This window comes from Acidisoma sp. 7E03, from assembly GCF_054665075.1.
Genome location: NZ_BAAFHE010000004.1, coordinates 166,926 through 277,327, shown reverse-complemented (window position 1 = coordinate 277,327; position 110,402 = coordinate 166,926). Strand labels below are relative to the sequence as shown.

Sequence of the window (110,402 nt, the reverse complement as noted above, 5' to 3'; positions counted from 1 at the left end):
GTCGAGGATCTTCTGGAAAGCGAGCGCCGCGCCGCGGTCTTCTGCGGGCGGCTGGAATTGCTCCAGAACGACGTGACGGACATCGCGCCCCAGCCCGGCGGCGTCGTTCTCTCCTTCTCCGAAGGTCCGCCGCGCGAGGTCGATCGCGTCGTCCTCGCGGTCGGCAACTTTCCGCCTTCGCCGCCGCCCGTCACCTCCCCGGGCTTCTACGACACGACCTTCTATAGCCCCGACCCTTGGGCGCCGGAGCTTACCGCCGATCTCGACCCCGACACCCCGGTGCTGCTCATCGGCACGGGGCTCACCATGGTCGACACCGCCATCTCCCTTCTTGACCAGGCGCATCGCGGCCCCATCATTGCCCTCTCCCGCCGCGGCTTGCTGCCACAGACCCACCTGCTCGGGCCGAACGCGACGGCGCTCCCGGAAGGCGAGCAATTTCCGACCCGTCTCAACCATCTCGCGCGCTTCCTGCGCCACCGTGCCCATGCCGCCCGCACCGCCGGCGGTTCCTGGCATGCGGTGATCGACGAGTTGCGTCCCCTCACCACCGATATCTGGCAGGCCATGTCGGTGGAGGATCGCCGCCGTTTCCTGCGCCATCTCCGCCCCTGGTGGGATACGCATCGTCATCGTCTCGCCGGACCGGTCGCCGCGCGCATTGCCGAAGCGCGGCACCGCGGGCAACTCTCCATCCGCGCCGGCCGTATCCGTGATTTCGTCATCCGGCCCGGCGGCCATGTCGATGTCGTGTTCCGGCCGCGCTTCCGGGAGGAGCTGGAGCGTCTCACGGTCGGCAGGGTCGTCAACTGCGCGGGTCCGGAGAGCGATTTCGCCCGCATCCGGGATCCCCTGGTGCGCCGCCTGCTCGACCGTGGCCTGGTCCGCCCCGATGCGCTCGGCCTCGGCCTCGACGTCACCGGCAACTGCGCGCTGCTCGCCGGGGACGGGTCCATCTCCCGCCGGCTCTTTGCGATCGGTCCGGTGACCAAGGGTGCCTTCTGGGAGATGACGGCGGTGCCCGATATCCGGCAGCAGGCGGAATTCCTCGCCGGCGTCCTTGCGGGTCTGGTGCGGCCGCCCGCGAGCGCCGCCCGCACTGCGGATGCCACCTGGTCGATCTGACGGCGCTTGCGCTTCCGCGCCATGGCCGGCTTTCTTGAGGGTCGAAACCTTCGAGGAGTGAGCGGGCGATGGCGGTCTTGGGATTTGTTGGAACGGGCGCCTTGGCCGAGGCCGTCATTCGCGGGCTGCAGAAGACCGACGCGAAGGCGCACCGCTTCCTGGTCTCACCTCGCTCGGAAAGCCGCGCCCGCGCGCTCGCCGAAGCCTTCGAGAACACCAGCCGGGCAGCGAGCAACGAGGCGGTGGTGGCGGACAGCGACATCGTCTGCCTCGGCGTCCTGCCCAAGCAGATCGGTGATCTCAAAGGTCTGCCCTTCCGTGCCGACCAGATCGTCGTGAGCTTCCTCGCGGGCGTGCCGCTCACCCTCCTGCGCCAGCATGTGGCGCCGGCGACACGCATCGTCCGCATGATCCCGATGCCCTGCATCGAGTTCGGCGAGGGGCCGATCCTCATGACCCCGGCCGACCCCACGGTGGAGGCGCTGTTCGGCCTGGTGGGGGAACTCGTCGTTCCGGCGCTCGAAAGCGATCTCGACACCATCAGCCTGACGAGCGGCTTCATGTCGACGCATTTCCAGTTGCAGAACACCCTCGTCGCCTGGCTGCAGAGCCGGGAGATCGCGCCGCCGGTCGCCACGCGCTACGTGCGGTCGCTTTTTTCGGGCCTCGGCGCGCTGGCGCTGGAGATGGATCGCCGGAATGATCCGCTGCCGCCCGAGGAGTATGAGACCCCGGGCGGACTCAACGCCTTCGTCCGCAGTTATTTCAACGAAGCGGAATGGTTCGATGCGATCGCTCGGGCGCTGGACGGTGCAGAGGCGCACCGTCGCACGCTGATGCGCTCCGAGGACTGAGCGGTCTTAGAGGTCCAGCAGCGCCTTGATCACGCCGGTTTCGGGCTTGGCCCAGACCGGAATGGTGGCGGGACCTTCGGCGAAGGGGGCGCGGTGGCTGGCCAGCGCCTCGGTCGGCACCTGCCCCGCCCCCATCGCCGCCATGACATGCCGGAAATCCGCGGGCGTCGCGTTGCGGCTCGCGAGCAAGGTGGTTTCGCGCTTGTGGAACTCCGGGTCCGGGAAGCCGATGTCGTCCTGCACGATACTGAGCAGTACGTAGCGGCCGCCATGGCCGACATAGGCGAGGCCGCCCGAAATCGAACGGGCATGGCCCGTCGCATCGACCACGACGTCGAAGAAATCGCCCTTGGTCTGTTCGCCGAGCATCGCGACCGCCTCCGGCCCCGCCTGCAGGCTATGCGTGACGCCGAGGGTCTTCGTCGCGAAATCCAGCCGGTCCTGACGGAGATCCATCATCGTGACCGCCGCGCCCTGGACCTGAGCGAAGATCGCGGCGGCGATGCCGATGGGACCGCCGCCCACCACCAGCACCCGGTCTTCGGGGCCGACGGCCGCGCGGCGGATGCCATGTGCGCCGATCGCGAGGAATTCCACCATCGCCGCTTCGTCCAGCGTCAGCCCGTCCGCGGGGAACAGGTTGCTCACCGGTACGGCGAGATATTCCGCCATGCCGCCGTCGAGATGGACGCCGAGCACGCCGATCTTCTGGCAACAATTGGTCAGGCCGCGGCGGCAGGCACGGCACTGGCCGCAGCTGAGATAGGGCATGACGACCACGGCCATCCCGGGGGTGAAGCCGGAGCCCGCCGGCGCCTCCACGATTTCGGCGGAGAGTTCATGGCCGATGACGCGCGGATAGGCGAAGTAGGGCTGGCGGCCGCCGAGGATGTGATAATCGGTGCCGCACAGGCCGATGCGCCGGATGCGGATGAGCGCTTCGCCCGGCCCCGGGCGGGGGTCTGGCCGCTCGATGAGTTCGAGTGTGCCGGGCTTGCTGCAGAGGATGGCTTTCATCGGTCGTTCTTTCGCGGGCTTGGGACGTCTGCGATCCCACTGTGCCCGCAAAGCGCCCGGCGGGTCAAAGCCCGGGAGCCATCTCCGGCCGTGCGCGGGGTGCGCCCTCGGGTTGCCGCTTCAACGGAACCAGGAGCGGCGGGTGTACTGCTCGAGGGATTCGGGCCGCATGGTGATGGAGAAGCCGGCCCGTTTCGGTGCCAGATAGGCCGATCCGATCACCGTGCAGGGCTCCAGGAAATGCTCGTGCAGAAAGTCGACGTATTCCGCCATGCGGTTCTCGAAGGAACAGGAGATGGCGAGATAGTCGAACATCGCAAGGTGCTGCACGTATTCGCATAGGCCGACACCGCCAGCATGCGGGCATACCGGAAGATCGTGCCGCGCCGCCATCACCATCACCGCGAGAATCTCGTTGATGCCGCCAAGGCGCGAGGTATCCAGCTGCACGATGTCGATCGCGCCGCGCTGGATGAACTGCTTGAACATGATCCGGTTCTGGCACATCTCCCCGGTCGCGACCATGATCGGTGCCACCGCATCCCGGATCTTTCTGTGTCCTTCGATATCGTCTGGACTCGTCGGCTCCTCGATGAACCATGGGTTGGAGAATTGGAGACCCTTGAGCCAGGTGATCGCCTGGTCGACTTCCCACACCTGATTGGCGTCGATCATCAGCCGTCGATGGGGCCCGATGACCTCGCGCACGATGGCAAGCCGTCGGATGTCGTCCTCTAGCCGGCGGCCGACCTTCATCTTGATGTGGTTAAAGCCGGAGCGGACGGCGAAGCGTGCGGCGCGGGTCAGCTGCTCGTCCGTGCTGCTCAGCCAGCCGGGCGCGGAGGTGTAGCAGGGGTAGCCATGGGTCAGCAGATCGTCGAGCCGTTCGTGCTTGCCGCGCGCTGCATCGGTCAGGAAATCCAGCGCTTCTTCGGGTCCGAGAAAGTCGGTGATGTAGCGAAAATCGATGCAGCGGACGAGTTCCGCCGGTGTCATTTCGCCGACGAGCCGCCAGATCGGCTTATCGACCGCCTTCGCCCAGAGATCCCACACGGCATTGACCACGGCACCGGTCGCGAGATGCATCGCCCCCTTGTCCGGCCCGACCCAGCGCAGCTGACTGTCGTTGGTCAGATGCCGCCAGAACCGGCCCGGATCCTCGCGGATCCAATCAAGCTCCAAGCCGATGACAAGATGGGCGAGAGCACGGACCGCGGTGCAGACGATTTCGGTGCCGCGGCCGATGGTGAAGGCAAGGCCATGACCACTCAACCCATCCTGATCCGTCCGCAGAATGACATAGGCGACGGAATATTCGGGGTCGATGTTCATGGCATCCGACCCGTACAAGGTGTTCGACGTCGGAAACCGGACGTCCATCGTGCACAGGCTGGTGATTCTTGCCATTACTTTGCCATTAGACGGACCAGCCACCGTCGATGATTTGCTCCGTGCCCGTCGTGTAGCTGCTTTCGTCGGACGCCAGATACAATGCGAGGTAGGCGATCTCTTCGGGAGAGCCGAGCCGGCCCATGGGCTGCCGGCGGACGAAGCCTGCACGGGCTTCCTCGGCGGACATGCCGCCGGTGCTGGCCTGCTTTTCGATCCGTTCGTTGAGCGACGGAGACTGCACGGTGCCGGGGCAGATGGCGTTGCAGCGAATGCCCTGGGTCACGTAGTCGGCTGCGACGGACTTCGTGAGACCCAGCACGGCGGCCTTCGAGGCGCCGTAAGCGGCGCGGTTCGGAACACCTTTGAGCGAAGAGGCGACGGAAGCCATGTTGATGATGGAGCCTCCTCCATGGGCCAGCATGCCCGGCAGGAAGGCGCGTATCATCCGATACATTGCGGTAACGTTAAGATCGAAGGAGAACTGCCAGGCGCGATCATCACAATCAAGTATCGAACCCGCATGCACGTAGCCCGCGCAATTGAAGAGGATATCGATGCGGCCGGCCTCGGCCGCTGCCTGGGTGATGGCTTCGGGCGAGAGCACGTCCAGCACGCGCGTGGTGCAGCCGCTCACGCTCTCCAACGCCGCGGCATTGATGTCTGTCGCGATCACCTCGGCCCCTTCGCGCGCGAAGAGCTCGGCCGTCGCGCGGCCAATCCCCTGCCCCGCCGCCGTGATGAAGGCGCGTTTTCCCTTGAGTCTCATGACATCCCTCCCGTCCGGGACCGGCCTGGATGAAATGAGGTCGAAAGGACCAATGGCCGGACCAATCTTTGTGTTGTAGTAGCATGGGTGGACCCTGCCAAGCGCAGCCGAGATGGGAGCAGAATGGCGCTCGAAGCCATCCAGAACCGACGCCTCTACACGCAGATCGCCGAGCGGCTCTGCGCGCTGATCCGCGCCGGGGATTATCCGCCCGGCGCCTTCCTGCCTTCCGAGCGGGAACTCGCGGCGGCGCTGCAGGTCAGCCGCTCCTCCGTACGCGAAGCGCTGATCGCGCTCGAGGTGCTGGGCGTCGTCGATGTGCGGGTCGGCGCCGGCATGCAGGTGCTGCGCGTGCCGGAAAGCGAGGTCACGCCGGATGTGGTCGGCCGCATCACCCGCATCGAATTCGCCGAGCCCGATCCGGAACTGCCGGTGAACCTCGATCTCGCGGCCGAGATCCCGCCTTTCGCCCTGCTCCAGGCACGGCGTCTGGTCGAGCCGGAGACGGCGGCGCTTGCCGCGCAGCACGCCTCCCGGGCACAGATCGACGGTCTGCGCGCCGCCTTCGAACGCCACCTGCGGGACAATCGCGAAGGCTCGCGCAGCAATCCAGGCGATCGGCAGTTCCACATCCTGGTCGCGCAGGCGAGTGGCAACCCCGCCTATGAGATGCTCATCACCCTGTTGCTCGGCCATCGCTACAGCCCGCTCTTCAGCCGCCTACAGCGCCTCTACAGTTCGGAGGACATGCCTTTCCGCGCCGAGCAGGAGCATTGGGAGGTGCTGAAGGCGATCGTCGCCCGCGATGCGAAGGCGGCGCGAACCGCGATGGCCGCGCATCTGGACTCGGTCATCGCGATCTTCGCCCGGGAATAGCAGGGCGGCTCCCCCGCCCGATTGACGGTCGCCGGCCGGCCCGCCAGACGGATTGGCATGTCCCGTCTTTCCGCCAATCTCGGTCTCCTCCTCGCGGCTGCCATTTGGGGTGGCGGCTTCGTCGCGCAGTCCGAGGGCGCGTCTCTTGGCGCCGGCTGGTTCACGGGGTTGCGCTACATCCTCGCCTTCCTCGTCGTGCTGCCGCTCGGGCTGATCGAGGCGCGGCGCGCTACCCAGGCGTTGTCGCGCGCCGACCGCCTGCTGCTCCTGCCGCTCGGCCTCGCCTTCTTCGCCGGCACGGTGTTGCAGCAATGGGCGGTCGCCATCACCAGCGTCACCCATGTGGGCTTTCTCACCGGCCTTTACGTGATCTTCGTGCCTTGCCTCGAAATGCTGGTCGCGCGCCGGCTGCCGAACGCGGCCATCTGGGCTGCGGCGCTGCTGGCACTGCTCGGCACCTGGTGCCTCGCGGGCGGCGCGATCACCAGCCTCAACCTGGGCGATGGGATGACCATCCTCTCCGCGCTCTGCTTCGCCGTGCAGATCCTGCTGCTCGACCGCTTCATCCACCGCACCGGCCGGCCGGTGGCCGCGGCCCTGTTCCAGTCGGCAGTCTGCGTCGTGCTCGGCCTCGCGATCGGCCTGCTCGCTGAGCCGTGGCACCCGGCCGTCGCCCTCGGCGCCTGGCGGGAAATCCTCTACGCGGGCGCTCTCTCGGGCGGCCTCGCCTTCCTGTTGCAGGCGATCTTCCAGCGCTACACGCCGCCATCGGATGCCGCCGTCATGCTGATGTCCGAATCGCTCTTCGCCGCCCTGCTCGCGGCCCTCATTCTGGGGGAGCGGCTGACCGGCATGGGGTGGCTCGGCTGCGCCCTGCTGCTCGGCAGCCTCGTCCTCGCCCAGTTCGGGCCCCTGCTGCTCCGCCGCACGCGCCCTCTCGGTGCTTAACCAGCCATCTTGCCAGCTCTGCCGGAAGCCGCCTTTCTAGCGGCCCGACCGATCCGGAGCCCAACTGATGTCCGCAGCCTCTGCCCTCGAGACGATTCTGGCCGATCTGCCGCAGCGCCAGGCTGCGCCCAGCGGTGCTGTCGCGGTGCTGCGGGAGGGCGAGGTCCTCGCCCGCCACGCCTGGGGCTTCGCCGACGCCGCGCGGCGCATCCCCTTCACGCCGCAGACCATGAGCCTGATCTGCTCCATCTCGAAGCAGTTCACCTGCGCCCTGCTGCTCGATCTCTTTCCCGATCCGTCTGTGCTGGACGAAGCGCTGGCCCGCCGCCTGCCGCTGCTCGAGGGTCCGCGGCCCAGCCTCTTCGACCTCATGCACAACCAGTCGGGCCTGCGCGACTACTGGGCCATCGCCATGCTGGAAGGCGCGCCGGTGGAAGGGCGGTTCACGGGGGAGGATGCGGAGCGGATCATCCGTCGCACGCGCAGCCTGCATTTCGCACCCGGCACCCGCTACTCCTATTGCAACCAGAATTTCCGCCTGCTCTCCGATCTCATCGAGGAGCGTACCGGCGGCGCCTTCGCCGATCTCCTGCGCACCCGCATCTTCGATGTCGCGGGCATGCCGACGGCCAGGCTCAATGCCGATACCGCCTGGGTCGAAGGCGGCACGGTCGGCTATGAGGGCGGCGTCGCCGAAGGCTTCCGCCCCGCCGTCAACCGCATCGTCTGGACCGGCGATGCTGGTCTCGCCGCCTCGCTCGACGACATGATCGCCTGGGAGCGGCATATCGACGCGACCCGCGACGATCCGGATAGCCTCTATGGTCGCATCTCCGGCGCCGTCACCTTCCGGGACGGCGCGCCCGCCGCCTATGGCTTCGGCTTGGCGCGAACCGAGTTCTTCGGCAGCCCGGCCACCTGTCACGAGGGCGGATTGCGCGGCTTCCGCAGCTTCCGCACCTACCTGCCGAAGGAGCGCATCTCCGTCGTCACCCTCTTCAATCATATGGCCGATCCCCGGGCGCCGGCGGTCGAGATCCTGCGGGCGCTGCTGGATGCCCCGGCTGCTGCCGCGCCGGCCGAAGGCGCGACCGATCAGGTCGCCGGCCGCTACTTGGAGCCGGAAAGCGGTCTGGCCGTGGCGGTGGAGGCGGCCTCCGGCGGGCGCATCCGTCTCGGCTACGGGCATGGCGCCGAAACCCTGAGTGGGATCGAAGGCGGCGGTTTCGCCACCGCCGGCACGCGCCTTGTGCCCGCCGCAGGCGGGCTGCGGCTGGAGCGGCCCAGCGAAAATCTCGTCACCACCCTTGCGCCCCTGTCGGCGGAAGCACCGGCCACCGATGTCGAAGGCGTCTTCCGCTCGCCGGAACTCGGCGCCGAGCTTACCTGCGTCGCCGCCGGCGGGGCGATCTACGGCGCCTTCTCCGGCGCGCTCGGCCAGGGCGAGATGCAGCTGCTGAAACCCTTTGCGCCCGATATCTGGCTGCTGCCCTGCCCGCGCGCGCTCGACTACAGCGCGCCCGGCGACTGGACGCTGCGCTTCCAGCGTGACGCCGCGGGCCGGGTTTCCGGCCTCACCCTCGGCTGCTGGCTCGCCCGCGGCATCGCCTATTCCCGCGTCTGAGCCGCGATGCGCCCGATGATGACCCTGGAGCAGCTGCGGGTCTTCACGGCGGTGGCCGAGCGGCAGCACATGACGCGCGCGGCCGAGGCGCTGGGTCTCGCCCAATCGGCGGTGAGCGCCGCGGTTGCCGGGCTCGAAAGCCGCTATGGGGCGAAGCTCTTCCACCGCGTCGGCCGTGGCATCGCGCTGACGGAAGCGGGGGCGGTCTTTCTCAGCGAGGCGCGGGCCGTCCTGGCGCGGGCCGAGGCGGCCGAACTCGTGCTCTCGGAACTGGGCGCGCTCAAGCGCGGCACGCTCACGCTGCAGGCGAGCCAGACCATCGCCAGCTACTGGCTGCCGCGCCATCTCGCGGCCTTTCGTCAGGCGCATCCGGGGGTGGAGATTGCGCTGACCATCGGCAATACGGCGCAGGTGGCGGCCGCCGTGCATGAAGGGGCGGCCGAACTCGGCTTCATCGAAGGCGCGATCGAGGACCCGGCGCTGATCAGCGAACAGGTGGCGCGCGACCAGCTCGTGGTGCTGGTGGCCCCCGATCACCCCTGGGCGGAGCAGCGGGGCTTCGACCCGCGGCGCCTGGCCGAAGGCGAATGGGTGCTGCGCGAGCCGGGCTCGGGCACGCGCTCGGTCTTCGAAGCGGCGATCGAAGGCTTCGGCCTTGCACCTTCTGCCCTCAAGATCGTGCTGGAACTGCCCTCGAACGAAGCGGTGCGCGGGGCGGTGGAAGCCGGCCTGGGCGCAACCGCGCTCTCCGCCTCGGTCGCCGCACCCAGCCTCGAAGCCGGTCTGCTGCAGGCGGTCGATCTCCGCCTGCCCGATCGCCCCTTTTCCCTGCTCCGCCGCACCGAGCGCTATCGCAGCCGTGCAGCGGACGCGCTGATGGCGATCATCGGCGGCGGCTGAACGCTATGTCCCCTTGAACGCCGGTTTCCGCTTTTCGACGAAGGCCGCCATGCCCTCCTTCTGGTCCTCCGTGCCGAAGGCCGCGTGGAAGATGCGGCGCTCCTGCCGGATTCCCTGGGCGAGCGGCGTCTCGTAAGCGGCGTTGACCAGCTCCTTGGCGAGCACGGTCGTGAGCGGCGATAGACCGGCGATCTTGCGGGCCACCGCCCGCGCTTCATCCATCAGCGCCTCCGCCGGCACCACGCGGCTGACGAGGCCGGCGCGTTCGGCTTCCGCCGCGTCCATCATCCGGCCCGTCAGCACCATCTCCATCGCCTTCGCCTTGCCGATGGCGCGCGGCAGACGCTGGCTGCCGCCCGCTCCGGGCGGAATGCCGAGGGTGATCTCGGGCTGGCCGAACTTCGCCGTCTCGGCCGCGAGGATGATGTCGCACATCATCGCAAGCTCGCAGCCGCCGCCCAGCGCGTAGCCCGCGACCGCTGCGATGACGGGCGTGCGGCAACGCGCCACCGCCTCCCAGTTGCGGGTGATGAAGTCTTCGGCCACCGCTTCGGCAAAGCTCTTCCCCGCCATCTCCTTGATGTCCGCGCCGGCGGCGAAGGCCTTCTCGGACCCCGTCAGGATGATGGCCCGCACGTCGGGGTCGGCATCGAGCACGGGGATGACCGCGCTCATCTCGTCCATCATCTGGGCGTTGAGGGCGTTGAGTGCCTGGGGCCGGTTGAGACGGAGAATGGCGAAGCCCTCCTCGCGCTCCAGGATGAGGCAGGTGAGGCTCGACGGGTCCATCGCAAATCTCCTCGCATCTCGGATTTTAGCAGCTTGCCGCAAGCGCTCATCGGTTGACAGGCCCTGGCTCGGGGGGCAGCCTTTCCCGCCGCAACGCGGCTTCGCCGAAGCATGGCCCTCTGCAGGCTTGCAGGCGGGCAGGGTGAGACGAGAGACAGGGACTTCCTCGATGGCCAATAACGATAACGATAACAGCGACGGCCCGAAGCGGCTGCGCAGCCGCCGCTGGTTCGACAATCCGCATGATCCCGGCATGACCGCGCTCTATCTGGAGCGCTACATGAATTTCGGCCTCACCCGGGCCGAGCTGCAATCCGGCCGCCCCATCATCGGCATCGCTCAGACCGGCTCAGATCTCTCGCCCTGCAACCGCCACCACATCGACCTCGCCCATCGCGTGCGCGACGGCATTCGCGAGCTGGGCGGCGTTCCGCTGGAATTTCCCTGCCATCCGATCCAGGAGACCGGCAAACGGCCGACGGCGGCGCTCGACCGCAACCTCGCCTATCTCTCTCTCGTCGAAGTGCTGCACGGCTATCCGCTGGACGGCGTGGTACTGACGGCGGGCTGCGACAAGACGACGCCGGCCCTGCTGATGGGCGCGGCGACGGTGAACATCCCGGCCATCGTCCTCTCCGGCGGCCCGATGCTCGACGGCTGGTTCAAGGGCAAGCTCGCGGGCTCCGGCACCGTCGTCTGGCATGCGCGCAAGCTCTATGCCGAGGGCGAAATCGGCTACGAAGAGTTCATGGAGATGGTCTCGGCCTCGGCGCCCTCCGTCGGCCATTGCAACACCATGGGCACGGCGAGTTCGATGAACGGTCTCGCGGAAGCGCTCGGCATGTCCCTGCCCGGCTGCGCCGCCATTCCCGCGCCCTATCGGGAGCGCGGCCAGATCGCCTATGCCACGGGCCGTCGCATCGTCGAGATGGTGCATGAGAACCTGCGCCCCTCGGACATCATGACCAAGGCAGCTTTCGAGAATGCGGTCGTCGCCGCTGCGGCGCTGGGCGCCTCCTCCAACTGCCCCATCCACATGGTGGCGATCGCCCGCCACATGGGCGTCGCCCATAGCCTGGAAGACTGGCAGCGCCTCGGCCCCGAAATCCCGCTGCTGGTGGACATGCAGCCGGCCGGTCGCTTCCTCGGCGAAAGCTTTCACCGCGCCGGCGGCGTGCCCGCGGTGATGAAGGAGCTGCTGAAGGCCGGCAAGATCGACGGCTCGGTCATGACGGTCACAGGCAAGACCCTCGCCGAGAACCTGGCAGGCGTCGAAGATGGGGACCGCGAGGTCATCCGCGCCTATGAGAATCCGCTGAAGGAGCAGGCGGGTTACGTCGTGCTCTCCGGCAATATCTTCGAAAGCGCGGTGATGAAGACCAGCGTGATAGACGAGGAGTTCCGCAGCCGCTTCTTGAGTGATCCCGCCCATCCCAACGTCTTTATCGGGAAGGCCGTGATCTTCGAGGGGCCGGAGGATTACCACGCGCGCATCGAGGAACCGGATCTCGGCGTCACCGAGGACAGCGTGCTCATCATCCGCAACGTTGGCCCCGTGGGCTATCCGGGCAGCGCGGAAGTCGTGAACATGCAGCCGCCGGCGGTGCTGCTGAAGCGCGGCGTGAATGCGCTGCCCACCATGGGCGACGGCCGCCAGTCCGGCACCTCGGGCAGCCCCTCGATCCTCAACATCTCGCCCGAGGCGGCCGTCGGCGGCACGCTCGCGCTGCTCCGCAGCGGCGATCAGATCCGCATCGACCTCAACGAGCGCCGGGTCGACGTGCTGATTTCGGATGACGAGATCGCGGCGCGCCGCGCGGCCTACAAGCCGCCGGTGCTCGAGAACAAGACGCCGTGGGAGGAGATCTACCGCAGCATGGTGGGGCAGATGGGCACTGGCGCCTGTCTGGAGCCGGCGACCCAATACATCAACGTGCTTGAGACGCGCGGGGAGTCGCGCAACAACCACTGATCGGCTAAGTCTCGCCGGCTTCTCAGCGGGCAGGGCAATCCCTGCCCGCTGTCGTCGAACGAAGGGCCGCTGCCGCTCGTGTCTCCTCTCCTCTGGCTCATTCTCGTCTCGACCCTCCTTCGCCTGATCATGGGCTGGGCCTTGGGGCTCGGCATCGACGAGACCTACATGGTGGCGGCGAGCCGCCATCTCGAACTCTCCTATTTCGATCACCCGCCCATCGCCTGGTGGCTGACGCATGGGATCATGTGGATCACAGGCGCGGATGCGCCGGTCGTGGTCCGCCTGCCCTTCATCGCCCTCTTTGCGCTGACCACCTGGATGATGGGCCGCGTCACGCGGGATCTGTTTCAGAGCGACCGCGCCGGTTTCTGGGCAGCCCTGCTGCTCAACCTGTCGCCCGTCTATGCGGTGACGACGGGCGGCTGGGTGCTGCCCGACGGTCCGCTCGACTGCGCCCTGATGGGCTTCCTCTGGTTCTCGCTGCGTGCCGTGAAACTGCTGCCCTCCCGCCGGCCTTGGGCCGACTGGCTGGCCGCCGGCCTCTGCGCCGGCCTCGCCATGCTGTCCAAATACAACGGCGCGCTGGTGCTGCTCGGCCTGCCCCTCTACCTCGTCACGACAAGCGAGGGCCGGCGCTGGCTTCTGCGTCCCGAACCCTGGGTCGCCGGCCTGCTCTCCGTCGCGGTCTTCCTGCCCGTCATCCTCTGGAACGCCGACCATCACTGGGCGTCCTTCGCCTTCCAGGGCGATCGTGCCGGGGGCTTGCGCTTCCAGCCCTGGGGTCCCTTCGTGGTCTGGGCGGGTGAAGCCCTCTTCGTCCTGCCCTGGATCTGGCTGCCGATGATCCTGCTCTGGCTGCGGGCGCTGCGCCGCGGCCCGGCGGAGCTGGTCGGCTGGTTCCTCGCCCTGCTGGCGGCGACGCCCATCCTGCTCTTCGCCCTGGTCTCCGTCTGGTCCTCCCGCCACATCCTCTATCACTGGTCGGCACCCGGGACGCTGATGCTCTTCCCGCTGCTCGGCGCCGAGGTCGCGCGCCGGCTGCAAGCGGGCGCGCCGCGGCTGCGCCGTGTCATTGGCGGCACCATCGCCTTCGTGCTGCTCGCCCTGGCGCTGGCTGGCGCGCAGATGCGCATCAATTGGCTGACCGTCCTCTTCGGCCCTGCCCTGCTGGCCCATGCGAAGGACGCGGCGGGCGGCATCGACTGGAATGGGCTGAAGCCGGCCCTCGCGGTGCGTGGTCTGCTGAATCGCCCGGGTCTGGTCGTTGCCGTGTCGCGGTGGAACGACGCCGGCAAGGTGGATTACGCCTTAGGCGGGCAGATTCCGGTGACGGTCCTCGCGGCGGACTCGCGGCAATACGGAATCGTCGCTCCGGCCGATCGCTTCCTCGGCCATCCCATGCTCATCCTCGTGCCGGACACGCATGCGGCCGCGCTGGCCGATCGTTTCGCTCCCCTCTTTCGCAGCCTCCAGATCCTGCCGCCGGTCACGTTGCGTTTTGCCGGATATCCCTTCATGACGCTTTCCGTTCTTGAGGGAGAGGGGTTCCGCGGGCTGCCGCCGGCGGAGACTCCCTGACCTCCGGAAGATCCGCGAGGTCGTCTCGCACGTATTGGGCACGTCCGGCGGCCTCACGCTGCCGAGAATGGAACAGTAGTGGATATCGCCATGGCCGAGTCGTCCAACGACAGCAAACGCCCGTCCCGTGAAGAAGCCGAAGAGGCCGTCCGTACCCTCCTGCGCTGGGCCGGTGACGACCCGACGCGCGAAGGCCTGCTCGATACGCCGGGCCGCGTGACGCGCGCGTACCGCGAGTATTTTGCCGGCTACGAGATCGATCCCTATGCGCTGCTCAATCGCACCTTCTCGGAGGTCGAAGGCTACGACGAGATGATCCTGCTCCGGGACATCCGCTTCGAGAGCTGCTGCGAACATCACATGGCGACCATCGTCGGCCGCGCGCACGTCGCCTACATGCCGAAGAGCCGCGTCGTCGGCATCAGCAAGCTCGCCCGCGTGGTCGATGCCTATGCCAAACGGCTCCAGATCCAGGAGAAGATGACGGCGCAGATCGCCAATACGCTGGACGAGGTGCTGCAGCCCCATGGCGTCGCCGTCGTCGTCGAAGCGACCCACCAGTGCATGACCTGCCGCGGCGTGCACCGCCCGGGCACCAGCCTCGTCACCAGCCGCATGCTCGGCGTCTTCCGCACCAATGCGACGACCCGCAAGGAATTCCTGTCGATTCTGCAACGTCCCGGCATCGGCGCCGCCGCCGAGGGCTGAGGCTCAGGCCCGCGCCAGCCTGTCGCGGACCGGCGGATGGCTCTGGGCGAGATCGATGGCGGTCTTTCCCTCGGCATCCGCGATCCGCGGGTCACCGCCGGCGCCGAGCAACAGCTCGACCATGCCGAGGCGGCCGAACATCGCGGCGAAGATCAGCGGCGTGCGGCCGTTGGCGTCCGCGGCATTCGGGTCGGCGCCAGCCGCGAGCAGGCGCCGGCCGATCGCCACGTCATCCTTGAAAGCGACACCGGCCAGCGCCGTCGCGCCCTTGGCATCACGCTCGTCCACCCGTGCGCCGGCCGCGAGCAGCATCTCTACCGCCCGCCCTTGGCCGTTATAGGCGGCGAGGATGAGCGGCGGGAAACCGCGCGCATCCGGCTGGTTCGGATCCACGCCCGCCGCAAGCAGGGCGGTGATACGGGGCAGATCCCCGTTGCGGACGGCCTCGAAGAAGGCCTGTGGATCGTCGCTCATGCAGCGTCTGCGATGCAGGACATGGTCTGATCCTCAGGGTCGGAGATCAGGCACGCGGGCATAGAGCGCCTCCGTCAACTCCGCCCGGCGTTCGAGCAGGCTGCGGTACCATCGGATACGTGCGCCGACGCCATAGGCCTGCATGCGGCTTTCGGCCACCATGCGGCGGGCGGCATTGCCGATGTGCAGGCCGAGATCGGGCGCCGTCACCAGGCGGATGATCTTCTCGTAGAGATCGGCCTCGCTGCGGAAGATCAGGCCGGTCACGCCGTCTTCGATGGCGTTTTCATAGACCACGGGGCTCGCCAGGGCGACGGCGCGGGCCGCCGCGGATTCGATGAACTTCAGGTCCGATTTGGCGCGGTTGAAGGGCGTGTCGCGCAGCGGCATGAAGTTGATCTCGGACTTCGCGAGGATGCCGAGATAGGTGCGGTGGTCGGTCGTCGGCGTGAAGGTCTTGTGCGGCGTGTCCAGCGCGTCGAAGAAGCGTTGGTCGTGCACCACCTGAAACTGCAGCCGCTCGCCCAGCACAGAGGCGGCGGCATTGAGGGCGGGCATGAACGGCTGCCAGTCGGCCTCGCGGTTGATCGCGCCGAAGAAGAGCGTCAGGCGCTCCGGAGTGCCGAAATTGGCCGCCGGCAGCAGCTCGGGAATGGCGTTGGGAAAGACGGCGACTTCGGCGTTCTGCAGCCGGAGGGTCTCGGCCAGCACCTCGGTGCTCGTCTGCACGGCATGAGCGGCGCGGAAGTTCATCAGACTCTCGTCCTGCAGCTGCGGCATGAAGTCGGGAAAATCGTCGAATTCGGTGACGACGAGGAAGCCGCGCTCGTGCAGGTAGCGGAAGAGCTGGACGCCGTTATCGCCGAGCAGCAGGGGGCGGTGCAGCACGCAGATGCCGGGCTGGCGGTCGCTCGGCGGCGGGAAGGCGTCGATGTCGCCGACCTGCACGGTGACGGAGGGGTCGCTCTTCAGCGCGCGCAGCGGATAGAGCACGCGCACGTCGCTCACCGCACCAAACGGCTTGAGCATGGTGGAGCGGATGGCGATCGGCTGCAGCGGCGTGCGGCGGGCCCGCCAGATGTATTGCAGCGGGGCGCTGCGCGCCAGGAACTGCTCGCGCGAAACGCCCATCCCGTCCAGCACGGGCTTGAGTGCATCGGCGGCCGCATCCGCCCCCGCCTGATCGAAGATGCGCGGCGTCACGTCGCAGATCTGCAGGCCTGTCGCGCCCAGCGCCTTCTCCATGGTGGCGAGCGTGAACCAGCGCAGATGCGTGCGGTCGAGCACGCCTTGGTCCTCGTAATCGAAGGTGCCGTTGATCAGGCGGAGCGGCACGGACCAGTGCGCCGCATTCGGCACGCAGATCAGCATGACCCCGCGCGGGCTGAGGAGGGCGGCATGCGCCCGCATCATCGTCCATGGGTCCTGCAGATGCTCCAGCACGTCGCCGTAGATGATGCAGTCGTAGCCGCCGGGCACCTCGAAGGGCAGCGGGTCGCGCTCGACGTCGATGCACGCGACTTCGGACAGGCGGGAGGCGGCGACGCGCGCAGCCTCGGCGTTCGATTCCACACCGAGATACCGCGCACGGGGATTGATCTGGCGATAGGCGGCGCCGAGCATTCCCTTGTGGCAGCCGACGTCGAGGATGACGTCGGCATCGAGCGGAATGCGCTGCAGCAGGTCGGGATTGAGCGCGTCAGGGTAATCGGGGGCCATCATCCGGCCATCAGCAGAGCCCAAGTCCATTCTCCCATCGGCAGGGCCCGGCCCGCCATCCAGACGAAACGATCATGCCCGTCATGTTGCAGTGCATGATAAACCTGCATAGGTGTGTCGGCGTCATCTTCCTTTGCAGCATGCGCCGCTGACGCGCAAATACCGGCCGCTTCCACCCCATCGCAGGAGGCGTCATGGACGCGCAGACAGCACCCCACAAAGCCGTGAGCGGCGTGAAGACGCGGATCACCGCGATTCCCGGAGATGGCATCGGGCCTGAGGTGGTGCGGGCCGTGCAGCGGATCCTGGCGGCGGCCGGGGCGCAGATCGAATGGGAAGAAGCCGAGGCCGGGGCTGAGGTTTTCAAGCGCGGCATCGCCTCGGGCGCGCCGCAGGAAACCCTCGATTCCATCGCCCGCAACCGTATCGTGCTGAAGGGTCCGCTCGAAACGCCGGTGGGCTACGGCGAGAAGTCGGCCAACGTCACCCTGCGAAAATTCTTCGAACTGTATGGCAATATCCGGCCGGTCCGGGAGTTGCCCGGCATCCGCACGCCCTTCTCGGGCCGGGGGATCGACATGGTGATCGTCCGCGAGAACGTGGAGGACCTCTACACCGGCATCGAACACATGCAGACGGCGGGCGCCGCCCAGTGCCTCAAGCTGATCACCGAGCCGGGCTCAGAACGCATCCTGCGCCTGGCCGCTGCCCTGACGCTGGCGGAGGGCCGCAAGACGCTGACCTGCGCCACCAAGGCGAACATCATGAAACTCACCGAGGGCATGATGAAGCGGGTCTTCGAGCGCATCATGCCCGACTATCCGGCGATCACACCCACGCACATGATCATCGATAACTGCGCCCACCAGATGGTCATCGCGCCGGAACAGTTCGATGTGGTCGTCGCCACCAACATGAACGGGGACATCATCTCCGATCTCGCCGCCGGCCTCGTGGGCGGCCTCGGCGTCGCGCCCTCCTCCAACATCGGTGACCACGCCGCGATGTTCGAGGCGGTGCATGGTTCGGCACCGCAGATTGCCGGCAAGGACCTCGCCAATCCGACGGCGCTCCTGCTCTCGGCCATCATGATGCTGCGCCACATCGGCGATTTCGCCGCGGCGGAAACGGTTGAACAGGCGCTGCTCGTGACCCTCGAAGAGGGCCGCAACCTGACGGGGGACATCGCCCCCAAGGGGCAGGGCGTCGGCACCACCGCCTATACGGATCAGGTGATCGCTAATCTCGGTCGCACCAGCAGCCACGCATCCAGAGCGTACAAGCCGCTGACCCTGCCGGACTGGCCGGCTGGCGTCTGGCACCCGGCGCCGAAGACGCGGCAGGTGACCGGGCTCGACGTGTTCATCGAAACTGGTGTGGGGCCGGCGGAGCTCGCGGCGTCGCTTCAGGCTGCGGCCGCAGGCACTGGCCTCGGGCTCAAGATGATCGAGAACCGGGGCGTTCAGGTCTGGCCGGCGCTGAGCGGCCAGCCTTTCCTCGTGGATCTCTTCCGCTGCCGCTTCCTGCTCGACACGCCTGCTGAAAGCGCCGACGCGCAGATTGCCGCGCTGATGGCGGCGATCGGCGCCAAGCATCTCTGGATGCATGTCGAGAAGCTGCAGCGTTTTGATGGGAAGGATGGCTACACCAAGGCGCAGGGCGAGAACTGAGCCGCCCGCACCGCGGCGCGCCTTGACTGACGGAAAGCCGCCTTCGGGCGGCTTTCTGCGTTTTGCAGGCCGCACGTCCCTGTGCCAGGGGCCTTGCCGATCAGCGCCGGATGCCTTACTTTCCGAGGAAAGAAAACGCCGCAGAACTTTCAAAGGAAAGGCAATGATAGCCGATCAGGCCGCGATCCCTTCTTCCAGCGCGACGGAGGCGCAGGTCGTCGGCAAGGCCGTCACGCGGGCGGCAGATCATCTCGGCATCCCCAACCGGGCCCTCGCCCGTATCCTCGGCCTCTCAGAAGCGTCGATCTCGCGCCTACGGGCCGGTGAGTTCAATCTGCCGGCGGACTCCAAGGCCTTCGAGCTCGCCGTGCTCCTGATACGGCTCTACCGCGGGCTCGACGCCATCGTCGGCGGGGACACGGTGGCCGCGCGGTCCTGGCTGCGCGGGCCGAACACCGCCCTGCACGACAGCCCCTTCCAGCTCATCCAGACGGTCAGCGGACTGACCCAGACCGTGCAGTATGTGGACGCCCACCGCGCTCGCCTCTGAGGCCCGGCGCTGGGCGGGCGCCGCCTGGCGACTGGTCGAGAGCCAGGCGCGGGTCTCCACCATGAAGCTGGTGGACGATCTGGTGGAGCAGGAGATGCTGGAGCGGATCATCGACCGCTCCAAACCCAAATTCCCGCCGAGCTGCGCCGGGCTGGACTTCCTGCTCTTCACGCCTTTCCGCTACTGGCCTTATCCGTCGGGCAGCCGCTTCCGCCGCGCCCATCAGCCGGAGGGCTGCTTCTATGGCGCGACCGCACCGCAGACGGCGGTTGCCGAGGTCGCGTTTTCCCGCTGGCTCTTCTACGCCCAGTCGCCTGAGATGACGCTGCCGGCGAATGCGCTGGAGCACACCGCCTTCTCCGTCTCCGTCGAAACCGAGCGGGCGCTCGATCTCACGGCACCGCCGCTCGACCGCGACCGCGCACTTTGGACCGATCCCGTCGACTATGGTCCCTGCCAACAACTGGCGGACACCGCGCGCGAGGCCGGCATCGCGCTCCTCCTCTATTCCTCCGTGCGCGACCCGCGTCGGGGCATCAACCTCGCCCTCTTCGATCCGGCCGCCTTCGCCGCAAAGGTCCCGGACGCGCGCCAGACCTGGCGGTTCTTCGTGCGGCGCCACGCGGTCCAGGCGTTTTGTGAGATGCCACAAGAATCGATCGAATTCGCGGTGCGCGACTGGGCCGGCGACCCGCGCGTGCGGACATAGTTTCCGCCTGATCATGTCTTGGAAGTTGACAGCCGGCAACTACGACAGCGACTATTTCGTTTCTACATAGAACCAATTGATTTGGTTAGTTTTGATAACTAACCGCAATGGTCAGGCGTGGCGCGTGGCCGCCCGTTCCATGCGCACGCGGTCGGGATCGGTCGTGTCCTGCCACAGGCGACGGGTGACGGCCTTCGCCACCCAGATGCCGACCATCCGAGGCCTGTCACCGACGACGGCGCGGACGCGACGAAATTCGTAGGAGACGCCTTCATAGGCGACGAGCCGGGGACGCGCCGGGGCGGTGATGCGGGCGACGTAGCCTTCCACCGTCTGGCGCGGGTTGCGCGTGACGGAGGCGTAGCGGGCGTTCCAGCTGCCGATATGCACCCGCGTCCACCCCGGCAGCCGGGCCGGGCGGATCGTGCGGCCGATGCGGGGATCCCCCGCGATCTGACCCAGAAGGATCGGATCGCGGAGGGAGCCGTAGAGAAAGATCAGCAAGCGCCGATCAGTGGCCGGAGGCCGCGGCCTCGAAATCCGGCGCTTCGATGCCGGAGGCTTCGAGCTGCGCCACCAGCAGCGCCTTGAGCCGCTCCAGTCCTTCGGCGGTCTTCGCTTCGGCGCGGGCGACGAGCACGGATTGGGTGTTGGAGGCGCGCAGCAGCCACCAGCCGTCCTCCGTCTTCACGCGCACGCCGTCGGTCTCGGAGACGGACGCGCCCTCTTGCTTCAGCCGTGCCGCGACTTCCTGGATCACGGCGAACTTGCGCACGTCGTCGCATTCAAAGCGCAGTTCGGGCGTGTTGATCACCGTCGGCAGGGCCTCGTGGATCTCGGCGAGGCTGAGCGGGGAGCGCGCGGCGATGCCGATGAGGCGGACGGCGGCGTACAGCGCGTCGTCGAAGCCGTACCATTTGTCGGCGTAGAAGACGTGGCCGGACATCTCGGCCGCAAGCGGCGAGCCGGTCTCCGCCATCTTCGCCTTAATCAGGCTATGGCCGGTCTTCCACATCAGCGGCTCGCCACCGGCGGCCGCGATCTCGTCGAAGAGCACCTGGCTCGCCTTGACGTCCGAGATGATGATGGAGCCCGGGCGCTCGCGCAGCACGTCGCGCGCAAGAACCACGAGCAGCTGGTCGCCGAAGAAGACGTTGCCTTCGCCGTCCACCGCACCGATGCGGTCGGCGTCGCCATCGAAGGCGATGCCGAGATCGGCGGCGGAGCCCTTCACCGCGGCAATCAGCGCCTCGAGGTTCTTCGGCACCGTCGGGTCGGGATGGTGGTTCGGGAAATGCCCGTCGATGTCACCGAACATGATGGTGTGGTCGCCCGGGATGTGGGTGACGAGCTTCTTCAGCACCTCGCCCGCGGCGCCATTGCCGTTGTCCCACACGATCTTCAGCTTCTGCTCGCCGCCGTCATAGTCGCGCGCAAGGCGGGCGACATAGTCGTCGGAGAGGTCGACGGTCTCTTCGTGCCCGGCGCCTTCCTCCACCACGTCACCGGCGGCGGAGAGCTGGCCGAGCTCCGCGATGTCCTTCCCGAAGAAGGGCTTCTTGCCGACCATCATCTTGAAGCCGTTGTATTCCGGCGGGTTGTGGCTGCCCGTCACCATCACCGCGCCATCCGTGCCGCGGGTGAAGGCGGCGTAGTACAGCATCGGCGTTGGCCCGCGGCCGACGCGCAGCACGTTGATGCCGGAGGCCTTCAGCCCGTCCACCAGCGCACGCTCGAGCTGCGGCGAATGGGTGCGCCCGTCATAGCCCACGGCGACGATCGAGCCGCCCTTGCGAGCGATGATACTGCCGAAGGTCCGGCCGATCGCGAAGCCGTCCGCTTCCGTCAGGGTTTTTCCGACGACACCGCGGATGTCGTATTCGCGGAGCGAGGTCGGGTTGAAGCTGTGGGAAAATGCCATGGGAGGTCCTTACGCCGCGTCGCCAGTGTACTTCTTGAGGAAAGCGCGCACTTCGGGCGCGAGATCGGGCCGCGCGAGACCGAAGGCGATCTGGGCTTCGAGGAAGCCGACCTTGTCACCGCAGTCGAAGCGCTTGCCTTCGAAACGAAGCCCATGGAAGGGCGAATGGCCGATCATCTTGGCCATCGCGTCCGTCAGCTGCACCTCGTTGCCGGCGCCGCGCTCCATCTTGTTGAGATGGGTGATGACCTCGGGCATCAGCACGTAGCGGCCGATGATGGAGAGGTTGGAGGGCGCGGCTTCGGGCTTCGGCTTCTCCACCAGGCCGGTGACCTCGACGAGCGTGCCGTCGTCTTCGCCGGTTTTGAGGATGCCGTATTTGTTGGTCTGGTCGCGCGGCACTTCCACCACAGCGACGACGCTGCCCTCGGTCTCGTTATACGCTTTGGCCAGCTGGCTCATGCAGGGCGTGTCGGACAGCACGAGATCGTCCGGCAGGAGGATCGCGAAGGGGTCGTCGCCGATGAAGGTGCGGGCGCACCAGATCGCGTGGCCGAGGCCGAGCGGTTCCTGCTGGCGCACGGTGCTGATGGCGCCGGCCTCGAGCTGGGTCTTCTTGAGCTGCGCCAGGACCTCTTCCTTGCCGCGCTCGCTGAGCGTCGCTTCCAATTCGTAGGCAATGTCGAAATGGTCGATCAGCGCGGTCTTGCCGCGGCCGGAGACCATGCAGAACTGTTCGATGCCGGCGGCGCGCGCCTCGTCCACCGCATATTGAATGAGCGGCCGGTCGACGACCGTCAGCATTTCCTTCGGCATCGCCTTGGTCGCAGGCAGGAAGCGGGTCCCGAGGCCAGCGACCGGTAGGACGGCTTTGCGCAGGGGTTTGGCGGGCATCGCGTACCTCGGATCACAGAAGTTATTAACGGTTAGATAGGACTTGATACGAACGAGAAAGCAACCCTCTGGGACGCCTTCCCGCCGCCATTCGGTTTGACCCGCAGACGAATGTAGGGGGAACCGAAAAAATGCCGAGTCTCAACGACGTGAATTTGCTTCCGCGGCGGCGATGGCGCTGATGTTGATGATGGCGCGTGCGGTCGCCGTTGGCACCAGGATGTGCACGGGCTTGGTGAGGCCGAGCAACAGCGGGCCCACCTGCAGGCCGTCGCCCGAGGCCTTGATGAGGTTGAAGGCGATGTTGGCGGAATCCAGCGTCGGCATGATGAGGAGATTGGCCGTCCCGGTCAGCGTGCTGCCCTCGATGGCGCGGGCGCGGGTGGCTTCCGCCAGCGCCGCATCGGCCTGCATTTCACCGTCGACCTCGAGCTCGGGCATGCGCTCGTGGATGAGCGGCAGGGCCCGGCGCATCTTGCGCGCCGACTCCGTGTTGCTCGACCCGAAGGAGGAGTGTGAGAGCAGGGCCACCTTCGGCGTAATCCCAAAAGATGAGACCGCTTCGGCGGCGAGCGCCGTCATTTCCGCGACCTGCTCCGAGGTCGGATCGACGTTCATATGGGTGTCGCAGAAGAACAGCGGGCCTTCCTGCAGGATCACGGCGGTCATGGCGTAGATGCGCGAAGCGCCGGGCCGGCGCGGGATGATGGGCAGCGCAAATTGCAGATGGCGCCACCAATCGCCCGAACCACCGCAGACCGCGGCATCGGCGAGGCCTTCGGCGACCAGAAGGGAGGCGCACACGGTGGGCTGGCTGCGCACCAGGATGGCCGCGGCATCCGGCCGGATGCCGCGGCGCCCGGCCAGCGCCTTGTAGCGGGTGAGCAGCGGCGCGAAGACCTCGGTATCCCGCGCGGGGTCGAGGATGGTGACGGCCTGGTCGAGATCGAGCCGCAGGCCCATCTCACGCACCTTGCGCTCGATCGTGGCGCGCGCGCCGATCAGGATGGGCCGGGCGATGCCGTCATCCACCACCGTCTGCACGGCGCGCAGCACGCGCTCGTCCTCGCCCGCGCCATAGGCGATGGTGCGCAGGCTCTGCTGGGCAGCGGCGATGACCGGCCGCATGAGCTGGCCGGAGCGGTAGGTGAAGCGCTCCAACTCGCGCTTGTACTGGGCGAAATCCTCGATCGGCGCGCGGGCGACGCCGCTCGCATGGGCGGCGCGGGCGACCGCCGGCGCAATCTCCAGGATCAGGCGCGGGTCGAAGGGCTTCGGGATGATATAGTCCGGCCCGAAGATCGGCGCGGCGCCGCCATAGGCGGCCACCACCGTCTCGCTCGCCTCGATCCGGGCGAGACTGGCCAGCGCCTCGACCGCGGCCTGCTTCATCTCCTCGTTGATCGTGGTCGCGCCGCAATCGAGGGCGCCGCGGAAGATGAAGGGGAAGCAGAGGACGTTGTTGACCTGGTTCGGATAGTCGGAGCGGCCGGTCGCGATGATGGCGTCCGGCCGGTCCTCGCGGACGATTTCGGGCAGAATTTCGGGCTCGGGATTGGCGAGCGCCATGATCACCGGGCGCGGGGCGAGCTTGCCGAGCCATTCGCGCTTCAGCACACGTGGCGCCGAGAGGCCGAGAAAGAGATCGGCGCCTTCCAGCACCTCTTCCAGCGTCCGGGCTGGGATGTCCTTGGCGTAGCGGGCGAGGTTCGGGCCCATGTTGTTGCGGCCGCGATGGACCACACCCTCGATGTCGGTCAGGAAGACGTTCTCGACCTTCAGGCCCATGGTCACGAGCAAGTCGATGCAGGCGAGCGCCGCGGCGCCGGCGCCGGACGTCACCACCTTGATCTGGTCGAGGCTCTTGCCCTGCAGCTGCAGGCCGTTGCGCACCGCGGCGGCGACCGTGATGGCGGTGCCGTGCTGGTCGTCATGAAAGACCGGGATCTTCATACGCTCGCGCAGGGTCGCTTCGATCGTGAAGCATTCCGGCGCCTTGATGTCTTCGAGGTTGATGGCACCGAAGGTCGGCTCGAGGGCGGCGACGACGTCGCAGAAACGGTCGGGGTCAGCCGCATCCACCTCGATGTCGAAGACGTCGATGCCGGCGAATTTCTTGAAGAGGACGGCCTTGCCCTCCATCACCGGCTTGGAGGCGAGGGCCCCGATGTTGCCGAGGCCGAGGACGGCGGTGCCGTTGGAGATGACGCCGACGAGGTTGCCGCGCGCAGTGTAGAGCTTGGCGTCGTCCGGATCGGCGGTGATGGCCTGGCAGGCGGCGGCGACGCCGGGGGAATAGGCAAGAGCGAGATCGCGCTGGGTTGCCATGCGCTTGGTGGGCTCGATGGCGAGCTTCCCGGGGCGCGGATAGCGGTGATAATCCAGTGCCGCTTTGCGGAGATTGTCGTCCACCCTCGCCCCCTTCACGCCATCACGGCGCAGTGTTCAGGGTGCTATAAGACCAAGGGCGAAGCCGGCATGCAACCGCGGCTCCCGGGCCGAAGCCCGGGTTACAGCCATGAATTTTTAGGAAAAAGATGGTGCGGTCGAGAAGACTCGAACTTCCACAGGGTTTCCCCCACAAGCACCTCAAGCTTGCGCGTCTACCATTCCGCCACGACCGCATCGTGGGCGCCGCGATATAGCCAATGATTGAACCGGCAGCAACCGCCTATGCGCGGAATGACGCACGCGCTGAGGTGGAGCCAGATGCGCGTATGCGGTGGATGATCGCCGAGGGGCTGACCCCCTATCCCGCCGCGCTGGCCGAAATGGAGCGCGCGGTGCGCGCCATCCGGGCCGGAGAGGAGGCCGAGCGGGTCTGGTTCGTCGAGCATCCGCCGCTCTACACGGCGGGCAGTTCGGCAAAGCCCGAAGACCTGCAGGCGCCAGACCGCTTCCCCACCTTCCACCCGGGCCGCGGCGGGCAATGGACCTATCATGGCCCCGGCCAGCGGATCGGCTACGTCATGCTCGACCTCGACCGCCCGCACGGCACGGTCCCGCCGCGGGATCTGCGCGCCTATGTCCGCGGGTTGGAGGAATGGGTGATCCGCGCCCTCGACCGCTTCAACATCCGCGGCGAGCGGCGGGAGGGCCGGGTCGGTATCTGGGTCGCGGACCGGGCGGCCGGGACCGAGGCCAAAATCGCCGCCATCGGGGTGCGCGTCACCCGCTGGGTTACCTGGCATGGTGTCGCCGTCAATCTCGAACCCGAGCTTGACCACTTCGCGGGCATTGTTCCTTGCGGCATCCGCGAGTATGGGGTGACAAGCCTTCATGCGCTTGGGATTGCCGTGAGCATGGCCGAACTCGATGTCGCGCTCGCGGCCGCCTGGGCGGAGGTCTTCGGCAGCACCCTGGTGCGGGACTGACGGGACGCTCCGGCGGCTGCCGCCTCTGGGGCCGGCATGATGATGTTGATGTTGAGAAGACGCGCCGAGAGGAGCGGCAGGCTCCGGCCTCCTGCGCGTCGCATTGATGGGAACGTGGGATGGCCTCGGCGGCCGAACAACTTGCGGCAAATCTGAACTTCGGCACCTTCGCGAAGGCGACCGAACTGAAGAAGCGGATCTGGTTCACGCTCGGCGCGCTGATCGTCTTCCGCCTGGGCACCTACATCCCGGTGCCCGGCGTCGACCCTGCGGTGATGAGCCAGCTGATGACGCGCAACGGCGGCGGCATCCTCGGCATGTTCGACATGTTCTCGGGGGGTGCGCTCGGTCGTATGACCGTCTTCGCCCTCAACATCATGCCCTATATCAGTGCGAGCATCATCATCCAGCTCATGGCCTCCGCCATCCCGTCGCTGGAAGCCCTGAAGAAGGAAGGGGATAGCGGCCGCCGCCGCCTGAACCAGTACACCCGCTACCTCACCGCGCTCATCGCGATTTTCCAGAGTTACGGCATCGCCGTCGGGCTCGAGAGCATGCGCGGCAGCCTGGGAGCGGCGGTGGTCGATCCCGGCATGTTCTTCCGCTTCACCTGCGTCGTCACCCTGGTGGGCGGCACGATGTTCCTGATGTGGCTGGGCGAGCAGATCACCGCGCGGGGCGTCGGCAACGGCTCCTCGCTCATCATCTTCGCCGGCATCGTCGCCAATCTGCCGAGCGCCCTCGTCAACCTGCTAGAACTCGGCAAGACCGGGGCGCTCTCGCCCCTCTTCGTCATCGCCTTCATCATCGGCGCCATCGTCATCATCGGCTTCGTGGTCTTCATGGAGCGGGCGCAGCGCCGCATCATCATCCAGTATCCGAAGCGCCAGGTCGGTCAGCGCATCTATGGCGGCGAGAGCAGCCACATGCCGCTCAAGATCAACACCTCGGGCGTCATCCCGCCGATCTTCGCGAGCTCCATCCTGCTCATTCCGGCGACCATCATCGGCTTCTCCCATGCCGGCGCCGGCAGCCCGGCCTGGGTTCAGTGGCTGGCGGGCTCCCTCGGTCACGGCCAGCCGGTCTACATGCTGCTCTACGCCGCGATGATCATCTTCTTCTCCTACTTCTACACGGCGGTGGTGTTTAACCCTGAGGAGACGGCGACCAACCTGAAGAAGCAGGGCGGCTTCATCCCCGGTATCCGCCCGGGCAGCGCGACCGCCGCCTATTTCGACCGCATCCTGACCCGGCTCACCACCGTCGGCGCGATCTATCTCGTCATCGTCTGCCTGGTGCCGGAATGGCTCATCGGCCATTTCAGCCTGCCTTTCTACTTCGGCGGCACGAGCCTTCTGATTATCGTGTCCGTGACTATGGACACGGTGACGCAAATTCAGTCCCATCTGATCGCGCATCAATATGAAGGCCTGATCAAGCGGGGCCGCGGGCGGGGGAGAGGTCGGTGAACATCATTCTTCTGGGGCCGCCGGGGGCGGGCAAGGGCACGCAAGCCAAGGGCCTGCAGCTTCGCCACGGCATCGCGCAGATTTCGACCGGGGACATGCTGCGTGCGGAAGTCGCCGCCGGCACCGAGGTCGGCCTGCGCGCCAAGGAGATCATGGATCGCGGCGAACTCGTCTCCGACGACATCATCATCGCCATGCTGGGCAGCCGCATCGAGAAGGCGGATTGCGCCCACGGCTTCATCCTGGACGGCTTTCCGCGCACCGTGCCGCAGGCGGAGGCGCTGGACGTGCTGCTGGAGAAGCGCGGCACGCCGATCGACGCCGTGATCGAACTGCGCGTGAACGACGCCGTGCTGATCGAGCGCATCGCCGGGCGTTTCAGCTGCGCCAAATGCGGCGCGAGCTATCATGACGAATTCAAGCGGCCGAAGGCGGAAGGCACCTGCGACATCTGCGGCAGCCACGACTTCGTTCGCCGTCCGGACGACAAGCGTGAGGTCGTATCAGCCCGGCTCGCGGCGTACAACCGCCAGACGGCGCCCCTGCTGCCCTATTACGAGGCGCAGGACCGTCTGCGCATCGTCGACGGGCTCGCCGATATCGACGAAGTTGCCGGTGAGATAGAAGCGGCGCTCGAGACCCTGCCCAAGCGCGGAGTCTCCCATGCGCTCACGCAAAGTTGATCCACGGCGGTTGACTCTGAGTTAGGGGCGGAGCTATTCCGCACCTCCACCGATCGAGGGCAGGGGTCCTGGTCGGGTACTTTTTCTCGGCCATATCCGGGACGACCAGCTGAACGCGCCGAGCGTTCGGCGCTTGAGGAGTGTGAAGCGTGGCGCGTATTGCCGGGGTGAACATCCCGACCAACAAGCGGGTGGTCATCAGTCTGCGTTATATCTATGGCATCGGTCCGACCACCGCGGTGAAGATCTGCGAGCAGCTCGGGATCGCCGCCGAACGCCGGGTGAACCAGCTGTCGGAAGACGAGATCCTCCGTCTCCGCGAGCTGATCGACCGCGACTACCGCGTCGAGGGTGACCTGCGGCGTGAAGTCTCCATGAACATCAAGCGTCTGATGGATCTCGGCTGCTATCGCGGCCTGCGCCATCGTCGCGGTCTCCCGGTTCGTGGCCAGCGCACGCACACCAACGCCCGTACCCGCAAGGGCAAGGCGGTGGCGATCGCCGGCAAGAAGAAGGCGACCCGATAAGGGCTTCGGCCCTTCTCAGCGCCTTGACGTTGAACTCTATCCGACGTTTTGGCCGCCGGAGCTTCGCTGCGGCGGCCGCGTCATCAGTGACAGGATTGATCTATGGCGAAGCCCGCCTCGACTCGGCCCCGCAGGAAAGAGCGTAAGAACATCAGCTCGGGCGTGGCGCATGTCGCCGCGACCTTCAACAACACCGTGGTCACCATCACCGATGCCCAGGGCAACACGATCGCCTGGTCCTCGGCCGGCGCCCAGGGGTTCAAGGGGAGCCGCAAGTCCACCCCGTATGCCGCGCAGATGGCGGCGGAAGACGCTGGCCGCAAGGCCCGCGAGCACGGGATGGAAAACCTTGAGATCGAGGTGAGCGGCCCCGGTTCGGGCCGCGAGAGCGCGCTGCGTGCGCTGCAGACGGTCGGCTTCTCCGTCAGCTCCATCCGGGACACCACCTCCGTTCCGCATAACGGCTGCCGGCCGCGCAAGCGCCGCCGCGTCTGACGGAACATAAGGGCCGTCCTGTTGCCGGCGCGGCCGACCCCCTCCCCATCCGGGGAAGGGCTCGGCGCCCGGCTTGTTCTTTTAAGAGGCGAACGTGGTATTGCAGAGAAATTGGGAATCGCTGATCAAGCCCGAGAAGCTCGAAGTCGAGTCGGGTAACGATCCCTCCTGCGTCGCCACCGTCGTGGCGGAGCCGCTGGAACGCGGCTTCGGCATGACTCTCGGCAACGCGATCCGCCGCGTCCTGCTGTCTTCCTTGCAGGGTGCCGCCGTGACGGCCGTGCAGATCGATGGCGTGCTGCACGAATTCAGCACCATCCCCGGCGTCCGCGAGGACGTGACCGACATCGTGCTGAACGTGAAGCAGCTCGCGCTGCGCATGCATGGCGAAGGCCCGAAGCGCATGATGCTGTCGGCCACCGGCCCCGGCGAGGTGCGTGCCGAGCAGATCCAGGCCGGCCACGACATCGAGATCATGAACCCCGATCTGGTCATCTGCACGCTGGACGAAGGCGTGAAGCTGGGCATGGAGTTCACGGTCAACATCGGCAAGGGCTACGTCCCGGCCTCGGCCAACCGCCCCGAAGATGCGCCGATCGGCCTCATCCCGGTCGACAGCATCTATTCCCCGGTGAAGCGCGTCTCGTACAAGGTGGAGCCGACCCGCGTCGGCCAGGTCACCGACTACGACAAGCTTCTGCTGACGGTGGAGACCAACGGCTCGGTCACGCCCGAGGACGCGGTGGCGCTCGCCGCTCGCATCCTGCAGGACCAGCTGCAGCTCTTCATCAACTTCGACGAGCCGCAGCAGATGCGCCTCGAAGAGCAGCAGGACGACCTGCCCTTCAACCGCAACCTGCTTCGCAAGGTGGACGAGCTCGAACTCTCGGTCCGCAGTGCCAACTGCCTGAAGAACGACAACATCGTCTATATCGGCGATCTCGTTCAGAAGAGCGAGCAGGAGATGCTGCGCACGCCGAACTTCGGCCGCAAGTCGCTCAACGAAATCAAAGAAGTGCTGACCGCTATGGGTCTGTCTCTGGGCATGAACGTCCAGGGCTGGCCGCCTGAAAATATCGAAGACCTCGCCCGCCGGCTCGAAGAGCCGTTCTGACGCCCGGCTTTTCGCAACCGCATTTGATGTTCAGCACGCACAGGTCAAAGGACTGAAACCATGCGTCACGGTGTTTCCGGGCGGAAGCTCGGCGTTACCTCCACCCATCGCGCTGCCATGTTCCGCAACATGGCCGTCGCCCTGATCAAGCACGAGCAGATCACCACGACCCTGCCGAAGGCGAAGGAGCTGCGGCCGGTCGCCGAGAAGCTCGTGACCCTCGGCAAGCGCGGCGGCCTGCATGCGCGCCGTCAGGCCTACGCCCAGCTGCGTGACGAGACCATCGTCTCGAAGCTCTTCGACACGCTGGCCGAGCGCTACAAGACCCGCTCCGGCGGCTACACCCGCGTGCTGAAGGCCGGCATCCGCTACGGCGATGCCGCTTCCATGGCGGTGATCGAATTCGTCGACCGCGACATCTCCGCCAAGGGCCAGGACAGCGGCCCGAAGCCGGAAGTGGTGGCCGAGGACGAGGGCGCGACGGAGGAGTAATCTTCCCGCCGTCAGCTCAGGCTATAAGGAAAGGGCGGGCCGCAGGGCTCGCCCTTTCTGCTTTCCGACGCCGTTTCAGGATGTGATCCTTGGCCCGTTCTCCCGGCCCTTCCAGCGACCTCTTCGGTGCCGAGCCCGGCGGTGGTGCCGCACCCCCGACCCGCGGCCGCGCTTCCGCACGGAAGCTGCGCCCGCTTGCCGATCGGCTCCGCCCCCAGACCCTCGGCGCGGTCATTGGCCAGGATCACTTGCTCGGCCCCGAGGGTACGCTGACCCGTATGCTGGCGCGGGGCTCGCTCTCCTCCCTCATCCTCTGGGGCCCGCCCGGCGTCGGCAAGACGACGATCGCACGGCTGATCGCCGAGCAGGCAGGGCTGTTGTTCAGCCAGATTTCGGCGGTCTTCTCCGGCGTCGCCGATCTCAAGCGGGTCTTCGAGGAGGCGGCGCGCCATGCCCGCACCGGGGAAAGCATGCTGCTCTTCGTCGATGAGATCCATCGCTTCAACCGCGCACAGCAGGATGCCTTCCTGCCCGTGGTGGAGGAAGGCATCGTCACGCTGGTTGGCGCGACGACCGAGAACCCCTCCTTCGCGCTCAACGGCGCGCTACTCTCCCGCTGCCAGGTCTTCGTGCTCAAGCGTCTGGACGACGCGGCCCTGGGCCAACTTCTGGACCGGGCGGAGGCCGAGGTCGGCCGCGCCTTGGCGCTGACCGGGGAGGCACGGGCGACGCTCGCCGCCATGTCGGACGGTGACGGGCGCTATCTGCTCAACATGGTCGAACAGCTCTTCTCCCTGCCCGACGACCAGGTGCCGCTCGACCCCGAAGGGCTTGCCGATCTGCTGTCGAAGCGCGCCGCGCTCTACGACAAGGATCGGGAGGAGCACTACAACCTCATCTCGGCGCTGCATAAGTCCCTGCGTGGCTCGGACCCTGATGCGGCGCTCTACTGGTTCGCCCGCATGCTGGCCGGTGGCGAGGACCCGCGCTACATCGCCCGCCGCATCCTGCGCTTTGCCGCCGAGGATATCGGTATGGCCGATCCCCAGGCCCTGCTCGTCACCGAAACCGCCTGGACCACCTATGAACGCCTGGGCAGCCCGGAGGGCGAACTCGCCCTCGCCCAGGCCGTCGTCTATCTCGCGACGGCGCCCAAGTCGAATGCCGTCTACACCGCCTTCGGGGCAGCGAAACGGGCGGCGCGGGAGACCGGCAGCCTGATGCCGCCGGCGCATATTCTCAACGCGCCGACCAAGCTGATGCAGGAGCTGGGCTATGGCGAGGGCTATGCCTACGACCATGACCAGGAAGAGGCTTTCTCCGGACGCAACTACTTCCCCGACGGCATGGCGCGCACGCAGTTCTACCGGCCGGTGGAGCGTGGCTTCGAGCGCGAGATCGGCAAGCGATTGGATTACTGGGCGAAGCTCCGCGAGAAGCGCGAGCGGGAGCGAGGCGAATGAGTGCCGTGGAAGAACGCATCGTGACGGAGGATGAGGCGGACATTCGCCTCGACCGCTGGTTCCGCCGGCATTTCCCGGGGCTCACCCAGGGGGCCATCGCCAAGCTGTGCCGCACCGGGCAGATCCGCGTCGCGGGTCGCCGGGCGGAGGCCAATACGCGCCTCCAGCCGGGTGAGGCGGTGCGCGTGCCGCCTCCCGTTCATGCGGTGGCCGAGACCATGCCGCCCAAAGCCGAGACGGTGGTGGATGCGCGGCTGGTCAAGGATCTCGAGCGGATGATCCTCTACCGGGACGAGTGGCTGATCGTGCTCAACAAGCCGGCCGGCCTCGCGACCCAGGGAGGCCCGGGGATCACCAAGCATCTCGACGGCATGTTGGATGGTCTGCGGTTCGGCGCATCCGACCGCCCGCGCCTCGTCCATCGGCTGGACCGCGATACATCGGGCGTGCTGGTGCTGGCGCGCAGCCCAGGCAATGCGGCGAAGCTCGCGGCGAGCTTCCGCACCCGCACGGTCGAAAAGACCTATTGGGCCGTGGTGCTCGGCCTGCCGGTGCCGATGGAAGGGCTGATCGACCAGCCACTGAGCCGCACCCAGGGCCTGGGCGGCGCGCGCAGCGCCATCGCTCATCCCTCCGACCCCGAGGCGCAGAAGGCGGTGACGGAATACGAAACGCTGGATCATGCCGGGCGCAAGTTCAGCTGGCTCGGCCTCTACCCGCACACCGGCCGCACCCATCAGCTACGCGTGCATTGCGCGGCGATGGGCCATGCGATCCTCGGTGATACCGCCTATGGCGGGGAGAGCGAGATGGAGACGGTGAACGGCCGGCTGCATCTGCATGCCCGCGCGTTGCGCCTGCCGCATCCCGCCGGAGGCACGCTGACGGTGGCGGCCCCCCTGCCCGCCCATATGGAGGAAACCTTCCGCCAGCTCGGCTTCGTGGCGCCCGCGGCCGAGCCGCCGCGGCGGACGAAGGGCTAGCGGACGACCGCGAGCCTCAACCCGAAGGCGAGGAGGACACAGCCGGTGAGCTGATCCAACCGCCGGATGACCACGGGCCGACGCAGCAGACGGAGCAGCGGCACGGTCGCCCCGATCAGCAGGGCGAACCATAGGATCGACAGGCCGACATGCACGGCCGCGAGCGTGAAGGAATAGGCGGCGACGTCCGCATGCGCCGGGATGAATTGCGGCAGGAAGGTCACGTAGAAGACGCCGACCTTGGGATTGAGGAGGTTGGTGACGAGGCCGCGGCGAAAGGCGCCGGCTTGGCCAGCCTGTGACGCCTCCATCGTGAATGCGCCACGCGGCCGGAGTAGCAGGCGTCCGCCGAGCCAGAGAAGATAGGCGGCGCCCAGATAGCGCAGGGCGTCGTAGAGCCAGGGCGAGGCGCGGAGCAGCGCCCCGAGCCCGACGGAGACGGCAGCCCCCCAGGCGAGACAGCCGAGGCCGACGCCCAGCGCCGCCGCGGCCCCGGCGCGTGGCCCCCCGCTGGCGGCGGAGCGCAGGACGATCGCCGTATCCACGCCTGGTGTCACCGTCAGCAGCGTGGCGGCGGCGATGAAGGCCAGGAGCAGCGGCAGATCGATCATGCGCCGGCGACGACGATCCGCTCCGGGGGAACGGTATCCCCGGTGAGGCGCGCGACCACGCATTCGGCGGCCTGGATCGCCATCTGGGCGAGAGAGGCATGAGTGACGCCACCGACGTGCGGCGTCAGCAGGATGCGGGGATGGTGGCGGAAGGGGTGGTCGGCGGCTGGTGGTTCCGGCTCTGTCACGTCGATCCCGGCGCCGGCGAGATGGCCGGAGTCGAGGGCCGCCACCAGCGCGGCATCCTCGACCAGTCCGCCGCGGGCCGTGTTGACCAGATAGGCGCCGGTCGGCAGCCGCGCGAGGGTGGCGGCGTTGATCACGTGGCGCGTCGCCGGCGTCAGCGCCGTATGCAGGGACAGCACCTCGCTTTCGACGAGCAGAGCGTCCAGGCTCGGGAGGGGCCGGGCATGGGCGTAGACCGCGGGATCCGTCTGGCGGGAATGGGCCAGCACCTCCATGCCAAGCGCCTGCGCGAGCCGCGCCGTCTGCCGGCCGATTGCCCCCATGCCGAAGAGGCCGAGGCGGGTGCCGGCGATGTCCCGCATCCGCATGTCGCCGGGGCGCCAGGCGCCCGCCGCCATGCCGGCGCCCGGGATACCCTTGAGGAGGGCGAGGACCAGGGCGATCGTGTGCTCCGCGACGGCCAGCGCATTCGCCCCCGGCGCGCGGGTGACCATCAGGCCGCGGGCTTCGGCCGCTGCGAGATCGATGTCATCCGTCCCGGTGCCATGGCGCGCGATGATGCGGAGATCAGGCGAGGCATCCATTACCGCCGCCGTAAACCGGCCCTGGCGCCCAATGATCGCATGGACCCGAAGACGTCCAGCCTCTTCCGCCATCCGTGCTGGGGAGGGAAAGGCTTCCATCGTATGAACCTCGAGCCCGGCGGCTTCCAGGATCGCCATCCCCTCGGCGGCGAGGAAGGGAGAATTGACGAGAACCCGCATGCCGCCCACGGCTCAGCGCCGGTCGCGCTGCTCGCGCTCGAAGTGGCGGTAGTATTTGCCGGTGACGAGATCGGTCTGCACGACGACCGCGACGTCCGTCGTGTTGAACTGGTGGTCGACGACGGCGCCATCGCCCACGAAACCGCCGAGCCGCAGATAGCCCTTGATGAGCGGCGGCAGCCCGACCAGCACCTGCCGCGCGTCGATCGCGGCGGGGTCCATGCGTTGCATCTCGACGAAGCGGTGCGGCAGGGCACGGAGCCGGATGTCCGGCGGGGCTAGATGGTTGGCGTAGAGATAGGTGAGCGAGGCGGCCAGCTCGTCCACGTCCGTCCCCGGCAGGCTGGCGCAGCCGAACATCAGGTCGATGTTGTGGGTGAAGACATAGGCGGCGATGCCGCGCCAGAGCAGCTGCATCGCGGCGCGGCCGCGATAGGCGGCGTCGACGCAGGAGCGGCCGAGTTCCAGCACGCGGCCGGGAAACCGCTCGATGAGCGAGATGTCGTATTCGTCAGCGGAGTAGAAGCGGCCGATGGTCTCCGCTGCCTCGCGGCGGATCAGGCGATAGGTTCCGATGACGGAATCCGGCCCGTCGCCGAGATCATGGTCGACGACGAGGAGATGGTCGGCCACCGCATCATAGCGGTCGCTGTCGCGATGCCGCGCTTCGGTCGTGGCATCCGCATGTGCGCCGAGTTCTTCGTAGAAAACGCGGTAACGGAGCGCCTGAGCAGCATCCAGCTCCTCGGCCGTGCGGGCGATGCGCAGACCGAGATTGCCGGCGCGTAGTTCGCCGATGCCTTCCTCGGTATCGAGGCCGGCGAGGGGTTCTATCGAATTCACTTAGCGTCCATGACCGGCGGGGCCGGTGACAAGAGGGGGCGGAGACACGGCATCCTCGCTCGCACGCAGGCGGCCGCGCTTCTGGGCAGGCTTCTTGTCGGAGCTTTTGCTCTCTTCCTGGCGCTGACGGCCGAAGAGTTCCAGACGATGCGAGACGAGATCGAAGCCGAGCCGTGCGGCGATCGCGCGGATCGCCTCTTCCAGCTCGGGGTCGATGAATTCGATGACGCGGCCGGTGTCGACATCGACGATGTGGTGGTGCGGCCCTGGCGTCGCCGGCTCGTAGCGGGCCCGGCCGCCGCCGAAATCGTGCCGTTCCAGGATGCCGTTTTCTTCAAACAGCCGCACGGTGCGGTAGACGGTCGCGATCGACATGCGGTTGTCGAGAGCCACCGCCCGGCGGTACAGCTCTTCGACGTCCGGATGATCCGACGCTTCGGACAGGACGCTCGCAATGACGCGGCGCTGCCCCGTCATCTTCAGGCCCTTTTCGATGCACAGGCGCTCGATGCGCGACACCATCGGTTAGCTTCCGCTTCTATCCACGCCTCTCCGGCGGCTCCGCCGGCGCGCCCCCGCGGGAGCACCCCTCGGACCACGTCGGCCCGTTATAGGGGGAGCCGCCGGAGGAGGCAAAGACCTGCTGCGGGCGAGGCCCGCTTCAGCCGCCGCGGCCCGCGCGGCCGGAGCCTTTGACCGGAGCGCGCGGCTTTGTGCCGAGGCCGATCTTCTTGGCGAGGGAGGAGCGCTGCCGGGCGTAGTTCGGCGCCACCATCGGATAGTCGGGCGGCAGGCCCCAGCGCTCGCGATACTGTTCCGGTTCCAGATTGTATGCGGTCTTGAGGTGGCGCTTCAGCATCTTCAGCTTCTTGCCGTCCTCGAGACAGATGATGTAGTCGCCGAAGACGCTCTTCTTGATCGGCACGGCCGGCTGGGGCTTTTCCGTCGGCTCGGGCTGGGCTCCGACGTTGGACAGCGTGCGGAAGACGTCCTGGATGAGGCCGGGCAGGGCCTCGGGCGCCACCGTGTTGTGGGAGACGTGCGCGGAAACGATTTGGGCCGTCCAGCCAAGGACGCTGAGATTGGGCGTATCGTCTGACATTCTGCTATTCTCCAGGCTGGATGGTGGCCGCTTGCTATACGAGGACTAGATATTTCTTGGCCGAGCGCTCGTATAGACAGAATTCGGTCAATCCAGCGATGTTGTTTCGCGTGCCGGCAAAAACGTCAGCAGCGAGCGCTGCCCTGTCTACAGCGCCCTGAGCAGTCGAGGCAACATCCTTCACTCCCTGTCAAGTAAAGCATCATCATGACGACAAATACATCTTCGGCCGCATTTCTTGACGTGACCGCTGACACCTGCCCGATGACCTTCGTGCGCACCCGTCTCGCGCTCGAGAAATTGCCGGAAGGCGCGGTGCTGCAGGTGCGTCTGCGCGGCGCGGAGCCGCGGGAAAGCGTGCCGCGTATGGCCGAAAGCCAGGGTCATGCCATCCTGGAAACGATTCAATCGAGCCGTGATCCGGACTGCCTCGACCTCTTCATCCGGCGCGGTGCGAAAGCCTGACGGTGGCGACGGTCGAAGGGCGCTGCATTGCGACGGTCCTGCCGCCGCGCGAAGGCTTTGGGCCGCAGTCGGCGGGGGCCATCGCCCTGCTCCAGGCCCGTCTCGCCGATCCTGAGGCTGCACCGGACTCGCCCTTCACCGTGACTACGCTGGGCGCCGCCCAGCCGGGCCCGGTTTTCCCCCTGCCCTTCCTCCCCGTGCGCGAGGCGTGGTGGGCGTTCGGCACCGATGCCCGCTATGCGGCCGGCGTGCGGCGGGCGCTTCGCCCGATGCGGCCGGCGCTGGTGGAGGTGCACAACCGGCCGGATCTCGCCCGGCGCCTTGCGCGCTGGTTTCCGGCATGGCGCATCGCGCTGTTCCTGCACAACGATCCGCGCGGCATGCGCGGCGCCAAGACGCCGGCCGAACGCGCCGATCTGTCGCGCCGGCTCGGTGCCGTCGTCTGCGTTTCCCGCTTTCTCGCCGCGTGCTGGACGGAGGGAAGCCAAGGCCTGCCGCCCCCGCATGTGCTGCCCAACTGCCTCGACCTCGCGCGCCTGCCCGCGGCGCTGCCCGCGGAGGCGCGGCTGCCGCGCATCCTCTTTTCCGGCCGCATGGTGGCCGACAAGGGCGCCGACAGCTTCGTGGAAGCTTGCGGCGCGGCGCTGCCGGCGCTGCCGGGCTGGGAGGCGGTGATGATCGGCGCCGACCGCTTCCGACCCGACAGCCCCGAGACGCCCTTCACCCAGAGGCTGCGACCGCAAGCCGCCGCCACCGGTGTGCGGCTGCTCGGCTATCAGGATCACGAAACCGTCATGGAGGAATTGAGCCGCAGCGCCATTGCGGTGGTTCCCAGTCGCTGGCAAGAGCCCTTCGGCCTCGCGGCGCTGGAAGCCATGGCGAATGGCGCGGCCCTGATCGCGACGCGACAGGGTGGGCTCGCGGAGCTGGTGGAGGGGGCCGCGGTGACGGTTCCGGCCGGGGACGCGGCGGCGCTGGCGCGCGCGATCGTCACCTTGGCGCAGGATCCCGCGCGGCGTGCGGCGCTGGCGCGTGCCGGACTGGGTCGCGCCCGGGCCTATGATCTGCCGGCGGCCCGCCGGCGGCTGGACGAACTGAGGATGGAACTGCTGAGCCCGTGATGTCCCTCAAGCTTCTGATCGAGCGCCTCGCGCTCGCCACCATGCTCCTCGTCATGCCGGCGCTGCTCCAGGGCAGGGCGCTGGCCGACGTGCTCATGACGATCACCGCCGTCCTCTTCCTCCTCCATTGCGGGCTGACCCGGCAATGGGGCTGGGTGCGCCGGGGCTGGGTGCCCTTCGCCGCTGCCTGGTGGGTCTGGGAGATGCTCTGCTCCCTGCCGCTGCACCCGGTGCTGCATGGGGACTGGCCGTCCTTCGTGCAGGCCGCCGTGATGGTGCGCTTCTTCGTCTTCGCGGTCGCCATGGAATTCTGGCTGCTGCGCGACCCGCGCCCGCGCCGCTGGCTGCTCTGGGTGGTGCAGGCGGTGGCGGCCTATATCGGCCTCGAATGCTATTTCCAGTATGCGACGGGCCGGAACACCTTCGGCGACGGCCGCTTCGTGGATGGCGAGCTGACCGGCCCCTTCTTCAAGCCGCGCGCCGGGCCCGAATTGGTGCGCATCCTCTTTCCCGCTTTGCTGCCCCCGGTGATGGCGCTGATCGCCCGGCGCGACTGGCTGTGGCGCGCGGCGGGCCTCCTTCTCGCCGGGCTCGGCATCGCCGTGATGGTGCTGATCGGCCAGCGCATGCCGGTGCTGTTGACCGGCCTCGGCCTCGTCGTCGCCGCGATCCTGCTGCCGCGGCTTCGCCCCGTCGCCATCGGCGCCGTCGTCATCGGCGGTATCGTGCTCGCCGCCTCCCCCATCATCTCGCCGCCGACCTATTACCGGCTGGTCGAGAAGTTCAGCGCCCAGATGGACCATTTCCAGACCAGCCCCTACGGCTATCTGTGGCGCCGCGCGGACGAGATGACCGAGCAGAACCCCATCTTCGGTCTCGGCTTCAACGGCTTCCGGCGGGACTGCACCGAGCCGCGCTATTTCGTGGGCTGGAGCAACCGGCCCGAGCATGACGGCGGTGGCGCCGGCATCTGCAAGCAGCACCCGCATAATTTCTACACCCAGGCGAGCACGGATGGCGGCTATCCCGGCCTCTTCCTCTTCGCCCTGATGTGCCTCGCCTGGCTGCGCGGCATCGGGCGCGGCCTGTGGCGCAACCCCGACCCGTTGCGGGTCGGCCTCTTCGCCGCCGCCATCGTGCATCTCTGGCCGATCGCCTCGACCAGCGCCTTCACCAGCCTGCCGGTGAGCGGCTATTTCTTCGTCATCCTCGGCTGGGGCTGCGCGGAGACGCGCTGGCGCCTTCCCTCGCCTGCGCGGGATGCGGGGCGGGGTCCTTCCCCGGCGGAATGACCGGACCGATATAGTCCTGTATAGACGTCCGTTCTGTCCTCGTGACTGGAGTATTGTCCATGCCCGATACCGTTGCCGATAAAGCTGCCGGCCTTGGCCAGGATCTCGTGCCCGTCACCGTCCTCACGGGCTATCTCGGCGCCGGCAAGACCACGCTGCTCAACCACATCCTGACCGAGAATCACGGCCGCAAATACGCGGTAATCGTGAACGAGTTCGGAGAGCTCGGCGTGGACAACGACCTCGTCGTCGATGCCGACGAAGAGGTCTTCGAGATGAACAACGGCTGCATCTGCTGCACCGTGCGCGGTGACCTTATCCGCATCGTCGCGGGTCTCATGAAGCGCCGCCAGAAGTTCGACGGCATCATCATCGAGACGACGGGCCTCGCCAATCCGGCGCCGGTGGCGCAGACCTTCTTCGTCGACGAAGGCGTGCGCGCGAAGGCGCGGTTGGACGCCATCGTGACGGTTGTGGATGCGAAGAACCTGCCGGCGCGGCTGGCCGATAGTGCCGAAGCCGCTGCACAGATCGCCTTTGCCGACGTCATCCTGCTCAACAAGGTCGATCTCGTGACGGCCGACGAACTCGTCGCCGTCGAAGCGCGCATTCGCGCGATCAACGCGCTGGCGCCGATCGTCCGCTCGGAGAAGTCGAACGTGCCGATCGAGACGGTGCTGGAACGCCGCGCCTTCGATCTCAACCGCATCCTCGCCCTCGATCCGGACTTCCTCGAGTCTGACGAGCACGAGCACAACGAAGACATCAACAGCATGAGCTTCACGGTCTCGAAGCCCCTCGATCCGCAGAAGTTCAACGCCTGGATCGGGACTGTGCTCAACGCCCAGGGGCCGGACTTGCTGCGCACCAAAGGCATCCTGGACTATGCGGGCGAGAACCGCCGCTTCGCCTTCCAGGCCGTGCACATGATCGCCGATGGCGATTTCATCGGCCCCTGGAAGGAGGGCGAGCCGCGGCAGAGCCGCATCGTCTTCATCGGCCGCAACCTCAACCGTCCGCAGCTGCGCCGCGGCTTCGAATCCTGCCAGGCGGGTTGACCGGCCCGATGCTCGCTGCCCAGACGCCCCTGCGGGACAATCTGATCGAGACGCGCGGCATCTCCCGCGCGCTCGATGGCTTCGTCGTCCAAACCGCCTTCGATCGGGGGGGCAGCTTCGCGGCCTTCGGCCTCGGCGACGGCACGGTGCATTTCGCGCCGCTGACGGAAGGCGCATCCGACTGGACATCGGTCATGGTGCATGACGGCGCCGTCCTCGGCCTAGCCGCCGACGTTCTGCCCGGCGGCGTGGTGACGGGCGGCGACGATGGCGATTTCCGCCGGGTACGCGAGGATGGCGAGGCCGTGACGCTGGGCGACCTCGGCTCGAAATGGGTCGAGCATGTCGCGAGCTATGCGCCGGGCCGCGGGCGGGAGAAGGACATGCCCATCCTCGCCTGCGCGGCCGGCCGCCAGGTTCATCTCTTCGATGCGAAGGGCCAGCGGCTCAAAGTGCTGGAGCATCCCTCCACCGTCACGGGCCTGAGCTTTGACGGGCGTGGCAAGCGGATCGCGGCCTCCCACTACAATGGTGCGAGCCTCTGGTTCGTTGCCGCCAAGACCGATGCGCCTCGGCGTCTGGACTGGAAGGGCAGCCATATCGGCATAGCGTTGCATCCGGATGGCGAATCCGTGGTCACCGCCATGCAGGAGAATGCGCTGCACGGCTGGCGCCTGTCGGACGGGCAGCACATGCGCATGAGCGGCTATCCCTCCAAGCCGGAAAGCATCTCCTTCTCCCGCTCCGGCCGGTGGCTCGCCTCCTCGGGGGCGGACACTATTGTGCTCTGGCCCTTCTTCGGCGGCGGTCCCATGGGCAAGCCGCCGTCGGAACTTGCCGGTGGCGCCAATGTCCTCGTCACCCGCGTGCTCTTCAACCCGAAGCAGGACGTGGTGGCTGCCGGCTTCGCCGATGGTCGCGTGGTTCTGGCCGAGGTCGAGTCCGCGCGCATCCTGCCGGTCTGCCCGCCCGGCCATGGCTCGGTCTCCGCACTCGCCTGGAACGATACCGGCAGCCATCTTGCCTTCGGCACCGAAGAAGGCTTCGCTGGCGTCGTCGATCTGTCCAAGCGCTGAGGCGCGGCCCCGCTTGGCCGGATCACGGAGGCGGGGCTGAACCCGCCCCGGGAACGGGAGAGCTGGGACATGGCGGAAACCAACGGGACGCGGCCGGCGGGCCGAATCAAACTGGGCATGGTGGGCGGTGGCCCCGGCTCCTTCATCGGGCCGGTGCATCGCCTGGCCGCGCGTATCGACGATCGCTACGAATTCGTCGCAGGGGCTTTCTCCTCCGACCCTGAGAAATCCCGTCAGGCCGGTCGGGACTGTCATATCGACCCCGACCGCGCCTATCCGAGCTGGCAGGCGATGGTGGAGGGCGAGAGCCGACGCCCGGACCGCATCGAAGCGGTGGCCATCGTCACCCCGAATAACCTCCATTACGCCCCGGCCAAGGCCTTTCTCGAAGCCGGGATCCACGTGATCTGCGACAAGCCGCTGACCATGACGGCGGCGGAGGCCGAGGATCTGGTGGAGACGGTGCGGCGCACCGGCCTCGTCTTCGGCGTGACGCATACCTATGCGGGCTACCCCATGGTGCGGCAGGCCCGCGCCATGGTCGAGGCTGGCGAACTCGGCGAGATCCGCGTCATCCATGTCGAATATGCGCAGAGCTGGCTGACCGAGACGATTGAGAATACGGGGCTGAAGCAGGCGGTGTGGCGCACTGACCCCGCGCAGTCGGGCGGCGGTGGCTGCCTAGGCGACATCGGCACCCATGCCTATCACATTGCGAATTACGTGACCGGGCTGCAGGCGGAGGCGCTCGCCGCCGAACTCTCGACCTTCGGGCCGGGCCGGCGGCTGGACGACAATGTCCATATCCTGCTGCGCTATACCGGCGGCGCGCGCGGCATGCTGTGGGCGAGCCAGGTGGCGCCCGGCGAGGTGAATGGCGTGCGGCTGCGCGTCTTCGGCGCCAAGGGCGGCCTCTCCTGGCATCAGGAGCAGCCGAACGAGCTGATCTTCACCCGCCATGGCGAGCCGCCGCGGCATCTGACGCGCGGCGGCCCTTGGGCGGGCGATGCCGCGGTCTATACGCCGCGTGTGCCGGCGGGCCACCCCGAGGGTTATCTCGAAGCCTTCGCCCAGCTCTATGCCGATGCCGCCGAGCAGATCCACGCCCATGCCGAGGGCCGTGCGCCCTCCGGCATTTCCCGCCTGCTGCCGACGGTGGAGCAAGGGGCGGCCGGCATGCGCTTCATCGAAGCGGCGCTGGAATCGAACCGCCGCGACGCCGCCTGGGTCGGTGGGCTGTGATCGTCGGGTGGGTCCAAGCCCACCCTACGAACGACGGAACTCGGGCTTGAGGGCGCGGTAGAGGCTGCGATAGGCCTCGATCCGGGGCAGGTAGGCCGCGCGGAGCGCGGCCTCGGGCTCGATCACCTCCAGCACCGGTGGCGGTTCCGCGACCAGGGGGCCGCCGGCCGCCATCCGGCCCAGCCGCGCCGCGCCGAAGGCCGCGCCATGCGCCCCGTCCGCGTAGCGGGTGAGCGCGAGGCCGGTCGCGGCTGCGATGATCCGGGCCCAGAGCCGGCTCCGTGCTCCACCCCCGATGAAGCCGACCTGGCCCAGCGTCAGCCCAGCCGCTTCCAAGGCCGCGACGCCATCCGCCAGGCTGAAGGCAACCCCTTCCAGCACCGCCTGAACGGCCTGGGCACGGCTGCTGTCCGCGCCGAGACCGAAGAGCACGCCCCGCGCCCAAGGGTCGTTGTGCGGGCTCCGTTCCCCGGTGAGATAGGGCAGGAAGAGCACCGGGCTCGGCCCGTTGAAGCTGGACTCCACCTCGGCCAGCAGAGCCGCGATGTCGCCGCCGCCCATGAGCCGGCTCATGCTGGCGAGCGCGCTCGCCCCGTTCAGCACGGCGGCCATGGCGCTCCAGCGGCCGGGCAGGCAATGGCAGAAGCTGTGCACCACCTGCGCGGGCGCCGGGCGGTAGCGGTTGGTGGCCATGAAGACCTGGCCCGAGGTGCCGAGCGCGACGAAGCCGCGCCCTTCCTCCACCACGCCGATCCCGAGCCCCCCGGCCAGCGTATCGCCGGCGCCGCCTGCGACCACCGTGCCGGGGCTGAAGCCGAAGCGCTGGGCGATCTCGGGCCGGAGCGTGCCTGTAGCGGTGGGGCTTTCCACGACGTCCGGCAACAGCCGACGGTCGATCCCGAGGCGGTTGATCGCCTCGACGCTCCAGGCGCGTGCCGCCTGATCCAGCAGCCAGGTGCCGGCGGCATCCGTCACGTCCGTCACGTAGCTGCCGGTCAGGTGCAGGCGGATGATGTCCTTCGGCAGCAGCATGCGGCGAGCACGCTCCAGCACGGCGGGGTCGTGCCGGCTGAGCCAGAGCAGTTTGGGCGCCGTGAGCCCGGCCATCGCAGGCACGCCGAGCAGCCGTGCGAGGTCCAGCCCTTCGGCCTGCAATTCCTCCGCCTCGCGCTCGGCCCGGCCGTCATTCCACAACATGGCGGGGCAGACCGGCCGGTCCGCGGCGTCGAGCAAGGCGAGGCCATGCATCTGGCCGCTGAGGCCGATCCCACGGACCCGTGCCATCAGCGCCGGCTGTTCGGCGCGCAGCTGATCCAGCGCGGTCGAGACGGCCTGCCACCAGCTCCCCACCTCCTGCTCGGAGGCATGCGGCATGGGGTGGCGTGGCGCCGGCACCGGGGTGCTGGCGGTGGCCAGAACCTGCTCCGCCTCGTCCAGGATCAGGGCCTTCACGGCGGAGGTGCCGAGATCGATGCCGAGAAAGCAACTCATGGGTGGAAGCCTCGTCCGCGTCCGATGATGGTGGCGCCGAACCGGTCGCGGAGCCGGTCCATCGCCTTCTGGCGAGCGACCCGGCGTTCGGAATCCGGATCGGCGAGATCGATAGGGTCGGCTTCCGCTGCCGGACGCAAGGGCTGGGCGCCGATGCCGATCAGGCGGAAGGCGGTTCCGTCCGCTTCCCGCGCGAGCAGCGCGCGGGCGGACTGGAAGAGCACCTCGGGCAAAGCGGTCGGTTTGGCGAGCCGCTGGCTGCGGGTGCGCAGCGTGAAGTGTGCGGTCTTGAGCTTCAGGGTGATGCCGCCCGCCGCGTATTCGGCGCGGCGCAGCCGGGCTCCGAGCTTCTCGGACAGCCGCCAGAGCACGGCTTCCAGCCGTGCGATGTCGGCGATGTCGGTGTCGAAGGTCGTTTCGCTGCTGATGGATTTCGTCTCGCGCACCGGCACCACGCGGCGGTCGTCCTCGCCGCGGGCCCGGCGCACGAGGGCGGGGCCGTCGGGCCCGAGCAGGCGGAGCGCGGCTTGCGTGTCCAGGGCCTGCAGCTGGCCGAGGCGGGTAAGGCCGAGGCGGGCGAGCCGCGCCGTCGCCTGCGGGCCGATGCCGGGCAGCAGACTGACCGGCTCGGCGGCCAGCAGCGCGGCCGCGTCCGAACCGATGACGGAGAAACCGCGCGGCTTGTCCCGCTCGGCCGCGAGCTTGGCGAGTAGGCGGTTGTGGCTGAGGCCGATCGAGATGGTGACGCCGATCTGCTGCTCCACCTGGCGGGCAAGACGCGCAAGCATGACGGCCGGCGGCGCACGGTGTAGGGCTTCAGTGCCGGACAGATCGAGCACTGCCTCGTCGATCGACAGCGGTTCCACCAGAGGGGAGAGATCCGCCATGAGGGCGCGGATGCGGCGGGATTCGGCCGCGTATTTCGCCATGTCCGGCTTGAGGATGACGGCTTCTGGGCAGAGCTTGCGCGCCTTGAACATGGGCATGGCCGAGCGCACGCCGGAGAGGCGAGCGATGTAGCAGGCGGTCGAGACGACGCCGCGCGTGCCGCCGCCGATAATCAGCGGTTTGGAGGCGAGCTCGGGGTGATCGCGCTTCTCGACGCTCGCATAGAAGGCGTCGCAATCAACATGGGCGATGGCCAGACGCAGCAGTTCGGGATGGCTCACCGACAGCCGCGAGCCGCAGGCGGTGCACAGGCGGCTTTCACCCTCGCTGATGGCATCGCAGGTTCGGCAAAGGCGGGGCATCGCGATCCGCTTGTGATTGCGCGCAGATTACAGGGCTTCGCCGCGGAAGTTGAGTCCGCCCAGGCAGGTCAAGGCACGAGTCTTGAATGGTGGCTCCCGGACTGCTCGATCCCTTTCCCGCATCCGGAAAATGACCGCTGATGACCGACCCACGCTTTCACCTTGGCTGGTTCATGAACTTCACACCCGACGAATGGCGTGAGCCCTTCGGCCAGGGAGGACTGCCCTGGGACGGCAAGTTTTATGTCGAGATGGCGCGGACCTTGGAGCGGGCTTGCTTCGATTACATCATGATCGAGGACAAGCTGATGGTGCCGGAGACCTTCGGCGGCAGTCGCGACCTCAGCTTGAAGCATGCCATGATGGTGCCGAAGCACGATCCGGCGCCGCTCGCGGTCGCCATGGGAATGGCGACCAACCGCCTCGGCGTCGTCGCCACGCTCTCCACCCTCGCCTATCCGCCCTTCCTGCTCGCGCGCCTGTCGTCCACCATCGACAGTCTGACCGGCGGCCGTTTCGGCTGGAACATCGTGACCAGTGCCGAGGATCTGGCCGCGCAGAATTTCGGCTTGGAGAAGTTGCCGCCGCGTGATCTCCGCTACGCCATGGCGGAGGAGTATCTGGAGGTGGTCAACAAGCTCTTCGCGTCCTGGGAGAAGGATGCGGTGGTGCTGGACCGGGAGGCCGGTCTCTATGCGGACCCGTCCAAGGTCCATACCATCGATCACAAAGGCCAGTTCTTCAGCGTGCGTGGACCGCTCAACACCGTGCCCTCGCCGCAGCACCGGCCGGTCTATCTGCAGGCCGGGGCTTCCCCAAAGGGACGCGACTTCGCCGCGCGCCACGCAGAAGCGATCATTTCGGTCGCGAGCGGTGTCGAGAGCATGAAGGCCTTCCGCGAGGATATCCGGGCGCGGGCACGGGCCATCGGGCGTGATCCCGACACCATCAAAGTGATGTTCTGCGTCACGCCGGTGCTGGGGGAAACCCGCGAGGAGGCGGAGGAAAAGCAGCGCCGCATGGTCTCGGCCCCGCATTTCGTCAACGACATGCTGAGTTCGATTTCCGCCATCACCGAGATCGACTTCGCGCAATTCGATCTCGACAAACCCCTGCCCTACGAGCTGAAAACGAATGGTGAGCAGGGGTCGCTCGACAAGTTCCAGCAATGGGGCAGCGGCAAGACCTTGCGCGAGCTGGTGGTGGGCGGCGTCGGCGGGCTGGTCTCCTCGGTCGAACTGATCGGCACGCCGGATCAAGTCGCCGAGCGCATGGGCGATGTGATGGCGGAGGTGGGTGGCGATGGTTTCCTCATCACCACGCCCGTGCTGCGGGTGAGCCGGCGGCAGATTCTGGACGTGGCGGACGGGCTGGTGCCGGCGCTGCAAAAGCGCGGTCTGGTGCGCACCGCCTACGCGCATGAGACGCTGCGGGAGAACCTGATGGAGTTTTGAGGGCGCGGTGCAGAGGTTCCGCGAGAGAGGAGAGGCCACCGGACCCGGCGGCCTCCCTGATAGCCTGGCTTACGCTTCGGCTGCCGGGTCGTTCTCGTGTGCGCCGCTCTCGGCCACTGCCCCCTCAACCTCCCCGGCTGGCTCGGCCGCCGCGGTCTCCTCGACCGCCGGCTTTTCCGGCGGCGCTTCCTTGGCGCGCTCGCGTGCGGCCGTCAGGTAGTCGAACAAAAGCGGCTCATGGCCATCGAACACCAGCTGGTATTCGGCACCCATCGCCGCGCGGGAGGCCTCGTCGATCTTGGCGATCTTTTGGATGACCCAGCCCGCGCCGCGGTCAATCACAGCGGGCGGTAGCCGCAGGATGCGGCGTGGCGCCCGCTGCTCGTCACCGCCACGGCCACCGGGACGGCCGCGGCCGCCCTTGCGCTCGCGGTGGTTCATGTCGAACTGGGCGGGGGCGCCGGCTTTCGCTTTGGGTGGTCCTGGGGTCTTCGCCATCACAGTCTCTTTCTTCGATCCGAGGACGCCATTTAGAGGTGTTTGACGGCGGGGGATATGGACCGGGACGACCGCACCGCATCCCCGTCGAAAAAGACGTTACCGGCGTTCCACCTGGCTCACGTCGCGGACGGCGCCGCGGGAGGCCGAGGTCGTCATCGCCGCATAGGCGCGGAGCGCGGGCGAGACCACGCGTTCCCGGTTCTCCGGCTTCCAGGCGGCCGCGCCCTTCTTCTCCATCTCGATGCGGCGCAGGGCCAGATCCTCGTCCGAGAGGGCCACGCGCAGGATGCGGTTCGGGATGTCGATCTCGATGATGTCGCCGTCGCGCACCAGGCCGATGGCGCCCCCCTCGGCCGCTTCCGGCGAGATATGGCCGATCGAAAGCCCGGCCGTGCCGCCGGAGAAGCGGCCGTCGGTGATCAGGGCGCACAGCTTGCCGAGGCCCTTCGACTTCAGATAGCTCGTGGGGTACAGCATCTCCTGCATGCCGGGGCCGCCCTTGGGGCCCTCGTAGCGGATCAGCACCACCTCGCCCGCCTTCACCTCGTCGCCCAGAATGCCGCGCACGGCATCGTCCTGGCTTTCGAAGATATGGGCCGGGCCGGAGAAGACGAGGTTGGCGGCATCCACGCCCGCCGTTTTCACGATGGCGCCTTCGAGGGCGATATTGCCGAAGAGCACGGCGAGGCCGCCATCCTTGCTGAAAGCGTGCTCCACGCTGCGGATCACGCCCTTTTCGCGATCGGTGTCGAGCTCTGCGAAGCGACGCTCCTGGCTGAAGGCTTCCGTCGTGCGCACGCCGCCCGGTGCGGCACGGTAGAGCACGCCGGCCGTGCCTTGCGAATCCGCACCCACCACGTCCCACTGCGCGATGGCGGCACCCATGCTGGCGCTGTGCACCGTCGGCACGTCGGTATGGATGAGGCCCGCGCGATTCAATTCTCCCAGCAGGCCCATGATGCCGCCGGCGCGATGCACGTCCTCCATATGGACGTTCATCACCGAGGGCGAGACCTTGCAGAGATTGGGCACGCGGCGCGACAGCCGGTCGATATCGGCCATGGTGAAATCGAGCTCCGCTTCCTGCGCGGCGGCGAGGAGGTGGAGCACGGTATTGGTCGAGCCGCCCATCGCGATGTCGAGCGACATGGCGTTTTCGAAGGCCTTGAAGCTCGCGATGGTGCGCGGCAGGGCCGTCGCGTCCTCCTGCTCGTACCAGCGGCGGGCGAGATCGACGATGGTCCAGCCCGCTTCCACGAACAGCTTGCGGCGGTCGGCATGGGTGGCGAGCAGGCTGCCATTGCCGGGCAGCGACAGGCCGAGCGCCTCCGTCAGGCAGTTCATGGAATTGGCGGTGAACATGCCGGAGCAGGACCCGCAGGTGGGGCAGGCCGACCGTTCCTGCACTTCCGCATCGGCGTCCGAGACGTTCGGGTCGGCTGCCGCGACCATGGCGGTGATGAGGTCGGCGCGCTTTTCGATGGCCGCGCCGCCGGTGCCGTCGGCGCGGATCTTGCCGGCTTCCATGGGACCGCCGGAGACGAAGATGGCGGGAATGTTGAGGCGCATCGCGGCCATCAGCATGCCCGGCGTGATCTTGTCGCAGTTGGAGATGCAGACCAGGGCATCGGCGCAATGCGCCTGCACCATGTATTCCACGGCATCCGCGATCAACTCACGCGAGGGCAGGCTGTAGAGCATGCCGGAATGGCCCATGGCGATGCCGTCATCCACCGCGATCGTGTTGAATTCCTTGGCGACGCCGCCGGCCTTCTGCACCTCGCCCGCGACCAGCTGCCCGAGATCCTTGAGATGGACGTGGCCGGGGACGAACTGGGTGAAGGAATTGGCGATGGCGATGATCGGCTTGCCGAAGTCGCCATCGCCCATGCCGGTGGCGCGCCACAGGGCGCGGGCACCGGCCATGTTGCGGCCGTGGGTGGAGGTGCGGGAGCGATAGGCAGGCATCGGCGAGGTCCTTGAACGAGCGGCGTCCGGCGGACGCGGCGGGCGGCAATCGCTTGCCATTTGTGACCTAAACTACGCCCTCGCCGATTATTTTGCGACCCTTCTGCCCTGAGTTGAGGGAATTTCTGATCTCTCAGGGGCGCAAGGACGCTGCCTCGTCCTCCACCGCGAAACCGATCTTGAGTGTCACCTGGTAATAGGCGACCCGTCCCTCCTCCACCTGGCCGCGCGTTTCCACCACCTGGAACCAGCGGATGTGGCGGATGGTGGTTGCGGCCTTGGCGATGGCGGACTGAATCGCATCCTCCACGCTGGTGGTGGACGAGCCGACAACCTCGATCAGCCGATAGACATGGTCCGTCATGCGTCTCTCCTGTGATGCGTGCTCGCCAGAGGTTGGCGGGCGCGCCGGAAGCTCAAGCCGGGGCAGGCCAAGGGCTTTGCCTTTGGTGGGCCGCCGCGTCATCATTCCTGCGAGAGCGGAACGGAAGGGCATGCCGTGCAGCGGGAAGAACTGGTCTTCGTCGGCCTCTGCGATCTCGCGGGGCTGGTGCGCGGCAAAGGCTTCCCGGCGGCCGAGCTGGAGCACCGCCTGCGCCAGGGCGTGGGGCTCACCGGCTCGAACATCATGATTTCCGCCTTCGGCCCAATCTATTCCTCCCCCTTCGGCACGCTGGGCGACCTGGTGATGATCCCGGACCCGACGACGGCGGTTCAGGTGCCCTTCGACGAAGGCGCGGCCGAGCGCTTCATGCTTGCCGATCTTCGGGAGCTGGACGGCCGGCCGTGGGCCTGCTGCCCGCGGGACTTCCTGCGCCGGGCGCTGGCCGCCCTGGAGGCCGAGGCCGGGTTGCGGGTGAAGGCGACCTTCGAGCAGGAATTCCTCCATACCGGCCTCACCGAGCGGCCGGGCGACGCCTATTCGCTGAGTTCCTTCCGCCGCCAGGGCCTGTTCGGGGAAAGCCTGACGGCGGCGCTGCGGGCGGCAGGCCTGGTGCCGGACAGTTTCCTGCCGGAATATGGGCCGCGCCAGTTCGAGGTGACGGTGAAGCCGGCCTTCGGCCTGCGCGCGGCCGACGAAGCGGTGATCGCGCGCGAGATGATCCGCGGCGTCGCCGAACGTCTGGGCTTCCGTGCGAGCCTCGCCCCCATCCCGGCGCCGGGTGGCATCGGCAATGGCACCCACATCCATTTCAGCCTGTGGGACGTGACCGGTCGGCCTGCCTCGCACCAGCCGGGCGCACCCTTCGGCCTGACCGCGCCCGCCGCGCATTTTGTCGCCGGCGTGCTGCATCACCTGCCGGCGCTGACGGCCATCACCGCGCCCTCCGTCGCCTCCTACTACCGCTTGCAGCCCAATCGCTGGGCGCCGGTCTGGGCCTTCCTGGGCGCGCAGGACCGCGGCGCCGCTGTGCGCGTCTGCCCCGTCTTCCCGGGTGCGGAGGACCAGGCTGCCCGGCAGTTCAACCTGGAATACCGCGTGGCGGATGCCGCCTGCTGCCCCTATCTGGCACTCGGCGCCCTCGTCTGGGCCGGGGTGGACGGGCTGCGCCGGGACATGGCGCTGCCCGCGGCGCTGCCCGGCTTCTGGGAGATGGACGAACCAGCGCGGCACGCGGCCGGCGTGCAGACCCTACCGCGCAGCCTGGCCGAAGCGCTCGACCGGCTGGAAGCGACGGAGGTGGCGGCCGACTGGTTCGGGCCGCAGTTCCTCGCGGCCTATCTCGAATTCAAGCGCTCCGAGATCGCGGCGCTCGAAGAGCTGGAGCCGCAGGACATCTGTGACCGCTACGCCGCCGTCTACTGAGAAGGATCGCCCCATGAAGGATTTCGGACTGAGCCGCGACCTGCCGGTGACGCTGGGGCAGACGGCGATCCTCTTCATCGACGTGCAGAACTACACGGCGCGCGGCGGCGGGGAATATGCCGGGATGGCGGAGAGCGAGGTGGAGCGCCGCTTCGGCTATTTCTTCCGGGAGATGGAGGAGCGCGCGCTGCCCAACATGCAGCGCCTGCTCTTCGCCTGCCGCGCGCGGGGGATCGAGGTGCTGCACACGGTGATCGAAAGCCTGACGCAGGACGGCCGGGACATGAGCCTGGACTACAAGATCAGCGGCCTCTTCTGCCCGAAGGGCTCGCGGGATGCGCAGGTGGTGGATGCGCTGTCGCCCTTGGCCGACGAAATCGTCATCCCCAAGACCTCTTCCTCCGTCTTCATTTCCACGAACATTCACTACGTGCTCGGCAATCTCGGTATCCGCCAGCTGATCATCGCCGGTGCCTTGACCGATCAATGCGTCGATTCCGCCGTGCGCGATGCCTGCGACCTCGGCTATCTGGTGACGCTGCCCGTGGATGCCTGCGTGACGCAGAGCGAGGAGCGGCACTGCAGCGCGCTCGCCAACAACCGTGGCTATTGTCGGCAGGTGACGACGGCGGCCCTGCTCGCCGAGATCGAGGGGCTGGGGTAGTTCATTACCGACAAACTGCGGAGTGCCCGCTTCGCGTCCAAGCCGGTCTGGGTCCCGTTTCAGACGAAGTCTTGGGGCCGAACGTAAAGACTTAAACCCCATACTGTCTGATTTGGGGAGGAAGCGGTCTGTCCAGTCGTGAGCTTTTTTTACTCTGGACGATCTATTTTTCCATCTTTCGGATGGGCGAAACTGCTTCTAGTTCTTGCGTGAAGAAATCGAGCGTGGAGATGAACGCCCGCGTAGCCGCAGAGCGATAGGCTCCATCTCGTTGTAACAATACCGCCTGGCGTGCATCGATAGCCGGCAAGAGCGGTCGAGATAGCAATTCGTTTCGTTCGATAGCGACTAAATCTGGAAGGATTGTTACCAAGGAACTGGACTTAACAAGCTCGATAATCGTCGTAATAGAGTTGGTTTCAACAACGACGTTTGGCTTTATACCATGCTTCTTGAAGTGCTTATCGATGGTCTGGCGAGTAACGAACGTGCCGCTTAAGAGGACAATTTCTCCCTTTTCGACATGAGCAACATCGATGGTGTCATTCTTCATCAGCGGATGATCGCAGCGGCCAATCAATGACAATCGCTCCGTATGCAGTGGGTGCGCAACAATGCCGCCTGCTCTCGACGACGAAAATGCGAGCGCACAATCAAGTTTGTCGTCAGCAAGGGCTGCTTCGATCTCGTCCTGTGACATGGCATTGAGATCAAGGATGATCCCCGGATATTTTTCGCGAAAGCGTCTTGCGAGTGGTGCAGTGAGGTAAGCGCTGAAACTCGGCGTAAACCCCAGCCGGAGCACCCCGGAGCTTAGATCGTTAACGTCTCGTGCAGCACGGCCCGCCGCCTCGATTTCGCGAAAGGCGCGGTGCACATGGCCCAAATAGGTCGCACCTGCGTCCGTTGCCCGAACGGCTTTCCCTGTACGGTCAAGCAGCTGCACGCCGAGTTGCTCCTCCAGCTGGCGTATTTGCTGCGATAGCGCAGGCTGCGACACGTGCAGCGCCTGGGCGGCACGTGTGAAGCTTCCATGCTCCACAACCGATGAGAGGTAGCGAAGGTGACGGAGGAGCATCTGTATAACGCCTGCTTATAGGATCAATCTGAAACCAGTCTTGGACAATTATGACCGTGAAGTCGATACTCGTCTGACCGAACGCGGAGATCGACAGATGAAGAGGCTTATCGAAGGCTTCAAAAAGTTCAGAGACGGCGGATATCCCGACCGACTCCGCCTATTTCAGGAACTTGCGACCAAACAAGAGCCTGCTACGCTGTTCGTTACTTGTTCTGACAGTCGGGTGGTCCCTGAGCTTTTCACCCAGAGCGAACCGGGCGATATGTTTGTTATTCGCAACGCCGGGAATATTATCCCATCATTTGGGCCTCCGTCAGGTGGCGTTTCCGCCACAGTCGAATACGCTGTCGCGGTGCTCGGTGTGTCTGATGTTGTCATTTGCGGCCATTCCGACTGCGGCGCGATGACGGCTGTTGCCAATGGGGCTGATCTCAGCACTCTCCCGGCCGTTTCAAGCTGGCTCCGGCACGCGGACGCTGCGAAAGCCGTTAATGACGCGCGCATCCATCGCTGCTGCTCGGGAAAGGTTGCCGGCATGGTGCGGGAGAACGTCATCGCGCAGCTGGCAAACCTTCGCACCCACCCATCGGTTGCCCTTGCCCTCTCTGAGGACCGCCTGCGCCTTCACGGCTGGGTCTACGACATTGGAGAAGGAACGATTGAAGCTTACGACGCTCGAAGCGGTCACTTCGTCGATCTGGTTGCGTATCCCGAGACGAGTGCGACATTCCCCCCGCTTCCGAGAGAGCGTCAAGCTTGGGCTTCGACTCCTGGCGCACGTCGTTCCGAGGCATCTGCCGAATTTCAACATCGTTGATAGGTACACTCATGATCCAAGTGCAAGTGACCCAAGCCGCGCGTGCGGCGCTTACCGAAACCATCGTTCGGCAGAAAGCTGACAGACAGCTTAGCTGGGCCGCCATCGCGGAAAACACGGGACTCTCCCGTGAATTTGTAACCGCTGCGCTGCTCGGTCAGCACCCGCTGCCAGCGAGCGCGGCTGAGGCTGTCGGCAAGACACTCGGCCTCGGTGATGGTGAGATCAAGCCGCTCCAGGCAATCCCTGTCCGTGGCAGCTTCCCGGATGGCGTGCCGACCGATCCCACCATGTACCGCTTCTACGAGATCATCCAGGTCTACGCCACGACCCTGAAATCTCTCGTTCACGAGGACTTTGGTGACGGCATCATCAGCGCCATCAATTTCAAGCTCAAGCTTGAGAAGCGGGAAGACCCAGAAGGTGGGCATCGCTGTGTCATCACGCTCGACGGCAAATATCTTCCGACGCAGCCCTTCTAACCTGCGGATGCTCCGGGCTGGAAGATTGCAGCCCTTTTGCTTCCGCCTAAAGGGCTGTGGCTCCTTCGGCCACGGCTATTGATACCACAATTTTTGTCTCGAAAGGAAAAGCTATGTCCCGTCCGCCCCTACCCCCGTTCACCCATGATACGGCAGTCGAGAAGGTGCGCCTGGCCGAGGATGGCTGGAACACCCGCGATGCTGCCAAGGTGGCTCTGGCTTACACGCTCGATACGCGTTGGCGTAACCGGGTCGAGTTCGCCACCAATCGTGAGGAGGCGCAGGCCTTCCTGACCCGTAAGTGGAACAAGGAACACGAATATCGCCTCATCAAGGAGTTGTGGGCCTTCACCGGCAATCGCATCGCGGTGCGCTATGCCTACGAGTATCGCGACGATGCCGGGCAATGGTATCGCGCCTATGGGAACGAGAATTGGCTCTTCGCCGAAGACGGCTTGATGTCGAACCGCCACGCCAGCATCAACGAGATGCCGATCGCCGAAGCGGACCGGAAGTTTCATTGGCCGTTGGGCCGTCGCCCGGATGACCATCCTTCGCTGAGCGATCTCGGCATGTGAGTTTCAGGCGTGCTTTCGTCACCCGCGACAGGTCTATGCAGCTATTGGCAGAGACTTGTCGCGGGTATGGCTTGGAGGACCCAGGCTCAGTCCGACCTCTCTCTGGTGGAGGGCCAAAGTCGGGTTGGCTACGACAGAAAGCCAATGTCCGCGGGCGCAACGCAAGGGCTGCGGACGTGGCGGTCGACGCCGTTCCCCGCTAAACTCCTCCCATGACCGAGGCTGCCGAACGCGTGATCGCGCTTTATGAGCGGCATGGCCGCGCCTGGGATGCTGACCGCAACCGTGCCGGATGGAACGACAAGCCGTGGCATGAGCGCTTCGTCTCGGCACTGCCGCGACGCTATGCGACGGTCCTCGATCTCGGCTGCGGATCAGGCGCGCCGGTCGGCGCGTTCCTGGCGTCCTGCGGATGCCGCGTCACCGGTATCGATTCCTCCCCCACGCTCATCGCGCTCTGTCGCGAGCGCCTGCCGGCGCAGGACTGGATGGTCGGGGATATGCGGCGGCTGGACCTCGGCCGGACCTTCGACGGCATCCTCGCTTGGGACAGTTTCTTCCATCTCCCGCCCGAGGATCAGCGGCGCATGTTCGCTGTCTTCGCCAAGCACGCCGCACCCTCGGCCGTGTTGATGTTCAACGCCGGACCACGGGCGGGAGAGGTCATCGGATCGTATCGGGGCGCGCCTCTCTATCACGCGAGCCTGAGCCCGGAGGACTATGGGCGTCTGCTCGAGGAGAGTGGCTTCGTGCTCGTCGCGCATGTCGCCGAAGACTGGCCGACCGGGGGTGGCCGCACGGCGTGGATCGCGCGCGCTTCTGCGCCGTAGTCCTCCGTTCACGTGCTGCGTGCGCCGAACGCCGGCCCGGGCGGCGTCAGCCGAGCTGCTGTTCGATCGTCTTCGTCCGCGGCGTTGCGACGTCACCGGTGTGGCGGGTGGTCACGGTTTCGATGAGCACGATCCAGCATTCCTCCTCCGCCACCGGGTTGTGCAGCACGCCCTTGGGCACCACGCAAAACTCACCCGGGGTCAGCACGGTCTCGCGCCCGCCCTCGAACTGGATGCGCAGGTGGCCCCGCACGACCTGGAACATCTCGTCCTCGTCGTCATGCTTGTGCCAGGCAAGTTCGCCGAGCAGCTTCGCGACCTTGACGTATTGATCATTCACCCGCCCCACCACCTTTGGCGACCAGTGGTCCGTGATGCGCTCCAGCGCATCGATCAGATTGACCGGTGTCATGGCGTGGTCCTTCTACCGTTGCCGCTGCGGGCCGGCTTAGCGACGCGTGCCCCTGCAAGAAAGCTAAACTTGCTAAAGGCCAGCATTAGAGAGATTAATGGCCGATGCCACGCAATCTCGACATCGCCCTGCTCCGGACCTTCGTCCTGGTGGCGGACCAGCGCAGCATGACGCGGGCGAGCGCCCTTCTGCATCTCACGCAAGGCGCCATCAGCCAGCAGATCGCCCGTCTGGAGGGCATGGTCGGCCATCCCCTGTTGCAGCGAAACCCGCAGGGCCTGCGCCTGACGCCAGGCGGGGAACGCCTTCTCAGCCGCGCGCGGGCCCTGCTCGCCCTCAACGACGAGATCTGGACCGAGATCGACGGCGGTGTCGTCGCCGGTTCGGTGCGGCTCGGCCTGCCCTATGATCTGCTGGAGCCCTATTTCGCCCCGATGCTCCGCCTCTACGGCGCCTCCTTTCCCAAGGTCGATCTCTCCCTCACCTGCGCCCCCTCGCCCGACCTTCGCGCCATGGTGCGAAGCGGCCAGCTGGATCTTGCGGTCGTCGAGGAACCCGCCGGCATGGCGCAGGGGGAGATGCTGGCGGTGGACCGCCTCGTCTGGGTTGGGGCAAAGGCGGGGCAGGCGCGGCTGCGCCAGCCTCTGCCCATCTCGCTCGTGGCCGAGAGCTGCGTCTTTCGCCCCGCCGTGCTGAGCGCGCTGGCCCAAGCGGACCGGGCGAGCCGGCTGGTGTTCGAGAATGGCGGGCTGGACGCCACCCGGACGGTGGTGCGGATGGATATGGCCATCTCCGCCTGGCTTGCGGGAACCGTGCCCGCCGATCTCGACATCCTCGGCCCCGAGACGGATCTGCCGCCTTTGCCGCAATTCGCCGTCACCTTGCATCTGGCGGATGGGGCGCGCGGCCCAGCGATTGCGGAATTGGCGCGGCAGCTGCGCGGCGCGATGGCCCGGCCGCGACTGGCCGCCTCCTGATTCGCGGCGCTACACTGCCGGCATGACGACATCGCACCCCTTTCCCGCCACCGAGGCCGAGCGGGCGGAGACCGCCCGGCGCATCGAAGCGGTGACCGGGCTGAACGAAACGGTGCTGGAGCAGGTGGTGCGGCGCTTCTACGAACGCGCCCGGCAGGATGCCGAGATCGGCGCCAAATTCGACCGGGTGCAGGACTGGGACCATCACATCGACCAGATCACCGCGTTCTGGTCTTCGGTGGCGCTGGGGACGGGGCGTTATGACGGTCGGCCGATGGCGGCGCATATGCCGCTTGATCTGCGCGGCCCCCATTTCACGCGCTGGCTCGCGCTCTTCGAGCAGACGGCGCAGGAGATCTGTTCGCCGGCCGGCGCCCGATACCTGATGGAACGCGCGCGTCGCATCGCGGCGAGCCTCGAGATGGGATCAGCCGTAGCGCGGGGCGAGATGCCGCAGGCGGCCCCTCGCCCGGCCTGGGCCCGGCCTTAATCCTCCCGCATCGCATTGACGCGCTGGACAGAGGCGCGCGCCTGCATGGCGGCGCGATGGGCCATGACCTTCGGGAAGTGTGACGGGTCCACCCCATCCCCCTCCATCCATTCGGCGAAGACGAAGAGATAAGGGTCGGCGATCGAGAAGCGCTCACCCATCACCCAGGGGCCGCGGAACAGCGTCGTTTCGATGAGCTGGAAACAGGCGCCCACCGTCTCGGGCACCTTGCGGCGCATCTCGGCGATGGCCGCCGGATCATCCGCCCAGCGATTGCCGCGCAGCTTATGGGCATGCGCGACATGCAGGGTGGAGGCGATATAGCCGTTGAAGGCCAAAAGCTCGGCGAAGGCGAAGGGATCGGCGGGCAGCGCCAGGGACGAGTGGGGGAAGAGCTGCGCGAGATAGACGAGGATGGCCGCGGTTTCGGTCAGCACGCCCTGGTCCGTCATCAGCGCCGGCACCCGGCCTTTGGGGTTGAGCGCGAGATACTCGGGTCGATACTGGTCCCCGTCCTTGAGGCTCATCCGGCGGGGTTCATAGGCAGCGCCAACCTCCTCCAGCGCGATATGCACGGCGCGGGCGCAGCTGTCGGGGGAATAGAAAAACGTCATCATCGAGTCACACCGGTCCTGCTTGCGAAGGTCCGTCATCCGCTCATGGCGCGGGCTGCGCGTCAACCGCGCCCGGCTTGCAGAAGAGCGAGGCTGTGCCACCTTCTGGGCGGGCCTGCGGATCGCCCGCGGGCGCGTGCAGACATGAGGAAAGCGGAATGAAGACCACCGGTTCGGCCGTCTGGGAAGGCGGCATCAAGGATGGCCGTGGCGCCATTTCCACCAAAAGCGGCGCGCTCAGCGCCTATCCGTACGGCTTTGCCAGCCGTTTCGAGGGCAAGCCCGGCACCAACCCGGAGGAGCTGATCGGCGGCGCCCATGCCGGCTGTTTCACCATGGCGCTGTCCCTCATCCTCGGAAACGCCAATCTGCGGGCCGAGCACATGGAAACCACGGCCGAGGTGACGCTGGACAAGGATGGCGAGGGCTTCGCCATCACCGCCGTGCATCTCACGCTGAAGGCCAAGGTGCCCGGCGCGACGCCCGAGACGTTCGCCGAGCTGGCCGGCATGGCCAAGGCGGGCTGCCCGGTGTCGAAGTTGCTGAAGGCGGAAATCACGCTCGACGCCCAACTCGTCGACTGAGCGGAGGCGAGACAGCGCAAAGGCCGGCGGAGGGAACTCCGCCGGCCTTTTTCACGCGTGCCTGATGCCTCAGTTGCCGGCGGGCGTGCCGCTGGTCTTGCCCATGCCCGGACCCGTACCCGGCTGCGCGCCGGGTGGATTGGTCTGCGTGGCGCCCATGTCCCCGCTTCCGGTCGTCGTCGTGCTGCCGCCGATGGCACTGCCCGCCGGGGCGACGCTGTCCACCGCGGTCGAGGATCCGGCCTGCGCCGGCGTCTGGCTGCCGGATTGTCCGCTCGCCTGCGTTGCCTGCGCAAAGGCACCGCTCGCGGCGAGCGGGGAGAGAAGAAGAGACGTGGAGAGAAGCGCATAGCCGATGCGTCGCATGAAGCAATGTCCTGATGTCGGGGTGTGATGTGCGGTGCAGAACCGCTCTACCTCTAGGTGGACGCGGCGGCCGCGCGATGCGAGAGCCGCCTCTCTCAACTGATCGAGATGAAGGCGGATCTCTTCGCGCGCGTGGTCGGGCGGGGTTGCGGCTGCGGCGCGTCTTCTGATAATGATTCTGAGAATCATTATCAATTAATGGCCCCGCCTCTCGGGAGACCCGCGTGACCCATGCCCCTGCCCGCCGTACCCTTCGCCGCCTACTGCTCGGTTTGAGCCTGCTCTGCGCCACGGTGACCGTGGGATGGGCGCAGAGCCCCGGCCCCGCTGCCTCGGAAGTCCCGCCCGTCGCCGTCCCTGCCCCCCTCGCCGCGGCGCAGCCCCCGGCGCCGTCCACCGCCACGGAACCCCCTGCCCTCCCCGCCGATCTGTCCGTTCCGGCCCTGGTGCGCCATGCCGATGGCGTGGTGCAGGGGGTGATGGCGCTGCTCTTCCTCGCCTCCGTCCTGAGCTGGACGATCCTGCTCGCCAAGGGTCTGGAACTGTGGCGGGCTAGCCTTGCTTTGCGGGTGGCGGCGCGATTGGCTGAGGCCGATGCCGTGGAGGCGACCGCCCGCATACCGCGCCCGCTTCGGCTCATGCGCCATGCCGTGCGCGCGGAAATCGCGGCATCGGATGGCGCCGCGGTGGAGGGCACCAAGGCGCGGCTGGCGAGCCGCCTGCGGCGCATCGAACTCAGCCTCGGCCGCCGCGCCCAGCGCGGCACCGGCCTGCTCGCGACCATCGGCGCGACGGCGCCTTTCGTCGGTCTCTTCGGTACGGTCTGGGGCATCATGCACAGCTTCGTCGGTATCACGGCGCTGCACGCCACGAATCTCGCCGTCGTCGCCCCTGGCATCGCCGAGGCGCTGCTGGCGACGGCGGCCGGGCTGGTGGCGGCGATTCCCGCCGTCTTCATCTACAACCTCTTCGCGCGCTGGGTGGCCAGCTATCGCCATGCGCTGGGCGATCTCGGCGAGATCGTGCTGCGCCACGCGGCCCGGCGCCTTGACCTGTCCCACACGTCGGCCGAGCGCAGCCGTCACGCCCTCGCTCTGGCGGCGGAATAGCCCCCATGGCGCTCTCCTGGGACGAGGAAGAGGATCTCGGCGAAAAGCACGAGATCAACGTCACCCCCTTCATCGACGTGATGCTGGTGCTGCTCATCATCTTCATGGTGGCCGCACCACTGGCGACGGTGGACGTGCTGGTTGACCTGCCCACCGCAAGCACCAAGGCTGCCCCACGCCCCGACACGCCGATTTTCCTGACCTTGCAGAAGAGCGGCGCACTCTCGGTGAACGACACGACGGTGGCGGCCGATGCGCTGATCGCAACGCTCGACCGTGCGACGAAGGGCGATCACGACCAGCGCCTCTATCTTCGCGCCGACAAAGACGTGCCCTACGGCATGATGATGACGATGATGGAGCAACTGCAAAGGGCTGGCTATCTCAAGATCGGTCTGGTCGCCCAGCAGACGGAGACGGCGGAGTGACGGCCGCCCACGCCAATGGCGCAACCGCTGTGCCGGATGCCTTGTTTGCAAACTCAATCGAAAGAACGCCGGGCAGTCGGGTTGCTCTTTGGGGTAGCACGGCACTTCTGGTGCTCGCGGCCCATCTCGCTTTCTTCGTGGTGTGGCGCCCCTTGGTGAAACCTGCGGGTCAGTCGGTCACGGCGCCGCCCGCGGTGATGATCGACCTCTCGCCCCTGCCCACGCCGCCGGCGCCTGCGGCCCCGCCGCGCCCCGTCGCAGCCGTGCCCGCCCCGTCGCCCGCGCCGCCCAAACCCGTGGAAACCACGCCTCCGCCGCCGCCTGCTGCCGTGACCCCGGCACCACCCGCGCCGCGGGACCTGCCGGAGGCGCCGTCCGAGGCTACGCTTCCCCTGCCGCCACCCCCTGCCCCCTTGCCACCCCGGCCGCAGGCGACGCGGCTCACTCCGCGGCGCACGGCCCCGACCGTGCAGACACCGGAGAGGATCGCCGTCGCACCCACCACGGCGCCCGCGCCGGCGGCAGCACCGCCCCAATCCGCCCCCTCGGCCGGCGTCGCGCGCCGTGACTGGCAGAGCCGCCTGCTGGCTCATATCGCCCGCTACAAGAGCTATCCGGCCCTGGCGCAGGACAGTGGCTGGGAGGGAACAAGCCTCGTCCGCTTCACCTTCCGCCGCGATGGCACTTTGGTGTCCGCGATACTCCTGCGGAGTGCGGGCCATGCGGTGCTGGACCAGGCGGCGCTGGCCACGCTTCGCCGCGCTTCTCCTTTGCCACCACCGCCTGCGGCTGTGACGGGCGACACCCTCACCCTCACCTTGCCGCTGCAATTCAGCCTGCAGCCAGGTTGACCGGACGACACATGCTTGCCTGCCGAAAGATCTCCCGCCGATGCCTCTGCGCCCCGCCCGAATGATCCTGCTTGCCTCCTCGGTGCTGCGGGTGTCGGTATGATCGGCCGGCGCGGCTTTCTGGGTGGGATGACGGCAGCCTTGGCCACGCCGGCCCTGGCGAGCGCCGCCTTCCCGGTGACCGTGACGGATATCACTGGCACGCGGGTGATGGTTGACCGCGCACCGCGCCGAATCTTGCTCGGGGACAGCCTGCTCTTCACCGCTCTCAGCCTCATTGATCCCGAGGTCGCAGACCGTCTCGTGATGACGAGCGCTTTCGTGAAACGCTGGGAGCCTGGCTATTTCGGCGAATTGACGCGTCTCTACCCGAAGCTCGCGGCCGTACCGGTGATCGGCGATCTCGACACGGCGGGGCTGGAACGTGCTCTGGTCGCCGCGCCCGATCTCGTCATCCTCAGCCTATGGCAGAAAAGCAGCGTGCAGCCGGCCCTGGCCCAGTTCGCGGCCCTCGGCATTCCCGTCCTCTTCGTCGACACCTATCTCGATCCGTTGAAGAACGGGGATGCTGCGATGCGCCTGCTCGGGCGGGTGCTGGGTCAAGCCGCAGCGGCCGATGCCTTCGCCGATTTCCATGCGGAGAAACTGGCGTTGCTCACCCGCCTGAGCGGTGCCACGCCGCCGGTCTCGGTGCTGTTGCAGGTCTATCCAGGCATCATGACCTGCTGCTGGGACCCGGGGCGTAGCGGCTTCGGCAGCTACCTGCCGATCGCCGGTGGCCGCAGCATCGGCACCGGTAAGACGCCGGGAACGTACGGCGGCACGCTCGCACTCGACTATGTCATGGCGGCCGATCCGCGCTTCTATGTCGGGACAGGGCTTTCCGATCCGCAGGAGAAAGGCCTGTGCATCGGCTTCGGCATTGACCGCGCGACGGCGCAGGCCAGCCTGCGGCGCGTCCTCGCCAATCCCGATCTCGCCGCCATCCCCGCAGTGCAGGCCGGCCGCGCCTATGCGATCTGGAACTTCTTCAACGGCTCGCCGCTCAACATCCTGGCGATGGAGGCGATGGCCGGCTGGTTCCATCCGGAGGCCGCGCAGGCGGCGGGCGTTAACCCGGAGGCGAGTTTCGACATCATCCGCAGCCGATTTCTCAAGCGCGATCTGATCGGCACGCTCTGGCTGGGGCCGGAGGACGCGGCGTGACGGCCGCAGCCGCCCTGGCGGCAGCCTATGACGAGCTGCAGCGGAGACGGCGTCGCGTTCTGCTGCTTCTTTGTCTCGTCGCCCTCGTGCTGCTATGGGGCGCGGCCGCGGCTGGCCCGGGTGGCCTGCATCCCTGGCAGGCGGTCCGCGCGCTCTGCGCCATGTCGGGGGTGCCGCCGGTCGATACCCTCATCGTCAGGCAAGTGCGTCTGCCGCAGGCGCTCGGCGCCGTCGTCATCGGTGCCTTCCTGGCGCTGTCGGGCGCCGAGCTGCAGACCGTCTTCGACAATCCCCTGGCCGAGGGTGTGACGCTGGGCGTGGCGCCGGCCGCGGCCTTCGGTGCCGCGCTTGCCATCGTGCTCGACATCGGGCTGCCTTGGGTGCCGCCCTTCTGGGTGATCGCCGCGAATGCTTTCCTCTTCGCCCTGCTCGCGACGTTTTTGCTGCTGGTACTGGCGCGTCTTGGCGGAGGCGTGCGCAGCCTCATGCTTTTCGGCATCGGTCTCGTCTTCACCTTCAACGCGCTCATCGCCCTGCTGCAGCTTCTGGCGAGCCAAGCAGCGTTGCAGCAGCTCACCTTCTGGATGCTGGGCAGCCTGTCGGGGCTGCGCTGGCCCCTGCTGTGGCCCTTGCTGCTGCTGGTCGCGCCGCTGCTTCTGGCCTCCTACACGGCTGCCCCTGGCTTGACGGCGTTGCGGCTCGGCGAGGAACGGGCGCAGAGCCTTGGCCTCGACCTGCGGCGCATCCGCCTGATGGCCTTGCTGCGGGTCAGCGTAATGACGGGCGCGGCCGTCGCCTGTTGCGGCAGCATCGGCTTCGTCGGCCTCGTGGGCCCTCATGTCGCGCGGCTGCTGGTGGGGGAGGATCACCGTATCTTCCTGCCGGCCTCCGCCATCGCTGGTGCGCTGATCCTTCTCGGGGCCAGCCTGGCTGCCAAGCTCGTGGCGCCCGCGCTCGATCTGCCGACCGGCATCACCACCGCTCTCATCGGCCTGCCGGTTTTCTTCGCGCTCATCCTGGGGCGGCATGATCGATGAAAATGCAACTCACATTGCACAACGTTTCCTGTGGCTATGGACGCGGCGCCGCCGTCGTCCACGGCGTGTCGACGGTGCCGATTCCGGCAGGCCGCATGGTCGCGCTGCTCGGGCCGAACGGCGCGGGCAAGTCGACCCTTCTGAAGGGCATTGCGGGTTTGTTGCCAACACGAGGCAAGGTGATCTTCGGCCCGCACGATCTCGGCGCGCTGCCGCCCGCGGCGCGGGCGTCCATCCTGGGCTTCATGCCGCAGGTCATGCCCGCAAGCACCGAACTCACCGTTCTGGAAAGCCTGATCGCGACGCTCGAGGCGATGGGACCGTCATATCCCGAGAGCACGGGCAGGCAGGCGGCGGCGGTTCTGGAGGAATGCGGCATCGCGTCGTTGGCGCTACGCCCCTTGCGTCGGCTCTCGGGCGGCCAGAAGCAGCTGGTGAGCTTCGCGCAGACGGTGGCGCGGGATGCGCCGCTGCTCTGTCTCGACGAGCCCACGAGTGCGCTCGACCCACGCCATCAGATGGGGGTGATGGCGCTGGCGCGCCGGCGGGCGGAGGCCGGTGCACTTGTGCTGGTCGTTCTGCATGATCTGGCGCTCGCCGCGCGCTGGGCGGATGAGATTCTGGTGATGCGGCAGGGCGGGCTCTATGCTCAGGGTACGCCTGAGGCGGTGATGACGCCGGGGATGTTGCGCGCGGTCTATGGCGTGCACGGCCATGTCGAGCGTGGCAGCACGGGCGCGCTGCACATCCAGGTCACGGCGGCGGCGGACTGATCAGCCGGCTACTCGGCGCGCCAGAAGCCGCCGGCGAAGTAATCGGCGGCCGTGAAATCGGGGCGACCGCGAAACCAGGCTTTGGCTTCGCGTGCGATCTCCGCTTCCGCCGCGAACCAGGCGAAGCGTTCGAGGCCGGCATCCGGGAAAGGGGCCTGCGCCAGAGCGTCCAACAGCAGGCGGGAGCGGGCGGCGGGTGTGTGTCCGCGATGCAGCCAGGCGAGGTCGAGCCGGGCAGGGGAGGGCAGGGGCAGTTCGTCCTGTTGATCGGTCACTTCGATGCGCACCACGGCCGTGGTCGAGGGACTCAGCGTCTCCAGGGTGCGGGCGATCGCGGGCAGCGCCGTCTCGTCACCCGCCATGAAGATCCAGGGGCTCTCGGGCGGCCGTCCGCCACCGGGGCCCGCCATGCCGATCACCACGCCCGGGGCCGCCCTCTCGGCGAAGTCGGCGCCCGGCGCAGCCGTGCCATGGGCGGGGTGCAACAGCATGTCGATGTCCACCGTGCTTGCGGCGAGGTCGATGGCGCGGATCGTATAGGCGCGGACGGGCGGGGCCTCACCTTGCCAGGACATGCGGCCGGTCTCGGCCATCTCGCCCTCCGGCAAAAGGCCGTGCTCCGGCAGGAAGAGGCTGACATGCAGGCCGCCCTCGGCGAAGGGAGACAGATCATCGCTCGTGAGCGTGATGCGGCGCATGCGCAGTGTCAGACCCTGCGCGGCGGTGACGGTCATTCGCCGATAGGCGCGCCGGGCGCGGGGTGGCGCGTCCAGCCAGTCGAAGCAAAGCGCGTTGTTTTGCAGATGCTCGCGGAGATGTTCGGTCACCATCGTTTGCAGCATGGCGATCGTGCCGGCGTCAGTCGCGCGCAGGGTGAGCGCGACTGCGCCATCGGCAGCCTTCACCTCCATCGCGGCATAGCCAAGGTCAAGCCGGGCAAAATCCCCGCGCTCCTCCACCTCGGCATAGCTGCGCGCTGTTGCGCAGAGGGCGCGAAGATAGGCGCCGGCTGACTCCAGCGTCAGGCGGCCGCGGGTGTGGCAGGGCAGGCGCTGGGACATCGGACGCTCCTCGATCGGGATGGCGATGTCGGTATAAAGAGAATGAGAATTAGTCGCAACTAGGCAAGGTGCGATCACCCACGGGTGGCGGCCAGCATCTCTTCCCGCGCGCGGGTGGCCAGCACGTCCGCCCGCTCGTTCATCACGTCCCCCGCATGGCCGCGCACCCAGCGCCATTCGATCTCGTGGCGTTTGGCCGCTTCCAGGATGCGCTGCCAAAGGTCGATATTGGCCACCGGGTCGCCTGCCGCGTTGCGCCAGTTCTTACGCACCCAGCCGGTGGTCCAGCGGGTGATGCCGTTGCGCAGGTATTCGCTGTCCGTATGCAGGGCGATGCGGCAGGGGCGGGTCAGCGCCTCCAGCGCTTCCGCGGCTGCCGTGAGTTCCATGCGGTTGTTGGTGGTTGCGGCCTCGGCGCCGCACAGTTCCTTCTCCGCCTCACCGAAGCGCAGGATCGCGGCCCAGCCGCCGGGGCCGGGATTGGGCTTGCAGCCGCCATCGGTCCAGATTTCCACGAGCGTGCGCGGCTTCTCGGCTTCATCCGACATAGGCGGCGATCCCGGAGGCGTGGCGATGGAAGCGCAGCTTGCGGAGGTATTCCAGCGGGTCCTTCGGCGTCACCAGCGCGCCTTCCGGCACGTAGAGCCAGTCGTAAAGGCGGGTGAGGAGGAAGCGGAGTGCCGCCCCCTGGGCGAGGATCGGCATGGCCGCGAGTTCCGCCTCCGAGAGCGGGCGCACCGCCTGATAGGCGCCGATCATGGCGCGGCCCTTGGTGACGTTGAAGGCGCCGTCCGGCTCGAAGCACCAGGCGTTGAGGCAGATCGCGAGGTCGTAGGCCAGGATGTCGGTCGCGGCGAAATAGAAGTCGATGAGGCCGGAAACCGCGCCCTTCAGGAAGAAGACGTTGTCGGGGAAGAGGTCGGCGTGGATCTGGCCGACCGGCAGGTCTTGCGGCCAGGCCTCCAGCAGCCGGTCGAGCACGGCGGTGAGTTCGGCGCCGAGCGCGGGGGAGACTTCGTCCGCGCGGCTCAGGCTGCGGGCGAGGAGCGGGCGCCAGCCGGCAGGGCCGAGCGCATTCTCCCGCCGTGGGGCATAGCTGGCGCCGGCCGCATGCAGCCGGGCCAGGGCCTCGCCCAGCGGCGCGCAATGGGGGAGCTGCACCCGCCGCGGCCAGACGCCGGGCAGGAAGGTGGTGATCGCGGCGTGCCGGTCAGCCAGCATGCGCAGGGCGGTGCCATCCCGCGCCGCGACGGGTTGCGGGCAGGTCACGCCATGCTGCGCCAGATGCTGCATGAGGCCGAGGAACCAGGGCAGGTCCTCCGAATTCACACGTTTTTCGTAGAGAGTGAGGATGAAGTCGCTGGTCGTGGTGCGCAGCATGTAGTTGCTGTTTTCCACGCCCTCGGCGATGCCGCGAAAGGCCACCACCTCGCCGATGTCGTATTCGGCGAGAAAGGCGCGCAACGCATCGTCGGTGACTTCGGTATAGACGGCCATCGGCATGTACCCAGGGAATAACGCCCTTTCCTAGGCAGGCGGCCGGCCGAACGCCAGAGGGCGGTGGGGAGAAAAGCGAAGGGGAGGCCGAGCCTCCCCTTCATCGGTTCAGGCGGCGCGCTTCTGGCGCGGCCGGCGGCCGGAGCCAGAGCGGCGCCCGCGGCGCTTCGGCCGCTCACGGTCGGCAGCCTGTGCGCGGGTCTCCCCTTCGGCCGCAGCCGCGACCGGGGCCGTAACAGGGGCGGCGCCGCTGTCATTGGCGGCGGTGATGCCCTCGAGCTTCGCGACGTGCATGATGACGCCGGTGAGCTTCTGGATGTCGCGCAGGAAGGTCCGCTCGCTCGGGTCGCAGAAGGCGAAGGCGATACCGGAGGCGCCGGCCCGCGCGGTGCGGCCGATGCGGTGCACGTAGCTCTCGGGCTCGTTCGGCAACTCGTAGTTCACGACATGGGTGATGCCGGTGACGTGGATGCCGCGCGCCGCGAGATCGGTCGCCACCAGCACGCGGGACTCGCCGCTCTTGAAGCGGTCGAGGATGCGCGTGCGGGCGTTCTGGCTCTTGTTGCCGTGGATGGCGTCGGCATTGATGCCGGAGGCCTGGAGATGCTCGGCCACTTTGTCCGCGCCCCGCTTCGTGCGGGTGAAGACGATGACGCGCGCCAGCGCCGGGTCCTGCAGCAGGCCGACGAGGAGGCGCTTCTTGGCGCCGGCATCGGTGAAATAGACGTGCTGCTCGATCTTGTCGGGCGTCGCCGTCTCGGCCTTCACCTGCACCGTCACCGGATCGCGCAGCAGGCTGCTGGCAAGCTGGCCGATTTCCTTCGGCATGGTGGCCGAAAAGAGCATGGACTGGCGCTTCGCCGGCAGGCGGGCGAGGATGGTGCGGATGTCCTTGATGAAGCCGAGGTCGAGCATCTGGTCGCCCTCGTCGAGGACGAAATGGCTCACCTGGTCGAGGATCAGCTCGCGCGTGTTCATGAGGTCGAGCACGCGGCCCGGCGTGCCGATGACGATGTCGGTGCCGCGGCGCATCCGCTCCACCTGCGGGCTGCGACCGACGCCGCCGAGGATGACGACGGTGCGCAGGCCGGTGCCGTTCGAGAACTTGCGCAGGCTGTCGTTGATCTGCAGCGCGAGTTCGCGGGTCGGGGCGAGGATCAGGGCGCGGGTGCCGTAGGGCTGCACGCGCACGCGCTCGGCCAGCAGATGCTGGATCACGGGCAGGCCGAAGGCGCCGGTCTTGCCGGTGCCGGTCTGGGCCAGGCCCAGCAGGTCGTGGCCCTTGAGAAGCTCGGGGATGGCGCGCGCCTGAATGGGCGTGGGCGCCGAGAAGTTGAGGGCGGCCAGCGCCTTCTGGATGGGTTCGTGGAGGCCGAGAGCGCCAAAGCTCTCGTTCGTGGTCGCAGGGGTATCGGTCAAAACAAGTCTCCGCGCCGCCCGGAGAGCAGTGGCTCCGGCGGTTCGTGTTCGTGCTCCCCGCGCGATGCGGAGTGGAACGGGTTCGAAGGAGATTGCTCGGAAAAAGGTGACCCGGTTGCAGAGGCTCTGCCGGATGGGGCACCGTTCGCGCGTCTCGCGAACAATCGCAGAGGCGGCTGCTACCGCGCTGCAGCAAAAAGATCAACGGTTAATGATCAGCCCTGTGCTGCGCGCATCGGTCGGCCATGGCAAGGCCTGCCGCAGGAGGAAGGGGAGATGGCGGATGAGGATGTGGGCAATCCTGCGCCAGGCCAGGGCTGCTCCGGGCGGCGTGCCATGCTCTGTGTCATGGCCGGCGGCCTCGTCGGGGTGACGCGCGCCGGGGCCGCCGCGGAGATGCCATCGGAAGCGGCACCATCCTCTCGCTCGGCCGACACGCTCGCCTTCTCAACGCCGCGCGCCCTGCTCGATGCCGGCTTCGACCAGCCGCCGTGGGACGATTCCGCAGCGGAAGCCGAAGAGCCTTTCGCGCTTTGGGAACGCGATCATCGGCATGCCCGGGATGCCGCCTGGGGGCCGCGCGCCCGGCGCTATCCCGCGCCCCTGCTGCCCCGACAGGACGTGACCTACCGGCGGGAGCGCGTGCTGCGGGTGGCGGCCCGCCACATCGGCCTCGCCTACCAGCATCACCATCTCCCCAGCTGGCGGCCGCCGGCGGACTGGCCTTGGCTGCCGGTCAAAATGGGACACAACGGCCTGGGGCTCGACTGCAGCAATTTCACCGCCTTCGTGTTCAACTATGCCCTGGGGCTGACCCTTCCAACCGCTGTCGCGCGCCAGGGAAGCGAGACGCAGCTGCCGGGGCCGGGGGGAATCGGACGGCTGCGGGCGCTGCGGATCGAGGTGTCGCAACCGGATGTCGCGGCGGCGTTACAGCCTGCCGATCTGCTGTATTTCCGCACCCCCTCGGGCGCCATCGGGCATGTGGCCCTCTGGCTCGGCGCGGTGGGGCAGGGGCCTGTCCCTCTGCTCATCGATTGCAGCCAGCGGCCGCATCGGGATGAAAGCGGGAACATGATCCCCGGCGGTGTACGGATCCGGCCCTTTCTGCCCGGCAGCTGGTATGCGCGCCGGCTGTCGCATGCCCACCGGGTGATCGCCGCCTTGGGCTGACGCGGTGCCTTAGGCCAGTCCGATGAGCATGAGCACCAGACCGAAGCTCGCCAGCAGCCAGATGATCGAGCGGATCCAGGGAATGCCCGCGACATAGAGCGGCCAATAGATCAGCCGGCCCCAGACATAGAGTTCGGCACCCGTGGTGACGAGCCCGCCGTCGCGATGCAGGACGGCACTGGCGAGCACCAGCGCCACGAAGAAGGGAAAGGTTTCGCGAAAATTGGCGAAGGCGCGGATGACGCGCCCGGCGACCCCGGTCAGGGGCTCCTGATCGTCCCGCGCGCTCGCGCTGAAGTCGAGACCGCGTGTCGCGCTGACGGCGAAGCCGGTCGCCAGGCACTGCAGCAGGCCGAGCAGGATGGACCAGAGAAGCAGGCTCATCGGTGTCGTCATCGGGCAAATCCTGGAGGGGAGGGCGGTTGACGGTTATAGAGATGAGGATCGGTCTCCGCTTCACGAGGGTTCCCCCATGGGTGTGATCAGGCTCAAGGCCCGGCGGCGGATCGTCTGGGCTCGGGGTATCCTCGCCGCGGTCGTCGTCGCAGTGGCCTTCGTGCCGATCCTGCTGCTGGGGGCGGCGACCGATCCCAACATCCTGTGGAAGATCGTCCATGGCAAATGCGTCGTGGATCAGGAGACCTTCGGCCATCCCGCACCCTGTGCGCGCGTCGATCTCGCCGGCGGCTATGCCATCCTCAAAGACATCGTCGGCGAGACGCAATATCTGCTGATCCCGACGACGCGCATCACCGGCATCGAAAGCCCCGCGGTGCTGGCGCCGGAGACGCCGAATTTCTTTGCCGAAGCCTGGAGCCAGACGCCGCTGGTGGAGGCGCGGCTGGGCCATGCCCTGCCCCGGCAGGATCTCAGCCTCGCCATCAACTCCATCCATGGGCGCACGCAGGACCAGCTGCACATCCACATCGATTGCATCGACCCGACCGTTGCCGCGGCACTCGCCGCCCATCAGGCGGCGGTCGGGCCTGCCTGGGCGCCCTTCCCGGTACCGCTGGCCGGCAAGCCCTATCAGGCGATGCGCATCCCCGGTGTAACGCTGGGCGCGGCCAATCCCTTCCACCTTCTGGCATCGGGCCTGGCCGGCGCCCGCGGCCACATGGGCGCCTATACGCTGGTGCTGGTGGGGGCGGAGTTCGCGACGGCGGGCGGCGCGTCCGCGCCGGGCGCTCCCACGCCGGGCGCTCCCACGCCGGGCGCTCCCACGCCGGGCGCTCCCACGCCGGGCGCTCCCACGCCGGGCGCTCCCACGCCGGGCTTCATCCTGCTCGCCGGGCGCTCCGACCTCGCGCATGGCAATACCGGCAGCGGGGAAGCCCTGCAGGACCATGCCTGCCGCATCGGGCGGCCTGGCTAGCGAGCCGCCGGCCTCTCCTCCCGGCCCGATCGGCCGCACCATCGTCACGATGTCCTCCTCTCCCTTCGGGGTTCGGCTCTTGGTGGTTGCAGTGTGACGGCCGGCATTTCGCGCTATAGAGCCGAAGACTTGCAAGGAGACGCCTCCCCTTGGCCGCCATCGCTCGAGCCGCCCCGACCTCCGAGACGGTCCCCGATCCCCGTGCCGGCGTGGATGCCGACTGGTATCGCGGCTTCTACGCGGACATCGCGCGCGCCGGAGTGGACCCGGCAACGCATTACCTCACCCTCGGCTGGCAGGAAGGCCGCTGGCCGAACCCGGTCTTCGATCCGCAGTTCTACAAGGCCCAGTTTCCCGTGCCGCCGCAGGGCGACCCTCTGCTGCACTACCTGGCGCAGGGCGAGCGCGGCGGCCTGCGCCCCATCGCCTGGTTCGATCCCTCCTGGTATCGCACGGCGCATGCCGTGCCGGAGGCGATGCCGAGCCTGATCCACTACCTCGGCCACCGCCGCGGCGGCCAGGTCAGCCCCAATCCGGGCTTCGATACACGCTTCTATGCCGTGCAAAATCCGGACGTCGTCGCCGCCGGGCTCGACCCCTTCGACCATTACTGCGCGCGCGGCCGGGCCGAGGGCAGGCTGCCGCGCGACGAGCGGGAGATCTTGCGCGACAGCGATCTCGTGGATGCCAATTACTACTACATCAACGGCCCCGACGTGCATCAGGCCGGGCTCGACGTCGTCGATCATTACGTTTCCGAAGGCTGGCGGGAATACCGCCGCCCCAATCCCTATTTCGACGGTGTCTGGTACGCCCAGCGCTACGGCGTGCCCGGCCATATGAGCCCGCTCTGCCATTACGTGCTGATCGGCGAGGCGCAGGGTTTCCGTCCCGGCCTCTATTTCGATCCCGGATGGTATCGACGCACCTATGGGATTCCGGATGGGCAGATCGCCCTCGCCCATTATCTCGCGCACCGGCCGACGCGCCGCTTCAGCCCGCTGCCGGTCTTCGACATCGATTTCTACGTCGACCGCTATGGCGCGCAGCTCGGCCGCGCGCGGGACATTTTCGCGCATTACCTGGCGATCGGCGCGGTGCGCGATCTCGATCCCAATCCCTGGTTCCAGGCAGCGGCCTATCGCCAGCGCTATATGCAGGGCACGCCGCCGCCGCCCGCGGCGACCGCGGAGGTCGCGCGCAATCCGCTCCTGCATTTCCTGTGCAGCTTTGTTCTGGCGGCTGACCGCTGAGGCGGCTTTGCCAGGGCAGCGGCGGATGCTAGAGGCCGCCGCATGACCCAGATCGCCGAACGCCCGAGCCCCGATCAGGACCTTCCCGCAGAGGCGGGGGCGCCGATCGTGATGGCGCTGCCCAAGGGCCGCATTCTCGGCGAATGCACGCCGCTCTTCACCCGCATGGGCATCACCCTGCCGCAGGACCTGGTGGAGGAGAGCGGCCGGCGGCTGCGCTTCCCGACCAGCCATCCCGGGCTCGACATCGTGCGCGTCCGCTCCTTCGACGTTGCGACCTTCGTCGCCTTCGGTGCGGCCGACATCGGCATCTGCGGCGCCGACGTGCTGATGGAATTCGATTACGCCGAGATCTACGCGCCGCTCGACCTCGGCATCGGGCGCTGCCGCGTCTCGGTCGCCGAACCCGCGGAAACGGCGGGGGCGGATGATTCCGCCCGCTGGTCGCGCGTGCGGGTGGCCAGCAAATATCCCAACATCGCGCGCAAGCACTATGCGGCGCGCGGCATCCATGCCGAGGTCGTGCATCTGTCGGGGGCGATGGAATTGGCGCCGCGCCTCGGCCTGTCGCGCCTCATCGTCGATCTCGTGCAGACCGGCTCGACCCTCAAGGCCAATGGGCTGGTGGAGACAGAGGTGATTGCCGAGGTCTCGTCCCGCCTGATCGTCAATCGTGCGGCGCTGAAGACCCGGCCGGAGGTGATCGGCGCCTGGATCGCCCGCTTCCGCCAGGCGCTGGAACAGGGAGAGGCTTGATGCAGCGGCTGGATGCGCAGGCGCCGGGCTTCTCGGCGCAGTTCGAGGCGCTGCTGTCCCAGGCGCGGGAGACGACCGAGAGCGTTGGCGCCCAGGTCACGACCATCGTGGAGGCGGTGCGCCGGGACGGCGATGCCGCGCTCTGCGCCTATACCAGCCGGTTCGACCGCGTCTCCATGGTGCCGGAGCGCCTGCGCGTGACGGCGGAGGAGATTGCGGCGGCCAAGGCCGAGGTTGCGGAGAGCCTGCTCGGCGCGCTCGACCTGGCGGCGACCCGGATCGAGGCATTTCATCGCGCCCAGCTGCCCGCCGACTTGGCGATGGAGGATGCGGCGGGATACCGGCTCGGTCTCCGTTGGACCCCGCTCGATGCCGTCGGCCTTTACGTGCCGGGCGGCAAGGCCGCCTATCCCTCTTCCGTTCTGATGAACGCGCTGCCGGCCAAGGTCGCGGGCGTCGGCCGCATCGCCATCTGCGTGCCGGCGCCCGACGGCGTGCTCAACCCGCTGGTGCTTGCCGCGGCTGACCGCGCGGGGGTGACCGAGGTCTACCGCGTGGGCGGGGCCCAGGCCATCGCGGCGCTTGCCTATGGCACTGCGAGTCTCGCACCGGTGGACCGCATCGTCGGGCCCGGCAATGCCTATGTGGCGGAAGCCAAGCGGCAGGTCTTCGGCCGTGTCGGGATCGACGGCATCGCCGGCCCCTCGGAAGTCGTCGTCGTCGCCGATGCCGGCAACGACCCGGCGCATGTTGCGATGGACCTGCTGGCCCAGGCGGAGCACGACGAATCCGCCCAGAGCATTCTGATCACCGACGATGCGGCTTTTGCCGATGCCGTGGTGGCAGCGGTGGCGCGCGCACTCGAGACCCTGCCGCGCGCGGCGATTGCCGGCGCCAGCTGGGCGCAGCATGGCGCCGTCATTCTCGTCACCGACTGGGAGCAGGCGGCGGCACTGGTCAATCGGCTGGCGCCCGAGCATCTGCAGGTGATGACCGCGAGACCCGAGGCATTCTTCGCCCGCGTGCGCCATGCGGGGGCCGCCTTCCTCGGCCGGCACGTGCCGGAGGCGGTGGGGGATTATGTCGCGGGGCCGAACCACGTGCTGCCGACCGGCCGCACCGCGCGCTTCGCTTCCGGCCTCTCGGTCTTCGACTTCCTCAAGCGCACCACCTGGGTGGCTGGCGATGAGACGGCGCTGGCGGCAGTGGGGCCGGCGGCGGTGGCGCTGGCCGAGGCCGAGGGTCTCGGCGCGCATGCCCGCTCGGTCGCCGCCCGGCTCGCTCCTAAATCTCAGTAAATGGTTAACTAAAACAGTTTTATTCGTGCTGATTCAGAAATAAGCAAGTATTCCGCCTCTAGCCTGCCAGCATTCAGCAGGCGGAGGCATCATGTCGGGTACGATTTCATCGGCGGTCACGCAGAGCGTGACCCTGACCGTAAACCCCACGACGATCACGAGCAGCGGCTCGGTTCAGACGGCGGCGGGGGCCGCCCTGATCGGCGGCGGCGGCGCTCCGGCCGGAGGCTGGACCATCGTCAATGAAGGAAGCGTTACCGCATCCGCGGCCGGTAGTGACGGCGTCGATCTCACCACCGGCGGTTCCATCGCCAATGACGGCGTCATCGCGGGCTATCGCAACGGCATCGACGTGACCGGCGGTGCTGCAACCGTGACCAACAGCGGCACGATCGATTCGAGCCCGACGCGGATCGTCAATGGCTCGCCGAGCAACGTCTATGACGGCATCTACCTCGGCGCCGGTGGTGTGGTCACCAACACCGCGCAAGGCACCATCTATGGCGGGATCGGCGGCATCGACATCACGGGGGCCGCGGGGACCGTCAACAATGCCGGCATGATCTATACGACGACGCTGCAGGGCAATGGCGTCGCGCTGGAGAACGGCGGCACGGTGATCAACAGCGGCAGCACCGGTATCTACGGCGATTTCTCCGGCATCGCGATCTACAATGCCGGCGGCGTCATCACCAACAGCGCGGTGATCGACGCCGTCGGTCTCAGTGGCTACGGCATCTATCTCGGTGCCGGCGGCACCATCACCAACACGGCCAGTGGATCGATCACCGGCACCTATGACGGCATCGACGTCGGCAGCGGCATCGCGACCGTCACCAATGCTGGCTATATCTATGGCGTCAATCTCGGCGTCGGGCTCTACGGTGGCGGCATCGTCACCAACCTGGCGGGCGGCCTGATCGCTTCGACCGCGCGTGGCGTCGACATCGCTGGAGGCACGCTGGTCAATGCCGGAACGATCAATGCGACGGCGGGTGGCCAGGCGGTGGTCTTCGCAACCGGCCTCACCAATCGCCTCGTTGTCGAGCAGGGCGCGAGCTTCGTCGGCTCCGTCACGGGCGGGGGCAGCGGCAGCACGCTGGAACTGGGCGCCGGCACCAATGGCACCCTGACCGGCTTCGGCAGCCAGATCACCGGTTTCAACACCATCGTCTTCGACACGGGCGACACCTGGACGCTGAGCGGCAGTTTTGCCGGCTTCAACGGCGAGACGGTTTCGCATTTCGACGAGGGCGACAAGATCGTGCTCGCAGGCGTCACCGGCGTCTCCTCCAGCCTCGTCGGCAGCACGCTCACCCTGGTGAGCAACGGTGCGACGGATACGATCAATTTCGGCACGATCTCCGGCACTCTGCATGTGCAGACGGTGGGCAGCGACACCGTGATCTCCGTCGCCTGCTTCGCGCGCGGCACCCGCCTCGCGACGGCGGCGGGCTTGGTTCCGGTGGAGGAGCTGGCACCCGGCGACAGGCTGCGAACCGCGAGCGGGGAGCTTCTGCCCGTGGTCTGGGTTGGGCAGCAGATCATCGATGTCGCAGCGCACCCAGAGCCCGACGCCGTGCAGCCGGTGGTGATCGAGGCGGGCGCCTTCGCCCCCCATGTGCCGGAGCGCGACCTTGTTCTGTCACCCGATCATGCGATCCTCGCGCAGGGCGTGCTGATCCCGGTAAAGCATCTCGTCAACGATACTACGGTACGCCGTGCCGCGATTGCCGAGGTGACCTATCATCACGTAGAGCTATCGCGGCATGCGGTGATCTTCGCCGAGGGTCTGCCGGCGGAGAGCTATCTCGACATCGGCGACCGCCCGGAACTCGGCCTTGGCCGGGCCTTCGCGGGGCTGCGGCCCGATCTGCAGCTGCTGCGGGATGCGACGGCCTGCGCCCCCGTCCGCATCACCGGCCGCGAGGTGATGGCGGTGCGCGCGCATCTCGCTGCCCGGGCGGCGGCCTTGCGGGCGGCCGCCCTGGCCGCTGCACGGGCAGCCTGAGGGCACCGCGCCGCGGACACTGGCCGTTTCCGCGGGCTGCTTGCCCGCCCCGGCGCACGTCTTGCACCGCGAGGGGACTTCGCCTTCTCTTCCGTATGATCCGGCGTCCGTCCGGATGATGTGAGGGGAGTGGCGATGCCGGCGCAGGCAGCGGAGACGGCCGAGGTTTTGGCGGAGCGCGTGGGGCGTATCGGGCGTCTGCGCCTGCGGCGCGGCAGGGCCCTGAACGCGCTCGATCTGCCCATGATCCGCGCCATCCGATCGGCGCTCAAGGTCTGGGCCGAGGATCCGGACGTTGCTGCCGTGGTGGTCGAGGGAGAGGGTCGTGCCTTCTGCGCCGGCGGTGACGTGCGCTGGGTGCGGGATGCGGTTCTGCACGACGAGGCGGCGTCCGCCGAGACCTTCTTCGCCGAGGAATATGCGCTCAACGCCGCCATCGGCCACTATCCGAAACCCTATATCGCGCTCATCGACGGAATCTGCATGGGCGGCGGTCTCGGCATCTCCGTCCATGGGTCCGACCGCGTGGTGACGGAGGCCGCAGTGCTCGCCATGCCCGAGACCGGCATCGGCCTGACACCGGACATCGGCGCGAGCTACTTTCTACCACGCCTGCCAGGCTTCCTCGGCACCTATCTCGGCCTCACCGGTGCCCGGCTGACCGGCGGGGATGCGGTGCATGCCGGGCTCGCCACCGCCTTCGTCCCGCAGGCGCGGCTCGCGGCGCTCGCCGAAGCGATGGCGGTGGAGGGGCAGGAGGCGATTGCCCGCTTCGCCGAGCCGCCGCCGCCCTTTTCCCTCGCCGAGGAGATGCCCGCCATCGCCCAGGCCTTCGCGGCCGACAGCCTTGCCGAGATCGAGGCCAGGCTGGAGGCGCAGGGCACGGCCTGGGCCGGGGAGACGCTGTCGACGCTCCGCCGCATGTCGCCCTCCGCCCTCTGCTGGACACTCGCCTCACTCCGCCGGGGGGACGGGCTGACCCTCGACGCCTGTCTCGCCGCCGAGTTCGCCTTGGTGCGGCAGATCATCCGTCTGCCCGATTTCGCCGAGGGCGTGCGGGCGATGGTGGTGGAGAAGGACCGTGCGCCGCGCTGGCAGCCGGCGCGGCTCGACGAGGTTGATCTGCGCCGGATCGCGGTGCTTCTGCAGGCGGACTAGCTAGGCTCTGCCCGCACTGTCTTCGCCGTCACGGCTGGGCAGGGGCGCCGGCGCGACGCCGTCTCGCCGGCGCGTCGCGTCGTCGAGGCTCAGAACGGTATGGGCGTTGCTCAGCGTCGTCGCCAGGGTGTTGATCGCCCCGGTCCGCAGTGCACCCAGGATGCCGGCCGCCTTGGTGCTTTCGCTCGCGATCGCGATGACGTTCGGAATGCGGCGCAGCTCGGGCGTCGTCAGGCCCATGATGCGGCCCTGGAGCGACTGGCTGGCCGGTTGGCCCTGAATGTCGAAGAAGTCGTAACCCATCATGTCGCCGATGGTGCCGGAGAGGCGCGCCTCGGTGACCTCCTGCGGCGTGAACCAGCCCATGCGCACCATATTGCTATCTTCGCTGAGATCGCCCACGCCGATGAGGGCGATGTCGGCCCGGCGGGCGCGGTCCAGCGTCTGGCGTATCGTGTCGTTCTGCATCAGGGCGGCGCGCGCCGTGGCATTTTCCACCAGGGCCGGCGCATAGAGCGTCTCGCTCTCGCCGCCGAAGCGGGCGGCGAGCCGGCGGCCGATATGGTCCGGATTCATGATCTCGCCGGCGCGCAAGGAGCCACCGATCGCCGAGACGAAGGTGACGGCGCGCTGGGCGGCGGGAGCGGCGAGACCATCCGCCACTGCGCCGACGTTCCGGCCCATGCCGACGGCGACGATCATCCCGTCCCGCAACAGGCGGTTGAGATGGGCGGCGACGAGGCTTGCCAGCGCCTGGCGCTGGGTCTCCTGATTGCGATGGTCCGCGGCAACGATCAGCCGGTCGAGGCCAAAGCGCGCGACGAATTCCTTCTCGATCTCGCCGGCGACGCCCGGATGCGGGCGGACGCGGATTTCGACGATGCCCTCTTCCCGCGCGCGCTTGAGCAGGCGCCCGATCTTGGCGCGCGACATGCCGAAGCGTTGCGAGAGTTCTTCCTGCGTCACGTCGTCCGCGTAGTAGAGCGCGGCGATCTCGGTCATTACGTCGAGCTCGGCGTCCTTCTCGTCGGCACGCTGCAGGAGGGGCCAGGGTCGCTTCTGTAGCTCGGACATGGGCGGTTCTTTATCTGGTGGGTGAGAGAGCATCCGGCGCAGTGCCGCGCTCATCGCGCCCTTATGGGGACACGCGGCATGCTGCCATGCCACGTGTCCGGTCGTCGTCCGTCAATCAAAATCAGGGAATGAGAATCGTTTTGATCGAATTCTCGCCCTTTTTCATCAGGTCGAAGCCGGTCTTGAAGTCCTTCAGCGGCAGTTTGTGGGTGACCACGCCCTCAGTCGGCAGGCGCCCATCCGTGATCGCCGCGATGGTGAAGGGATAGCAGTAGGGGCCGAGATGGGCACCGTAGATGTCGAGATGCTTGCGGTCGCCGATGATGCTCCAATCCGCCGTCACTTCTTCACCGAAAACGCTGAATTCGACGAAGCGGCCGAGCTTGCGGATCATGTTGAGGCCCTGGCGGACGCTGGCCGGATGGCCCGTCGCCTCGATGTAGACGTCGCATCCATAACCCTCGGTCATCTTCTTGACCTCGGCCACGACATCGACTTCGAGCGGGTTCATCACGATGTCCGCGCCGAACTTCTTTGCGAGAGCCAGGCGGTCGGCCTTGGTGTCGAGGACGATGAGCTTGGACGGATTCTTGAGGCGGGCGGCGCCAACCATGCCGAGGCCCAGCGTGCCGGCGCCCGCGAGGACGACGATGTCGTCCAGTTCGATCTTCGCGCGGTTGACCGCATGGACCGAGCAGGCGAAGGGCTCGATGAGGGCGGCGGCTTCCAGCGAAAGCTCTTCCGGCACGTGATAGGTGCGGCTCGTCTTTGGGAAACGCATGTAGCGCGCCATGGCGCCGTTCACGTTGTTCTGGAAGCCATAGAGGTCATGCACCTCGCACATCCAGTATTCGCCGCGGCGGCAGTAGCGGCACTTGTCGCAGGGAACGATCTGTTCGGAGATCAGCCGGTCACCGACCTTGAAGCGGCCTTCGGCGGCAATGTTCGCGCCGATCTCGACCGCGCGGCCGATGAACTCATGGCCCGGGATCATCGGCTGCTTGACGTATTTCGGCTGGCCCTTGTCGTCCCCCCAGAAAGACGGCGCGCCCTGGTAGCACTTGATGTCGCCGGCGCAGATGCCGACGGCTTCGACTTCGATGATGATGTCGTCCGGTCCGGCGCGGGGCACTTCGACCTGTTCGAAGCGGTAATCGCCTGGGGCATAGGCGACGACTGCGTCCATCATCGCCGGAAGATCGTTGGGGCGCGTTGCACTGCTCATCGTGATGTCCTTCCAAGGCGCCGCCGGCCGGTTGGGCGGCGCATATCGTCTGTGCTGGTCGAGTGGAGCGCGCCGCCGCCGGCGGCCCGCTCCGCCAGTTCGCCTAGCCGAGGACCGTCAGCCCGAGGGAATGGGCCGGCCGGCCGAGGAGGCGGTCGAGCTCGCCGTCGAGCCGGGTCACGGTGACGGAGGCGCCCATCATCTCGAGCGAGGTGAAGTAATTGCCGACGAAGCGGTGGCGCGGCGTGATGCCGCGGCCGCGCAGGATCTCGTCCACGTGGCTGTAGAGGAGATAGAGTTCCATCACCGGTGTCGCACCCAGGCCGGAGATCAGCACAGCGACGTCGTCGCCCTGGCCGAAGCCCTTGTCCTCGAGGATGCGGTCCATCATGAGCCCGGCCATTTCCCGCGCCGGCTTGATGGGCATGACGGCGACGCCGGGCTCCCCGTGATGGCCGATGCCCACCTCCATCATGCCAGGTTCGATGGTGAAGTTCGGCTTGCCTGCGGCGGGAATGGTGCAGGCGGAGAGGCCGATGCCGACGCTGCCCGTCTGGTCGATCGTCTTCTGCGCGACGCTGATGACGGCGGCGAGATCGCCGCCTTCGTCCGACAGGGCGCCTGCGGTCTTCCACATCATGATCTCGCCGGCGACGCCCCGGCGCTTCGCGGCCTCCTCCTTCGGGGCGGAGGCGACGTCGTCATTCGCGACCACCGTGCGCACCTCGATCCCGTCCTTCGCCGCCAGCTTGACGGCCATCTTCACGTTCATGTTGTCACCGGCGTAATTGCCATAGAGGCAGGCGACGCCCGCACCGAAATCCGCAGCGCGGAAGGCTTCGTGAAAGCTCTTGGCCGTGGGCGAGGCGAAGATTTCGCCGCAGGCGACCGCGTCGCAGAGGCCGGGTCCGACGAAGCCGAGGAAGGCCGGCTCATGGCCCGATCCGCCGCCGGTGACGATGCCAACCTTGCCCTGGCCCCGCGGCCGGGCGGCCCGCAGCACCCGCGGATTGGCCGTGCTGGCGAGGAGATCGGGATAGGCCTTGAGAACGCCGGCAATGGTTTCGTCGGCGACCTGTTCGGGATCGTTGATGATGCGGTTCACGACCGGACACCCTGCCCATGATCGACTGCGCGCATGCTATATCCTCCCTCACGCTTAGGATTATTGGTCAGAAATCTCCAACTGAACTGCGCAATTGTCAACTGGATAATACAATCGCTCGGACTGGTTTCCCTGACCACGCGCGGAGTAGCCGGACGTTTTGCGGCGTTGCGGCGCCCTCATGTCGAAATTTTCGCCCGCTAGCCGGTGAGGAAGCGCTCGGGCCATCCAAAGGGCCATGAGCGATTGACCGGCGCGTGAGAAATTCTGCAATGCACCATCGACGGGCCTAGCAGCCCTCTGCACCTGCTGTTGGCTTTTCAAAGGCCATGATGTAGTTGATCGAGAGGTCGCGGCTTTCCACCCATCGCCGGCGCCAGGGGTCGAAGCGGAGACCCGCGCTTGCCATGGGTCGCAGGCCGGCCGCGGCGGCAAGGGTGCTCAATTGGCGCGGCGGCAGGAACTGCCGCCAGTCATGCGTGCCGCGAGGCAGCAATCGCGCGACGTATTCCGCGCCGATCTTGGCGATGGCGAGCGCCCGGAGGCTGCGGTTCAGGGTCGAGATGAAGAGCAAACCGCCCGGCGCCGTCACCTGCGCGAGCAGGGCCAGGAAGCCAGCCTGGTCCGGCACGTGCTCGATGAGTTCGAGCGCGGTGACGACGGGGAAGGAGGCGCCTTCGGCGACGAGATCCTCGATGCGGCCGGCGCGATAGCGCAGGGGCAGGCCCCGTCCCGCGGCGTGCGCTTCCGCGGTCTGGATCGCCGGGGCGGCGGCGTCGAGGCCGAGGACGGGCAGGCCTCGGGCGGCGAGCGCTTCGGCGAGCAGCCCCGCGCCGCAGCCAATGTCGAGCACCTCGCCTGGCAAGGCGCTCGGGTAACGCGCCCGTACCCGGGTTTCGATCCAGCCGGCGCGCAGCGGATTCATGGCATGGAGCGGTGCCATCGGCCCCTTCGGATCCCACCACTCCGCTGCCAGCGCGCCGAAGCGCGCGACTTCGTTTTCGGAAAGCGTACCATCCTGTTGCATCATTGCCCCTGAGCCTGCGCACCGCTATGTGTTCCGCCCAGGCGGCGGCGTCCTTTTGCGGCATCCCCGCCGTCATAAAGCCTCGGGCCGCGCGCGCCTAATTCCGCTCCGTCCCTGGTCTGGCGTCATCGCGCACCCCGGTAGCGGGGCTGCTTTGGAAAGGTATCATGGCCCGGATAGTCATGAAGTTCGGCGGCACCTCCGTCGCCGATCTCGATCGGATTCGCAACGTGGCGCTGCGCGTGCAGCGCGAGGTCGATGCGGGCAATGAAGTTGCCGTGGTGGTGTCGGCCATGTCGGGGGCGACCAATCAACTTGTCGGCTGGTGCCAAGCGCTGTCGCCGCTGCATGACGCGCGCGAATACGACACCGTGGTCTCGACCGGCGAACAGGTGACGGCGGGGCTGCTCGCGATCGCCCTGCAGACCCTCGGCATAGAGGCGCGGTCCTGGGCCGGCTGGCAGATCCCGATCCGCACGGATGGCGCTCATGGCAAGGCGCGGATCGAGGCGATTGAGGGGCAGGAACTCATCCGCCGCATGGGGCTGGGCCAGGTCGCGGTGGTCACCGGGTTCCAGGGCCTCGGGCCCGACAACCGGATCACGACGCTCGGCCGCGGCGGGTCGGACACCTCGGCGGTGGCCCTCGCAGCCGCCCTACAGGCCGATCGCTGCGACATCTACACCGACGTCGACGGGGTCTATACGACAGACCCCCGCATCGTGCCGCGCGCCCGCAAGCTGGAACGAATTTCCTTCGAGGAGATGTTGGAACTCGCCTCGGTGGGTGCGAAAGTGCTGCAGACCCGCAGCGTCGAGCTGGCGATGAAGGAGCGGGTGCGGGTTCAGGTTCTGTCGAGCTTCCAGGATCTGCCTGGAACGCTCGTGGTGGATGAGGATGAGATCGTGGAAAAGGAAATCGTGTCCGGAATCGCCTATTCGCGGGACGAGGCGAAGCTGACGGTTCGCGGCGTGCCGGACCGTCCGGGCGTTGCGGCCACCGTTTTCGGCAAGCTCGCGGCCGAGAACGTGAACGTCGACATGATCGTCCAGAACATCTCGGACGAAGGCACGACGGACATGACCTTCACGGTGGGCGAGACCGATCTGCCGCGGGCCCAGGCGGCGCTGACTGCCGCACGGTCCGACATCGGCTATGCCGAACTGCTCGCCGACACCAATGTTGCCAAGATCAGCGTCGTCGGCGTCGGCATGCGCAGCCATGCCGGCATCGCGAGCACCATGTTCAAGGCCCTGGCGGAGAAGGGGATCAATATCCAGGTCATCTCCACCAGCGAAATCAAGGTCAGCATCCTCATCGCGTCCGAATATACGGAACTCGCGGTGCGCTCGCTGCATACGGCCTATGGCCTCGATGTCGCCTGAGGCCCCGCATCCGATGAGCGACGGCCTGACCGCCCCCCGCACTGTGTCCTCGGCGCTCCAGGCGCTATGGCAGCGCGGGACCGACTTCCTCGGCACCCGCTACGCCATCATGGGTGGGGCGATGAGCTGGGTGAGCGAGCGGCACCTCGTCTCCGCCATTTCCAACGCCGGCGGCTTCGGCGTCATCGCCTGCGGCTCCATGTCGCCTGCGCTGCTGGAGCGGGAGATTGCCGCGACCCAGGCGCTGACGGACAAGCCCTTCGGCGTCAATCTCATCACCATGCATCCCGATCTGGACGCGCTGATCGCCGTCTGCATCCGTGCCGGCGTGGGCCACGTGGTGCTGGCCGGTGGCGTGCCCTCGGGCAGCGCCGTGCGAGCGGTGAAGGATGGCGGCGCCAAGCTCGTCTGCTTCGCGCCGGCGCTCGTTCTCGCGAAACGCCTGGTGCGGTCCGGCGCGGATGCGCTGGTGATCGAGGGCTCGGAAGCGGGCGGCCATATCGGCCCAGTCTCCCTCATGGTCCTCGCTCAGGAAATTCTGCCGGTGGTGCGCGAGGTACCGGTGTTCGTCGCCGGCGGACTCTGCCGCGGCGATGCGATCGTCGGCTTGCTGGAGATGGGAGCCTCCGGCGCGCAGCTTGGCACGCTCTTCGCCGCCACGCGCGAGAGTATCGCTCATCCGAATTTCAAACAGGCCTTTTTCCGCGCACATGCGCGCGACGCGGTGCCGTCCGTCCAGCTGGATGACCGTTTTCCTGTCATTCCGGTGCGAGGCCTGACCAATGCTGGTACGCGGCGGTTCCTGCAGCATCAGGCGGAGACGGTGCGGCGCTTCCAGGCCGGCGAATGCTCCAAGGAAGAGGCGCAGCTCTCGATCGAGCATTTCTGGGCGGGCGCGCTGCGTCGCGCCGTCATCGAAGGGGACGTCGAAGAGGGGTCCGTCATGGCCGGTCAGTCCGTCGGCCAAGTGCGGGAAGAGAAGGCGGTGGCCGAGGTCGTGACGCAGCTGATCGACGAGGCCGAAGACATGCTGGCACGTCGTGGACCAGCCCCCGTCCAGGGCTGACATCGCGTCCTGGACGCCGCGGCGTCTGTTCGCGACCCTGCGTGAAGGCTTGGCGCGGGGCAATACGCCGCTGCCCAAGCTGATTGAGCTGGTTGCCCGGGAGATGGCGACCGAGGTCTGCGCGCTTTACGTGATGCGGACCGGAGAGGTGCTCGAGCTGACCGCGACCAGCGGTCTCGAAACACAGGCCGTCGGCCGCACGCGGCTGCGCCTCGGCGAAGGAATCGTCGGGCTGGTCGCCGCCATGGGCAGCTCCCTCAATCTCGCCGATGCGCGGACGCATCCGGCTTTCGCGCAGCGGCCGGAAACGGGTGAGGCGGCCTTTGCCTCGCTGCTCGCCATTCCCATCCGGCGTTCTGGTCACATTGTCGGCGTGCTCACCGTGCAGAACCGCGAGCCCCGGAAGTTCACCGAGATCGAGCAGGAATCGCTCGAAACGGTGGCCATGCTGCTGGCCGAAATCCTGACCTCGGCCGGGGCGGTGGAGGTGCGGGGTGAGGGCTTCGGTGCCGCCTTGCCTCGGCGGTTCGACGGGCTGAGCCTGGCGGGCGGGATCGTCATGGGTCCCGTCGTGCGCGCGGAGCGGGCTATCGGCGGGCGCGAAGTGCTGGCGGCCGATCCTGAAGTGGAACAGCGGCGACTGACGGCGGCTGCAGAGACGCTGCAGCGCGGTCTCGACGAGTTGTTGGGCGGGATCGTCGCGCGGCCGGAGGCCGGTGACGCCGCGCCAGAAGATATCCTCTCCGCCTACCGCATGATCGCCGCCGATGCCGGCTGGCTGAAGCGGGTCTCCGCGGTGATCGAAGGCGGCTTCTCGGCCGAGGCGGCGGTGCTGCGCGTGCTCGGCGAGTTGCGCGAGCGCATGCGCCGGATCGCGGACCCCTATCTGCAAGAGCGGCTGGTCGATATCGAAGATCTCGGCCACCGCCTGCTCGGACAACTCAGCCACGTCGGTGCAGACGGATGTGCGCAGGCGGCGCGCACTGCCGCCGCGCAGGTGCAAGCGCCCGACGTGCGCGGCGCGATCGTCGTGGCACGGCGTTTGGGGCCGGCGGAACTGCTCGATTGGCACAATCGCGGCGTGGCGGGCTTTGTCATCGAGGAAGGCAGTGCCGCGGGACACGCGGCGATCCTGGCCCGGGCCCTCGGCCTGCCCGCTTTGTCAGACGCGCGGGGCGTCGTCGATGCCTGCCAGGATGGGGACGAGGGAATCCTCGACACCGAAGAGGGACTGTTCATCCTGCGGCCCGAGGACGAGGTGCGCCAAGCCTATGCGGGCGCGGTCTCCGCCGAGGTGGCGCATGCCGCGGAGTGGCAGGCCCTGCGGGATCAGCCAGCCCGGACGGCGGATGGCACCGCGGTTTCGCTGATGATCAATCTCGGCCTGCCCCTGGAACTGCCGCAACTGGATGCGACGGGCGCGGCCGGAATCGGGCTGTACCGGACGGAAATCGCGCTGCTCGCGCAGCAGCCGGCGGAGGCCGCGAGCGGCGATCCGCTGGGAAGCGACCGCCTCATGGCCCGTCAAATCGCCGAATACACCCGCGTGCTGGATTACGCGGGCGACCGGCCGGTGCTGTTTCGCACGCTCGATCTCGGCGGGGACAAGCTGCTGCCGACGGCCGCCGCCTCACCGAGCGAAAATCCCGCCATGGGCTGGCGCTCGCTCCGGATCGGCCTCGACCGGCCGGTCACTCTGCGTCGGCAGATCCGGGCCATGCTGGCGGCGGCGGGCGGCCGCCCGCTGTCTGTCATGTTCCCGATGGTGGCGACCGTAGCGGAGTTTCGCGCCGCGCGGACCTTGCTGGAGGCCGAGGTCGCCCGGGCCGAAGAGAAGCCGGCACGCGTGCAGGTCGGCACCATGTTGGAGGTGCCGGCCCTGCTCTGGCAGCTGCCGGCGCTGATGGCCGAGGTGGATTTCGTCTCCGTCGGCTCCAACGATCTCATGCAGTTTCTCTTCGCGGCCGATCGCGGGACGCCGAACCTCGCGGGGCGCTACGATCTGATTTCGCCACCGGTTCTCGATCTTCTGGACTCGGTCGTTCGCCATGCGGCGGAAGCCAACGTTGCCCTGTCCTTCTGCGGTGAGGCGGCCGGCCGCCCGCTGGAGGCGCTCATCCTGGTCGCCTTGGGGTTTCGCGCGCTCTCCATGTCGCCCTCGGCACTTCCGCGCGTGAAGGCGGCGCTCTGCGCGGTGGACATGAGCGTCTTCGGGCGGGTCCTGACTTCGATCCGGACGCAGCATGCGCAAGCGGCAAGCCTCCGCGAGCCCTTGGGCACCTGGGCACGGGAACACGGTCTTCTGGCCTGAGGCGGGGACCGCGTCCGGGCTCCATGAGGAGCGGAGCGGCGGTTCAGCTGTCGGAGCGGGGGATCCAGGGCAAGACGCCGAAGGCGATGCCTTCTTCCGTCAGCGCCTCCGCTTCCGAAGCGGTCGTCTCACCATAGATGCCGCGAGCTTCCGTCTCTCCATAGTGGATACGCCGCGCTTCTTCGGCAAAATCTTGGCCCACGTAGTCGCAGGTGCTTTCGACCTCGTGGCGCAGCCGCTGCAGGAGCGCGCGCAGCTGGTCCCGCATGGCTTGGCCCGCGACGGCACCCTGCAGCGCTAGGCCTGCTGGTTCGCCGGCCACGATCGCGCTCGGCCCTGGTTGGGGCGCGGTGGCCGGCGGGGAGGACGAGGGCTCGGTCGCATGACGGGCACTACGCCCAAGCGCGGGCGCCATGAGCGCTCGGCTGACGGCCGTGCTGCTGCAGACGGGGCAGGTGATAAGGCCTTCGGCGCACTGGCGCTCGAAGGACGCGCTGTCCTTGAACCAGCCGTCGAAGCTGTGCGCGCGGTCGCATTGAAGCTGATAGTGGATCATGCGACGAGCCGTTCAGTCGCGCATCAGCAGGGTGATCAGCCCCTCGAGCTGCTCGAAGCTCTTGAAGCTGATCTGCAGCGTGCCGCCTCGGCCACGGCTGGAGATGCTGACGCCAAGACCCAGGCGATTCTGCAGATCGCGTTCGATGAGAACGGTGTCGGGATCTTTCACGGGCGCTTCACGCCGGCGGGTGGCAGGGTCTTCCGCCGACTTTGCCGCGAGGGCTTCGGTCTGGCGTACGTTGAGGCCCTGGGCGATGACGGTCTGAGCTGCGCGGGCGGGATCCGGGTGCGCGAGCAGAGCGCGCGCGTGGCCTGCGCTCAGCCCGCCGCGCCGGAGCTCCGCCTGCACAGTGGCCGGCAGCTTGAGCAGGCGGATCGTATTGGCGACGTGGCTGCGCGACTTGCCGACACTGTCGGCGACGCGTTCCTGGGTAAGAGAGAATTCCTCCATCAGCCGCCGATATCCCTCGCCCTCGTCGATGGGATTGAGATCCTCGCGCTGCAGGTTCTCGACCAGAGCGGCCGCCATGGCGGCCGTATCTTCCAGGCTGCGCACGAGGGCGGGTATCTCGTGCAGCCCGGCCTGCTGCGAGGCGCGCCAGCGACGCTCGCCGGCGATGATCTGATACTGGCCGGGCTGCGCGGGATTGGGCCGCGCGAGGATCGGCTGCAGAACGCCTTGCTCGCGGATCGAGGTGGCGAGGGCCGCCAGTTCCGTGGGATCGACCTGAGTCCGTGGCTGGAAGGGACCAGGGCTCAGAAGATCAAGCGGGATGAGCTGGATGGTGCTCTCGCGGCTGGCGGCGGGATCTTCCCCGAGCAAGGCGGCGAGACCGCGGCCCAGGCGGGGCCCGGCGTCGCGCGCGCTCATGCCGCAGGCTCCGGCTGAAGAGCGAGCCGATCAACCAACTCGGCGGCGAGGCGGATATAGGCCTGGCTGCCCGGAGACCGGAAATCATAGAGAAGGAGCGGCTTTCCGTGGCTGGGTGCCTCGGAAATGCGGACGTTACGGGGAATCACAGTCTCATACACTTTCTTGCCGAAGAAGCCGCGCACGTCCTGAGCGACCAAATCGGAGAGGTTGTTCCGCCGGTCGTACATGGTGAGCACGATGCCATGCAGGGAGAGCGCCGGATTGAGGCGGCGGCGCACGGCCTCGATAGTCTGAGTGATCTGGGTGATGCCCTCAAGGGCAAAAAACTCGCATTGGAGCGGCACCAGGACGTCGTGGCTCGCCATCAGCGCGTTGAGGGTGAGCAGGCCGAGGCTGGGCGGACAGTCAATCAGCACGAAATGGTGACGATCGAGGTCAGGCCAGCGGGCGAGCGCCTCCTTCAGCCGCTTCTCCCGGTTGAGAACAGAGACCAGTTCGAGCTCTGCGGCAGAAAGATCAGGGTCGGCGGGCAGGAGGGTGAGGTTCGGCACCATCGTATCCCGCACGGCCTCGGTCAGCGGCGCATCCTCGACCAGCACGGAAAAGATACCGCGGCCGCGTGCATTGCGCGCCAGGCCGAAACCCGTGGAGGCATTGCCTTGCGGATCCAGATCGATGAGCAGAACGCGGTGGCCGGCCGCCGCCAGGGCGGTCGCGAGATTGATGGCAGTCGTTGTCTTACCGACGCCACCCTTCTGATTGGCGATGGCGATGACGCGTGCGGCAGAGGGCGGGGCCGGCGGCTTGATCACCGCCTCTTCCTCGGCGAGCTTGCGATCGGCGGCGATCATCGCCTTCAGGCGGTTGGACGCGCTCATGCCTGCACCCTCAGGGGCTCCAGGTTGCGGATGACGAGCAGCCGTGCTTCGGGCGCCGTCTGGCTTGGGACGATGTCGAGGCTCATGGCCCAGCTTTGACGCGCCTCCGCGAGTTCCGCCTCGTAGCTTTCCCCTTTGGGGAAGACGCAGGTGCCACCAGGCTCGAGCAGCGGCGCCGCGAAGGCGAGGAGGCGGGAAAGGGGTGCCAAGGCGCGTGCGGTGACGAAGGGGCGGGAGGGCAGGCGTACCGTCTCGATCCGTGATGCGTGTACGGTGACAGGCGCCGCGGTGGCTTGGGCTGCTTCGCGCAGGAAGGCGGCCTTTCGGCCGTCCGCTTCCACCAGATCGAAGGGAATGCCGGAGGCTATCGCAAGCACCAGGCCGGGCAGCCCTCCACCGGAACCAAGATCGACGGCCGCCGTCACATCTTCGGTCAAAAAGGGAAGAAGCTGCAGGGAGTCGGCGATATGTCGTGTCCAGAGAGATGCGGCATCCTGTGTGCTGACGAGGCGGATGGTCTGGTTCCAGCGTGACAGGAGGGCGGCATAGAGGCGGAGCCGTTCCTCGATCTCCGGCGGCAAGCTCAACGCAACGGCTGCCGATTCTCCGGCAGCATCGCGCGAAGCGCTAGACTGTTTCACGTGAAACGCTCCCCTCGAGCTTCCTCAAACCCGCGAGTAGGATCGCGAGACCGGCCGGCGTCATGCCTGGGATCCGGGCTGCGGCTCCCAAGGTGCGCGGGCGATGGGCCGCGAGCTTGTCCCGCAGTTCGGTGGACAGGCCGCCGAGGGCGGTGACGTCCAGGCTGTCCGGCAGTTGAATCTCTTCCTGGCGGCGAAAGTTGCGTATCTCCGCCTCCTGCCGATCAAGATAAGCGGCATACCGTGCCTCGGTCTCCAGCGCCTCGCGCACCCGCGGCGCCAGGGCGCCGAGCTCTGGGCACAGCTCTGCGAGGAGCGTGGCGTCACCATCCCGCAGTGAGAGAAGCTCATAGAGGCTGCGGGTCCGGCCATCGGCCCTGACGCTGATCCCGCGTTCGGCGAGGGCTCCGGGCGTGAAGGTGGCCGCCTGGGCCAGGTTCCGGGCGGCGGCCAGAGCCGTCTCATAACCGCGGAAGGCATCTGTCCGCTCCGAGGAAACGCAGCCCCAGGCGATCCCCTTGCCCGTCAGCCGGAGATCGGCATTGTCGGCGCGGAGCGACAGGCGATATTCGGAGCGCGAGGTGAACATCCGATAGGGTTCCGTCACGCCCTGCGTTACCAAATCGTCCACGAGAACCCCGATATAGCCCTCAGACCGGTCGAGGCGCACCGCCTCCTCGCCGCCGGCCATCCGCGCAGCGTTGATGCCGGCGAGGATCCCCTGCGCCCCCGCTTCCTCATAACCGGTCGTGCCATTGATCTGGCCGGCCAGGAAGATGCCTGGCACGGTCTTGAGTTCGAGATCGTGACTGAGTGCGCGGGGATCGACGTAGTCGTATTCGATGGCATAGCCGTGGCGGAGAATGCGTGCCTGCTCGAGGCCGGGGATCGTCTTGAGCAAGGCCTCTTGCACCGCCGCGGGCAGGCTTGTGGAGATGCCGTTGGGATAGACGACGGCACCATCCGGGTGTCCGGGCAGGCCTTCCGGTTCCAGGAAGATCTGGTGGCGTTCACGATCGGCGAAGCGATGCACTTTGTCTTCGATCGAGGGGCAGTAACGCGGCCCGCGGCCGGAGAGATGCCCACCATAGACGGCCGATTCATGCAAATGCGCACGGATCAGGCTATGGCTGTCGGGCGTGGTGGCCGTGATCCGGCAAGCGATGAGCGGGTTGTCGATCCGCCTCGTCAGCGTGCTGAAGGGTTCGGGCACCGCCTCGCTGTCGTCGGCCGGCAGAGCATCCCAGTCGATGCTTGCCTTTTCGAGGCGCGGCGGCGTTCCGGTCTTGAGGCGGGCGACGGGCAGGCCAAGCGCCCGAAGCCGGGCGGCGAGCGGGATCGCCGGCGCTTCCCCCACACGGCCGCCGGGCGTCTTGGCCGCGCCCACATGCAGCGTGCCGTTGAGAAAGGTGCCCGTCGTCAATACCGCGGCACCGCAGGCAAAGCGGCGCCCCTGCCCATCCAGAACCGCGACGATCCGTCCATCGCTCCCGAGTTCGACATCCGTCGCCTCGGCCTCGATGATGGTCAGCCCCGGCTGCCCGGCGAGAAGCGACTGCAGCGCCACACGATAGAGGCCGCGGTCCATCTGGGCGCGGGGGCCGCGCACCGCCGGTCCCTTGCTACGGTTCAAAACCTTGAAGTGGATGCCGGCGCGATCGGCCGCTTGGCCCATCAGCCCGTCGAGCGCGTCGATCTCCCGCACCAGGTGGCCCTTGCCGATGCCGCCGATGGCCGGGTTGCAGGAAAGCGCCCCGATGGTGGCGATCTGGTGGGTCAACAGAAGGGTCCGCGCGCCCATCCGGGCGGCGGCGGCGGCGGCCTCGCAGCCAGCATGTCCCCCGCCTACGACCACGACGTCGAAGGACGTGGCGGAGGTGCGGAGGGGCTCGCTCTCGATGATCGTGTCCATGGCGCGGTCATACAGCCGCGCGCAGCCCGCCGCTACTTTCCGATGCAGAAATCACCGAAGATGCGGTCAAGCAGACCTTCGACACCGACGGCACCCGTGATGCCACCGATAGCACCAAGCGCCAGCCGCAGCTCTTCCGCCCGCAACTCCGGCTCCGTCTCCTGAGCCGCCTGGTCGAGATGCGCCTTTGCGCGAGCGAGATGGGCGCGATGACGCTGGCGGGTCAACGGCGGCGGTCCGGACGACGCGGTCGCGGAGCGCGCGACCGCGTCCAACCGCGCCACCAGCTCTGCCATGCCGGCGCCGGTGTGAGCGCTGACGGTGAGATCGGCGGCGAAATCGGGAAGGCCGAGATCGCTCTTGGTCGCGATGGTGAGGCAAGGCACGCCCTGCGGCACCGCCTCCGTCTCGTCGCCCGTGCCATCGGCGCTGCGCAGGCGGAGCACCAGATCCGCCTCCGCCGCGCGCGCCCGGGCCCGCCGCACCCCCTCGGCCTCCACCGGATCGGCGGTCTCACGCAGGCCTGCGGTGTCGATCAGCGTCACCGGCGCATCACCCAGAGTCAGAGACACCTCGAGCGCATCCCGCGTCGTTCCCGCAACCTCGGACACGATCGCCACCTCGCGTCCGGCGAGACGGTTGACCAGCGTCGATTTGCCGGCGTTCGGCGCGCCCTGGACGACGAAGACCAGTCCCTCCCGCATCTTTTCGCCGCGCCGGCCGTCGGCGAGATGATCCCCAATCTCATGCGCGAGGGACGCGATCGTCTCGCGCAGCGCCGCCTCCACCGCGGGCGGCAGATCCTCGTCGGGAAAATCGATCAGCGCTTCCTGGTGCGCGAGCGCCCCGGCCAGACGGTGTGACCAGCCCTCGTAGAGCTGGCCCAGGGCACCGCCCATCTGGCGCAGGGCCTGGCGACGCTGTCCGGCGGTTTCGGCGGCCACGAGATCGCCGATGCCTTCGGCCTGGAGCAGATCCATGCGGCCATTGAGGAAGGCGCGGCGGCTGAATTCGCCGGGCTCCGCCAGCCGAAGGCCCCGGGCGAGCAGCGCCTCGGCGACCCCCTCCAGCACGGCCCGGCCGCCGTGCAGGTGAAGCTCGGCCACGTCCTCTCCGGTATAGGAGGCTGGCGCCGGGAACCACAGCAGCAGAGCCTCGTCCAGGAGATCGCCATCCGCGGCACGCAGCCGGCGGAGGCTGGCCTCGCGCGGTGTCGGCAGCGCACCGGCGAGCGCCACGACGGCGGCGGCGGTCGCCGGTCCACTGAGGCGGACGGCTGTCACGGCGCCGCGTCCGACCGCGGTGATCGGGGCGAAGATCGTCGGTCCATCCATGTCTGGGCCCGTCCGGTGGCTCAGGCCGAGCGTTCGGCCGGCAGCAATAGTTCCTCTGCCCGGCCGCCTCGACGGAGATGCAACGCGATCACCTTGTCCACGTCCTCCCGGCTTTCGACGCGGTACCAGACGCCGGCAGGGTAGATGACCAAGCAAGGTCCCTGCTCGCAGCGGTCGAGACAGCCTGCCATGTTCACGCGCGCGTGGGGAATGCCCGCTTCCTTCACGCGCGCTTTCATGTAGTCCCGCAGCGCTTCCGAGCCGCGCGCCGCGCAGGAGCCCCGGCGATGACCGTCCGGGCGGCGATTGCAGCAGACGAAGATATGGGCATCGAAATAGGGCGGATCGTCCTGCCGCTCTGGCGGCGAAGTCGCGTCGTCGATCATGCCGGGTCCATCTTTTGTTGATAAGGCAACTCACATGCCTGCCGGTCGGGCGCCGAGGCCCCGTGGGCCCTTTTTGCCGCAGTGCCGCCCGCCCGTCCATGCGGCGGACGGGTCGCCGCCCGGTGGTGCGATGCTTGACAACCGATCCCGGTCGTCGTCGCATGGGGCTCCATCTTGCCGGACGGAGCTTTGCCGCAACTTTCCTTGCATACGCCGATCGGGCCCGTGACGGTTTCCGCGGAAGACGAGGCGGTCGTCGCCGTCGACTGGGGCTGGGGTCGTGACCAGGAGCCGACGCCCCTGCTGCTTCGGGCGCGCGCTTGGCTGGATGCCTATTTCGACGGAGAGGTGAGGCCCATGGATCTGCCGCTCGCGCCTTTCGGCACAGCCTATCGGCGCCGTGTCTGGGACACGATCCTCGGCATTCCCTGCGGAGCCGTCTGGAGTTACCGCCGTGTCGCCGAGGTCGCCGGCGGCTCCGCCCGGTCGATCGGCATGGCCATGGCGCACAACCCCATCCCGCTCTTCATCCCCTGCCATCGCGTCGTGGGCAGCGGCAGCCGCGGACGTCTCCTGATCGGCGGCTATAGCGGCGGGGAAGGGATCGAGACCAAACGCTTTCTTCTCGATCACGAGGCGCGTCTCGCAGGCCGCTCCGAAGGCTGGAGCGGCGCGGCGCTTCCCGCCGCGGGAGACCTGCTGTCATGAGCCACGCCATCCGCGTGCTGGAGACGGGGGGCCCCGAGGTTCTCCGCTGGGAGCAGGTGCCGACGCCGGACCCAGGCCCCGGCCAGGTCCTCATCGAACAGGCGGCGATCGGCCTGAACTTCATCGACATCTATTTCCGCAGCGGGCTCTACAAGACTCCGCTGCCGATGACCCCCGGCATGGAAGCGGCGGGGACGGTCCTCAGGGTCGGAGCCGGCGTCACCGATCTCGCCGAGGGGGACCGGGTCGCCTACGCCTCCATGCCGCTCGGTGCCTATGCCGAGCGCCGGGTCATGCCGGCCGACCGCTTGGTGCGCCTGCCGCCGGACATCAGCTTCCAAACGGCCGCCGGCATGATGATGACGGGCCTCACGGCGCAGTTTCTTCTGCATCGGACTTATCCAGTGGCTCCTGGCGACACCATTCTCGTCTATGCTGCAGCCGGAGGCGTGGGCCTCGTGCTCTGCCAATGGGCCAAGCATCTCGGCGCGACCGTCATCGGCGTCGTCTCCTCTGAAGCCAAGCGCCAGATCGCGACCGCCCATGGCGCGGATCACGTGCTGCTGGCGGAGGACGACATCCCGGCGCGCGTGCGCGACATCACCGGCGGCGCCATGGTGCCCGTCGTCTATGACAGCGTCGGTCGCGATACCTTCGAGGCCAGCCTCAACTGCCTCGCGCCCCTCGGAATCATGGTGAGCTACGGCAATGCCTCGGGCCCGGTGCCGCCCGTCGACATCACCCAGCTCGCGGCGAAGGGCAGCCTCTTTCTGACCCGGCCGAGCCTCGTGACCTACACCGCCAAGCGAACGGCCCTGCTGGCGGCGGCGGAGGCGCTTTTCGCGGTGGTGGAAAAAGGGATCGTCCGGATCGAGGTCGATCAGACCTTTCCCCTGCGCGAGGCGGCCGAGGCGCATCGCGCGCTCGAGGGCCGGCGCACGACGGGCAGCACCATCCTGCTGCCCTGAGGTCGACCGCAGGGGGCGCCCGATCGCTGCCGTCAGGCGGCGAGCAGGGGATCGAGCCCGCCGCGCCCGTCGAGCGCCACCAGATCGTCGCAGCCGCCGATATGCTGTCCATCGATGAAAATTTGCGGCACGCTGCTGCGGCCGCTCCGCTTCATCGATTCAGCGCGCGCCGGGGTGCCGTGCGGCGCGTCGATCTCCTGATAGGCGGCACCCTTACTCTCGAGCAACTGTTTGGCGCGGGCGCAATAGGGGCAATAGGGCTGGGTATAGATCTCGATCTTGGCCACGGCTCTCTCCTTCAGATGCCTATAAAATCGTCCGCGTCCTCGGTGGGGACAAGAGGCCGGCCGCCATCAGGCCCCCGCGCTCGTCGCGGATCGGGAACGCGCGCCACGACCAGCACGTCCACGGCGGCGACACCGGCTGCCCGCAGCGCCGAGGCACAGGCGGAGGCGGTGGCGCCCGAGGTCAGCACGTCGTCGATCAGCAGGATGCGCCGGCCGGCGATCAGCGGGGCTGCATGGGGGGAGACGGTGAAGGCCCCCGCGACCACTGCCCGTCGTGCCCCGGCGGAGAGCGCGCCGAGTGGCGGCGTCGGCCGCAGGCGGCGCAGCGCGGTCGCCGCCCACGGGCGGCCCGCGGCCCGCGCCAGCCGCGCCGCCAGCAGGGCGGCCTGGTTGTAGCGGCGCTGCACCAGCCGGCGCCGATGCAACGGCACCGGCAGCAGGAGATCGGCCTCGGTCAGCAGCGGGCGGCCGCAGCGAAGCATGAGGGTCGCGAGTAGGCCGGAAAGATCCGGCCGGTCGGCATGTTTGAACGGCAGGAGCAGTCGACGGGCGGCGGCGTCATAGGTAACCGCCGCGCGCGCCTGCGCGAAGGCCGGCGGCCGGATCGCGCATTGCCTGCAGCGCCCCGAAGGTCCCGCCTCCGCCAGGCTCTCGAAAGGCAGGCCGCAGCAGGCGCAGAGAGGTTCGGCGATGAAGGAAAGTGCGGCGAAACAATCCGGGCAAAGCCCGGGATGCAGAGTCTGCGACTCCTGCACCAGCATGCCGCAGGAGGGGCAGCGGGGCGGCAGCAGACAGTCGAGGCCGAGGCGGGCGGTCTGGCCCAGGCCTCGGCCGATGCGCGAGAAGAGCGGGAGCATCCGCCATTATGATTCGAATTCAAATCAAATGCACGCCGCCCCCGCTTTGGCCGCTCAGGGCGTGCGCTGCTCCTCCTCGCGGGGGGCAGGGGCCGCATCATAGGCCGCGGCCCCGCCGCCCGGCGCCCGCATCATGTAGAGCAGGGCCGGCTCGAAGACGAAGGTCGCGACCAGGGTACAGCCTAGGCTCCAGAGCAGCAGCGCGCCCATGCTGGCGGTGCCGGGGTGATGCGAAAAGGCGAGCGAGCCGAAGGCCGTGCCCGTCGTCAGCGCCGAGAAGAGGATCGCCCGCGCCGTCGGCGAGGCTAGGAAGCTGCGTTCCCCGGCGCGCCAGTTCATCACGAAATAGAGGTTGAAGGACACGCCCACCCCCTGCAGCAGCGGCAGGGCGATGACGTTCGCGAAGTTCAGCGGCAGCGGCAGGAGGACGACTACCAGAACCGTCATCAGCGAGGAGAGCACGAGCGGCGCCAGGATCATCACCACGTGCGAGGGCCGCCGCAGGAAGAGGAAGAGAATGGCGGCGATGGCGACGAGGGCAAGAATCGCGGCCTCGCGGAAGGCGCCGATGATGGTCTGGGCACTGCGGATCACGGTCACCGCGGAACCGCCGGCGCCGGGTGCCACCGCTGTCACCTGCTGCACGAAGGCCTGCAGGCCCCGGCTGTTCCTGGCGGAGGCCTTCGGCAGAACCTGGACGCGCGCCCGTCCGTCCGGCGTCAGCCAGTCCGCCTTGAGGTCAGGCGGCAGGGATTGCAGCGTCACGGGCTGAGCCGAGAGGGCGGTGCGCAGCGTGTCGAGCTGCTGCGGTAGGAAGGCGGTGAGCGCCGCATTGGCCGCCATCAGTTGGCTGTCCGATTTGCCCTGGAGGGCCGCGAGGTCGCGCGCGATCGCGAGCAGCGGGCTGTCGGACGGCAGCTTTGGTCGCGCACTGTCGATCGCCTTCAGCGTCGTCGCGAGCGCGATGCGGATGTCGGGTGCGGTCACCGGCGCGGCGGGGCCAGGGCTCAGCGTTGCCGCGAGAAGGTCCGAGGTGTCGGCAATGGCATCGAGCTTCGGCTTCTGGTTATCCGGCACGAAGCTCGCGAGCGACAGCGCGTGATCGACGAGCGGCAACGTCTCCAGCCGATCGGCCAGCGCTTTGGCATCGGCGACCGACGGCGCGATGACGTCGATGCTGTAGGGATCGGTCACCGGATTGTCGAGCAGGCTTCGCAGCGTGATCATGGCCTCCGAATGCGGGTCCTGCGTGTCGAGCGGGTCGCTGTCGAAGGTGATGTGCGGGATGAGCAGGATGCCGATCAGCCCGATCAGCGCGAAGAGGCCGACGACCGGGCGCCGCCGGTGCCAAAGGAAGGTGTCCGCCCGCGCCATGGCGGCGACGCCGATCTCGCCGCGTTCCGCCGGCAGGCGGAAGAGCGTGATGAGCGCCGGCAGCACCGTGATGGTGCAGGCGAAGGCGATGAGCATGCCAAAGCCCGCGATGAGGCCGAGTTCGGCGACGCCCGCGAAGCTCGTCGGCACGAAGGCGAAGAAGCCGGCGGCGATGGCGACGGCAGCGAGCAGGACGGAATTGCCTGTCTTGCGCAACGTCTGCACCAGGGCGGTTTCGGCGTCCGCCGCGGCTCGCCGTTCGTCGCGGTAGCGCACGCAGATCTGGATCGCGAAATCCACCGCGAGGCCCACGAAGAGAACGGCGAAGGCGACCGAGATCAGGTTCAGCGTGCCGATGGTGACGGCGGCGAAGAGGGTGGTGAGCAGCAGGCCCAGCACCAGGGTCAGCAGGATCGCGACGATGTAGCGGATGCGCCGCACCGCGAGCACCAGCCAGAGAATGATGAAGAGGATCGAGACGATCGTATCCGTCACGATCCCTTGGGTGAGGGAGGCGAATTGCTGGTCGGCCAGCGCGATCTGTCCGGTGATGGCGAAGGTCGCGCGGCCATGCGCGATCGTGGGCACCCGGGCGGCAATGGCCCGCAGCGCGTCGGTCGCGGCCGCACCCGGTTCGATCGTCCCGTAATCCTGCACCGGCTGTATCAGCACGAAACGTGCCGGCCCCGCACGATCGGCAAGGGCCGCGCCGCCGAGGAGTTTCTGCCAGGACACCGGCTCCGGATGGCCGGCCGCGGCCTGGGCCAGGCCCTGGTCGAAGCCCTCCAGGGCGGTCTTGTATCCGGAGAGATCCACCTGGCCTTGCGCGGCGCCTTGGCCGATTAGCCCGATGGCGGTGAGCAGGCCGCGCATCGAAGGGTCGGCCGCGAGCTGGCCGATGAAGGGCTGCGCCTGCACCAGTTGGTTGAGCAGCGCCTGGAGATCCTTCTGGTCGAGGAAGAGCAGCCCCTCGGTCTTGTAGAAGGGGAGCGCATCCGGGCGTCGGACGGTGCGGAAATGGGCGGGGTCGGCGGCGGCGGCGCGGGCGATCGCCGCCGCCGTCTCATCCGCCTCTTCCGGTGTCTTGGCACGGATCACGCCGACCAGGAGATCGTTGTATTGGGGAAAATCCTTGTTCATCGCGATCTGCGCCTGACGCCAGGGCAGCTTGGACGAGAAGAGATTGTCCGTATCCGTGTCGATGCCGAGATGGCGGGCCGTATAGAAGGCGCTGCCGACCCCGAGGAGAATTCCGACGAGCACGACCCACAGGGCATGGCGGCTGCTCAGGCGTGCAATCGCCGCCAGCTTTGACTGAACCCACATCGACGCTTTTCTGTCCTTATTCCAAGTCCGGGAAGGCTGGGCGCGCAAAGGCGGAGCGGACCGTGGCGATGTCCCAAACCGTGGGACGGAACCGCCCGAAGGCCCCGCACTGGAAGCCGGCCGCCTGGGGTCCTCGCATACCGGATAGTCCGGGCAGGGTGAAGCGCAGCGCCGTCCGCTCGGTTGCGACGATCGGCGGGCCATGCGGCGCCATGCATCACTTTGCCGGGAGGTTTGACGCCTCTGCCACGTTGGCAGCGGCGCCGAAGCCGCCGATACTCGGCCGCCGGATCGGCCGGCGCGCAGGGAGACGAGAGATGGCAGAAGCCGGAACGATCGAAAGGCTGGGGATCGTCGGGGCAGGGCAGATGGGCAACGGGATCGCCCATGTCGCAGCGCTCGCGGGTCTTGCCGTGGTGCTGACGGACGTGCGCTCCGAAGCCTTGACCCAGGCGCTCGCCACCATCGGCCGCAACCTCGACCGACAGGTGCAGAAGGGTCAGGTGACAGCGGAGGACCGCGCGGCGGCACTCGGCCGGATCGAGACCGCGGGCGAAACCGCGGCTCTCTCCGGCTGCGACATCGTGGTCGAAGCGGCGACGGAGCGGGAGGAGGTCAAGATCGCCATCCTCAAGGGGCTCCTGCCGCATCTGAAGCCCACGGCGATCATCGCGACCAATACCTCCTCGATCCCCATCACCCGGCTCGCCGCCGCGACCGACCGGCCGCACAAGGTCATCGGCATGCACTTCATGAATCCGGTGCCGGTGATGAAGCTGGTCGAGGTCATCCGAGGCCTCGCGACCGATGACGCGACCTTCCAGGCAGTCGAGGCTCTGGCCCGGCGCATGGGCAAGACGACGGCGGTCGCCGAGGATTATCCTGCCTTCATCGTCAACCGCATCCTGATCCCCATGATCAACGAGGCGGTGACGGCGCTGATGGAAGGGGTGGGCTCGGTTACGGCCATCGACGCTGCCATGAAGCTCGGCACGAACCAGCCGATGGGCCCTCTGGAACTGGCCGATTTCATCGGCCTCGACACCTGCCTCGCCATCATGCGGGTGCTGCACGAGGGCTTCGCCGACAGCAAATACCGCCCAAGCCCGCTGCTCGTGAAATATGTCGAGGCCGGCTGGCTGGGCCGCAAGACGAAGCGCGGCTTCTACGACTACACCGCCGATCCGCCGCGCCCGAGCCGGTGAACCGGCCTACAGCCCGACGGCGCTGTAGACCCGGTGGAGACCCGGCACGGCGCTGAGGATCTGCGGTTCGAACAGCACGGCGGCGACGATGAGCACGATGACGATCATCAGCAGCAGCCAGAGGCCGCCGCGTCGCCGCCGCACCGGACGGTTGACCCCAGGGCGGTGGTCCACCTCGCCGAAGCTGAGTTCGTGCGATAGCCGCCGCTCTTCCGGATCGCCCATGTCGAGGTCCGGCACGGCGCCGTCGCGTTCCAGGAGGGTGCGGGTGGACGGCGGATGCGGTGCGGCCGCAGGCGCGACCGACCGGCTGTCGGGCAGCGGTCCGGCGAGTTGATCCGCGATCGCGGAGGGGCCGGCGGCGACTGCCGGCACAGGGGCGGGTGGCTCAGGCGCGGGCCGCTCCGCCGCGGCCACCGGCTCTGGCTGAGGTGTCATCCGAAGGGATGCTTCCTCGGGCGCGCGGATCAGCTCGGGCGGCATCGTGACCTTTGGCTCAGCCTCTACCGCGGCCGGCGACGCGGCAGGCGGGCTTGCCTGGGTCGTGGCGCCGGGCATGGCCTTCACCGCGCCGACCACGGTCCACTGGAAGCCGCAGCGGTTGCACCGCACCTCCCGCGGTTGGGCGCCGAAGAGTGTGTCGGGCGCCTCGTAAGCGGCGGAACATTCTCGACAGACCAGTCGCATCAGCGGCTTACCTTCGCCTTGGACGGCATGATCCCGTCATCTCATGCGGGGGATTGTGGCCAAGAGCGGCGGCCCGTGCAATCCTCTGCCCCGAACTTCCCTGGGCGGATTCTTGGGCGACTGCAGGCATGACGGAGCGGATCTTCCTCCGGGCGCATTTCCGTCTCCTTTCCACCGCGGGGTCGTCGCAGGCTGGATGGCCTCCGCCCCCAGGGGGATGGCCCGCGGGCGGCATCGACCGACGACCTGACCATGGATAGCCTCGTCTCATGATCCAGTGCGAAAACGTCAGCCTGCGCTATGGCGCGGGTCCGGCTTCCCAGACCGAGGTGCTGCACGACCTGACGTTCCAGGTGCCGGAGGGTGGGTTTCGCTGGCTCACCGGCCCCTCGGGGGCAGGCAAGACCAGCCTGATGCGGATGATCTACCTTGCCGTGCGCCCTTCGCGCGGGCGGCTCTTCGTGCAGGGGATCGACATCGGCCGTGCCGAGCGGCGGCAGCTGCCGCGCCTGCGCCGCCGCATCGGCGTCGTCTTCCAGGATTTTCGCCTGCTGCCGCATCTCACCGCCTTCGACAACGTGGCGTTGCCGCTCCGGATCGCGGGGCGGCCGGAGGGGCAGATCCGGGCGGATGTGATGGAGATGCTGCGCTGGGTCGGCCTTGCCGCCAAGATCGAGTCGCACCCCTACGAACTGTCGGGCGGGGAGCAGCAGCGCGTCGCCATCGCCCGCGCCGTCATCAACCGCCCGGCGATGTTGCTGGCGGACGAACCCACGGGCAATCTGGACGATGCCCAAGCGGAGCGCCTCATGCAGCTGTTCCAGGAACTCAACCGCCTCGGCACAACGGCGATCGTGGCGACCCACAATGAATCGCTGATGGCGCGCTACCCAGCGCGGACCCTGCGGCTCGAAGCCGGACGGCTGGTTCAGGATGGCTGAGTTCGACGAGGACTATTACGACGAGGACCCGGCCTATCGTCAGCCGGCTCCGCCGCCGCCACCACCGCGCGAGCCGATGTTCCGGCCTTCCGCGGCCTATGGCGGAGCGCGCCGCGGGACCGGGCGGGGGGAGGCGCGGGCCGAACCCCGCCCCGAGGTACGCGAGGGTCGCGAGGCGCGGCCGGCGCCGCGCCGGGCGGCCAATGCGCGCAACCTGCGTCCCGTCGGCTTCGACGATCTCGGTCTGCGCCGCGCGCTGTCCGACCGGTTGCTGCCGCTTCTCGTCGCCGCCATGACCTTTCTGGCGGCACTGGCCTTTGCCGGCGCCGTCGCGACGGCGACCCTCGCCCTGCACTGGCAGACGGGGGCGGAGGCCGAACTCACCATCCAGGTGCCGACTCCTTCCGATCCGGCCGCCGCCAGCGCGGCCGGTGACCATCTTTCGCGCCTGGATGCCGTGCTCGCCGTGCTTCACGCCGAACCGGGTGTCGTCTCCGCGCGGGCGATGACGACCGACGAGCTGACGACACTCCTCAAACCCTGGCTTGGGCCGACGGGCTCCACTCTCGCGCTGCCGTTACCGGCGGTGATCTCCGTCCAGCTCGCAGCGGGCGGTGCCGTACCTGCCGATCTCTCCGCCAAGCTGCAGGCGGCCGCACCGGAAACGGTGATGGAAAGCGCCGACGTCTGGGCGGAGCGTCTCTCTGCCCTGGCGCGCAGCCTGCAGGCCTGCGCGGCCGTCGCGCTGCTGCTGGTCGTCGCCGTCGCCGTCGCCGTGGTCGCAGTCGCGACCCGTGCCGGTCTTTCCGCCCGCCGCGACGCGATCGAGATCATCCATGGCCTGGGCGCGACGGACCGCTACATCGCCGGCCGGTTCGCGCGCCGCGCCATGCGTCTTGCCGCGGCGGGGGGCGCCATCGGCGCCATCGCGGCCCTGCCGGTGTTGCTCTGGCTCGCCTATCTGGCGGCGCCCTTCGCCCAGGGCACGACGCCAGCGGCGGCGGCCGAGCCACCGCTGCTCGCCTTGCCCTTGTCGCTGTGGATCGCGCTCCCCGTCCTGCCGCTGGCCACGGCCGCCATCGGCTATCTCACCGCGGAGGGGACGGTGCGCCGTTGGCTCAGACGGCTGCCGTGACGCGTCGCCGCCGGGGCCCGGCACGGCGGCGGGTGGCGACGGCGCGCACGCGCCGGGCGCGCGGGCCGGGCCGTTCCCTGCTGCGGCGCTTGATCGTCGCTCTGCTGATGCTCGTGATGGTCGGCTGGTGCGGCGGCTTCCTGTGGTTCCTCTACGTCACCTATTCCCCGTCGGTCGCGCCGGCGCGCGCCGACGGCATCGTCGTGCTGACAGGGGGTGAGGATCGGCTGGCGACCGCCTTCCAGATGCTCGATGAGGGCCATGCCCAGCAGCTGCTGATTTCCGGCGTGCCGTCCAGCGTGTCTCTGCGCGACGTCGAGCGTTCGGCGCAGCTCGACAAGCCGCCGGCGGCGAGCCACGTGACGCTCGGCCATCGCGCCCAGACGACCGTCGGTAATGCCGACGAGACCGCGGCCTGGGTGCGGGCGCATGACATCCGCAGCCTGATCGTCGTCACCGCCGGCTATCACATGCCGCGCGCCATTCTGGAGCTCAGCCGCGCCATGCCGGAGGTGCGGCTCTATCCGATGCGCGTCCAGCCGGCCGCGATCTTCGATGGCACGCGCCCGCATGTCTGGCGGCTGCTGCTCGGCGAATATACGAAGTGGCTCCTGGCCGAGCTGCGCATCGCGCGGCTCGTGGGCTTTCTTCAAGGGATACACCGCGCATGAAGCGACTGTGGCTCGGGGCCGCGTCCTTGCTGTTCAATATCGGCTTCTATGCCGCCACCGCCTTTTACAGCCTGTGGGGCTACGTGGCGCTGCGCCGTGGCCGCGCGGGCGAGCTGATCCTGATCGGCCGCGCCTGGGCGCGCGTCGTCATCCGGCTGCTGCGCCTCTGCCGGATCGAGGTGCGGGTCAGCGGCTTCGAGAACCTGCCGACGTCGGGGCCGATGCTCATCGCCTCGACCCACCAATCGGCCTTCGATACCGCGGTCTGGATGCTGCTGCCGCGCCCGGCCTACGTGCTCAAGAAGGAATTGCTGAAGGTTCCGGTCTTCGGCGGCCTCATGCAGCCGGCCGGTATGATCGCGGTGGACCGTGCCGCCGGCGCCCGCGCGATCCGCGATCTCATCCGGGATGGCCAGGCTGCGGCTGCAGATGGCCGGCAGGTCATCATCTTCCCGCAAGGAACCCGCGCACGGCCCGGCGAGCCGCGCGTCATCCAGCCCGGCGTCGCGGCGCTGGCCGGCGCCATGAGGGCGCCCGTCATCCCGGTCGTCACGGACTCCGGCGCGCATTGGGGGCGCAATTCCTTCCTCAAGCAGCCGGGCACCATCCATATCGTCATCGGGCCCCCTCTGCCGGCCGGTCTCGCCCGCAGCGCCCTCGTCACCGCGCTCGATGCCGCATGGTCCGCGCTTGAGGATAAGATGACAGGGTCTGTGGATAAGATTGTGGGCGAGTCGGTCTCCGTCTTCGACTCACGCACGAGTGAATCTCGCTAAGGCAAGAATATATCAGGATTTTTGCTATCCCCATGACTCTGTCGACCCTGTCTGAGGAGCCTGGGGATTATCGCGGGATAACCCGGTGGAAGTCCGCCCAGGCCGAAATCGCGCTTCCTTCGCAGGCAGGCTTGGCCCATTCTCGGTGGCGATGCTGATGCATGCGAGCTGCGCCGCGCGAGACGATCTCGGACTTCTCCTCACCGGCGCCCCCGGCGTGGGCAAGTCCGACCTGTTGCTGCGCTTGCTCGACCGCGGCTTCGCGCTGGTCGCCGATGATCAGGTGGAGCTCGATGCCGAGGGCTGGGCGCGCGCCCCGGCCGTGCTCGCCGGCCTCCTCGAAATCCGCGGTCTCGGCATCATGCGCCTGCCTTTCCTCGACCGCGCCCGGCCTGTGCTGGTCACCCAGCTCGTGCAAGGCCCCGTGCCGCGCTTGCCGAGCCCGCGGCGGGACGAGACGCTCGACCTGCCGCTGATCGCCCTCGATCCCCGACCGGCTTCCGCAGCGCAGGCCGTCGATCTTGCCTTCCAGGCGGTCTGCGGTCGCGTGCCTCAGCACGCAGGCGCCTTCGCATGAGCCACGGGGCGGAACGTCGGGTGGTGCTCGTCACCGGTCTCTCCGGCGCGGGGAAATCCTCGATCCTCCATACGCTCGAAGACCTCGGCTATGAGACGGTGGACAATCCGCCCTTCTCCCTGCTGGACGAGCTGCTGTCCCGCACCGACCGGGCGCTCGCCATCGGCATCGATGCCCGCACGCGCGGCTTTGCCGCCCAGGCGGTGCTGGAGGCGATCGCCCGCCTCAAGGTCGAAACCGGGCTGGACGCCGAATTCGTCTTCGCAACGGCCGAGGATGCCGTGCTGCTGCGCCGCTACACCGAGACGCGGCGGCGCCATCCGCTGGCGCCCCAGGGCCAGGTGCGGGACGGGATCGCCGCCGAGCGGGCCTTGACCGGCCCGCTGCTCGCCGCTGCCGATCTCGTGCTGGATACCTCAACCCTGCCCTTGCCGACGCTGCGCCAGACCATCGGCAAGCGCTTCGGACTCTCGGCGGAAGAGGGTCTGTCCCTGACGCTGGTCTCTTTTGCCTATCGCGCAGGCCTACCCGCCGAGGCTGATCTCGTCTTCGATGCCCGCTTCCTGCGCAATCCTCACTATGACCAGACGCTGAGGCCTCGCACTGGATTAGATCCGGAAGTTTGCGCATATATCGCCAAGGATCCGGATTGCGCTGCTTTCCAGGACGCCATTCGTTCGATGGTCTTGCTTTTGCTGCCGCGATTCGTGCAGGAAGGTAAAAAATATGTGACCGTCGCGATCGGATGTTCAGGGGGGCGACACCGCTCCGTTTTTCTGATCGAAACTTTGGCTGAGATATTACGGCAAGCAGGATGGCAGCCGCTGGTCGTGCATCGCGAATTGGAACGCGAGCGCGAAAAGGGCCTTTCCGGCCCGGCAGCAGCCTGAAGCGCGTCAAGGCCATGGGGGGCCGCTGAACTCATCATGATCGGTCTAGTGCTCGTTACTCACGGCCATCTCGCCGAAGAGTTGCGATCGGCTATGGAGCACGTCGTGGGGCCCCAGCGCGGGGTGGAGACGGTGTGCATCGGCCCCGAGGACAACATGGAAGACCGGCGGCGCGACATTCAGCGGTCCATTGACCGTGTCGACACTGGGGACGGGGTGGTGCTGCTCACCGACATGTTTGGCGGCACGCCCAGCAACCTCGCGATTTCCCTGATGGATTCCAAGGATGTCGAGGTCATCGCCGGCGTCAACCTGCCGATGCTCGTGAAACTCGCCAAGGTGCGTGGCCAGCAGAACCTGCAGAGCGCGGTGTCCTGCGCGCAGGAAGCCGGACGCAAATACATCGCCTGCGCGTCTCAGGTTCTCGCCGGCGTGCGCGGCTGCGGGTGAGCCTCGGGATGGAACCGGCTGCCGGCGCGCTGACGCGCCATCTGCTCATCGTCAACAAGCGCGGCCTGCATGCGCGGGCCGCCGCCAAGCTGGTCACCACCGCCGAGCATTTCGGCGCCGAGATTTCGGTGGCGAAGGACGGGCAGGCGGTCTCCGCCCGCTCGATCATGGGCCTGATGATGCTGGGGGCGGGCCAAGGCTCGAAGGTTACCGTCTCGGCCGAGGGTTGGGACGCCAAGGAAGCCATGGATGCGGTCGCCTCGCTGATCGAGGCGGGCTTCCATGAGGAAGACTGAGCCCAAGGCGGCCAAGCCGCGCGCGGCCAAGGCGAAGGCGCTGCCCGTTCCGCCGGCACCGGCCGAACGCCATTTCAAGGGCCTGCCCATCGGGGCGGGCATTGCCGTCGGTCCCGCCTATCTCTTCGAGGACCGGACGCCAGCCTTCTCCCCCGTCAGCATCGCGCCCGAGGCGGTGGAAGCCGAACTTGCGCGGCTCGACGTCGCGCTCACCAAGTCCCGCCGGCAGCTCGCCAAGCTGCGGGCTCAGCTCGCGCTCCTGCCGGACGAGGGGCAGGCGGAACTCGAACCCCTGCTCGACGCCTATTTGCAGATGATTGGTCCGTCGCGCCTGCTGCGGGGGGTGCGGCGCCGGATCGAGAGCCTCGCCTCGGCCGAAACCGCGGTGCATGAGGAGGCTGAGGCTCTGGCCGCGGCGATGCTCGCGATGCCGGACCGGGACCGCGCAGGTCTCCGCCGCCGGGCGGACGAGGTCCGCGAGATTGGTCGGCGCATCGTCCGCAATCTCACTGAAACGCCCTTCCAGAGCTTCGCGAAGCTGGCCCAGGGCACCATCCTGGTGATGGAGAATCTTCGCCCCGCGGATGCGGCCCTCCTGAGTCCGGCGCGGCTCGCCGGGGTCGTCACCGAGGAGGGCGGCACGGACGGCCACACTGCCGTCATGCTGCGGGCGCTGGGCATTCCTGCGGTTCTCGGCGCGCCCGGTGTCACCGAGGGCATTGCGAGCGGCGATCTTCTGGTTCTCGACGGGGGCAGCGGCACCGTCACCGCCCATCCGGCAGCGGCGACGCTGGCTGCCGCCCGCCGTTCCTCCGCGGCCTTCGCGCGCGAGCGCCAGAAGCTCGCCCAGCTTCGCCGCCTTCCCGCGGAGACGACGGACGGCCAGGCGGTGGAACTGCTCGCCAATCTCGAAGTGCCGCTGGAATTGCCGCTGATCGCCCAGGCCGGCGCAGAAGGCATTGGCCTCTTCCGCAGCGAATTCCTGTTCATGAACCGGGAGGCGCTGCCCGACGAGGAAGAGCAGACCGAGGTCTACGGCACCGCCGTCGAAGCGATGGAAGGCGACCCCGTGACCATCCGGGTGCTCGACTGGGGCGGGGAGAAGGAAATCGACGCGCTGCAGGCGCGCGGGATCGTCGGCGGCATTTCCGGCGTCAATCCGGCGCTCGGCTTGCGGGGCATCCGCATGCTGCTGCGCCATCCCGATCTGCTGGAGACGCAGCTCGCCGCTATCCTGCGCGCCAGCCGGCGCGGGCCCGTCAATGTCCTGCTGCCCATGGTCACCTCGGTCGAGGAGGTGCGGGCGACCCGGGAGCTGCTGCAGAAGGTCGCCCGGCGGCTGAAACGCCGCGGGGAGGAGATGCCCGCCCGGATGCCGCCGCTCGGCATCATGATCGAAACGCCGGCCGCGGCGCTGTCGGCCGATGCCTTGGCGCTCGAGGCCGACTTTTTCGCCATCGGCACCAACGATCTCACCATGTATGCCTTGGCGGCCGACCGCGGCGATGCGGAGGTGGCGGCGCTCTACGACCCGCTGCATCCTGGGCTTCTGCGGCTGATCCAGTTCACGGTGGAGGCGAGCCTGCGTTTGCGCAAGCCCGTCTCGGTCTGCGGCGAGATGGCGGCGAACCCCAAGCTGACGCCGCTGCTCCTCGGCCTTGGCCTGCGCGCACTGAGCATGAATGCGAGCGCAGTGCCGAAGGTGAAGCTTGTGGTGCGCGGCATTTCCAGCGCCGATTGCGCGCGCCTCGCCCGGCGCGTGATGGAACAGACGGAGCCTGCGGCGATTCGCGGCCTCGTCGAGGACTTCGCCGCAAACTACCTGTAGCGCCGCATGGCAGATGGGCGCCGCCGCGCCTTCGGGAACGCTGGACTCAGCCCAGGCGATCCGCTATCTGCCCCGCCTCCATCGGAACGCGGGAGAGACCGGACAACCGGGCTCGGATGAACCGCGGTCCTTGTTCGCGTTCAACCAGGAACGAGGGTCATGGCGAAAAAGATCGTCGGCTACGTCAAGTTGCAGATTCCGGCCGGCAAGGCCAATCCGTCTCCGCCGGTGGGCCCCGCCCTCGGTCAGCGCGGCCTTAACATTATGCAGTTCTGCAAGGAATTCAACGCGGCGACGCAGGGCATGGAGCCCGGCATGCCGGTTCCCGTGGTGATCACGGCCTTCGCGGACCGCACCTTCACCTTCATCACCAAGACCCCGCCCAACACCTACTTCCTCATGAAGGCCGCGAACATCAAGAAGGGTTCGACGACCACGGGCAAGGGCGCGACGGTCGGCAAGGTGACCATGTCGCAGCTGCGCGAGATCGCCGCTCAGAAGATGATCCACATGAACGCGAACGACGTCGACGGCGCCGTGCGCATGCTGGTTGGTTCGGCCCGCTCGATGGGCCTCTCGGTGGTGGAGGGCTGATCCCATGGCCAAGAACAAGCGCCTGACGGCCGCCTACGCTGCCTTCGACCGCAACAAGACCTATTCCCTCGCCGAAGCCGTGCAGATCGTGAAGGGCAATGCCCGCGCGAAGTTTGACGAGACGATCGAGTTCTCGATGAATCTCGGCATCGATCCGCGCCATGCCGACCAGATGGTCCGCGGCCTCATCGGCCTGCCGAACGGCACCGGCAAGACGCTGCGCGTCGGCGTCTTCGCGCGCGGTCCCAAGGCCGAGGAAGCTCTGGCGGCTGGTGCCGACGTGGTGGGCGCCGAAGACCTGGCCGAGAAGGTGCAGGCCGGCGAGATCGCTTTCGACCGCTGCATCGCGACCCCGGATATGATGGCCCTCGTCGGCCGCCTGGGTAAGATCCTCGGCCCGCGCGGCCTGATGCCGAACCCGAAGCTCGGCACCGTGACGATGGACGTGAAGGGCGCGATCACCGCCGCCAAGGCCGGTCAGGTTGAGTTCCGCGCCGAGAAGGCCGGCATCATTCATGCCGGTGTCGGCAAGGCGAGCTTCGACGCCGAGAAGCTGGTGGAGAACATCCGCGCCCTGACCGATGCGGTGCAGAAGGCGAAGCCGTCTGGCGCGAAGGGCACCTACCTGCAGAAGGCGGCGCTCAGCTCCAGCCAGGGCCCGGGCGTGCGGATCGACGTCTCGACCCTCGCGGCGGCGGCTGCGGCCGAGTGATCCGGGCGGCGCGCACGGCATCCGCCGTCGCGCGCCGGATCGCATGAAGGAATTCATCCGCGGGCCTCGGCCTGCGGATGCGCAGGAGGGGGGGACCTCTCCGAACCTGTCCAAGACCAGACGCGACCGGCACGGGCCGGCTCTTAATTCGGCGAGCACGCCGGCGACTGGAAGACGGGGAAGCCAGCGATCGTGGATCAAGCCTTCGGGCGCGATCCCGAACTTTGGCGGTTCCGGCTGAAAAGGACAGGCGAACCGGGCATCGGCAGGGCATGCGTCTTGCAGATGTTCATGGGAAACCCGGCGGCGGACCACCCGGTCCGGCGCCTTGTGGCGGAGTTTACTGTGGACCGTACGGAGAAGCGGGAGTTCGTCGCTTCGCTCGCAGCGGTGTTCGCAGAGACGTCGATGGTGGTCGTGACCCGGAATGACGGGTTGACGGTCGCCGAAGTGACGGATCTGCGGCGCAAGATGCGGGCCGAAGGGGTGACCTTCAAGGTCGCTAAGAACCGTCTGGCCAACCTCGCCCTGGAAGGGACCCGATTCGACAGCATCAAGCCCCTGCTGAAGGGCCCGACCGCGCTCGCGTGGTCCAAGGACCCCGTGGCGGCGGCGAAGGTTGCTGTTGAGTTCGCCAAGACCAACGAGAAGTTCGTCGTCGTCGGCGGCGCGCTCGGCACCCAGTCGCTCGATGCGTCTGGCGTGAAGGCGCTCGCCGAACTGC

The 110,402-nt window shown here is 67.8% G+C and carries 112 protein-coding genes and 1 tRNA gene (2 of these 113 cut by a window edge); 68 read left to right on the top strand and 45 right to left on the bottom strand.

Annotated features, from left to right (window positions below; translation table 11 throughout):
* A protein-coding gene (locus tag ACYQ6W_RS08625) for an FAD/NAD(P)-binding protein (RefSeq protein ID WP_459674761.1) crosses the window boundary here: on the top strand, positions 1-1,125 show its 3' portion. Its footprint begins 312 nt before the window's first position; only the last 1,125 of its 1,437 coding nucleotides appear in the window; its start codon lies off the left edge, out of view; it ends in the stop codon at positions 1,123-1,125.
* A 68-nt stretch (positions 1,126-1,193) separates the two neighbouring features.
* Complete coding sequence (locus tag ACYQ6W_RS08620) at positions 1,194-1,979, top strand: NAD(P)-binding domain-containing protein (protein ID WP_459674760.1); 786 nt, start codon at positions 1,194-1,196, stop codon at positions 1,977-1,979.
* A gap of 6 nt (positions 1,980-1,985) precedes the next feature.
* Here ACYQ6W_RS08620 and ACYQ6W_RS08615 read toward each other — a convergent pair whose 3' ends face one another.
* From ACYQ6W_RS08615 to ACYQ6W_RS08605, 3 genes are all read right to left on the bottom strand, one after another.
* A complete protein-coding gene (locus ACYQ6W_RS08615; RefSeq protein ID WP_459674759.1) occupies positions 1,986-2,996 on the bottom strand; it encodes a zinc-binding alcohol dehydrogenase family protein in 1,011 nt (336 codons plus the stop codon).
* Positions 2,997-3,116: 120 nt separating this feature from the next.
* Complete coding sequence (locus ACYQ6W_RS08610; protein WP_459674758.1) at positions 3,117-4,328, bottom strand: enolase C-terminal domain-like protein; 1,212 nt, start codon at positions 4,326-4,328, stop codon at positions 3,117-3,119.
* 85 nt (positions 4,329-4,413) lie between these two features.
* Complete coding sequence (locus tag ACYQ6W_RS08605) at positions 4,414-5,154, bottom strand: SDR family oxidoreductase (protein WP_459674757.1); 741 nt, start codon at positions 5,152-5,154, stop codon at positions 4,414-4,416.
* Positions 5,155-5,277: 123 nt separating this feature from the next.
* Here ACYQ6W_RS08605 and ACYQ6W_RS08600 point away from each other — a divergent pair, with 123 nt between their 5' ends.
* The 4 genes from ACYQ6W_RS08600 (at position 5,278) to ACYQ6W_RS08585 (ending at position 9,502) form a co-directional block, all read left to right on the top strand.
* A complete protein-coding gene (locus ACYQ6W_RS08600) occupies positions 5,278-6,030 on the top strand; it encodes a FadR/GntR family transcriptional regulator (protein ID WP_459674756.1) in 753 nt (250 codons plus the stop codon).
* A 57-nt stretch (positions 6,031-6,087) separates the two neighbouring features.
* The gene (locus tag ACYQ6W_RS08595) at positions 6,088-6,978 is read left to right on the top strand and encodes a DMT family transporter (RefSeq protein ID WP_459674755.1); all 891 of its coding nucleotides are present in this window, start codon (positions 6,088-6,090) and stop codon (positions 6,976-6,978) included.
* Positions 6,979-7,045: 67 nt separating this feature from the next.
* Positions 7,046-8,602, top strand: a complete 1,557-nt coding sequence (locus ACYQ6W_RS08590; RefSeq protein WP_459674754.1) for a D-aminopeptidase — start codon at positions 7,046-7,048, stop codon at positions 8,600-8,602.
* An 18-nt stretch (positions 8,603-8,620) separates the two neighbouring features.
* Positions 8,621-9,502, top strand: coding sequence for a LysR family transcriptional regulator (locus ACYQ6W_RS08585; protein WP_459674833.1), 882 nt, complete (start codon positions 8,621-8,623; stop codon positions 9,500-9,502).
* Positions 9,503-9,505: 3 nt separating this feature from the next.
* Here ACYQ6W_RS08585 and ACYQ6W_RS08580 read toward each other — a convergent pair whose 3' ends face one another.
* Positions 9,506-10,291, bottom strand: coding sequence for an enoyl-CoA hydratase (locus ACYQ6W_RS08580; protein WP_459674753.1), 786 nt, complete (start codon positions 10,289-10,291; stop codon positions 9,506-9,508).
* A 169-nt stretch (positions 10,292-10,460) separates the two neighbouring features.
* On the opposite strand from ACYQ6W_RS08580, the gene ACYQ6W_RS08575 reads away from it, so the two are divergent.
* From ACYQ6W_RS08575 to folE, 3 genes are all read left to right on the top strand, one after another.
* Entirely contained in the window at positions 10,461-12,263 is a 1,803-nt protein-coding gene (locus ACYQ6W_RS08575; protein ID WP_459674752.1) for an IlvD/Edd family dehydratase, read from the top strand.
* A gap of 78 nt (positions 12,264-12,341) precedes the next feature.
* Positions 12,342-13,844, top strand: a complete 1,503-nt coding sequence (locus ACYQ6W_RS08570) for a glycosyltransferase family 39 protein (protein ID WP_459674751.1) — start codon at positions 12,342-12,344, stop codon at positions 13,842-13,844.
* A gap of 90 nt (positions 13,845-13,934) precedes the next feature.
* A complete protein-coding gene (gene folE / locus ACYQ6W_RS08565) occupies positions 13,935-14,552 on the top strand; it encodes a GTP cyclohydrolase I FolE (RefSeq protein ID WP_459674750.1) in 618 nt (205 codons plus the stop codon).
* Positions 14,553-14,555: 3 nt separating this feature from the next.
* Here the strand turns inward: folE and ACYQ6W_RS08560 are convergent, their stop codons facing one another.
* Both ACYQ6W_RS08560 and ACYQ6W_RS08555 read right to left on the bottom strand, forming a co-directional pair.
* Positions 14,556-15,026 carry an ankyrin repeat domain-containing protein gene (locus tag ACYQ6W_RS08560; RefSeq protein WP_459674749.1) on the bottom strand — a complete coding sequence of 157 codons (471 nt, stop codon included), beginning with the start codon at positions 15,024-15,026 and terminating at the stop codon, positions 14,556-14,558.
* Between the two features lie 33 nt (positions 15,027-15,059).
* Positions 15,060-16,769, bottom strand: coding sequence for a methyltransferase domain-containing protein (locus ACYQ6W_RS08555; protein ID WP_459674748.1), 1,710 nt, complete (start codon positions 16,767-16,769; stop codon positions 15,060-15,062).
* A 170-nt stretch (positions 16,770-16,939) separates the two neighbouring features.
* On the opposite strand from ACYQ6W_RS08555, the gene ACYQ6W_RS08550 reads away from it, so the two are divergent.
* The 3 genes from ACYQ6W_RS08550 (at position 16,940) to ACYQ6W_RS08540 (ending at position 19,674) form a co-directional block, all read left to right on the top strand.
* Positions 16,940-18,415 carry an NADP-dependent isocitrate dehydrogenase gene (locus tag ACYQ6W_RS08550; protein WP_459674747.1) on the top strand — a complete coding sequence of 492 codons (1,476 nt, stop codon included), beginning with the start codon at positions 16,940-16,942 and terminating at the stop codon, positions 18,413-18,415.
* 163 nt (positions 18,416-18,578) lie between these two features.
* On the top strand, positions 18,579-18,965 hold the full coding sequence (locus ACYQ6W_RS08545; RefSeq protein WP_459674746.1) for an MbcA/ParS/Xre antitoxin family protein: 387 nt from the start codon (positions 18,579-18,581) through the stop codon (positions 18,963-18,965).
* Positions 18,937-19,674 carry an RES family NAD+ phosphorylase gene (locus ACYQ6W_RS08540; RefSeq protein ID WP_459674745.1) on the top strand — a complete coding sequence of 246 codons (738 nt, stop codon included), beginning with the start codon at positions 18,937-18,939 and terminating at the stop codon, positions 19,672-19,674. Before ACYQ6W_RS08545 ends, ACYQ6W_RS08540 begins: the two co-directional genes overlap by 29 nt.
* Before the next feature lie 111 nt (positions 19,675-19,785).
* Here ACYQ6W_RS08540 and ACYQ6W_RS08535 read toward each other — a convergent pair whose 3' ends face one another.
* From ACYQ6W_RS08535 to ACYQ6W_RS08515, 5 genes are all read right to left on the bottom strand, one after another.
* A complete protein-coding gene (locus tag ACYQ6W_RS08535; RefSeq protein WP_459674744.1) occupies positions 19,786-20,178 on the bottom strand; it encodes a gamma-glutamylcyclotransferase family protein in 393 nt (130 codons plus the stop codon).
* Positions 20,179-20,185: 7 nt separating this feature from the next.
* A complete protein-coding gene (pgmG, locus tag ACYQ6W_RS08530) occupies positions 20,186-21,595 on the bottom strand; it encodes a phosphoglucomutase/phosphomannomutase PgmG (RefSeq protein ID WP_459674743.1) in 1,410 nt (469 codons plus the stop codon).
* A gap of 9 nt (positions 21,596-21,604) precedes the next feature.
* Positions 21,605-22,489: a UTP--glucose-1-phosphate uridylyltransferase GalU gene (galU, locus tag ACYQ6W_RS08525; protein ID WP_459674742.1), complete on the bottom strand. Its 885-nt coding sequence runs from the start codon at positions 22,487-22,489 to the stop codon at positions 21,605-21,607.
* Between the two features lie 141 nt (positions 22,490-22,630).
* On the bottom strand, positions 22,631-24,901 hold the full coding sequence (locus ACYQ6W_RS08520; RefSeq protein ID WP_459674741.1) for an NADP-dependent malic enzyme: 2,271 nt from the start codon (positions 24,899-24,901) through the stop codon (positions 22,631-22,633).
* A gap of 126 nt (positions 24,902-25,027) precedes the next feature.
* Positions 25,028-25,113, bottom strand: a tRNA-Leu gene (locus ACYQ6W_RS08515).
* A 24-nt stretch (positions 25,114-25,137) separates the two neighbouring features.
* Here ACYQ6W_RS08515 and lipB point away from each other — a divergent pair.
* From lipB to ACYQ6W_RS08470, 9 genes are all read left to right on the top strand, one after another.
* The gene (lipB, locus tag ACYQ6W_RS08510) at positions 25,138-25,863 is read left to right on the top strand and encodes a lipoyl(octanoyl) transferase LipB (protein ID WP_459674740.1); all 726 of its coding nucleotides are present in this window, start codon (positions 25,138-25,140) and stop codon (positions 25,861-25,863) included.
* A 119-nt stretch (positions 25,864-25,982) separates the two neighbouring features.
* Positions 25,983-27,332 carry a preprotein translocase subunit SecY gene (gene secY / locus ACYQ6W_RS08505; protein WP_459674739.1) on the top strand — a complete coding sequence of 450 codons (1,350 nt, stop codon included), beginning with the start codon at positions 25,983-25,985 and terminating at the stop codon, positions 27,330-27,332.
* Positions 27,329-28,015: an adenylate kinase gene (locus ACYQ6W_RS08500; RefSeq protein ID WP_459674738.1), complete on the top strand. Its 687-nt coding sequence runs from the start codon at positions 27,329-27,331 to the stop codon at positions 28,013-28,015. The genes secY and ACYQ6W_RS08500 overlap by 4 nt, the downstream gene beginning before the upstream one ends.
* A gap of 149 nt (positions 28,016-28,164) precedes the next feature.
* The gene (gene rpsM, locus ACYQ6W_RS08495) at positions 28,165-28,542 is read left to right on the top strand and encodes a 30S ribosomal protein S13 (protein WP_459674737.1); all 378 of its coding nucleotides are present in this window, start codon (positions 28,165-28,167) and stop codon (positions 28,540-28,542) included.
* Positions 28,543-28,644: 102 nt separating this feature from the next.
* Positions 28,645-29,037, top strand: coding sequence for a 30S ribosomal protein S11 (gene rpsK, locus ACYQ6W_RS08490; RefSeq protein WP_459674736.1), 393 nt, complete (start codon positions 28,645-28,647; stop codon positions 29,035-29,037).
* A gap of 94 nt (positions 29,038-29,131) precedes the next feature.
* Entirely contained in the window at positions 29,132-30,151 is a 1,020-nt protein-coding gene (locus tag ACYQ6W_RS08485) for a DNA-directed RNA polymerase subunit alpha (protein WP_459674734.1), read from the top strand.
* 60 nt (positions 30,152-30,211) lie between these two features.
* Positions 30,212-30,643, top strand: a complete 432-nt coding sequence (rplQ, locus tag ACYQ6W_RS08480; protein WP_459674733.1) for a 50S ribosomal protein L17 — start codon at positions 30,212-30,214, stop codon at positions 30,641-30,643.
* An 89-nt stretch (positions 30,644-30,732) separates the two neighbouring features.
* Positions 30,733-32,106 (top strand): replication-associated recombination protein A, encoded by a 1,374-nt coding sequence (locus tag ACYQ6W_RS08475; protein WP_459674731.1) that lies wholly within the window; start codon positions 30,733-30,735, stop codon positions 32,104-32,106.
* Positions 32,103-33,089: an RluA family pseudouridine synthase gene (locus tag ACYQ6W_RS08470; RefSeq protein ID WP_459674730.1), complete on the top strand. Its 987-nt coding sequence runs from the start codon at positions 32,103-32,105 to the stop codon at positions 33,087-33,089. Before ACYQ6W_RS08475 ends, ACYQ6W_RS08470 begins: the two co-directional genes overlap by 4 nt.
* Here ACYQ6W_RS08470 and ACYQ6W_RS08465 read toward each other — a convergent pair.
* The 5 genes from ACYQ6W_RS08465 to ACYQ6W_RS08445 all read right to left on the bottom strand — a co-directional run bounded on the left by ACYQ6W_RS08465 (position 33,086) and on the right by ACYQ6W_RS08445 (position 36,595).
* Positions 33,086-33,700, bottom strand: a complete 615-nt coding sequence (locus ACYQ6W_RS08465; RefSeq protein ID WP_459674729.1) for a LysE family translocator — start codon at positions 33,698-33,700, stop codon at positions 33,086-33,088. The genes ACYQ6W_RS08470 and ACYQ6W_RS08465 overlap by 4 nt on opposite strands.
* Positions 33,697-34,650 carry an NAD(P)-dependent oxidoreductase gene (locus ACYQ6W_RS08460; RefSeq protein ID WP_459674728.1) on the bottom strand — a complete coding sequence of 318 codons (954 nt, stop codon included), beginning with the start codon at positions 34,648-34,650 and terminating at the stop codon, positions 33,697-33,699. Before ACYQ6W_RS08460 ends, ACYQ6W_RS08465 begins: the two co-directional genes overlap by 4 nt.
* A gap of 12 nt (positions 34,651-34,662) precedes the next feature.
* Positions 34,663-35,493, bottom strand: a complete 831-nt coding sequence (locus ACYQ6W_RS08455; RefSeq protein WP_459674726.1) for a GNAT family N-acetyltransferase — start codon at positions 35,491-35,493, stop codon at positions 34,663-34,665.
* The gene (locus tag ACYQ6W_RS08450; RefSeq protein WP_459674725.1) at positions 35,494-36,015 is read right to left on the bottom strand and encodes a Fur family transcriptional regulator; all 522 of its coding nucleotides are present in this window, start codon (positions 36,013-36,015) and stop codon (positions 35,494-35,496) included.
* A gap of 139 nt (positions 36,016-36,154) precedes the next feature.
* Positions 36,155-36,595, bottom strand: coding sequence for a Ros/MucR family transcriptional regulator (locus ACYQ6W_RS08445; RefSeq protein WP_459674724.1), 441 nt, complete (start codon positions 36,593-36,595; stop codon positions 36,155-36,157).
* A gap of 207 nt (positions 36,596-36,802) precedes the next feature.
* On the opposite strand from ACYQ6W_RS08445, the gene ACYQ6W_RS08440 reads away from it, so the two are divergent.
* The 6 genes from ACYQ6W_RS08440 to ACYQ6W_RS08415 all read left to right on the top strand — a co-directional run bounded on the left by ACYQ6W_RS08440 (position 36,803) and on the right by ACYQ6W_RS08415 (position 42,849).
* A complete protein-coding gene (locus ACYQ6W_RS08440; RefSeq protein ID WP_459674723.1) occupies positions 36,803-37,060 on the top strand; it encodes a sulfurtransferase TusA family protein in 258 nt (85 codons plus the stop codon).
* Positions 37,061-37,062: 2 nt separating this feature from the next.
* Positions 37,063-38,181: a glycosyltransferase family 4 protein gene (locus ACYQ6W_RS08435; protein WP_459674722.1), complete on the top strand. Its 1,119-nt coding sequence runs from the start codon at positions 37,063-37,065 to the stop codon at positions 38,179-38,181.
* A complete protein-coding gene (locus tag ACYQ6W_RS08430; protein ID WP_459674721.1) occupies positions 38,181-39,473 on the top strand; it encodes an O-antigen ligase family protein in 1,293 nt (430 codons plus the stop codon). The genes ACYQ6W_RS08435 and ACYQ6W_RS08430 overlap by 1 nt, the downstream gene beginning before the upstream one ends.
* A gap of 59 nt (positions 39,474-39,532) precedes the next feature.
* The gene (locus tag ACYQ6W_RS08425) at positions 39,533-40,531 is read left to right on the top strand and encodes a CobW family GTP-binding protein (RefSeq protein ID WP_459674720.1); all 999 of its coding nucleotides are present in this window, start codon (positions 39,533-39,535) and stop codon (positions 40,529-40,531) included.
* Positions 40,532-40,539: 8 nt separating this feature from the next.
* On the top strand, positions 40,540-41,607 hold the full coding sequence (locus ACYQ6W_RS08420; RefSeq protein WP_459674719.1) for a WD40 repeat domain-containing protein: 1,068 nt from the start codon (positions 40,540-40,542) through the stop codon (positions 41,605-41,607).
* Positions 41,608-41,676: 69 nt separating this feature from the next.
* On the top strand, positions 41,677-42,849 hold the full coding sequence (locus tag ACYQ6W_RS08415; protein WP_459674718.1) for a Gfo/Idh/MocA family protein: 1,173 nt from the start codon (positions 41,677-41,679) through the stop codon (positions 42,847-42,849).
* Positions 42,850-42,873: 24 nt separating this feature from the next.
* On the opposite strand, the gene xylB is transcribed toward ACYQ6W_RS08415, so the two are convergent.
* Both xylB and ACYQ6W_RS08405 read right to left on the bottom strand, forming a co-directional pair.
* Complete coding sequence (gene xylB / locus ACYQ6W_RS08410) at positions 42,874-44,340, bottom strand: xylulokinase (protein WP_459674717.1); 1,467 nt, start codon at positions 44,338-44,340, stop codon at positions 42,874-42,876.
* Positions 44,337-45,590, bottom strand: coding sequence for a DNA polymerase IV (locus ACYQ6W_RS08405; RefSeq protein ID WP_459674716.1), 1,254 nt, complete (start codon positions 45,588-45,590; stop codon positions 44,337-44,339). Before ACYQ6W_RS08405 ends, xylB begins: the two co-directional genes overlap by 4 nt.
* 140 nt (positions 45,591-45,730) lie before the next feature.
* On the opposite strand from ACYQ6W_RS08405, the gene ACYQ6W_RS08400 reads away from it, so the two are divergent.
* Entirely contained in the window at positions 45,731-47,044 is a 1,314-nt protein-coding gene (locus ACYQ6W_RS08400) for an NtaA/DmoA family FMN-dependent monooxygenase (protein WP_459674715.1), read from the top strand.
* 69 nt (positions 47,045-47,113) lie between these two features.
* Here ACYQ6W_RS08400 and ACYQ6W_RS08395 read toward each other — a convergent pair whose 3' ends face one another.
* From ACYQ6W_RS08395 to ACYQ6W_RS08385, 3 genes are all read right to left on the bottom strand, one after another.
* Complete coding sequence (locus tag ACYQ6W_RS08395) at positions 47,114-47,542, bottom strand: hypothetical protein (RefSeq protein ID WP_459674714.1); 429 nt, start codon at positions 47,540-47,542, stop codon at positions 47,114-47,116.
* A gap of 99 nt (positions 47,543-47,641) precedes the next feature.
* Entirely contained in the window at positions 47,642-49,513 is a 1,872-nt protein-coding gene (gene ilvD, locus ACYQ6W_RS08390; RefSeq protein ID WP_459674713.1) for a dihydroxy-acid dehydratase, read from the bottom strand.
* Positions 49,514-49,646: 133 nt separating this feature from the next.
* Positions 49,647-49,877, bottom strand: coding sequence for a dodecin (locus tag ACYQ6W_RS08385; RefSeq protein WP_459674712.1), 231 nt, complete (start codon positions 49,875-49,877; stop codon positions 49,647-49,649).
* A gap of 135 nt (positions 49,878-50,012) precedes the next feature.
* Here ACYQ6W_RS08385 and ACYQ6W_RS08380 point away from each other — a divergent pair, with 135 nt between their 5' ends.
* Together ACYQ6W_RS08380 and ACYQ6W_RS08375 are read left to right on the top strand one after the other, a co-directional pair.
* Positions 50,013-51,320, top strand: coding sequence for a glutamine synthetase family protein (locus ACYQ6W_RS08380; RefSeq protein WP_459674711.1), 1,308 nt, complete (start codon positions 50,013-50,015; stop codon positions 51,318-51,320).
* A 13-nt stretch (positions 51,321-51,333) separates the two neighbouring features.
* The gene (locus tag ACYQ6W_RS08375) at positions 51,334-51,984 is read left to right on the top strand and encodes a cysteine hydrolase family protein (protein ID WP_459674709.1); all 651 of its coding nucleotides are present in this window, start codon (positions 51,334-51,336) and stop codon (positions 51,982-51,984) included.
* A gap of 163 nt (positions 51,985-52,147) precedes the next feature.
* On the opposite strand, the gene cynR is transcribed toward ACYQ6W_RS08375, so the two are convergent.
* Entirely contained in the window at positions 52,148-53,062 is a 915-nt protein-coding gene (gene cynR / locus ACYQ6W_RS08370) for a transcriptional regulator CynR (RefSeq protein ID WP_459674708.1), read from the bottom strand.
* A gap of 40 nt (positions 53,063-53,102) precedes the next feature.
* Here cynR and ACYQ6W_RS08365 point away from each other — a divergent pair, with 40 nt between their 5' ends.
* The 4 genes from ACYQ6W_RS08365 to ACYQ6W_RS08350 all read left to right on the top strand — a co-directional run bounded on the left by ACYQ6W_RS08365 (position 53,103) and on the right by ACYQ6W_RS08350 (position 55,772).
* The gene (locus tag ACYQ6W_RS08365; protein WP_459674706.1) at positions 53,103-53,882 is read left to right on the top strand and encodes a carbonic anhydrase; all 780 of its coding nucleotides are present in this window, start codon (positions 53,103-53,105) and stop codon (positions 53,880-53,882) included.
* Positions 53,883-53,893: 11 nt separating this feature from the next.
* Complete coding sequence (gene cynS / locus ACYQ6W_RS08360) at positions 53,894-54,364, top strand: cyanase (RefSeq protein WP_459674704.1); 471 nt, start codon at positions 53,894-53,896, stop codon at positions 54,362-54,364.
* A gap of 113 nt (positions 54,365-54,477) precedes the next feature.
* Positions 54,478-54,942, top strand: coding sequence for a nuclear transport factor 2 family protein (locus tag ACYQ6W_RS08355; protein WP_459674703.1), 465 nt, complete (start codon positions 54,478-54,480; stop codon positions 54,940-54,942).
* 212 nt (positions 54,943-55,154) lie between these two features.
* On the top strand, positions 55,155-55,772 hold the full coding sequence (locus ACYQ6W_RS08350) for a class I SAM-dependent methyltransferase (RefSeq protein WP_459674702.1): 618 nt from the start codon (positions 55,155-55,157) through the stop codon (positions 55,770-55,772).
* A 46-nt stretch (positions 55,773-55,818) separates the two neighbouring features.
* Here ACYQ6W_RS08350 and ACYQ6W_RS08345 read toward each other — a convergent pair whose 3' ends face one another.
* Positions 55,819-56,184 carry a cupin domain-containing protein gene (locus tag ACYQ6W_RS08345; RefSeq protein ID WP_459674701.1) on the bottom strand — a complete coding sequence of 122 codons (366 nt, stop codon included), beginning with the start codon at positions 56,182-56,184 and terminating at the stop codon, positions 55,819-55,821.
* A gap of 104 nt (positions 56,185-56,288) precedes the next feature.
* On the opposite strand from ACYQ6W_RS08345, the gene ACYQ6W_RS08340 reads away from it, so the two are divergent.
* Positions 56,289-57,161: a LysR family transcriptional regulator gene (locus ACYQ6W_RS08340; protein ID WP_459674700.1), complete on the top strand. Its 873-nt coding sequence runs from the start codon at positions 56,289-56,291 to the stop codon at positions 57,159-57,161.
* A gap of 22 nt (positions 57,162-57,183) precedes the next feature.
* Positions 57,184-57,651: a group III truncated hemoglobin gene (locus ACYQ6W_RS08335; protein ID WP_459674699.1), complete on the top strand. Its 468-nt coding sequence runs from the start codon at positions 57,184-57,186 to the stop codon at positions 57,649-57,651.
* Here the strand turns inward: ACYQ6W_RS08335 and ACYQ6W_RS08330 are convergent.
* Positions 57,648-58,268, bottom strand: a complete 621-nt coding sequence (locus ACYQ6W_RS08330) for a glutathione S-transferase family protein (RefSeq protein ID WP_459674698.1) — start codon at positions 58,266-58,268, stop codon at positions 57,648-57,650. The two genes, ACYQ6W_RS08335 and ACYQ6W_RS08330, sit on opposite strands and share 4 nt — an antisense overlap.
* Before the next feature lie 155 nt (positions 58,269-58,423).
* Between ACYQ6W_RS08330 and ACYQ6W_RS08325 the strand changes: the two genes are divergently transcribed.
* Positions 58,424-58,849, top strand: coding sequence for an OsmC family protein (locus ACYQ6W_RS08325; RefSeq protein ID WP_459674697.1), 426 nt, complete (start codon positions 58,424-58,426; stop codon positions 58,847-58,849).
* A gap of 69 nt (positions 58,850-58,918) precedes the next feature.
* Here ACYQ6W_RS08325 and ACYQ6W_RS08320 read toward each other — a convergent pair whose 3' ends face one another.
* Entirely contained in the window at positions 58,919-59,215 is a 297-nt protein-coding gene (locus ACYQ6W_RS08320; RefSeq protein WP_459674696.1) for a hypothetical protein, read from the bottom strand.
* 224 nt (positions 59,216-59,439) lie between these two features.
* Here ACYQ6W_RS08320 and exbB point away from each other — a divergent pair, with 224 nt between their 5' ends.
* The 6 genes from exbB to ACYQ6W_RS08290 all read left to right on the top strand — a co-directional run bounded on the left by exbB (position 59,440) and on the right by ACYQ6W_RS08290 (position 64,619).
* The gene (exbB, locus tag ACYQ6W_RS08315) at positions 59,440-60,324 is read left to right on the top strand and encodes a tonB-system energizer ExbB (protein ID WP_459674695.1); all 885 of its coding nucleotides are present in this window, start codon (positions 59,440-59,442) and stop codon (positions 60,322-60,324) included.
* Positions 60,325-60,329: 5 nt separating this feature from the next.
* The gene (gene exbD / locus ACYQ6W_RS08310) at positions 60,330-60,752 is read left to right on the top strand and encodes a TonB system transport protein ExbD (protein ID WP_459674694.1); all 423 of its coding nucleotides are present in this window, start codon (positions 60,330-60,332) and stop codon (positions 60,750-60,752) included.
* The gene (locus ACYQ6W_RS08305) at positions 60,749-61,603 is read left to right on the top strand and encodes an energy transducer TonB (protein WP_459674693.1); all 855 of its coding nucleotides are present in this window, start codon (positions 60,749-60,751) and stop codon (positions 61,601-61,603) included. Before exbD ends, ACYQ6W_RS08305 begins: the two co-directional genes overlap by 4 nt.
* Before the next feature lie 141 nt (positions 61,604-61,744).
* Entirely contained in the window at positions 61,745-62,809 is a 1,065-nt protein-coding gene (locus ACYQ6W_RS08300; protein ID WP_459674692.1) for an ABC transporter substrate-binding protein, read from the top strand.
* Complete coding sequence (locus ACYQ6W_RS08295; RefSeq protein ID WP_459674691.1) at positions 62,806-63,846, top strand: FecCD family ABC transporter permease; 1,041 nt, start codon at positions 62,806-62,808, stop codon at positions 63,844-63,846. The genes ACYQ6W_RS08300 and ACYQ6W_RS08295 overlap by 4 nt, the downstream gene beginning before the upstream one ends.
* Positions 63,847-63,848: 2 nt before the next feature.
* Complete coding sequence (locus tag ACYQ6W_RS08290; RefSeq protein ID WP_459674690.1) at positions 63,849-64,619, top strand: ABC transporter ATP-binding protein; 771 nt, start codon at positions 63,849-63,851, stop codon at positions 64,617-64,619.
* A gap of 8 nt (positions 64,620-64,627) precedes the next feature.
* On the opposite strand, the gene ACYQ6W_RS08285 is transcribed toward ACYQ6W_RS08290, so the two are convergent.
* From ACYQ6W_RS08285 to ACYQ6W_RS08270, 4 genes are all read right to left on the bottom strand, one after another.
* Positions 64,628-65,680 (bottom strand): DUF2218 domain-containing protein, encoded by a 1,053-nt coding sequence (locus ACYQ6W_RS08285; protein WP_459674689.1) that lies wholly within the window; start codon positions 65,678-65,680, stop codon positions 64,628-64,630.
* A 74-nt stretch (positions 65,681-65,754) separates the two neighbouring features.
* A complete protein-coding gene (gene rnhA / locus ACYQ6W_RS08280; RefSeq protein WP_459674688.1) occupies positions 65,755-66,228 on the bottom strand; it encodes a ribonuclease HI in 474 nt (157 codons plus the stop codon).
* Positions 66,218-67,177, bottom strand: coding sequence for a homoserine kinase (locus ACYQ6W_RS08275; protein ID WP_459674687.1), 960 nt, complete (start codon positions 67,175-67,177; stop codon positions 66,218-66,220). The genes rnhA and ACYQ6W_RS08275 overlap by 11 nt, the downstream gene beginning before the upstream one ends.
* A 108-nt stretch (positions 67,178-67,285) precedes the next feature.
* Complete coding sequence (locus ACYQ6W_RS08270; RefSeq protein ID WP_459674686.1) at positions 67,286-68,596, bottom strand: DEAD/DEAH box helicase; 1,311 nt, start codon at positions 68,594-68,596, stop codon at positions 67,286-67,288.
* A 276-nt stretch (positions 68,597-68,872) separates the two neighbouring features.
* Here ACYQ6W_RS08270 and ACYQ6W_RS08265 point away from each other — a divergent pair, with 276 nt between their 5' ends.
* On the top strand, positions 68,873-69,769 hold the full coding sequence (locus ACYQ6W_RS08265; RefSeq protein ID WP_459674685.1) for an NlpC/P60 family protein: 897 nt from the start codon (positions 68,873-68,875) through the stop codon (positions 69,767-69,769).
* A 9-nt stretch (positions 69,770-69,778) separates the two neighbouring features.
* On the opposite strand, the gene ACYQ6W_RS08260 is transcribed toward ACYQ6W_RS08265, so the two are convergent.
* The gene (locus ACYQ6W_RS08260) at positions 69,779-70,165 is read right to left on the bottom strand and encodes an MAPEG family protein (RefSeq protein WP_459674683.1); all 387 of its coding nucleotides are present in this window, start codon (positions 70,163-70,165) and stop codon (positions 69,779-69,781) included.
* Positions 70,166-70,241: 76 nt separating this feature from the next.
* Between ACYQ6W_RS08260 and ACYQ6W_RS08255 the strand changes: the two genes are divergently transcribed.
* The 6 genes from ACYQ6W_RS08255 (at position 70,242) to ACYQ6W_RS08230 (ending at position 77,620) form a co-directional block, all read left to right on the top strand.
* The gene (locus ACYQ6W_RS08255; RefSeq protein WP_459674682.1) at positions 70,242-71,144 is read left to right on the top strand and encodes a CDP-diacylglycerol diphosphatase; all 903 of its coding nucleotides are present in this window, start codon (positions 70,242-70,244) and stop codon (positions 71,142-71,144) included.
* Between the two features lie 149 nt (positions 71,145-71,293).
* Positions 71,294-72,397: a hypothetical protein gene (locus ACYQ6W_RS08250; RefSeq protein ID WP_459674681.1), complete on the top strand. Its 1,104-nt coding sequence runs from the start codon at positions 71,294-71,296 to the stop codon at positions 72,395-72,397.
* 42 nt (positions 72,398-72,439) lie between these two features.
* Complete coding sequence (gene hisG, locus ACYQ6W_RS08245) at positions 72,440-73,153, top strand: ATP phosphoribosyltransferase (RefSeq protein ID WP_459674680.1); 714 nt, start codon at positions 72,440-72,442, stop codon at positions 73,151-73,153.
* On the top strand, positions 73,153-74,451 hold the full coding sequence (gene hisD, locus ACYQ6W_RS08240; protein ID WP_459674679.1) for a histidinol dehydrogenase: 1,299 nt from the start codon (positions 73,153-73,155) through the stop codon (positions 74,449-74,451). The genes hisG and hisD overlap by 1 nt, the downstream gene beginning before the upstream one ends.
* A gap of 91 nt (positions 74,452-74,542) precedes the next feature.
* Complete coding sequence (locus ACYQ6W_RS08235) at positions 74,543-76,462, top strand: Hint domain-containing protein (RefSeq protein ID WP_459674678.1); 1,920 nt, start codon at positions 74,543-74,545, stop codon at positions 76,460-76,462.
* Between the two features lie 135 nt (positions 76,463-76,597).
* Positions 76,598-77,620, top strand: coding sequence for an enoyl-CoA hydratase/isomerase family protein (locus ACYQ6W_RS08230; protein WP_459674677.1), 1,023 nt, complete (start codon positions 76,598-76,600; stop codon positions 77,618-77,620).
* Here ACYQ6W_RS08230 and ACYQ6W_RS08225 read toward each other — a convergent pair whose 3' ends face one another.
* The 4 genes from ACYQ6W_RS08225 to ubiG form a co-directional block, all read right to left on the bottom strand.
* On the bottom strand, positions 77,621-78,694 hold the full coding sequence (locus tag ACYQ6W_RS08225; protein WP_459674676.1) for a sugar-binding transcriptional regulator: 1,074 nt from the start codon (positions 78,692-78,694) through the stop codon (positions 77,621-77,623).
* A 121-nt stretch (positions 78,695-78,815) separates the two neighbouring features.
* The gene (locus ACYQ6W_RS08220) at positions 78,816-79,919 is read right to left on the bottom strand and encodes an alcohol dehydrogenase catalytic domain-containing protein (RefSeq protein WP_459674675.1); all 1,104 of its coding nucleotides are present in this window, start codon (positions 79,917-79,919) and stop codon (positions 78,816-78,818) included.
* A 103-nt stretch (positions 79,920-80,022) separates the two neighbouring features.
* Positions 80,023-81,024, bottom strand: coding sequence for a dihydroxyacetone kinase subunit DhaK (locus ACYQ6W_RS08215; protein WP_459674674.1), 1,002 nt, complete (start codon positions 81,022-81,024; stop codon positions 80,023-80,025).
* 289 nt (positions 81,025-81,313) lie between these two features.
* Positions 81,314-82,051 carry a bifunctional 2-polyprenyl-6-hydroxyphenol methylase/3-demethylubiquinol 3-O-methyltransferase UbiG gene (ubiG, locus tag ACYQ6W_RS08210; protein ID WP_459674832.1) on the bottom strand — a complete coding sequence of 246 codons (738 nt, stop codon included), beginning with the start codon at positions 82,049-82,051 and terminating at the stop codon, positions 81,314-81,316.
* 167 nt (positions 82,052-82,218) lie between these two features.
* Here ubiG and ACYQ6W_RS08205 point away from each other — a divergent pair, with 167 nt between their 5' ends.
* Genes ACYQ6W_RS08205 through ACYQ6W_RS08195 form a run of 3 tightly spaced genes read left to right on the top strand, consistent with a single transcriptional unit; the run spans position 82,219 to position 86,813 of the window.
* On the top strand, positions 82,219-83,436 hold the full coding sequence (locus ACYQ6W_RS08205; protein WP_459674673.1) for an aspartate kinase: 1,218 nt from the start codon (positions 82,219-82,221) through the stop codon (positions 83,434-83,436).
* A gap of 13 nt (positions 83,437-83,449) precedes the next feature.
* Entirely contained in the window at positions 83,450-84,502 is a 1,053-nt protein-coding gene (locus ACYQ6W_RS08200) for an NAD(P)H-dependent flavin oxidoreductase (RefSeq protein ID WP_459674672.1), read from the top strand.
* Positions 84,477-86,813: a phosphoenolpyruvate--protein phosphotransferase gene (locus ACYQ6W_RS08195; RefSeq protein WP_459674670.1), complete on the top strand. Its 2,337-nt coding sequence runs from the start codon at positions 84,477-84,479 to the stop codon at positions 86,811-86,813. Before ACYQ6W_RS08200 ends, ACYQ6W_RS08195 begins: the two co-directional genes overlap by 26 nt.
* Positions 86,814-86,856: 43 nt before the next feature.
* On the opposite strand, the gene ACYQ6W_RS08190 is transcribed toward ACYQ6W_RS08195, so the two are convergent.
* The 7 genes from ACYQ6W_RS08190 to ACYQ6W_RS08160 are packed head-to-tail and all read right to left on the bottom strand — an operon-like array spanning position 86,857 to position 93,396.
* Positions 86,857-87,369: a DUF1178 family protein gene (locus tag ACYQ6W_RS08190; protein WP_459674669.1), complete on the bottom strand. Its 513-nt coding sequence runs from the start codon at positions 87,367-87,369 to the stop codon at positions 86,857-86,859.
* A 12-nt stretch (positions 87,370-87,381) separates the two neighbouring features.
* Positions 87,382-88,242 carry a ParB/RepB/Spo0J family partition protein gene (locus ACYQ6W_RS08185; RefSeq protein WP_459674668.1) on the bottom strand — a complete coding sequence of 287 codons (861 nt, stop codon included), beginning with the start codon at positions 88,240-88,242 and terminating at the stop codon, positions 87,382-87,384.
* Complete coding sequence (locus ACYQ6W_RS08180) at positions 88,239-89,123, bottom strand: ParA family protein (RefSeq protein ID WP_459674667.1); 885 nt, start codon at positions 89,121-89,123, stop codon at positions 88,239-88,241. The genes ACYQ6W_RS08185 and ACYQ6W_RS08180 overlap by 4 nt, the downstream gene beginning before the upstream one ends.
* Positions 89,120-89,764, bottom strand: coding sequence for a 16S rRNA (guanine(527)-N(7))-methyltransferase RsmG (gene rsmG, locus ACYQ6W_RS08175; RefSeq protein ID WP_459674666.1), 645 nt, complete (start codon positions 89,762-89,764; stop codon positions 89,120-89,122). The genes ACYQ6W_RS08180 and rsmG overlap by 4 nt, the downstream gene beginning before the upstream one ends.
* Positions 89,751-91,676: a tRNA uridine-5-carboxymethylaminomethyl(34) synthesis enzyme MnmG gene (gene mnmG, locus ACYQ6W_RS08170; protein ID WP_459674665.1), complete on the bottom strand. Its 1,926-nt coding sequence runs from the start codon at positions 91,674-91,676 to the stop codon at positions 89,751-89,753. Before mnmG ends, rsmG begins: the two co-directional genes overlap by 14 nt.
* A gap of 32 nt (positions 91,677-91,708) precedes the next feature.
* Entirely contained in the window at positions 91,709-93,010 is a 1,302-nt protein-coding gene (gene mnmE, locus ACYQ6W_RS08165) for a tRNA uridine-5-carboxymethylaminomethyl(34) synthesis GTPase MnmE (RefSeq protein WP_459674664.1), read from the bottom strand.
* Positions 93,011-93,030: 20 nt separating this feature from the next.
* The gene (locus tag ACYQ6W_RS08160; RefSeq protein WP_459674663.1) at positions 93,031-93,396 is read right to left on the bottom strand and encodes a (2Fe-2S) ferredoxin domain-containing protein; all 366 of its coding nucleotides are present in this window, start codon (positions 93,394-93,396) and stop codon (positions 93,031-93,033) included.
* Positions 93,397-93,570: 174 nt separating this feature from the next.
* Here ACYQ6W_RS08160 and ACYQ6W_RS08155 point away from each other — a divergent pair, with 174 nt between their 5' ends.
* Together ACYQ6W_RS08155 and ACYQ6W_RS08150 are read left to right on the top strand one after the other, a co-directional pair.
* Positions 93,571-94,104: a methylated-DNA--[protein]-cysteine S-methyltransferase gene (locus ACYQ6W_RS08155; protein ID WP_459674662.1), complete on the top strand. Its 534-nt coding sequence runs from the start codon at positions 93,571-93,573 to the stop codon at positions 94,102-94,104.
* Entirely contained in the window at positions 94,101-95,072 is a 972-nt protein-coding gene (locus tag ACYQ6W_RS08150; RefSeq protein ID WP_459674661.1) for a quinone oxidoreductase family protein, read from the top strand. Before ACYQ6W_RS08155 ends, ACYQ6W_RS08150 begins: the two co-directional genes overlap by 4 nt.
* Positions 95,073-95,104: 32 nt before the next feature.
* Here ACYQ6W_RS08150 and grxC read toward each other — a convergent pair whose 3' ends face one another.
* The 3 genes from grxC to ACYQ6W_RS08135 are packed head-to-tail and all read right to left on the bottom strand — an operon-like array spanning position 95,105 to position 98,916.
* Positions 95,105-95,359 carry a glutaredoxin 3 gene (gene grxC, locus ACYQ6W_RS08145; protein WP_459674660.1) on the bottom strand — a complete coding sequence of 85 codons (255 nt, stop codon included), beginning with the start codon at positions 95,357-95,359 and terminating at the stop codon, positions 95,105-95,107.
* 11 nt (positions 95,360-95,370) lie between these two features.
* Complete coding sequence (locus ACYQ6W_RS08140; RefSeq protein WP_459674659.1) at positions 95,371-96,216, bottom strand: ComF family protein; 846 nt, start codon at positions 96,214-96,216, stop codon at positions 95,371-95,373.
* 54 nt (positions 96,217-96,270) lie between these two features.
* Positions 96,271-98,916, bottom strand: coding sequence for an MMPL family transporter (locus ACYQ6W_RS08135; RefSeq protein WP_459674658.1), 2,646 nt, complete (start codon positions 98,914-98,916; stop codon positions 96,271-96,273).
* Between the two features lie 317 nt (positions 98,917-99,233).
* On the opposite strand from ACYQ6W_RS08135, the gene ACYQ6W_RS08130 reads away from it, so the two are divergent.
* Positions 99,234-100,121 carry a 3-hydroxybutyryl-CoA dehydrogenase gene (locus tag ACYQ6W_RS08130; protein WP_459674657.1) on the top strand — a complete coding sequence of 296 codons (888 nt, stop codon included), beginning with the start codon at positions 99,234-99,236 and terminating at the stop codon, positions 100,119-100,121.
* A 6-nt stretch (positions 100,122-100,127) separates the two neighbouring features.
* On the opposite strand, the gene ACYQ6W_RS08125 is transcribed toward ACYQ6W_RS08130, so the two are convergent.
* A complete protein-coding gene (locus ACYQ6W_RS08125; RefSeq protein ID WP_459674656.1) occupies positions 100,128-100,808 on the bottom strand; it encodes a zinc-ribbon domain-containing protein in 681 nt (226 codons plus the stop codon).
* A 269-nt stretch (positions 100,809-101,077) separates the two neighbouring features.
* On the opposite strand from ACYQ6W_RS08125, the gene ftsE reads away from it, so the two are divergent.
* The 12 genes from ftsE to rplJ all read left to right on the top strand — a co-directional run.
* Complete coding sequence (ftsE, locus tag ACYQ6W_RS08120) at positions 101,078-101,749, top strand: cell division ATP-binding protein FtsE (RefSeq protein WP_459674655.1); 672 nt, start codon at positions 101,078-101,080, stop codon at positions 101,747-101,749.
* Positions 101,742-102,884 carry a cell division protein FtsX gene (locus ACYQ6W_RS08115; RefSeq protein WP_459674654.1) on the top strand — a complete coding sequence of 381 codons (1,143 nt, stop codon included), beginning with the start codon at positions 101,742-101,744 and terminating at the stop codon, positions 102,882-102,884. The genes ftsE and ACYQ6W_RS08115 overlap by 8 nt, the downstream gene beginning before the upstream one ends.
* Positions 102,881-103,555 (top strand): YdcF family protein, encoded by a 675-nt coding sequence (locus ACYQ6W_RS08110; RefSeq protein WP_459674653.1) that lies wholly within the window; start codon positions 102,881-102,883, stop codon positions 103,553-103,555. Before ACYQ6W_RS08115 ends, ACYQ6W_RS08110 begins: the two co-directional genes overlap by 4 nt.
* Complete coding sequence (locus ACYQ6W_RS08105; protein WP_459674652.1) at positions 103,552-104,331, top strand: lysophospholipid acyltransferase family protein; 780 nt, start codon at positions 103,552-103,554, stop codon at positions 104,329-104,331. Before ACYQ6W_RS08110 ends, ACYQ6W_RS08105 begins: the two co-directional genes overlap by 4 nt.
* A 157-nt stretch (positions 104,332-104,488) precedes the next feature.
* A complete protein-coding gene (locus ACYQ6W_RS08100; protein WP_459674651.1) occupies positions 104,489-104,908 on the top strand; it encodes an HPr kinase/phosphorylase in 420 nt (139 codons plus the stop codon).
* Positions 104,905-105,798, top strand: a complete 894-nt coding sequence (rapZ, locus tag ACYQ6W_RS08095) for an RNase adapter RapZ (RefSeq protein ID WP_459674650.1) — start codon at positions 104,905-104,907, stop codon at positions 105,796-105,798. Before ACYQ6W_RS08100 ends, rapZ begins: the two co-directional genes overlap by 4 nt.
* 36 nt (positions 105,799-105,834) lie before the next feature.
* Entirely contained in the window at positions 105,835-106,248 is a 414-nt protein-coding gene (locus ACYQ6W_RS08090) for a PTS sugar transporter subunit IIA (RefSeq protein WP_459674649.1), read from the top strand.
* Between the two features lie 8 nt (positions 106,249-106,256).
* A complete protein-coding gene (locus ACYQ6W_RS08085; RefSeq protein ID WP_459674648.1) occupies positions 106,257-106,544 on the top strand; it encodes an HPr family phosphocarrier protein in 288 nt (95 codons plus the stop codon).
* Positions 106,531-108,372 (top strand): phosphoenolpyruvate--protein phosphotransferase, encoded by a 1,842-nt coding sequence (gene ptsP / locus ACYQ6W_RS08080; RefSeq protein WP_459674647.1) that lies wholly within the window; start codon positions 106,531-106,533, stop codon positions 108,370-108,372. Before ACYQ6W_RS08085 ends, ptsP begins: the two co-directional genes overlap by 14 nt.
* Before the next feature lie 159 nt (positions 108,373-108,531).
* The gene (gene rplK / locus ACYQ6W_RS08075) at positions 108,532-108,966 is read left to right on the top strand and encodes a 50S ribosomal protein L11 (protein WP_459674646.1); all 435 of its coding nucleotides are present in this window, start codon (positions 108,532-108,534) and stop codon (positions 108,964-108,966) included.
* A 4-nt stretch (positions 108,967-108,970) separates the two neighbouring features.
* Positions 108,971-109,678, top strand: a complete 708-nt coding sequence (gene rplA / locus ACYQ6W_RS08070; RefSeq protein ID WP_459674645.1) for a 50S ribosomal protein L1 — start codon at positions 108,971-108,973, stop codon at positions 109,676-109,678.
* Positions 109,679-110,023: 345 nt separating this feature from the next.
* Positions 110,024-110,402: the 5' portion of a 50S ribosomal protein L10 gene (gene rplJ, locus ACYQ6W_RS08065; protein ID WP_459674831.1), read on the top strand. The gene runs 140 nt beyond the window's last position; the window shows 379 of its 519 coding nt (coding positions 1-379); the start codon lies at positions 110,024-110,026; the stop codon falls past the right edge of the window.

Bases quoted from the DNA above. Each gene is read 5' to 3' on its own strand.
- ACYQ6W_RS08085 (WP_459674648.1), top strand. From the start codon at position 106,257: ATGGAACCGGCTGCCGGCGCGCTGACGCGCCATCTGCTCATCGTCAAC.
- secY (WP_459674739.1), top strand. From the start codon at position 25,983: ATGGCCTCGGCGGCCGAACAACTTGCGGCAAATCTGAACTTCGGCACC.
- hisG (WP_459674680.1), top strand. From the start codon at position 72,440: ATGACCCAGATCGCCGAACGCCCGAGCCCCGATCAGGACCTTCCCGCA.
- ACYQ6W_RS08395 (WP_459674714.1), bottom strand. From the start codon at position 47,542: ATGGCGAAGACCCCAGGACCACCCAAAGCGAAAGCCGGCGCCCCCGCC.
- ACYQ6W_RS08105 (WP_459674652.1), top strand. From the start codon at position 103,552: ATGAAGCGACTGTGGCTCGGGGCCGCGTCCTTGCTGTTCAATATCGGC.
- ACYQ6W_RS08385 (WP_459674712.1), bottom strand. From the start codon at position 49,877: ATGACGGACCATGTCTATCGGCTGATCGAGGTTGTCGGCTCGTCCACC.
- cynS (WP_459674704.1), top strand. From the start codon at position 53,894: ATGATCCAAGTGCAAGTGACCCAAGCCGCGCGTGCGGCGCTTACCGAA.
- ACYQ6W_RS08580 (WP_459674753.1), bottom strand. From the start codon at position 10,291: ATGGACCCGTCGAGCCTCACCTGCCTCATCCTGGAGCGCGAGGAGGGC.
- ptsP (WP_459674647.1), top strand. From the start codon at position 106,531: ATGAGGAAGACTGAGCCCAAGGCGGCCAAGCCGCGCGCGGCCAAGGCG.
- ACYQ6W_RS08615 (WP_459674759.1), bottom strand. From the start codon at position 2,996: ATGAAAGCCATCCTCTGCAGCAAGCCCGGCACACTCGAACTCATCGAG.
- ACYQ6W_RS08350 (WP_459674702.1), top strand. From the start codon at position 55,155: ATGACCGAGGCTGCCGAACGCGTGATCGCGCTTTATGAGCGGCATGGC.
- ACYQ6W_RS08255 (WP_459674682.1), top strand. From the start codon at position 70,242: ATGGGTGTGATCAGGCTCAAGGCCCGGCGGCGGATCGTCTGGGCTCGG.
- ACYQ6W_RS08160 (WP_459674663.1), bottom strand. From the start codon at position 93,396: ATGATCGACGACGCGACTTCGCCGCCAGAGCGGCAGGACGATCCGCCC.
- ACYQ6W_RS08545 (WP_459674746.1), top strand. From the start codon at position 18,579: ATGATAGCCGATCAGGCCGCGATCCCTTCTTCCAGCGCGACGGAGGCG.
- ftsE (WP_459674655.1), top strand. From the start codon at position 101,078: ATGATCCAGTGCGAAAACGTCAGCCTGCGCTATGGCGCGGGTCCGGCT.
- rpsK (WP_459674736.1), top strand. From the start codon at position 28,645: ATGGCGAAGCCCGCCTCGACTCGGCCCCGCAGGAAAGAGCGTAAGAAC.
- ACYQ6W_RS08340 (WP_459674700.1), top strand. From the start codon at position 56,289: ATGCCACGCAATCTCGACATCGCCCTGCTCCGGACCTTCGTCCTGGTG.
- hisD (WP_459674679.1), top strand. From the start codon at position 73,153: ATGCAGCGGCTGGATGCGCAGGCGCCGGGCTTCTCGGCGCAGTTCGAG.
- ACYQ6W_RS08620 (WP_459674760.1), top strand. From the start codon at position 1,194: ATGGCGGTCTTGGGATTTGTTGGAACGGGCGCCTTGGCCGAGGCCGTC.
- ACYQ6W_RS08540 (WP_459674745.1), top strand. From the start codon at position 18,937: ATGTGGACGCCCACCGCGCTCGCCTCTGAGGCCCGGCGCTGGGCGGGC.
- ACYQ6W_RS08135 (WP_459674658.1), bottom strand. From the start codon at position 98,916: ATGTGGGTTCAGTCAAAGCTGGCGGCGATTGCACGCCTGAGCAGCCGC.
- ACYQ6W_RS08595 (WP_459674755.1), top strand. From the start codon at position 6,088: ATGTCCCGTCTTTCCGCCAATCTCGGTCTCCTCCTCGCGGCTGCCATT.
- ACYQ6W_RS08575 (WP_459674752.1), top strand. From the start codon at position 10,461: ATGGCCAATAACGATAACGATAACAGCGACGGCCCGAAGCGGCTGCGC.
- ACYQ6W_RS08320 (WP_459674696.1), bottom strand. From the start codon at position 59,215: ATGCGACGCATCGGCTATGCGCTTCTCTCCACGTCTCTTCTTCTCTCC.
- ACYQ6W_RS08445 (WP_459674724.1), bottom strand. From the start codon at position 36,595: ATGTCAGACGATACGCCCAATCTCAGCGTCCTTGGCTGGACGGCCCAA.
- ACYQ6W_RS08205 (WP_459674673.1), top strand. From the start codon at position 82,219: ATGGCCCGGATAGTCATGAAGTTCGGCGGCACCTCCGTCGCCGATCTC.
- ACYQ6W_RS08200 (WP_459674672.1), top strand. From the start codon at position 83,450: ATGAGCGACGGCCTGACCGCCCCCCGCACTGTGTCCTCGGCGCTCCAG.
- ACYQ6W_RS08450 (WP_459674725.1), bottom strand. From the start codon at position 36,015: ATGGTGTCGCGCATCGAGCGCCTGTGCATCGAAAAGGGCCTGAAGATG.
- galU (WP_459674742.1), bottom strand. From the start codon at position 22,489: ATGCCCGCCAAACCCCTGCGCAAAGCCGTCCTACCGGTCGCTGGCCTC.
- ACYQ6W_RS08190 (WP_459674669.1), bottom strand. From the start codon at position 87,369: ATGATCCACTATCAGCTTCAATGCGACCGCGCGCACAGCTTCGACGGC.
- ACYQ6W_RS08550 (WP_459674747.1), top strand. From the start codon at position 16,940: ATGGACGCGCAGACAGCACCCCACAAAGCCGTGAGCGGCGTGAAGACG.
- ACYQ6W_RS08185 (WP_459674668.1), bottom strand. From the start codon at position 88,242: ATGAGCGCGCGCGACGCCGGGCCCCGCCTGGGCCGCGGTCTCGCCGCC.
- ACYQ6W_RS08115 (WP_459674654.1), top strand. From the start codon at position 101,742: ATGGCTGAGTTCGACGAGGACTATTACGACGAGGACCCGGCCTATCGT.
- ACYQ6W_RS08425 (WP_459674720.1), top strand. From the start codon at position 39,533: ATGCCCGATACCGTTGCCGATAAAGCTGCCGGCCTTGGCCAGGATCTC.
- ACYQ6W_RS08605 (WP_459674757.1), bottom strand. From the start codon at position 5,154: ATGAGACTCAAGGGAAAACGCGCCTTCATCACGGCGGCGGGGCAGGGG.
- ACYQ6W_RS08265 (WP_459674685.1), top strand. From the start codon at position 68,873: ATGGCGGATGAGGATGTGGGCAATCCTGCGCCAGGCCAGGGCTGCTCC.
- ACYQ6W_RS08130 (WP_459674657.1), top strand. From the start codon at position 99,234: ATGGCAGAAGCCGGAACGATCGAAAGGCTGGGGATCGTCGGGGCAGGG.
- rapZ (WP_459674650.1), top strand. From the start codon at position 104,905: ATGAGCCACGGGGCGGAACGTCGGGTGGTGCTCGTCACCGGTCTCTCC.
- ACYQ6W_RS08610 (WP_459674758.1), bottom strand. From the start codon at position 4,328: ATGAACATCGACCCCGAATATTCCGTCGCCTATGTCATTCTGCGGACG.
- ACYQ6W_RS08230 (WP_459674677.1), top strand. From the start codon at position 76,598: ATGCCGGCGCAGGCAGCGGAGACGGCCGAGGTTTTGGCGGAGCGCGTG.
- ilvD (WP_459674713.1), bottom strand. From the start codon at position 49,513: ATGCCTGCCTATCGCTCCCGCACCTCCACCCACGGCCGCAACATGGCC.
- ACYQ6W_RS08290 (WP_459674690.1), top strand. From the start codon at position 63,849: ATGCAACTCACATTGCACAACGTTTCCTGTGGCTATGGACGCGGCGCC.
- ACYQ6W_RS08405 (WP_459674716.1), bottom strand. From the start codon at position 45,590: ATGCCCCGCCTTTGCCGAACCTGCGATGCCATCAGCGAGGGTGAAAGC.
- ACYQ6W_RS08335 (WP_459674699.1), top strand. From the start codon at position 57,184: ATGACGACATCGCACCCCTTTCCCGCCACCGAGGCCGAGCGGGCGGAG.
- ACYQ6W_RS08560 (WP_459674749.1), bottom strand. From the start codon at position 15,026: ATGAGCGACGATCCACAGGCCTTCTTCGAGGCCGTCCGCAACGGGGAT.
- ACYQ6W_RS08465 (WP_459674729.1), bottom strand. From the start codon at position 33,700: ATGATCGATCTGCCGCTGCTCCTGGCCTTCATCGCCGCCGCCACGCTG.
- ACYQ6W_RS08415 (WP_459674718.1), top strand. From the start codon at position 41,677: ATGGCGGAAACCAACGGGACGCGGCCGGCGGGCCGAATCAAACTGGGC.
- ACYQ6W_RS08140 (WP_459674659.1), bottom strand. From the start codon at position 96,216: ATGCTCCCGCTCTTCTCGCGCATCGGCCGAGGCCTGGGCCAGACCGCC.
- ACYQ6W_RS08585 (WP_459674833.1), top strand. From the start codon at position 8,621: ATGACCCTGGAGCAGCTGCGGGTCTTCACGGCGGTGGCCGAGCGGCAG.
- ACYQ6W_RS08125 (WP_459674656.1), bottom strand. From the start codon at position 100,808: ATGCGACTGGTCTGTCGAGAATGTTCCGCCGCTTACGAGGCGCCCGAC.
- ACYQ6W_RS08100 (WP_459674651.1), top strand. From the start codon at position 104,489: ATGCATGCGAGCTGCGCCGCGCGAGACGATCTCGGACTTCTCCTCACC.
- rplA (WP_459674645.1), top strand. From the start codon at position 108,971: ATGGCCAAGAACAAGCGCCTGACGGCCGCCTACGCTGCCTTCGACCGC.
- ACYQ6W_RS08355 (WP_459674703.1), top strand. From the start codon at position 54,478: ATGTCCCGTCCGCCCCTACCCCCGTTCACCCATGATACGGCAGTCGAG.
- ACYQ6W_RS08220 (WP_459674675.1), bottom strand. From the start codon at position 79,919: ATGAGCAGTGCAACGCGCCCCAACGATCTTCCGGCGATGATGGACGCA.
- ACYQ6W_RS08400 (WP_459674715.1), top strand. From the start codon at position 45,731: ATGACCGACCCACGCTTTCACCTTGGCTGGTTCATGAACTTCACACCC.
- ACYQ6W_RS08430 (WP_459674721.1), top strand. From the start codon at position 38,181: ATGTCCCTCAAGCTTCTGATCGAGCGCCTCGCGCTCGCCACCATGCTC.
- ACYQ6W_RS08150 (WP_459674661.1), top strand. From the start codon at position 94,101: ATGAGCCACGCCATCCGCGTGCTGGAGACGGGGGGCCCCGAGGTTCTC.
- exbD (WP_459674694.1), top strand. From the start codon at position 60,330: ATGGCGCTCTCCTGGGACGAGGAAGAGGATCTCGGCGAAAAGCACGAG.
- ACYQ6W_RS08235 (WP_459674678.1), top strand. From the start codon at position 74,543: ATGTCGGGTACGATTTCATCGGCGGTCACGCAGAGCGTGACCCTGACC.
- lipB (WP_459674740.1), top strand. From the start codon at position 25,138: ATGATTGAACCGGCAGCAACCGCCTATGCGCGGAATGACGCACGCGCT.
- ACYQ6W_RS08285 (WP_459674689.1), bottom strand. From the start codon at position 65,680: ATGTCCCAGCGCCTGCCCTGCCACACCCGCGGCCGCCTGACGCTGGAG.
- ACYQ6W_RS08330 (WP_459674698.1), bottom strand. From the start codon at position 58,268: ATGATGACGTTTTTCTATTCCCCCGACAGCTGCGCCCGCGCCGTGCAT.
- xylB (WP_459674717.1), bottom strand. From the start codon at position 44,340: ATGAGTTGCTTTCTCGGCATCGATCTCGGCACCTCCGCCGTGAAGGCC.
- rnhA (WP_459674688.1), bottom strand. From the start codon at position 66,228: ATGTCGGATGAAGCCGAGAAGCCGCGCACGCTCGTGGAAATCTGGACC.
- cynR (WP_459674708.1), bottom strand. From the start codon at position 53,062: ATGCTCCTCCGTCACCTTCGCTACCTCTCATCGGTTGTGGAGCATGGA.
- pgmG (WP_459674743.1), bottom strand. From the start codon at position 21,595: ATGGCATTTTCCCACAGCTTCAACCCGACCTCGCTCCGCGAATACGAC.
- ACYQ6W_RS08440 (WP_459674723.1), top strand. From the start codon at position 36,803: ATGACGACAAATACATCTTCGGCCGCATTTCTTGACGTGACCGCTGAC.
- ACYQ6W_RS08275 (WP_459674687.1), bottom strand. From the start codon at position 67,177: ATGGCCGTCTATACCGAAGTCACCGACGATGCGTTGCGCGCCTTTCTC.
- folE (WP_459674750.1), top strand. From the start codon at position 13,935: ATGGCCGAGTCGTCCAACGACAGCAAACGCCCGTCCCGTGAAGAAGCC.
- ACYQ6W_RS08345 (WP_459674701.1), bottom strand. From the start codon at position 56,184: ATGACACCGGTCAATCTGATCGATGCGCTGGAGCGCATCACGGACCAC.
- ACYQ6W_RS08590 (WP_459674754.1), top strand. From the start codon at position 7,046: ATGTCCGCAGCCTCTGCCCTCGAGACGATTCTGGCCGATCTGCCGCAG.
- ACYQ6W_RS08225 (WP_459674676.1), bottom strand. From the start codon at position 78,694: ATGTCCGAGCTACAGAAGCGACCCTGGCCCCTCCTGCAGCGTGCCGAC.
- rplQ (WP_459674733.1), top strand. From the start codon at position 30,212: ATGCGTCACGGTGTTTCCGGGCGGAAGCTCGGCGTTACCTCCACCCAT.
- ACYQ6W_RS08375 (WP_459674709.1), top strand. From the start codon at position 51,334: ATGAAGGATTTCGGACTGAGCCGCGACCTGCCGGTGACGCTGGGGCAG.
- ACYQ6W_RS08090 (WP_459674649.1), top strand. From the start codon at position 105,835: ATGATCGGTCTAGTGCTCGTTACTCACGGCCATCTCGCCGAAGAGTTG.
- ACYQ6W_RS08180 (WP_459674667.1), bottom strand. From the start codon at position 89,123: ATGAGCGCGTCCAACCGCCTGAAGGCGATGATCGCCGCCGATCGCAAG.
- ACYQ6W_RS08260 (WP_459674683.1), bottom strand. From the start codon at position 70,165: ATGACGACACCGATGAGCCTGCTTCTCTGGTCCATCCTGCTCGGCCTG.
- ACYQ6W_RS08470 (WP_459674730.1), top strand. From the start codon at position 32,103: ATGAGTGCCGTGGAAGAACGCATCGTGACGGAGGATGAGGCGGACATT.
- ACYQ6W_RS08460 (WP_459674728.1), bottom strand. From the start codon at position 34,650: ATGCGGGTTCTCGTCAATTCTCCCTTCCTCGCCGCCGAGGGGATGGCG.
- mnmE (WP_459674664.1), bottom strand. From the start codon at position 93,010: ATGGATGGACCGACGATCTTCGCCCCGATCACCGCGGTCGGACGCGGC.
- ACYQ6W_RS08600 (WP_459674756.1), top strand. From the start codon at position 5,278: ATGGCGCTCGAAGCCATCCAGAACCGACGCCTCTACACGCAGATCGCC.
- ACYQ6W_RS08325 (WP_459674697.1), top strand. From the start codon at position 58,424: ATGAAGACCACCGGTTCGGCCGTCTGGGAAGGCGGCATCAAGGATGGC.
- ACYQ6W_RS08420 (WP_459674719.1), top strand. From the start codon at position 40,540: ATGCTCGCTGCCCAGACGCCCCTGCGGGACAATCTGATCGAGACGCGC.
- ubiG (WP_459674832.1), bottom strand. From the start codon at position 82,051: ATGCAACAGGATGGTACGCTTTCCGAAAACGAAGTCGCGCGCTTCGGC.
- rplK (WP_459674646.1), top strand. From the start codon at position 108,532: ATGGCGAAAAAGATCGTCGGCTACGTCAAGTTGCAGATTCCGGCCGGC.
- mnmG (WP_459674665.1), bottom strand. From the start codon at position 91,676: ATGGACACGATCATCGAGAGCGAGCCCCTCCGCACCTCCGCCACGTCC.